The following is a 112522-nucleotide window of genomic DNA, read 5'->3' as shown; positions in this document are numbered from 1 at the left end:
GCCGCAAACACGCGCTCCACCGGAGCCTCGCACCGCCGTTCGAAAACGAACGTCTTGTGCAAGATCTCATTCCCCTGTCGCTGCTCCATTGGTCACTCCGAAATTTCAGCACATCAAACTGATTGCAAAACGCAATTGGTTTCATCTACCAAAACTGATTGTGGTTTGCAATCAGTGCAACAGCACGTGCGACTTCCGGAATAGGCTGCAACCCAGCTGGAGCCCTTTGGCGCGCCTGTCGGGGGGACAGCAATCCTCATTTCCGGGGGAAGGGGCACATTCACCCCCACAGGATCGCTCATGAATGCCTCAGCCTGTTGCCCATGGCCGGCTTGAGAAGCACCGGTTCACCGTCAAAGCTAGCGACCACTCCTGCCGACCATTGCCATGATGGTCTCATTGAGTTCGTCCTGTGCCTGCTGCACCGTGATCTCCCCGCACGCAGCGGCATGGGATAGGCCGTCGGCGGCGCCAAGCATCCCCCAGAAGCCAGCAGGATCGACACCCGCCGTCCCCAGGAACGGGGCCAACACCTTTCGGCATTTCTCGATGAACACGAGTTGATACTCGCGCTTGACGGCCTCCAGTTCGGGGGAGCCGGCAAGGCCGGCCAGAAGGCCGGGAATCTCGCGACCTTGCGCCAGCACACATTCGACATAGGACGAGGCGATGACCCTTGCGAGCCCCTCCAATGTCGGCACGCTGGCGGCAATGGCGGCATCGATCAGCGCCGTCTGGCGTTCGTCGAAATCCTGGTAAAGCGCCGTCAACAGGCCGTTCCGGGTGCCGAAATGGTCGTAGATCACCGGCTTCGTCACACCGGATTCATTGGCCATACGTGGCAGGGTCAGCGCGTCGGTCCCCTCCTCGCGGGCCAGTCGCCACGCGACGCCCAGAAGCTGGCGGTGCCGCTCGTCACGGCTGAGGCGGACCCGTTTCGCAGTGGAGCTGGCATTCGCGGGAGTGCTTGACATCACTATATACCTTAAGTAACTTACTAAAAGTATATAACAGAAACCCCTTCATATGCAACCACCAAGCCGGCCGGGAGCCGGCGGCGGAAGCGGCGCGCGCCTGTGCACCGTTTGTAGAGGATCCATGCCCAATGAGTGATATGACACTACCGGAATCCACCAATCGAAACGCATGGCTTGGCCTCCTTGCTGTGCTACCGCTTGTGCTGCTCGTCGCCATGGACGGCTCGATACTTTATCTGGCGATGCCACATTTGACGTCCGCCCTTACGCCATCGGCCGACCAGGCACTCTGGATTCTCGACATCTACGGGTTTGTCGTCGGGTCCCTGCTGATCGCCTTCGGGAATATCGGCGACCGCTACGGCCGGCTCAGGCTCATCATGACCGGCGCGATCGTCTTCGGCGCAGGATCGCTCGGGGCGAGCTATGCGCAATCGCCGCTTGGCCTGATCATCGCAAGGGCGCTGATGGGACTGGGGGGCGCTACACTGCTGCCTTCGGGCCTGGCAATCGTCAGCGCCCTGTTTCCGGATGCACGCCAGCGCGCGCAGGCCATCGGAATCTTCGCCGCGACATTCGCCGCAGGTTTCGCCATCGGCCCCCTCATCGGCGGCATGTTGCTCAGGCACTTCGAATGGAACATCGTATTCCTGATCAATATCCCGGTTGTCCTCGCCTTCCTGATTGCCGCACCGATACTGCTGCGCGAAGTCCGCTCGACGACCGGCGGGCGCATTGACCTGCCGAGCCTTCTGCTGTCGTTTGCAGGTATCCTGCTGTTCACCTGGTCGCTCAAGACCGCCGCCGCCGACGGCTTCACGCTCAAACAATCCATCGTCGGGATCATCGGCATCCTTTCCGTCGCACTGTTCCTCCGCCGCCAGACGAAAATCAGCGATCCACTGGTCGACCTCGACCTGTTTCGCGACCGCATATTCTCGATCGCCATCCTGACCGGCCTCCTGTCCCTCGTCGTATGGTCCGCTGCCAGCTACCTGTCAGGCATCTATCTGCAGGCGGTGCTCGGCTTCGACGTCTTCACAACCGCGCTGCTGACGCTGCCTGGAGCCGTCGTGCTCACCGCAACCTGCGTCGGCACTGCCCGTGTGGTGGAATGGGTCGGTCGCAGGACCGCCCTTGTGGCAACCCTGCTGCTCATCAGCGCCGGCGTCTTCCTCTTGCTGCTCACGAGCACGCAGACCGGCGTCGCTGCCTTCCTTGCCTCAACCATGATCGCGGGCATCGGATTCGGCCTGTCGTTCAGCCTCGTGGCCGAAGTCGCGGTCTCTGCCGTACCGGCCGAGCGCGCTGGCGCTGCCGGATCTCTTGCCGAGACCAGCAATGAACTGGGCAATGCGTTGGGCATCTCGCTTCTGGGGTCACTGGCGACTTTGAGCTTCCGCCTTCTCGGCCCGGGCGTTGCCGGCACGTTGAGTGAAACCCTCGATCATGCCGGCGTCACCCCCGAGGCCACCGCACAAGCCAAGGAGGCTTTCCTGACCGGCTTGCACATGGCGGTTGGCGCCGGGGGGCTGATGACACTCACGCTCGGCATCGTCGCATGGCTCTGGCTGCCGAGAAAACTGCCGGAATGAGAGAACGACGACAGCCCTCGACAGGCGATGTTCCGGCACCCGGGCCGTCGGCTTTCGCAGAACATTTGCGGCAGTAGTCCGGACAGACACGCGGTGGCCGTTTGGAGACCGATAGCCTCACCGGTCTTGGCGACCGCACACATATTGCGCGGCCTGATGTGAACCTCGAAACGCACATCCAGGACATTGTGAACCTGATCGCGTTCGAGAATCTCGCAGACGTCGTCCTCGTTGGATGGAGCTACGGCGGCATGGTTGTCACCGGTGTTGCCGACCGCATCCCCGAGAAGCTGGCCCATGCCGTCTTCCTGGATGCGGAAGTGCCGGAGGACGGGCAATCCCTGTTCGACCTCAATGGCCAAGATTTTCGAAACGAGATGGAAGCCTGGGCGCATAGCCATGGCGAAGGGTGGCGCACATCATTCGGATCAGCGGACGAGATGGATGAAGGAGAGCGCCCGTGGATTTCCGATGACCTCTTGCGCCGCTGGTACGTCGAAAAACTTGCGGCCAGCCCGCAGCCGATCGAGACCTTCCGGCAGCCCGTTCGCCTCCTCAACTCCGAAGCATGCATGCTTCCACGAACGTTCTTTCGTTTCCCGGTTGACGGGGACGCATTCGCCTCGCTCTTTGCGCCGATCGAGGAGCGTTTCCGTTCCCGTGCGGGATGGACCTATGTCGAGATCGAGACCAACCATTGCGGTCCGTTGGTCGCCCCGGAACTGGTGGCCGGCGCACTGATGAGTGTCTCCGCGGCAGCCCAGACGAAAAGCCCGCTGCCGAATGGCGGCCAAATTCAAGCGCTTTGAGCCACTGATAGCAAACCGCCCAGGAGCCTTCATGGACGAGATTCTTCGGCCTGAGTGCTTGCCAAGGCGCCGGCTTGCCGGCCCTCACCACGCAAGACACAGATGGCGTTGAACCTCCCCCTTCACACACCCATCTCCGGTTCACTGCCGTAGACGATGACTGCCTGCAGCGATGGCCCCCCGTCGCGCGTTCGCAACCGTCCGGATTGGAAGGGCGCTCCCCGAAAGGGTCGAGCGCCCTTCGTCAATTCGGGCAACCTCTCACGGTCCGCAAGAATTCTCGAAGTGCCTAGTCGGCATCGGCCCGGCCGAGCCGTCTTAACAGAATTGGACGCCCGGCTCCCCCCGGAACCAAACAGAGAGGAAATGCGACATGTCTTCCAGATGGATGAAACGCCTTCGCGCCGCTGCGGCGGGCCTGCTGCTGATTGCCCCGACCTTTGCGCAGGCAGACAGCCCGCCGCTGACACCGGAAAAGATGCGCGAGGACCTGACCTATCTGAAGGAGACATGGGCGCCGCAAGACAGAAGCTTCAACGACAGCCAGAGGAGCGATTTCAACCGACTTGTCGATGAAACCGCCGCGGCCGCTGAGCATCTGACTCCGGAAGAATTCGCGCTCCACGTCATGCGCGCCGTCGCGGTCGCACGCAACGGACACACGAATGCCAATGCCGCGAAACTGCTCGGCCCGGACATCCCGGTCCGGGTGTGGCTGTTTGCCGACGGGCTCCGTGTCGTCAAGACCCATCCGGATTTCGCGCGGCTGCTCGGCGCACGCATCGATGGGATCGGTGCCCTCACCACACAGGAGGCGCTTGACGCACTTCGGGTCTATCTCCCCGGTACGGACCAGCGGATCCGCTTTCTCTCCCCGGGATATCTGGTCACGCCCAGCGTCCTCAAGCAAATTGGCGCGATTAAGGATACGGCCGCCGTGCCTTTGACCGTTCAGCTTGCCGACGGCCGTTCGGAAACGGTCACGCTTGCGCCCACAGGGGACGAAGACCCGGGCGACGAACGCAAGACAAACCTCAACAGGGGCTACGGCGTGCTCAAACCGGACGAGGCCAGTCTTTCGCGCCGATGGAACCACCTTCTCGATGACCGCAGCGATCTCCCTGCCGTCTACAGCAAGCGCAGCGATCTGCAGACCCAGTTCCTGGATGAGGCCCGCAAAATCCTCTACATCCGCAGCGACGTGGTCAGAAGCATGGACGATACCGCCCTGTCGGACAAATTCGCCGGCCTCTTCCACGAGAAAATCCTTCCGGTCCAGCCAAAGCACATGGTCGTCGACCTGCGCTTCAACCCGGGTGGGGACCTCTTCAACACGATCCTGTTTTCCCAGGCCTTGCCACGACTTGTCCCGCGCGACGGGCGGGTCTTCGTGCTCGTGGGCAGGGCAACCTTCTCCGCCGCCATTTCCACGGCAGCAATGCTGAAGGGATCGGGCGGCGACAAGGTCACGCTGATCGGAGAGGAGATGGGAGATGCCAGCCGGTTCTGGGCAGAAGGCAAACATCTCGAGCTGCCGAACTCCGGCCTTGCGGTTCGTTACAGCCCGGAATTCCATGACTACGAGACAGGATGCTTCGAGCTCGGCGAGTGCTACTGGGCTACGGTCGCCTTTGGCCCCCGCGGCATTTCCATCGCACCGGAGATCACGGTCGATCTGACCTACGAAGCCTATGCCGAGGGGCGGGATCCAGCGCTGGAGAAGGTCCTGGATCTCATTCGCAACCCCTGATCCCCGTTGACGGGACCTTGGCTCGGATGGCGGACGTCGGAACACCCGGCGCCCACCATTCGTAGATTTCAACCGGGCTCTTCGATTGCTTTGCCGAGCGAAGGGTGACGGCGCCCGAGAGCAAGCTTCCGCACGACAACATAGAAGACCGGCGTCAGCAGGAGGCCGAAAAGCGTGACGCCGAGCATGCCGGCAAAGACCGCAATGCCCATGGCGTGGCGCATCTCGGCACCGGCGCCGGTCGCGACGACAAGCGGGACGACGCCGGCGATGAAGGCGAGCGAGGTCATCAGGATCGGCCGCAGGCGCAGACGCGCCGCTTCAAGCACGGCCGTCAACGGATCGGCACCCTCCTCTTCCTTCGCCCGGGCAAACTCCACGATCAGGATCGCGTTCTTGGCCGCGAGGCCGACGAGAACGACAAAGCCGATCTGCGTGAAGATGTTGTTGTCACTGTCGCTGAGCCAGACGCCGGCGATTGCCGAGAGCAACGCCATCGGCGCAATCAACAGGACCGCGAAGGGTAGCGACCAGCTGTTGTATTGTGCTGCGAGGATCAGGAATGCGAGCAGCACGGAAAGCGGAAAGACATACATGGCGGTGTTTCCGGCCAGCTTTTCCTGATAGGCGAGCTCCGTCCATTCGAAGGCCATCCCGGGCGGCAGGGTTTCCGACGCGATACGTTCCATGGCCGCGGTCGCCTGTCCAGACGAATAGCCAAGCGCCGGGCTGCCACTGATATCGGCCGATGGAAACCCGTTGTAGTGCATGACCCGGTCGGGACCTGCGCTTTGCCTGATCGTCAGCAGCGCTGACAGCGGGATCATGTCGCCCGCCGCATTGCGGACCTTCAGGCGGCCTATATCCTCGGGCTGCATGCGGAATGGTGCGTCGGCCTGGACCAGAACACGGTAAGTGCGGCCGAACCGATTGAAGTCGTTCACATAGAGCGAGCCGAGATTGACCTGCAGCGTCTCGAAGATCGTGTTGAGCGGAACACCCTGCGCCTTGGCCTTCACCCGGTCGATATCGACTTGCACCTGCGGCGCATTCACCTGGAAGCTTGCGAGCATGCCGGCAAGTTCGGGTGTCTGCATCGCCTTGGCCATGAGCGCGCCCTGCGCCTGCGCGAGCGCCTCGAAACCGAGCCCCGACCGATCTTCGATCTGGATCTTGAAACCACCCGTCGAGCCGAGGCCCGGAACCGGTGGCGGTGGGAAGATCCCAGCGAAACCATCCGGAATCCCGGAGAACTTGCCCATCAGCCGGCCGGCAATGGCAAAGGCGGAGAGGGACGGGTCCTTCCGCTCATCGAACGGCTTGAGCATCGTGAACATGACCGCCGCATTGGGGATATTGACCATGCCGTTGACCGAGAGGCCCGGAAAGGCGACGACGCTCTCGACGCCCGGCTCGGAAAGTGCAATCTCCGACATCATCTTCACGACGGCTTCGGTGCGGTCGAGCGAAGCGCCGGTGGGAAGCTGGGCGATGCCGACAAGGAAGTACTTGTCCTGCGCCGGGACGAAGCCGTTGGGTACCGTCTGGAAACCGACCCATGTCATGCCGACGAGGCCCGCATAGACGAGCAGGACGAGCGCGCTGAGCCGCACGGCGCGGCGGACCGACCAGACGTAGGCATTCGAGGCGCTGTCGAAGAAGCGGTTGAACAACCGGAAGAACCAGCCGAACAGCCCGTCGATCACGCGGGTCAGGAGATCGCGTTTTGCCCCGTCGTGGTGCGGCGTCAGCAGCACGCCCGCGAGCGCCGGGGAAAGGGTGAGGGAGTTGATCGCCGACAGGATGGTCGAGATCGCAATGGTCAGTGCGAACTGCCGATAGAATTCGCCCTGCAGGCCGGAGAGAAAGGCCGAGGGAATGAACACGGCCGACAGGACCGACGTAATGGCGATGATCGGCCCGGTCACCTCGTCCATGGCCTTGCGCGCTGCCTCCTTCGGCGTTTCGCCAAGCGCGATGTGGCGTTCCACGTTCTCGACGACCACGATGGCGTCATCGACGACGATGCCGATCGACAGCACGAGGCCGAACAGCGAAAGCGTGTTCAGTGAAAAGCCGAACAGGTAGAGGAAGGCGAAGGTGCCGACCAGGGATACCGGCACGGCGACCAGCGGGATGATCGAGGCGCGCCAGCTCTGAAGGAACAGCAGGACCACGATGACGACCAGGACGATGGCCTCGAGCAGCGTCACCACCACGGCCTCCAGGGAAGCCTTGACGAAGACGGTCGGGTCGTAGGCGATGCGATATTCCAGTCCTTCGGGAAAACCCTTCTGCAGCTCTTCCATGGTGCTGCGGATGGCGGCGGAGACGTCAAGTGCATTCGCCCCGGGGCTCTGGATGACCTGCATCGCCAGTGCCGGTTTGCCGTTCAGAAGGCTGCGCAGCGCGTAGGCGTCCGCGCCGAGTTCGATCCGCGCGACATCGCGCAAGCGGGTGATCTGACCCTCCGACCCCGTCTTGACGATGATATCGCCGAACTGCTCTTCATTCGAGAGCCTGCCGAGCGTATTGACGGCGACCTGAAACGCCGCCGAGGCTTCAGGCTGCTGGCCGACCGAGCCGGCGGCCACCTGAACATTCTGCTCGTGGATGGAACCGATGACGTCGCTCGCCGTCAGGCCGCGGGCGGCCACCTTGGCAGGATCAAGCCAGATCCGCATCGAATATTCGCCGGCGCCCCAGACCAGGACATCGCCGACTCCCGGCAACCGAGCCAACTGGTCACGCACCTGCAGGGTCGCGAAATTCGACAGGTAGAGCGGATCATAGCGATCGTCAGGCGAAACGAGATGCACGACCATCAGGATATCGGGCGAGATCTTCTGCGTCACGACACCGATGCGCTGAACCTCCTGCGGCAGGCGCGGCAGCGCGCGGGAAACGCGGTTCTGCACCTGGATCTGCGCCATGTCCGGGTCGGTGCCCTGTTGGAAGGTCACCGTCAGCGTCATGCGTCCGTCGGTCGCGGCCTGAGAGCTCATGTAGAGCATGTTCTCGACGCCATTGATCACCTGTTCCAATGGCGCGGCGACCGTTTCGGCGATCACCTCGGGGTTGGCGCCCGGATAGCTGGCGGTGACCTGCACGGTTGGCGGGGTCACCTGCGGATACTCGCTCAAGGGCAGCTTCAGCAGTGTCAGTCCGCCGCCGATCAGCATCAGGACGGAGAGAACAACCGCGAAAATGGGGCGGTCGACGAAGAAACGCGGGATGTTCATTGACCTGCCTCCTGCAAGGCAGTTTCGGCACGTTTATCGTCGGCTGACTGGCCCGGCAGCATGGAGACCATCTGCGGAACGACCTGCATGCCCGGGCGGACCAGCCCCTTCACGATGATCCTTTCTGCCGGGTCGAGGCCTGCCGAAACGACGCGCAGGCCGGCGATCATCGGCCCGGATTCGATAGGGCGGTATTCGACCTTGTCGCCGGCTCCGAGAACCAGGACGTAGCGGCGCCCCTGGTCGACCCCAATCGCCTGGTCGTCGACGAGCACGGTCTGCGCCGGTTCGGCAGTCACCAGCCTGACGCGCGCGAAGAGCCCGGGCGTCAGGTGGCGATCAGGATCTTTCAGGATGGCCCGGGCGCGGATCGTTCCGGTGCCGCGATCGACCCGGTTGCCGAGGAAGTCGAGTTCACCCGCATAGGGGAAGCCGGTATCGGTCATCAGCCCCACCTGCACTGGCAGCGTGCCGGTTCCGGATGACCGCGCCTGCGCGACAAAACCGAGATAGGTGGCCTCGTCGATATCGAAATAGACATGAAGCAGATCGGTCGAGACGATCGTGGTGAGAAGCGTCGCCGCTGCAGCATTTCCACCGGCAACGAGATTGCCTTGCGTGACGAGCACCCGGTCCACCCGCCCTGCAACCGGCGCAGTGACGCGCGTGAAGGACAGGTCGAGTTCCGCAGCAGCGACGGCGGCCCTGGCGATTTCGACCTCGGCCGCGCGTTGGCGGCGGATGGCCTGCGCATCATCGAGCATCTTGCGCGGCACCGTGCCCTTCGGCGCAAGGGCTTCGGCGCGCTTGAAATCCACCTCGGCCTGATCCAGCAGGGCCCCGGCTTGCTGCAGTTGGGCCCTGGCCGAATTGAGGGTGACTGTGAAGGGTCTCGGGTCGATCTGGAAGAGGAGCTCGCCCGGACGCACGAGACGACCCTCGGGAACCGTGACAACATCGATCGCGCCACCGACACGCGGACGAAGCTCCACGATCTCGGCCGCTTCGAGATAGCCGGTGAACTCGGCAGACGGCGCGACCTTGCGCGTGATGACCTCGGCAACGGGCACCTGCGGCAAGGGCATTTCTACCGGCAGGGCCGCGGCCTCGGACGCACCGGTCGAAAGCGCAAGCGCCATGAGATTTCCGGCATAGGGGCCGACATCATCGCGATAGACGAAGGCAAGGGTGCCCGCGGCTATGGCGACGCCGGCAAGAAGCAGGGTTGAGGAGGCCTTGTTGCTCATTCTCGTTCACTTTCACAAGGGCACCACACTCCGGACCAACGGAGGCGATGACGGTCATTTTTGGCAACGCTGCGGTTTCCAACGATGGAAAGGTCAAGGCCCCGGGGAATTTTTCGGCGGGGTGGTCAATCGTGATGGTGCGCGTGGTGGCCAGCTCCATGCCCCGCACCGCACGCCGTCTGGGAACACGAACATCAGCCCAGCCGAAAGCAGCTGCGCTGCGGCGTTCCGCACGCGGCCTGGCGATCCCAACTCGGAATTGTTCTTTCCGGCGCAAGAACCGTCTTGACCTTACAAGCGCTGGAAGCCGCAGCCTGACGGCAATCCTGTTCGACCCGACCGCCGTTCTGGTCGCCGGCCAGAGAGGAAACGACACCGTGTTTGAAGAAAGGCAAGAGCATGACGGAAAGCAGCACGCCGCATATCGTCCTCTATACAACCCCGGACTGTCCGGACTGCCATGCACTCAGGCTCTGGCTCTCCCACAATGGCGTTGCCTATGAGGAGCGCGATCTCACCGGCCGCAAGGGTGCCGACCCGGATGACGGGCCTTGCCCGGACGCATCGCCCTGTACCGGGCGAGCAAGGAACGACCAATGACAGCCAGAACCGTCGATATCCGCCAGGCGCGGGGCCGTCTTGACGTAGAGGACGGACAGACCATTCTCGGTGCCGCACTCGCCGCCGGCATTTCCTATCCGCACGGCTGCAAGTCCGGCCGCTGCGGTTCCTGCAAGTCACGCCTGATCGAGGGGACGGTGGAGCTGCTCCCGCATTCCCGTTTTGCGCTCACCGACGAAGAGAAGGCCGATGGCCTGATCCTCGCGTGTCGCGCGCTGCCGCTGGCCGACGCCGCTGTCGCCTGGCTGGGCAGCGACGATGACGTCGAGCCTTCCCGACACCTGCAGGCAACCGTGACAGGCCTCGATGATCTTACGCATGATATAAAGCGGGTCCGGATCGTGCCTGCGGACGGCTCTTCCCTGTCGTTCACCGCAGGTCAGTACGCACAGCTCGGTTTCACCGGCATGCCTTCGCGCAGCTACTCCATGGCCAACCGTCCCGGACAGAGCAGCCTCGAATTCCACATCCGCCGCGTTCCGGGCGGCGTCACGTCGGAGCATGTGCACAGCAGACTGAAGCCGGGAGACCCGGTAACGCTCGAATGCCCGCTGGGTTCGTCCTACCTGCGCCAGCATCATTCCAACCCGATCTTGTGCATCGCGGGCGGCTCTGGACTTGCGCCGGTCAATTCGATCGTTGAAACCGCCCTCGCCCACGGCATGAAGCAGCCAATTCATGTCTATTTCGGTGCACGAAGCGAGCGCGACCTCTATCTTCTCGACCACCTCGACGCCCTCGTCAGGCGACACGGCAATCTTACCTTCACAGCCGTACTGTCGGAGGCGCATTCGGCACGATACCGGCACGGCTTCGTGACCCGCGCCGTCGCCGAGGACTTTTCCAACCTTGATGGCTGGAAGACCTATGTCGCAGGCCCGCCGCCGATGGTCGATGCCGCAATGGCGGTGGCGTTTGCCCGCGGACTGCGCCGTGAAGATATGCACGCCGACGTCTTCTTTACGCCGGAAACGCAGACGGACGCAGTGCTCCAGCCGGTAAAATGAGATAAACCGCCGTCACCTGTCATTCATGACAGGTGACGGCGGTTCGACGATGTTCCGATCACTTGCCGCGTGCGGCAAGCCATGCCTTCATCATGGCGATTTCGCCTTCCTGGGCCTTGATGACCTCCTCGGCGAGTTTGCGGACCTCGGGATCCTTGCCGTATTCGAGCGCGACCTTCGCCATATCGATCGCACCCTGGTGGTGCGGGATCATGCCGCGCATGAAGTCAACATCGGCATCCCCGGTGTAGTCCGCCATCATGCCCTTCATCATGGCGTCCATGGCCATCGTATAGGCCTTCGTCGACGGACTGTCCGCGGCCGGCATCTCCATGCCGGACATATCGTGCCCCTGCATGGCATCGCCCGTCTTCATCTGGCTTTGGGCGATCGCAAGGCCTGCGCTGATGGCAAGGGCGCCTGCGATGAAGATCGGCGTGAGCTTGTTCATGATACTGCTCCTGTTCAGCCCGCAGTTGCCGGATATCCGGCCTCTTCGAGAACCTGCTGAAGGGTCGCGAGGTTTGCACTCGTCTCGATCTTGACGCTGCGCGCAGCAGGGTCGGTCTCGACCCTGGCATTCGGATCGACGGACTGGATTGCCCGGGTGACGGATTTGGCGCAGCCGCCGCAGGTCATGCTCTCGATCTTGAGTTCCATGAGAAATCTCCTTTGTTGGGTCTCATGCCACTCAAGGTGGGGCTTCCAACGATAGGAAGGTCAAGGGCGTCGATCTGAAAAATCTGCTATTGACCTTCCCATCGCTGGAAGCCCCATCTTCCATCCGAACCTGATTTTCGGAACGAGAAAGGAGGCGGCTATGAATGCCCCCGTTCGAACAACAGATCTGTCCGGGACGCTATCGATACCGATCGAGGGGATGACCTGCGCGTCCTGCGTCGGCCGGGTCGAAAAGGCCCTCAAGGCGGTCCCCGGGGTTGCCGACGCGGTTGTCAATCTGGCGACCGAAAAGGCGAGCGTCACCACCAGCCTGCCGGTCGATCATGCAAGGCTGGTCGGCGCAGTCGAGAAAGCCGGCTATACGGTTCCGGCGAGCTTCTCCACGCCGGCCGCAGCATCACTTGAGGTGGCGATCGAGGGCATGACCTGCGCATCCTGCGTGGGGCGGGTCGAAAAGGCAATCAAGGCCATTCCCGGCGTCACCAATGCCGTCGTCAACCTTGCGACCGAGAAGGCGACCGTTCAGGGAACAGCCGCTGCAACGGCCATCGTGGCAGCAATTGAAAACGCCGGCTACGACGCCAAACTGATCGCGGCGGCAACCGAGGCAGAAACGGAGGACCATGCCGAAAAAAAAGAAGCGGAACGCCGTGAGCTGGCGCGCGACTTCACCATCGCGGCAATTCTGACGGCACCGGTCTTCATCCTGGAAATGGGATCGCACCTCATACCGGGCGCCCATGAGCTGATTGCCGCGACGATCGGCATGCAGAACAGCTGGTATCTCCAGTTCGTCCTCACCACGCTGGTGCTGTTCGTGCCGGGTATCCGCTTCTATGACAAGGGATTGCCCGCCCTCTGGCGCCTTGCGCCCGACATGAACTCGCTGGTCGCCGTCGGCTCGCTTGCCGCCTATGGCTATTCGCTGGTCGCGACCTTCGCCCCGGCCTTCCTGCCGGCAGAAACGGTCAACGTCTATTTCGAGGCGGCCGCGGTCATCGTGACCCTGATCCTGCTCGGAAGGCTGCTTGAAGCCCGGGCCAAGGGGCGCACATCCGAGGCGATCAAGCGCCTTGTCGGCCTCCAGGCGAAGATGGCGCGTGTGCGCAGAAACGGCAAGACGGTGGAACTGCCGATCGACACGGTCGCATCCGGCGATATCGTCGAGGTTCGCCCCGGCGAGCGCGTGCCAGTCGATGGCGAGGTCGTCGAGGGGGAAAGCTACGTCGACGAATCGATGATCACCGGCGAACCGATCCCGGTTTTCAAGACGAACGGCAGTCCGGTCGTGGCGGGGACCGTGAACCAGAAGGGCGCCTTCGCAATCCGCGCCACGGCGGTTGGCGGCAACACGGTGCTTTCGCAGATCATCCGCATGGTCGAAGAGGCACAGGGCTCCAAGCTGCCGATCCAGGCGATCGTCGACAAGGTGACCATGTGGTTCGTGCCGGCGGTCTTCGCTGTCGCCGCCCTCACCTTCGCCGCGTGGTTCTATTTCGGCCCGTCGCCCGCCCTCACCTTCGCGCTGGTCAATGCCGTCGCCGTCCTGATCATCGCCTGCCCCTGCGCGATGGGCCTGGCGACGCCGACCTCGATCATGGTGGGGACCGGCCGCGGAGCCGAGCTCGGCGTGCTTTTCCGCAAGGGCGAGGCGCTTCAGTTGCTGAAGGACGCAACCGTCGTCGCCGTCGACAAGACTGGCACGCTGACCGAGGGAAAGCCGGCTCTCACCGATCTGGAACTGGCCGTCGGCTTCGTGCGGGCGGATGTTCTCGGACTGGTCGCCGCCGTGGAAGCAAAATCGGAGCATCCGATCGCCCGTGCGATCGTGGATGCAGCTGCGGCGGAAAATATCGTTCTCCCCGTCATGACGGGCTTTGAATCCGTAACGGGTTTCGGCGTGAGGGCCACGGTCGACGGCAGGCCCGTCGAGGTCGGCGCCGACCGGTACATGGTCGAGCTCGGTCATGATGTTGCGGCGTTCTCCGGCATTGCCGAACGTCTCGGCAATGAGGGCAAATCACCGCTCTATGCCGCAATCGACGGCAGGCTGGCGGCAATCATTGCTGTCGCCGACCCGATCAAAGAGACGACACCCGCTGCCATCAAGGCCCTGCACGATCTCGGCCTCAAGGTCGCGATGATCACCGGCGACAACGCGCGCACCGCCAAGGCCATCGCGGCGCGTCTGGGGATCGACGAGGTCGTGGCCGAAGTGCTGCCCGACGGCAAGGTCACCGCGGTTCGCCGTCTCAAGGCCGAGCATGGGAAGGTCGCCTTCGTCGGAGACGGCATCAACGATGCTCCGGCCCTGGCCGAAGCGGATGTCGGCCTTGCCATCGGCACGGGCACGGACATTGCCATCGAGGCGGCCGACGTGGTGCTGATGTCGGGCAGCCTGCAGGGTGTACCGAACGCCATCGCCCTTTCCAAGGCGACAATCGGCAACATCCGGCAGAACCTGTTCTGGGCTTTCGCCTACAACACGGCCCTGATCCCGGTTGCCGCCGGCCTGCTCTATCCGGCCTACGGCATTCTGCTGTCGCCTGTCTTCGCTGCCGGCGCCATGGCCCTGTCGAGCGTCTTCGTGCTTGGCAACGCCCTCCGGCTCAAGACCTTCACGGCCCCACGCTGACGAAAACCGACGACCGGTCCCATGTGAAGGATCGGTCGTCGTCGTTTACGGGAGAAAATGCATGAACATTGGACAAGCTTCCAAGGCATCGGGTGTCTCGGCCAAGATGATCCGCTACTACGAGCAGACCGGCCTCATCCCTGCGGCCGGCCGCCGGGCTTCCGGCTACCGCGATTACTCGGACAATGACGTGCATATGCTGCGCTTCATCCGACGTTCGCGCGACCTCGGTTTCTCCGTGGCCGAGATCGGCGATCTTCTCGGCCTGTGGCGGGACGAGACACGGCAGAGCGCCGAGGTGAAACGCCTCGCACAAGGCCATATCGACGAATTGGAGAAGAAGATCGCGGACCTGCAGGACATGGCCCAGACGCTCAAGGTGCTGGTCAACGCCTGCCACGGCGACCACCGCCCGCACTGCCCGATCCTCCAGCGCCTCGAAACAGACCGGGAAGGCGAGGACTTTTCCGTTCGCCGGCGTTCGGGCGCCATTGCACGCAACACGCAGTAGGGGCGACAAGGGCCGCTTGCGGAGACCATCTCGAAGCGGCCCTCCTTATGCGGACAAAGTGTTCTCATCCGGATGAAGCGTGGTTGCCGAACCGCGCGATCAGCTGCGCAGCATTCGAGCGACCCGACACGATTGCTTTCGGTAGCCGCCGGATGCCAAATCCTGTGATCACTATCGAGACAGGATATCCAATGCCGCCCGGTGGATTTCCTCATTGGCCGCCATCAACACAGTGCTGTATCGAGACGCGTCGGCAAGTGGCCGCCCCTCCCAATCGGTCACGACCCCGCCCGCCGCCTTTATGATGGGCAGCTGCGGAAGGATGTCATAGTCGAAGACGTTGCTTTCGACGAGAAGGTCGATCCCGCCGAGGGCCAGGAGGCCGGCGGCGTAACAATCGTGTGAAAAGCGACTGAAGCGGACCCTTGCCGCAAGGGCTTCGAAACGCTCGCGACCCGCACAGCCGAACTGCTCGGGGGCAGACGTGTAGAGGATCGCTTCCTCGAGCCGCGTTCTGTCGAGGGTGCGGATCGGCTCACCGTTGAGTGTGGCCACGGCGTCCACACCAAGCCAGCGTTCGCCGGTGATCGGCTGGTTGATCAGGCCAAGAACAGGCTTGCCCCGGTGAAGCAGTGCAACCTGCGTGCCGAAGGCGAACGAGCCAGAGAGGAAAGATTTCGTCCCGTCGATCGGGTCGAGCACCCAAACCCAATCCGCATCGGCCCGGCAGATACCGAATTCCTCGCCTCTTATGCCGTGCTCGGGACATTCCGCCTCGATCATCCGACGCATGACCGTTTCCGCATCGCGGTCGGCGATGGTGACGGGGCTGGCATCGGCCTTCGCATCGACGGCGATCCGCCTGCGGAACCAGGGACGGATCGCTTCTGCAGCGGCGTCCGCCATCGCATGGGCAAGCGCCAGGAAGGCTGGCGGGCAGGTGGTCTGGGCGTTCATCCCTCGGTCCTTTCGGCTTCCTGCGCGATATCGTCGAGCATGGTACGGATCGTCTTTATCTGCCGGTGGGCGGCGGCTGTCTCGCGGACGAGACGCGCCGCAAGATCCCCCGGCCCAAGATCGGTGAAGCTCGCCGTCCGGGCGGGAATGAAGGGGTCCGGCCCATCGGAAGGCCGGCGCAGTGCCGGGGCGAAATACCCCTCCTCCTCCTCCAGGCCGAAGGCGAGGACCTGCGGGCGATCCTTGCCGAGCAGGAGCAGATCCACGAACATCGCCTGCATCGGCAGATGCCCCGCGCCCGACACGCAGGCCAGATGCGCCCAGCCACCGCGGTCAGGCTTGACCAGGCAATCCTTGACATGAACCTCGGTGATCTCTGGCGCCTGGATTGCGAGCGCCGCCATCGGCAGCTCGAAGGCATTGATCATGTTGCCGAAATCGAAAAGCAGGCTGAGGCGCGGATTGGCGACAGCACCAATGATTTGGACGAGTTCTTGCGATTTCAAATCCTCATGCTGCTCCAGCGTATAACGCAGCCGGCTTGCCGGATCGAAAGCCGCGAGACGCCGGAGATCGGCAATCGTCCAGGCGATGATCTGCGACACCCGTCCCTCGTAGCGCGGATAGCAGCGCAGGGAAGTCGCACCCGTGGCAAGCGCGATACGCACAGCATCGGCAAGGCCGCTCTCCTCTGTCGTGCTGGTCTCGACATGGAGTTCCAGCGCGCGGGCCTTCAGGTGCCTGGCGAAGGTGGCGAGCGCGTCGTCATCCATGCGGGCGAGGCTGGCCTGTTCCCCATCATCGACATGCAGCTTGAGACCGGGAAGGCGATGCGCCGCGGCAAAGTCCGCAAGGTGCAGCGGCGTCATGCCGCCGAAGCGCATGTTGAGGTGAAAGGCATAGGCATGGGCAAAGAGCGGAGCAGAGCGCGCCCGCATGGCAAGCCGGGCGCGACATGCCGATGGCATCGCGGCCACCTTTTTCCGCCAGTCCGGACGTGTTTCGTCGCCCCATGGCATTTCCGTCACGATGACGTTCCCTCCGCAAGGATCGTTGTGCTCCATACTTCAGGCCGCCAGCACCAGAAGATCGCGATCCGAGATGCTGACCTTAACGAGCGCACCCACGGCCGGCGGCGGCCGGTCCGGCTGGTTGAACATATCAAGGGAGACCAGCTGGCCCCCGACGTCCACGCGGACACGGATCACCGAACCGAGGAAATGCACCTCGGCAATGCAGCCGGAAAGCACGATACCGTGTCCCTCGGCGTGCCCGAGCGCCACTGTCTCCGGCCGCAGCGCCAGGCGGATGCGCTCACCGTTACAGGCGGACAACGACCGGTTCAGCACGACGGGCACGTCGCCAATGCGCACCCTGCCGCTCGCAGCCTCGACCACATCGGCATCGACGAGATTGAGCGTGCCGACGAACTCCGCCACGAACCGCGTCGTCGGGCGGTTGTAGATGTCGAAAGGCGTGCCAACCTGATCGGCAATGCCCTGATGCATGACGACGATGCGGTCCGATATGGAGAGCGCTTCCTCTTGGTCATGCGTGACGAAGATGGTGGTGATGCCGAGATCCTGCTGGATACGGCGGATTTCTTCTCGCAGGCTGACACGGATCTTTGCGTCAAGCGCCGAGAGCGGCTCGTCGAGCAGCAGCACCTGCGGGCTCGGTGCCAGCGCACGGGCAAGCGCCACGCGTTGCTGCTGGCCACCGGAGAGTTGGTAGGGGTAGCGGTCGCCGAGCCGCGGCAATCCGATCAACTCCAGCATTTCGCCGACGCGCCGTGCGATCGCCGCCTTGTCTTCTCCCGCCACCTTGAGGCCGAAGCCGATATTGTCGGCAACGGTCAGGTTGGGAAAGAGGGCATAGGCCTGGAAGACCATGCCGATCTTGCGCCGGTTGGCCGGAAGGCCCGTGACGTCGCGCCCGTCGATGCGGATTGCGCCCGATGTCGGCGTCTCGAAGCCGGCGACCATGCGCAGCACCGTCGTCTTGCCGCAGCCGGAAGGGCCGAGGAAGGAGACGAATTCGCCCTTTTCGATGCCGAGGGTGAAGTCTTTCACGACGTGCAGTGCGCCGAAAGACTTTTTCAGGTGGTGAATGTCGAGAAAGGCCATGGTCAGCGCCTCGCGGTGGAAAATTTGGAAAAGCGGGTAACGAGTTGGATCAGCCCCATACAGGCCCAGGTGATGGCGAAGGCGACGACGGCGAGCGCGGAAGGCTCGTAGGCCCGGTTGCCGCCCATCCAGACCATGTAGGGGCCGAAGGTGTTGACGTTCAGCAGCGCTGCGAAGACGTATTCGCCGATGACGATCGCGAAGGTCAGGAAAGCGCCCGACAGCACCGAGACGAAAACGTTCGGCAGGATGACGACGGCAAGGATGCGCGCCCAGCCGGACCCGAGCGACTGCGCCGCCTCGGTGAGGCTGGCGATGTCGATGGTGCGCAGGCCCGTGTCGACCGAGCGGTACATGTAGGGCAGCGCCAGCGTCGCATAGCCGAAGAGCAACAGCAGGTTGGTACCCCACCAAGTTCCCGTCAACGGCAGGATCGAGGAGGTGTTGTAGATGCGGATGTAGCCAAAGACGATGACGATGGGCGGAATGACCAGCGGCAGGAGCGTGATGAACTCGATGACGGGCCGAAGGCCGGGAAGCCTGAGCCGTACGAAATAGGCCGTCGGCACAACCAGCAGAATGCCGAGCACGATGGTCAGCAGGGCCAGCACGACCGAATAGAGGAAGGTCTGCTGGAACTGCGGGTCGGAAAGCACGATCCGATAGGCTTCCAAGCTGTATTCGCCGCGCTTCATGCGCATCGAGAAATCGACCATGCCGGCGAGCGGCAGCAGGAAATAGACGCCGCCAAGTACAACGGCAATCAAAGACCAGAAGCGTTTTCCCGTCATTTGACCCACCGTTCGGCACGCATGCGCAAGAGGATGTAGATGCCGTTGGCGATCGCGGTGAGCAGGATCATCCCGAAGGCAATGGCATAGCCGAGATGCGGATCGTTGAGCACGTCGCCACGGATCTGCGCAAAGAGCACGATGGGCGCGATGGACAACGAGGAACCGGTGAGCGCGATGGCGGTGGCGACCGCACCGAAGGCATTGGCGAAGAGCAGCGCGAGCGTGCCGAGCAGCGACGGCCACAGCACCGGCAGCGCCACCATCCGCCAGTACTGCGCACCGGTCGCCCCGAGGCTTTCGGCCGCCTCGCGCCATTCGCGGCGCAGGCCCTCCAGCGCGGGCGTGATGATCAGCACCATCAGTGGGATCTGGAAATAGAGATACGTCAGTGCCAGCCCGAGGAACGAAACGATGTTGAAGCCGGAGCCGTAGAGATTGATGCCGAACCAGTTGCGCAGCAGCATCGTCACGAAGCCGAGGCGGCCGAGCGTGGCGATGAAGGCGAAGGCAAGCGGCACGCCGGCGAAGTTCGAAGCGACGCCCGAAAAGGTGAGAATGCCGTTGCGAAGCCAGCGCGGCAGGTCACCGAGCGTGATGGCAGCGGCAACAAGGAAGCCGAAAAGGCAGCCCAGCGCCGCCGTCAGCAGGCTGAGTTCGATGGAGATCCAGAAGGCCGACCGGATGGAAGGCGACAGGAGCTTGCCGAGATTGTCCAGCGTCACGTGCCCTTCAGGATTGCGGAAGGCGCCGATGACGATGTTAAGCGTCGGCAGGATCAGGAACAGTGTGGCGAAGAGGAAGAACGGGGCAACCCCGAGCCAGTTGAGAAGCTGCCGCGGCCGCAAGGCCGCCGGCAGAGAAGCGGCGCTTGTCGTCATCGGATTGTTTCCTGGGAACAGTGGGTCCGAAGGCTCTGCGGGAAGCCTCCGGACAGGCACGGACTTACTTCACGTTGGCGCCGACCACCTTGTCCCAGCCTTCGACAATGGCGCTCTTGTTGGCATCGAGCGCCTCGACGGTCGGGAAGATCGCCTTTTCATAGGCTTCTGCCGGCGGCAGCTTGTCGAGCAGGTCCTGCGGGAATTTTCCGGCCTTCAGCATGGCGTTGAAGCGTGCCGGGTGACAGTAGCCCTTCAGCCAACCGGTCTGGCCCTCGTCAGAATAAAGATATTCCATCCAGAGCTTTGCCGCATTCGGATGCGGTGCATAGGCCGAGATCGCCTGTACGTAGACACCAGCGACCACACCGGTGGCCGGCACGATGACATCCATCGGCGGATTGCCGTTCAGCGCGTCCCGCCAGGAGAGCAGGTTGTAGTCCCAGGCGGCGATGATCGGCGTCTGGCCCTGGGCGATGGTGCCGGCCTTGCCGAGAACCGGCACGAAATTGCCGGCCTTGTTCAGCTCCGCGAAGAGTTCCAGACCTTTGGCTCCGGAATCGGCGCCCGGCTGCGCACCGCGCGAAATGCCCGCCGACATCAGCGCCAGAATCGCCTGCGCCGAGGAGCGTGGGTCGCCGGTGAGGGCGACGGAACCGGAATATTCCGGCTTGGTGAGGTCGGCCCAGTCGGCCGGTGGGGTCTGGATCAGGTCCTTGTTGATGCCGAAGGCCATGACGCCGTAGTAGTCGCCATACCAATAGCCATCCGCATCCTTGATGTTGTCGGGGATTTCGTCCCAGGTCGCCACCTTGTAGGGCTGCAGCAGGCCTTCCTTCGTAGCGGCGGGCGCAAAGGCAAGGCCGAGATCGACGACATCCGGCGCCTGCGAGCCCGTATTGCCCTTGTTGGAACGGATCGCCTCCAGCTCGTCGGCCGTGCCAGCATCGGGGTTCAGTTCGTTGACGGTGATGCCGGGATATTTCGCCTTGAAACCTTCGATAACCTCGCCGTAGTTGCACCAGTCGTGCGGCAGGGCAATGACCGTCAACATGCCTTCCTTCGTGGCAGCATCGACGAGATCCTGCGGCGCCTCTGCACGGGCAAGGCCCGGCAGCGCGGCGGCAATGGCAAGCGTGGAAACGAAAGCCGAGCGGGCGGCATGGGATAGGCGCGTCGTCATGAAGTCCTCCTGTTTGCCGTCTGCGACGGCTGGTGAGCATTGGCTGCCGGTCGGCATCTGCATCCGGCCGCGATCACGGTCCGGGCATTCCGGTTCCCCCGCACTCTGTCTGCGTCCTTCGGGGCTGCATCGGTGCGTTTCGTGTAGGCAGAGCATGTAACAATTGGACAACAATCAAACGTCCATTATTGTGCATTCAACTGTACCAATTTGGAGGTTAGCCTTGGCCAAGCAGCTCGAAGGTCCGATCCTGCCCTTCCTTCGTCTGGACACCGGCATCGCCCTGCCGAAATTCCGGCAGGTACAGGACCAGCTGCGCACGGCCATCCTGCAGGGGCACCTGCGTGCCGGCACGCGCCTGCCGGCAAGCCGCATCCTTGCCGAGGAGCTCGGCCTGTCGCGTCAGACCCTCGTGCGGGTGCTGGAGAACCTGAAGGCCGAGGGATATCTGGAGGCGCGGCAAGGGGCCGGCACCTTTGTCTCAGCCGCCCTGCCGCGCCGACCGGCAAAAGCGCGGTTTGCGGAGACCGGGGACGACGTACCGCCGAGGCTGTCGCGGATCGGCGTCCTGTCGCACGGGGTTTCGGCAGAGATCGGCCGCGTGGAGCCAAAACCGTTCCTGCCCAACCAGCCGGCGCTCGACCGGTTTCCGTTCGCCATCTGGCGTAAATGCTGGAATACGGTTGTCCGCGGCGGCAGGGCGGGCATGGGTTATGGCGATGTCGCGGGAGAACTGGTCCTGCGTCAGCGGATCGCTGAGTATCTCGCCTTGCACCGGCGCGATCCATGTGACCCGGAGCAGATCGTCATCACGCCCGGCGGGCACGCCGCCTTCACGCTCGCCGTACTGGCATTGGCCGATCCCGGCGACGGTATCTGGTTCGAAGACCCCGGCCCCGTCACCACCTCAAACCTCTTGCGCACACTTGGCCTCAACCTCTGCCTTGCCGATGTCGATGCCGACGGCATGGATGTCGCGGACGCCATGGTGCGTTATCCCGACGCACGGCTCGCCTTCGTCATGCCCTCGCGCCATCACCCGCTCGGCGTTACGCTTTCCCTGCCCCGCCGCCTCGCTCTTCTTGAATGGGCACGGGCAAACGAGGCTTGGATCATCGAAGACGATTACGACAGCGAGTTCCGCTACGATGGCGCACCGCTGCCTTCGATGCGCTCCATAGACAGCCACGGAAGGGTGATCTACGCGGGCAGTTTCAGCAAGGCGCTCTATCCCGGTATCCGTGTCGGCTATCTCGTCTTGCCGCCGGCGCTGGTTGGAACCTTCCGCAATCTTTCGGGCCTGATCCATCGCAGCGTGCCTGTCGAGACGCAGCTCGCTCTCGCAGAGTTCATCGGTGGCGGCCATTTCGCGAGCCACCTGCGCCGTATGCGCAGCCTCTATGCCGAGCGCCGCAACGCGTTTTTCGATGCCGGACGAACAGCCCTTGCCGGGCTTGCCGCTATCGATTGTTCCGACAGCGGACTGAATGCTCTGGTTTGGCTCGCGAACGGGCGCGAAGACCGGGCCGCGCAGCACGCCGTACTGGAGGCCGGCCTGCAATGCTACCCGCTTTCAGACTACACTATCGCGACCACGCGCCCCGGCGCCCTGATCCTTGGCTACGCCAACGTGCCGGCGGAACGGATGAAAACCTATTCCCACGTTCTTGCTGAGGCCCTGTCCCGGCCGTGACACCGTGCGATGCTACGAGCGAGTACTATGACGTCGAAGAGGCAAAGGTGGAGGGCATATCGTCTTCGGCCGCTATTGCCGGCCCACTATACGTTGTCTTCGGCCGCATCGAACCCCGGACAGCTCCACCTTGCAAAGGCGAGGCGCACCACGCGCTGAAAGGGGGCATGAGAGATCGGGCATGAAGTGAGACTTGCGAATATCGTCAATGGGTTATCCTTCGCAAGGAGGTCGCAGCAAAGCGTGCCTGCTCCCATATTGCTCTCGACGAGCGACACAAGATCGTACCCTTCGAATGGCCTACAGCGTGTAAGGCGGCACGCGTGCCCCGCGATATCAGGATCCACTACGAAGCTCGCCTTGCGCCGTCAGACCCCTCACCGGAGCTTAAGGCCCGCTCTTCTTGCAAAAAAGAACCGGTGCCAGAGGCACCGGTCAAACCACAGAGGAAGGATCACTCTGCAGGGGAACTTATGCCGAGTTCAGGATATCCAGCGCTGCAGCGTGCAGCCCGGCCGAGGCGGCGGCGATGATGGCGCCACCCTTTTCTGCCGGTCCACCCGTCCAATCGCTCACAACGCCGCCGGCCTGCTCGATGATCGGGATGAGGGCGACAATGTCGTAGGGTTGCAGGCCCGCCTCCACCACAAGGTCGATCCCTCCGGCGGCGAGCATGCAATAGGCATAACAATCCGTGCCGTAGCGCGACAGGCAGACCTGCCGTTCCAGCCGTTCGAAGGCGGCCCTCTGCCGAGGTTCGAAGATCGCGGGCGTGGTGGTGCAGAGCGTCGCCTCAGCGAGGCTTTTGGTAGCACGCGTGGAAAGCCGGGCCTTGCCGTGCGGTCCCTCATAGTGCGCGCCTTGCCCAGTGGCGTAAAACAGTTCGCCGATGAAGGGTTGCACCATCACGCCGGCGATGGCGTCGCCATGGTCCGTCAGGCCGACAAGCGTGCCCCAGAGCGGGATGCCGGAAATGAAGGAGCGCGTCCCGTCGATCGGATCGATCACCCAGACATGCCGGTTGTCCGCACCCTCCGCGCCAAATTCCTCGCCGAGAATGCCGTGGTCCGGAAATTCGGCACGGATCAGCGCGCGGATCGCCTTTTCCGTTTCGCGGTCAGCCTCCGTCACGGGGTCGAAACCGCCCGCCAGCTTGTTGGCGACGAGGCCCGGCTGGCGGAAGCGCGGCAGGGTTTCCCGCGCGGCGACCGCGGCGATCCGGTGCATGAAATCGGCGGAAATCATCGTGTCCCCTTCCTCAGACGGCCTTCAGCCATTCCGGCCAGCGTGGATCGCTCATCACGAAACGCGCCCGCATATGCTTCCAGGAACCGTATTTGAAGAAATCGAAATCGAGGCGGGAGATCCGGTTCTGCACCATGGCCCAGGTCGACCACTTGAGATCGACCAGCGCCTTGAACAGCGAGACCCGCGCGAAAAGCGCCGGATCGAGGCGACCGTAATAGGCCTCGATCATCTCCGCCTCCACCTCGGGCGAAAAACACATTTCGCCGAACCACAGGGCCAGTTCGGCGGCCCGGTCGTTGGTCGAGGCATATTCGAAATCGACCAGCAGGACGCGCTGGTCGGCATGCAGCAAAAAGTTGCCGGCGAGCGTGTCGTTCATGCAAGGGGCAAGATCGAGGCCGGAAGCCTCCAAAGCCTGCCGCGCCTCGCGATAGCGCGCATTGAGCCAGCCGAAATCGCCGGGGAATTCGCCGCCGAGCGCAAGGGCCTGCTCGAAATGCTCGTCAATCATGTCGAAGGTCGTCTTGCGCTGGGCGAGCGGCGCGCTGTCGTTGAAGGCCTTCAGCGCACGAAGGCCATTCGAGCGCACGACCGGATCGAGGAAATCGGCATTGGTGGAGGTGCGCAGCCCCTCGACGAATTCGCTGACCTCGACGCCGGTTTCCGGAAAGAAATCGATGATGCGCGCGCCGACGCCGGCGGCATGCGCCTTGCGGCCCGCCTCGTTCGCCGTCCGGCGGTCGATGAACATTTCCGTGCCTTCGCCGGGAATCTTGACGAAGAAACTGTGCGGTGCGCCGCTGACAAACACCTGCCAGTTCGGATTGCTGATGCCGCCCGGCACCGGCTCGTAGGAAACCGTCCGGTCCCGCCAGTCCGCGACGGCGAGGATCGCCGTTTCGATCGCCCGTTCCGCCGACGATGTGCCTTCACCCAAGCTGCGCCGCATCGGCTCCCCCCGTCAAACCTGTTTCAGCCATGTTTCGAAGCGCGGTCCCTCGATCACGGTGCGCGCCCGCAAAAGCCGCCATTCGGCATATTTGAAGAACTCCACCTGTTTCCGCGGCGAGCGAGCGGCGCTGATGAAACCCCAGAGCGCCCACATCAGGTCATCCGCCGCGCCATAGAGGCGGGCGCGGGCGAGCACCTGCGCATCCGGCCTTCCGGTCGCGATCTCGATCGCCAGCAGCGCCTCGCCGTCGAAGGGCAGCAGTTCGGCGAGCACGGTGCCAAGATCGTGCGCGGGATCGGCCTGGCGCGCCCATTCGAAATCGACCAGCCGGATGGTATTTCCAGGCCCCACCATGACATTCGACGACACGCCGTCGGCATGGCAGGGCACGGTATCGACACCGGCAGCGGCGATCGCGGCGGCGACACGCTCGACCGCCGCCAAGACGGTGCGGACCGGCGCGGGCAGGATGACACCGCCTGCCAGTTCTCGATAGGCGGCGACGAGATCGAAAACGCTGCGCGTCTCCTCAAGCGGCGCTGCCTTCTGAAAGGCACGTTTTGCGGCGAGCAGGTTTTCGAGAACCGCGGGACGGCGCAGCACATCCATATGCCCCCAGGCCCATTCCTCGCCGAGCGCCTCGAAGACGAGAACGCCGCGAGCGGGATCGGCATGCAGCAGCCGGGGCGCGATGCCGAGGTCGCCAGCTTTGCGGCTCGCCTCCGCAACATGCTCCAGCGCGATGAAATCGGCCATGTCCGCGTGCCGGTGCTTGACGAAGACCGGCGGCCGGCCCGGCGCCGTGGCAAAGGTGCAGATATTCTCGACCGCCCGGTGAATGGGCGAGACGACGCCGCCGATCGGCGGGGAAAACGTTGCGCCGGAAAGGCCGGCAGCGGCGAGCGCCTCATCGTTCAGCATGAAAATCCCCCTCGGCAAGGCGGCGCAGGACGGCGGTCAGCACAGCGAGGCCGGCCTCGACATCCTCAGGATGGGTCAACTCTTCCGGATGGTGCGCGATACCGTCGACGCTTGGAACGAAGATCAGAGCGGACGGAACGCCGCTGTTTTGCAGCGCCACGGCGTCGTGCCCCGCCACCGAACGCAGGGTCAGCGGCTCGAAACCGCAGGCGCGCGCCGCCTCCCGGGTGATCGCCATCAGCCCGATGTCCATGCCGGCCGGTTCCCGCAGCGTATCGGCAATGATTTCCAGCCGTGTGCCCGTCTCGGCCGCGGCCTTTTCGAAGGCCGCGAGGGCCGCCTGCCCGGCCCTATCAAGTTCGGCGACATCGAGACCGCGCAACTCGAACCAGACGGTGGCGCGCTCCACCACCACGTTCGGCGAGTTCGGCTCGATGACGAGGCGCGCGGCGGAACGGTGGAGATGGGGATGGCTTGCGGCGATGAGCGCTTCGAAGGCGGCAATGCCCTGCGCGGCGGCGAGAAGCGCATCGCGCCGGTCCGCCATCGGCGTCGGGCCGGTATGGGCGGCGCGGCCGATCCAGCGGACCGTCATCTTGCGGGCGGCCCAGGTGCCCTCGATAACACCGATGCGGCGGCCGGCCGCCGTCAGGATGCGGCCCTGTTCGACATGCAGTTCGACATAGGCTTTTGGACGGGGCGGAACGCCTCCCGTTTCGCCGTCGATGCCGATCGCGGCGAGCGCATCGCTGAGCGTGATGCCGACACCATCTGTGAGGGCAAGCGCTTCACGCAGCGGCAGAGCACCGGAGAAGACGCCGCTGCCGGTGAGGCTCGGCTGGTAGCGCGCGCCCTCCTCGTTCGTCCAGTTGACGACGGCGAGGTTGTGGCGCGGGCGGAAACGGTCGGCCTGCACTTCGGTATGGAGATCAAGTGCTGCGCTACCGGCAGCGAGCACGCCGAGCGTGCCGTCGAAGCGGCCACCGCGCGGCTGCGTGTCGAGGTGCGAGCCGGCAAAAATCCACGCGGCGTTTTCGCCCGCCCAGTCGAAACAGGCAAACTGGTTGCCCACCGCATCCTGCGCCAGGCGCGCGCCGCCGCGGGCCATCCAGTCGGCAAAGATCGCGCGGGCCGCGCCATCCTCGGCGCTCGCCGCAAGCCGCGTCACGCCTTCACCCGCGCGTGCACCGACGGCGGATATGTGATCGAAGATCGCCGTCAGGCTGGCGGCGGTTTTTTGCGCGGCGCTATCCATGGATGACCTCCAGCTCTTCCGCCTCCAAAGCGCGGGCAATCGTGTCCGGCGGGCGTCGGTCGGTGACGAGCGTTTGGACACGGGCGAAGGGGGCGGTGATGACGTTGCCGACCTTGCCGAACTTCGAATGGTCCGACAGCATGACGCTGTGCGAGGTTTGCTTCAGCAGCACCTGGCGGATGCGCGCCTCGTCCTCCTCGTAATCCATGAAACCGTAATCCGCATTGATGGCGCCGGCGCCCATGAAGACCATGTCGAAATGGAACTGCTGGATGTAGGAGATGGTGTCGTAGCCGACGAGATCCTGCTCCACCGGGCGCATGCTGCCCGGCGTCATCTGCACATGCACGCCAAAATGCTCGCAGGCCGCCTGCGCGATGCGCAGCGAATTGGTGTAGAGCCGGAGCTTCTTGAAGCCGACGAGGCGGCGGGCGAGCGCCAACGTCGTCGTGCCCGTGTCGAGGAAGATGACGCAATCGTCGTTGATGAGGCTGCGCGCCAGACCCGCCACCTCGTCCTTTTCGAGGGCGTTGAGCTTGATCCGCTCGGTGATCGGCGTATCGGCGGTGCGGCCCGCGGGAATGGCGCCGCCATGCACCCGCCGCACGGCGCCCTCGGCCTCCAGATCCTTCAGGTCGCGCCGGATGGTTTCGCCGGAAACGCCGAATTCCGCCGAAAGCTCGAGCACGCTGACGCGCTGGTCGCGGTCGAGGCGCTCCAGGATGACCTCCTTGCGGATCTCACTCGACATGCACGGTTTCCTCCTCATGCGGCGCCTCGTGCCGGTGCAGGCAGGCGGCGTAGTTTTCGCCGGCCAGCGCGAGCAGCGGCGGATCGGTTTTCTGGCAGTCGTCTTGCGCGCGCGGGCAGCGCGAGCGGAACGAACAGCCGAGGGGCAGGTCGATGGGGCTCGGCGGCTCGCCGTCGAGCAGGTAGCGGGGACGCGGGAAACGGTTGTGCTCCAGCGTCGGCATGGCGCTCAGGAGCGCCCGCGTATAGGGGTGGTGCGGGTGTTCGAAGAGAGTCGTATTGTCAGCCAATTCCACGATGCGCCCGAGATACATGACGGCGATACGGTGGCACATCCGGCGTACGAGCGCGAGATCGTGCGAGATGAACACATAGGAAAATCCGTGGCTCGCCTGGAGCCGGTTGAAGAGGTCGAGAAGCTCGGCCTGCTCCACCTGGTCGAGCGCAGACAGCGTCTCGTCGAGGATGAGCAGGCGCGGTTTCAACACCAGCGCGCGGGCGATGTTGATGCGCTGGCGCTGGCCGGCGCTGAGGCCGACCGGCAGCCGGTCGGCAAGTTCGAGGTCGAGCCCCACCTCGGCCATCGCCTCCTGCGCCCGCCGCGCCGCCTCCGCCCGGCCGACGCCGTGGATCAGCAGCGGCTCCTCGATCATGCGCTGGAGCGGCATGCCCGACGGCAGCGAGCCGTAGGGGTCCTGCAACAGGAGCTGGAAGGAGCGCCGCATCTCCGTCAGCGAGCGGGCGGAGAGATGCGAAAGGTCCTTGCCGAGGAAGGCGATGCGGCCGCTGTCCGGCTGTTCCAGCCAGGCGAGAAGCCGCGTCAGGGTGGATTTGCCGCAGCCGCTTTCGCCGACGATGCCAAACTTCTCGCCGGCCTTCACGGTGAAGGAGACGTCGCGCACCGCCTTCACCTCGTTATAGGCGTTGAACGAGCCGCGCCGGCGCACGAGATAGGTGCGCATGACGTTGTCGACCGTCAGCACCGCCTCGCCCTGCCGCGAGGCCGGCGCCGCCACATCCTTCCAGATCGGCGGAATGCGTGAGATGAGGGTGCGCGTGTAGGATTGCCGGGGGCTCGCGGCCAGCTCCGCCGTGCGCCCCTCCTCGACGATGCGGCCGCGCTGCATGACCAGCGTGCGCTCGGCGATCTGTGCCACGACAGGCAGCGAGGAGGAGATGAAGAGGAAGGCGGTGTCGAGGTTTTGCCGCAGGCCGTCGATGAGGCGGATGATCTGTGCGGCGACGGTCACGTCGAGCGGCTGGGTGATGTTGTCGGCGATGACGAGCGCGGGATCGGAGATCAGCGCATCGACGATCATGACGCGCTGCATCATGCCGCCGGAGAACTGGAACGGCGCCTCGTGGAACCGCGCCCCCGGCGAGGGGATGCGCACGCGGCCGAAGAGGTCGAGCACCTTTTCCCGTGCCTCCGCCCGGCCGGTCCCGGGCCGCACAGAGCGCAGCTTTTCGACGATCTGCTGGCCGATCGGCAGGCGCGGATCGAGCGAGCCCATCGGATTGGCGCCGATAAAGCCGATGCGGTTGCCGCGGATGGCCGAAAGGCCGCGCGGCGGAAGGGCGAGGATATCCTTGCCCTCGAAGACGACCGTGCCGGCGGTGATTTCCAGCGGCGGCGACACCGCCCGCACCAGCGCCCGGGCGAGCACCGACTTGCCGGAGCCCGCCTCGCCGACGAGGCCGAGCACCTCGCCCGGCTCCAGCGAAAAGCTGACGTCGTCGACGATGCGCCGGTTGCGACCTTCGCGCTGGAGATCGACGCTGAGATGGGAGACGGCGAGAATGGGGTCGGTCATCAGGCCTCTCCTCGCAGAACCGCGTTGCGGGCACGCTCCAGGGCGGAGCCCATCAGGTTGAGGCAGGTGAGCGAAACCAGCATGAAGAGCCCCGGCATGGTGGCGATCCACCAGGCGTTCAGCAGGTATTTCCGCGCGTCGGCGATGACATTGCCGAAGGTCGGCGTCGGCGGCTGCACGCCGAGGCCGAGGAAGCCGAGGATGGATTCGAAGATCATCATGCGGGCGATATCGAGCACCGCGACGAAAGCGATCGGCGGCAGCACGACGGGCGCGACGAAGAGCAGCATGATCCTGAGATCCGAGGCGCCGAGCACCCGTTCGCCGAGCACGTAGCCGCGGTTGCGCTCGCCGAGCGCCACCGAGCGGGCGACGCGGGCATAGAGCGGCCAGCCGGAAAGGCCGAGCACGAGGATGATCGCCGGCACTGTCGGACGCGAGACGCCCAAAATGGTGATGGCGAGGATGATCATGGGGATCGAGAGCTGCGCATCGGTGAGGCGCATGATGATGGCATCCGCCCAGCCGCCGCGAAAGCCGGCGTAGAGGCCGAGGCTGCACCCGACGACGAACATCAGGACAACGGTGGTGACGCCAATGAGCAGCGAGTAACGCAGGCCGACGAGACAGCGCATCAGCACGTCGCGGCCGAGCTGGTCGGTGCCGAGCACATAGGGCCATTGCCAGCCCTCCGACGGGAACGGCGGCAGCAGCTTGGAGCCGTAGGCGATCTTGACCGGATCGATCGGGCTCACCAGCGGCAGCAGGATGGCAAGGCCAATCAGCAGGCCGAAGCCGACAAGGCCGATGCGGAAATCCGTGCGCGCGGCGGCGATCTGCAGCATGCGGCGGGTGGGAGTGGTGCCGCGTTTGGCGAGAGGGCGCACAGCGGCGCTTTGCTGGACGATATCGGTCACGTCAGTACTCCAGCCTCGGATCGATGGTCATGGCGATGAGATCGACCAGGATGTTGATGACCACGAACATCACGGAAATGAAGATCGCAATGCCCTGGATCAGCGGAAAATCGCGTTGCAGCACGGCGTTGATCGTCAGGAGGCCGAGGCCTGGATAATCGAAGATGAATTCGATGACGAGCACGCCGCCGAGCAGCATGCCGAGCTGCACGCCGATGAGGTTGATGAGCGGAATGGCGGAATTGCCGAGCGCGTGCGAAAAGATCGTGCGGCTGCGGGAAAGGCCGCGGATCGGCGCGAGCTGGATGAAATCCTCGCGCATCACCTGCGCCACCGAGACGGTGAGCGTGCGCAGGATGAAGGGCACGATCTCCACCGCCAGCACGATGGCCGGCAGGATCGTGTAGCTGAAGCCGCGATAGCCGATGGCCGGCAGCAGCTTCAGTTTGACCGAGAGGAACAGCGTCAGCACGATGCCGAGCCAGAAATTCGGCGTCGACACGCAGAGCGAGCCGAGCACCAGCGCCAGCTTGTCCGGCCAGCGTCCGGGATAGAGCCCGCCCGCTGTGCCGAGCGGCACGGCGACCAGCAGCGCGATGGCGAGCGCGACCGCCGCCAATTGGAGCGTCATCGGCAGGGTGGCGAGGACAAGGTCCAGCACCTTGGCGCGCTCTTCGCGCGTCGCATCGTCGAAGGAGGCGCCGCCAAGGCTCGCCCCGCTCTTCGGCCGCACGAAGGACGTGCCGAGATCGCCGGTGACGAGGTCGCCGAGATAGGAGACGAACTGCACCGGTATCGGCCGGTCGAGGCCGAGTTCCTTGGCCTTCATGGCCACCACCTCGTCGGGCGCCATGCCGCCGACGATGAGGCGCGCCGGATCGCCCGGCACCACGCGCAGCAGCGTGAAGATGATGAAGGTAACGAGCAGGATGATGAGGCTCCCCTGCAGGAGCCGTCTCAACAGGAACGACAGGACGAACATGCGTCTCCCCTTGCGCCGATCGGGATGGAGCGGCCGCCAAATATTGGCGGCCGCCGCGTGCCATCAGGCGAGGCTGGCCTTGTTGGCGTCCATCATACCATTCGGGTAGAAGTACATGCCCTCCACCCCTTCGCGCATGGCGTGGATGAAGACAGAGGTGAACAGCGAGAGCGCCGGCACCTTCTCCGCCAGCATCGGCATCACCTCAGTCTGGATCACCGCCTTGCGCGCGGCCGGATCGAGCGTATTGCGCTCCTTGTCGAGCACCGCATCCAGATCCTTGTCCTCGATGCCGGTAATGCGCTTCGAGGAGGAATGGAAATGGGTGCGCAGCACGAGGTCCGGCTCGGGCGAACCCGTTGACCAGCCGCAGTCGATCATGTGGCCCGGCCCGCCGCCCGGCCGGTCGTAGAGCCGCTCGTTCCAGGCGGCGACCTCCATGACGTTCAGCTTTACCGGAAAGCCCTGTTCCTGAAGCATGGCGGTGATGACCTCGCCATATTCCTTGGTCTTCGGGTAGAAGCCGACCGAGGTGATGTATTCGAGTTCCGGCAGGCCCTCGCCTTTCGGGAAGCCGGCCTCGGCCAGCAGCCGCTGGCACTCTTCCGGATTGTATTCCGGATAGTTCGGCGTATCGACGTAACCGAACTTCACCGGCGAGATCCAGGCCTTGGAGGCATGGCCGGAGACGCCCAAAATGTCGAGCAGCACGGCGCGGTCGATGGCGTGGGCGGCGGCCTTGCGTAGGCGCGGATCGTTGAAGGGCGGCTTGGAGCAGCGGAACCAGAGATATTTGTTCTCGACCGAGACCGCCTTGTTCAGCTTGAAACCGCCGGTGTCCTCGATGGTCTGGACCTGTTCGGCCTCCAGGCGCTCGATGAGGTCGGCCTCGCCGTTGAGCAATGCCAGCGTGCGGGTGGTCGCATCGCCGACGAAGCTGAAATTGATGCCCGGCAGGGTCGGCTTGCCGAGATAGAAGCCGTCGAAGGCTTCGAGCACCGTCGTGTTGCCCTCCTGGCGCGCGAACTTGAAGGCGCCGGTGCCGTTCGGCCGGGCGGACAGCGTTTTCGGATCAGCGACGTCCTTGGCCGACAGGATCGGCAGGAAGGCCGAGAGGAACCAGAAGAGGCTTGCCGGATAACCGCCCTTCTCCGTCTTGATGCGGGCGACATGATCACTCACCACCTCGACCTCGCAGGGACCGGGATACCAGGCGGCGGGACGATCCGGCTGGCTGGCATATTCGAAGGTCGCCTTCACGTCCTCGGCGGTGAAGGGTTTGCCGTCATGGAAGGTCACGCCCTCGCGCAGCGTGAATTCCAGCGTGTGCTCGTCGACGAGCTTCATGTCGGTCGCCAGCTCCATCACCAGCTCGTCCGGATTGTCCGGCCGCATCGGCGCGCGCGTGAGGTAGCCGAAGACAAAGCTCTCCAAGTTGATCTGGGCGAGCGTCGTATGGGAGGACGGATCCCAGTTGCCGGTGAGGTTTTCCGCCGACATGAAATTGAGGACCTTGCCCTCGGCGGCATTCGCCGGGTCGACGAAAAAGGCAGTGTTGAGGACCGGCAGGCCGATGGCAAGGCCAGCGAGCGCCGAGCTTCTTAGGAATGCTCTCCTGTTGAATTCCATGACGATATCTCCGCAGTTGGATTGCTGGCTGTTCCCCGCCCCGCTTTGTCGCCAGCAACGACAAGCGGAGGTATTTTATTATGGAAAAGGTGGTCTTCGGCCTGCTGGCAGAACGCCATGACAAGCGCATCGGCATGCCGCCGGCCGACGACCTGCAGGCCGACCGGCAGGCCGTTTACCGTCAGGCCCGCCGGCAGCGAGGCCGCCGGGTTGCCCGAGAGGTTGAAGGGATAGGTAAAGGGCGTCCAGCCCGTCCAGGCGAGCACCTCGGAGGGGGACGAAACTCCTTCCGGCGCCTCACGGTCGGCGGCAAACGGCTCGACCGGCACGGTGGGCAGGAGCAGGAGGTCGATGTCCTCGAAAAGCGCATGCACGCTGCCGGCAAAGTCGGCGCGGGCCTTGGCCGCCGAGAGATAGTCGGCGAGATCATAGCGGGCGGAGGCCTCGACGAGGCCGCGGAAACCGCTGCCGAATGCCGAGAGATCCGCCTCGGCGCCATAGGCAACGCCGCGGCCGGCGACCCACAGCGTCTCGAAAATGCGGATCGGGTCCTGCCAGTCAAGCGAAACGGGGCGGATATCGAGGTCGAGCGCGCCAGAGAGCGTCGCCACCGCCTCCCTGATGACGCGGTCCACGTCGGGCACAACGGCAAAGCCGAACAGGCTCGGCGCAAAACCCACACGTAGCGCGCGGATCGGGCGTGGATCGGTGTAGTCGGCGCCGTCATCCGGCAGGGCCTGATGGTCGCGCGGGTCCGGACCCTTGGCGATGTTGAACAGCAACGCGCTGTCCCTGGCCGAAACGCTCATCGGGCCGGCGTGGGAGAGCATTTCCGTCGCGCTCCACGGCCAGGTCGGCACGCGTCCCAGCGAGCCCTTCATGGCAAAAACGCCACAGAAGGCCGCCGGGATGCGCACGGAACCGCCGCCGTCCGATCCCAAGGTGAAAGGCACCATGCGGGCGGCGAGCGCAGCGCCAGACCCCGAAGAGGAGCCGCCGCTCGTCAGTTCGGGGTTCCAGGGATTGCGGGTCGGCCCGTAGAATTCGGAATGGCCCGAACCGGACCAGCCCATCTCCGTCGTCGTCGTCTTGCCGATCATGATCGATCCGGCGTCGATCATGCGCTGGACGATCGGCGCCGTCGCCTTGGGAGCGAAACTTTTGTAGGCGGCCGAACCGCGCTGGCAGAGCCGGTCCGCCACGAAGAAGAGGTCTTTCACCCCCATGGGAATGCCATGCAGCGGACCGCGCAGATGGCCTTGCGCCGCTTCGCGGTCGCAGGCCCGCGCTTCCTCCAGCGCCTCCTCCTCGAAGACCTGGCTGAAGGCGTTGACGACAGGGTTCAGCCGCCGGATGCGCGCCAGGCATTCCCGCACCAGCGCCTCGGATGTGAGGCTGCTAGAAGCAATTGCCGACCTGAGCGCAAGAACCGAAAAATCCACGACCTTCATCTCCCGTTATGTGGATTTATGTTGGTTTTGTGGAAATTGTCAATACACACAAAATCAACAAATCACATATTGAGAAGCATGAAGAACCGTAGGACGGTCGTGCATGAGAACCGCTCTCCCAGCACCGTTGGTTGTCGCCTGCCAATGCCCGAGGGGCCAATACCGAGACCCGTCAATGGGTCACATACATGCCCAGCAAGGAGGCAAGCACCAAGCCGCGCTTGTCATTTCTGGACCAAAATAACGAGAACGGCGAAGCAAGTCGCTTCGGCGTAAAAAATAGGGAAAAGAAAGAGATACAACGTTCCTACAGCTTAGGAATCGCAACGTGGAGGATGCTTCCGCTCCCGAGCGTCATACCGGATGAATGGACCACTTCTCGAACCTATGCAACCCGCCCGATTCGCCGTCGTGAATGCGAATCTCACAGCTCCTTCGACCTGTCGACGAGTTCGGCCTGCTGGATGGCCGGCACGGTGCTCGTGCCGTTCTGGTCGAAGGCCATCAGGAAAAATCCCGCTGGGCGAGACGCGCGTTTAACCATTCGATGTTCTCCTCCGGCTCCTCGAACGGCAGGCTGAGATCGAAGAAGCGCACATTCGCCCGATAGGAGACGCTGCTCTAGTCGATCATGACCTCGGTGAAGACCGTATCTATGGTGAGGTCGTCGTCGACGAGGGTGCCGAGGTTTTCAGCGCCCGGAAACGTGCCGGTCGCGCAATGGCCGATCCGGTAGCTTTCCGCATTGCGCGCCGACCAGGCGAAGGACACCTCGCCGTAGGGCCGGTCGAGCGTGCGGTACATGCGGAAGAACTCGATGCTGGTCACCGGCTGCACCACGGTCAGCGTCGCCTCCCACGTCCAGGTCATCGGCTGGGGCGTCTGCCAGATACCGCTGAGGCGGTAGAAGCCGTTCTGCCGCACCTCCTCCGGCATCGAGCCGCGCAGCGGTACGTCCGTCGCCGGCTCGGAGATCTTTTGCACGATGGTGCGACGCTTGGTGAGCGTTCCCTTGAAGGCCCATCGGCCGCCAAGCTCCCAGGAGAGATGCGCCCGCTCGCCGAGCGCCGCGGCCTTCGGCGTCATGGTCAGGTCCATCACCGGCATCACCACGGTGATGTCGATCGAATCCTTCTTGACCAGCTTGCCGTCCTTGTAGAGCGAGACCGTATAGACCATGAGGGCATCGCGGCCAGCGAGCCCTCGGGCAGGTTGAGGCTCGCATCCTCCCCGTCGCTCGTCAGCGTGTGGGTGGTGCCGTATTCGACATAGGACAGCTCGATCCGGTCGCAGCCGAGCACCGACCAGCTGAGCCGGCTCTCCTCGCCGCAGAACAGCGACGGCGGCCAGGCCATGAAGCTGCGGATCTGCGGCTCGGGGATCTGGCGGTAGAGCGTCAGCGTCTCGTAGCCGGGATCGTAGCCGTCGATGCCTTAATAGAGCACGTAGACCTGCGTGGCGAAGGGCGGCAGGCTGGTGTTGAGATCGGAAATGTGCAGCATCAGCGCGCCGCCCTTGCCGATCAGTTCGCGGTTGTCGGGGTTCGGCCGTATCGCACTGACGAGGCTGTCGGCGTCGGGGCCGGAAACCGTCCAGCCGTGTTTCGCATCGCTCGCCGGCACAACCTCGATGTCTCCAACCAGCGCCACCGCCGTCAGGGCTGTCGTGCCGGTGAACGTCTCCTCCTCGCCGGGTTCGACCCAGACGGCGGGGAAGACCAGCGTGAAGCCCGGCATGCTGTCCGCCGCCCGCGCCGAAAGCAGCGGCTTGTCCTTGTCCCGGTTGCGGATGGTGACGGTAAGCTCGTTGGGGATGAGATAGTCGCGGCCGACCGAGGTGAGCACTGTGCCCGGCGAAATGGCGAAGGAGAGCACGTTCGAGAGCTGCCGCTTCGGATCGGGCTCGACCGGCTTGTCGGCGAGGATCATGTAGCCGTCGACCGTTTTCGAAGCGACGGCACTGGCGCCGCTCCGGAAATCCTTGAACAGGACCTGCATATGTTTCAGACCGAGGGTCTTCTGAGCCGCTACGGCGGCGATGCCTATCGGGCCTCTTCATCCCGGTTTCCGACTGGCGTCAACCAATTCGGAACCCTTGGCGCCTGCTCCATAAGCACCCAGCAGGCCGCGTTGCGCGAGATTGCGCATCAGATGGGACGCAGCGAAGGTCCAGGGCGCGCATTCGTCGGAAAGCCTCACCCGATTGACCAGGGAGCCGAGCCGGTCGTTGGAGATGGTGACCGTATCGCCGATCTTGTGGGTAAACCCCTGACCGGCCACGTCGCGGTCCTCGACGGGTGCAAACAATGTGCCGAGAAAGAGCATGAAGCCATCCGGATATTGATGGTGAGCGCCAATCGTCTGGGCGACGAGATCGAGCGGGTCCCGGCTGATCTCTTGCATGGAGCTGTGCCCGGTCAGTACGTAACCGTCCTCACCCTCGACCCGCAGATGAAGAACGGCATTGCGCACGTCCTCGATGGAGTAGGTTTCATCGAAAAGACGGATGAACGGTCCGATGGAGCAGGAGGCGTTGTTGTCCTTGGCCTTGCCGAGAAGCAGCGCGGAGCGGCCTTCGACATCGCGCAGGTTGACGTCGTTGCCGAGCGTGGCACCCCGCACCCGGCCCCGGCTGTCGACGGCGAGCACGACCTCCGGCTCCGGGTTGTTCCACGACGATATCGGGTGCAGCCCGACCTCCGCGCCATGGCCGACCGACGACAGCACCTGCGCCTTGGTGAAGACCTCGGCATCCGGGCCGATGCCCACCTCAAGATATTGCGACCAGAGCCCTTCCTCGACGAGGGCCACCTTGACTTTCATCGCCTGGTTCGAGCCCGCCTTGAGATCCCGAAGGCTGGCACCGACCAGGGCCGCCACCCGATCTCGGATCGCTGCCGCACGCGCAGGATCCCCGGCAGCCCGTTCCTCGATCACCCGCTCGATCATGGAGCGGGCGAAGGTCACGCCGCAGGCCTTGACCGCTTGCAGGTCGCAGGGCGCGAGAAGTCGTGCCGCATCCTTTTGCCCGGATGCGGCGAGGACCTCTTCCAGGCGGCCGATCCGGGAGCCGGTCTCAGCCCGCACGAAGCCGACGGGGTCGTCCAATTCGAGCAGGTCCCGCATGGTCGGTGCGGTGCTGGAGGTGATGTCGACCAACACTCCCTCCCGCAGCACGACAAGGGAGGGGCCGGCCACGGCGGGAAGCCACACGCGGCCGACGAAGGTGCCTTGCAGATCGAGTTCCATATCGTCACCCGTCAATAATCGACGACCCGACCGTCGTTCGGATCGGCCCAGCGCGTGTTCGGCACGACGGAGAACCAGCCCTCGCGCGAGGGATCGCGATCATAGGGGTAGCCGCCCAGCGTCTTGTAGAGGTCGGCATACTTGCCGAGCTTGTCGCGGTCGATCTCCACGCCGAGCCCCGGCGCCGACGGCACCTTGATCGCGCCGTTCTCATAGCGCATCGGCCCACCGACGATGATGTCGTCCACAAGCTGATGATAATGCGCATCCGCATGGAAGACGAGGTTCGGCACGACCGCGCCGAGATGCAGCATGGTGGCAAGCTGGATACCGAGTTCGCCCGAAGAATGCACGGCGATACCGAGCTGGAAGGTTTCGCAGACGCCCGCGGCCTTCACACAGGGCCGGATGCCACCCCAGAAGGTCGTGTCGAGCAGGATGACATCGACCGCCGGGTTGAGGATGTTGGCGGCGAGCTGCTCGAAATTGACGACGACCGTGTTGGTGGCAAGCGGCATCGTCGTGTTTTCGCGCACGCGGCGCATGCCGTTAAGGCCCCAGGTCGGATCCTCGTAGTAGTCGTTGTTGAGATCCTCGATACCCTTGCCGAAGCGGATCGCCTCCTCCACGCTGAAGGCGGCATTGGGATCGTAGCGCACGCTGTCCGGCCCAAGCGCCTTTGCCCAGGCGCGATAAACCTCCAGCTCGTAGCCAGGTGGGAAGACGCCGCTCTTCAATTTGTGCGAGGTGAAGCCACATTTTTCCTTGAGAGCCAGCGTCTGCTCGATGAGCTGGTCGGCAGTGCGTGTCTCGCCCTCACCGGTCTCCTTGTTGGGCAGGCGGAAGAACATGTAGCTGGCGAAAGGCACCCTCTCGCGCATCTTGCCGCCGAGCAGGTCATAGACCGGCACACCAAGGAATTTGCCCATGATGTCGAGACAGGCGAATTCGATGGCCGCATGCATCTGCGTGCGGTTGTTGTAGAGGCTGGCGGTCGGATTGCAGATCATGAAGCGGAGATTTTCCAGCTCGAACGGATCATGCCCGACGAGATAGGATTTGAGTGCCCGAAAGGCCGCCTCCGCGCTCTCCCCACCCCCGCCCATCTCGCCGAGGCCGACGATGCCCACATCGGTCTCCACCTCGACGATGGTGCGCACAAAGCGCCCCCAATGCGCCCCGTTGGAATGGCGCAGCGGCGCTTCCAGCGGAACAGTGACGGTCGTGGCGCGGATATCGGTGATTTTCGGTCGCTTCATGGAAGGCTCCAATGCGGTCTGTCTGTTGCAAATGGCCGGGCCAAACGCCCGGCTAGCTGATCATCCGGGTCATCTCGTCCACGCTGATATCCCTGGCCGGCAGGTCGGCGATCTTCTCGCCCCGCGCCATCGCGACGATGCGGTCGGAAATCGGGTGGATGTGATGCAGGTTGTGGCTGATGAAGATCGAGGTTACGCCGAGGCCCTTCAGTTCCACGACATGGTCCAGCACCTTGTTGGTCTCCTTGACCGAAAGGTGGTTGGTCGGCTCGTCAAGGATCAGCACCTTCGAACGGAAATGCATGGCGCGCGCGATCGCTACCCCCTGGCGCTGGCCGCCTGACAGCGCCTTCACCGGCGTGTCGGCACCGCGCAGATGCAGGCCGACGCCGCGCAGGCCCTCCATGGCTTCCCGCGCCATCTTCTCCCGGTCGACGATGCCGAAGCCGGGCCGCCCGAACTTTAGTGGTTCGCGACCGATGAAAAAGTTCTGCGCGATCGACATTTCCGGCACCATGGCGGTGTACTGGTAGATGGTCTCGATGCCGAGCCCCATCGCCACCTCAGGGCCGGTGATGGAGACGCTGCGGCCTTCGATGAGGATGTCCCCCTTGTCCTGCGTATGCACGCCGGACAGGATCTTGATCAGCGTGGACTTGCCGGCGCCGTTGTCGCCGACGAGGCCGATCACCTCGCCGCGCGCGGCATGGAAATCGACATTCTTCAGGGCATGCACGGCGCCGTACCATTTTTGCAGGCCAACGCATTTAATGATCGGCTCTTCGGCCGGATTGACGGCAGTGCTCATGGCCTTACCCCTTCATGCCTTCGGCCTTCAGCCGGGTCTGCGTGTTGAGGACGACCGCCACCACGATCATGGCGCCGACGGCGAACATGAACCAATTGGCATTGACGCCGCTGAGGATGAGAATGTTCTCGATCATGGCGATGAGCAGCGTGCCAACGACCGCGCCGAGGATGGAGCCGACCCCACCGGTCAGCGCCACACCGCCAATGACGGCCGCGGCGATCGCCTGCATTTCAAGACCGGTGCCGAGGTTCGGCACGATCACCTTGACGCGAAAACTCTGGATGATGCCGGCAAGGCCGGCGAGCGTGGCGCAGAGCATGAAGCAGACCATCTTCACCCGCTCGGTCTTGATGCCCATGTCGCGCGCCGCCTGCGGATGGCCGCCGGTCGCAAAGATCCAGTGGCCGAAATCCATGCGGCGCAGCACGAAGCCGAGAACGAGCGCAATGGCGATCATGTAGAGCAGCGAGACGCGTGGCGTGACAAGCCCGAGGTCGAGCCGCCCGACAAGCCAGGACACGTCGAGTTCGCGCGGGAACACCGGCGGGAAACCGCCAGCCAGCACGATGGCAAGACTGCGGGCCATGAACAGCATGCCGAGCGTCGCGATGAAGGAGGGAATCTTGAGCTTTAGCGTGATCAGGCCGTTGGCAAGGCCGATCAACGCCGCCAGCGTAAGGCCGATCAGGATGGCCGCCGCCGTCGGCCAACCGGCCTGCATCAGGAGCACCGTCACCATCGGCGACAGGCCGAAGACCGAGCCGACGGAGAGGTCGAACTCCCCGGCAATGATCAGGATCGTGATGCCCATCGCGACAATCGCCAGCTCGGGGATCGGCTGCAAGTAGACGGTCATGTTGCCGGTCGTGAGAAACCGGTCGTTGATGATGCTGAAGGTCACGAACAGGGCGAGGAAGATCAGCAGCGCTGCCATTTCCGGCCGCGCCATCAGGCTGCGGATATTGGGTTTCATCGTGTCAGGCCTTTGAAGGGCCCTCCCGCGCCTTGGCGGAAGGGCTGGGAAACGGTGGGCTTAGCGGACACCCATCGACATGAACTTTTCGACCTGCTCCAGATCCTTCGGCTCGACCACCGCCTTGCCTGTATTGACGTCGAACGCGCTGAGACCGAACTTCTTCATCATCGCGAGCTGGAGGATCGGCAGGTAGCCCTGGTAGTAGGGTTGCTGGTCGATGGTGATGTCGACATAGCCCTTCTTCATCTCATCAAGCACAACGGGCACCAGATCGAAGGTCGCCATGTGCAGCTGGCCGGGCTTGATGCCGAGGTCGCGCAGGCATTCGCCGGCGCCCGCGCCCCAGAAGCCGGCATCGACATAGGCATTGGTCTCCGGCTTGCCCTGCACATACTGGCAGATGCGCGAGGCGGTGACCGAGATGTCGTTGGAGCTGTCGATCACCTCATAGCTGATCTGCCGGTTCGGCTCGGCGGCCTTGGCCTCGTCCAAGAATTTCTTGGCGCCCCCGATACGTGCTTCCGCCCAGCTTTCACCGGGCCGCGACAGGCCGAGCAGCGCGTGGATGGGCTGGTCGGCCGGTATCTTCGCGTGGAGCCCCTTCATCAGCACGTAGCCCGCCTCGAAAAGATCCTGCCCCACGAAAGCGTTGCGTGCATTGCCGGCGGCGCCCTGGCTGTCATCGACATTGGCCGTGATGACGGGAATCCCCTTGTCGACCGCCTTCTTGATCGTCTCGTCGTAGAGGTCGTCGTTGACGATGACGGTGACGATGCCGTCGACACCCTGTTCAACGACGGTGTCGAGGTTCTGCAGGTGTTTTTGCAGGTCGCCGTTCGGCGTGGTGAAGATGAGCTGGCAATCCGCCTCGAACTGCGCACAGGCATCGTCCATGCCCTTCTTGATCGATTGCCAGAAGCTGTTGTCGATGCCGGTCTGTGTCAGATAGACGAATTTCGGCTTCTCCTGAGCCACAGCTCCGCCGGCTGTGGTCAGCGCAGCACCCAGAGCCAATGCGGCCAGCGATGTCTTCAGCATGTCATTCCCTCCCATGATCTTCGCTTGCGCTCTCTATCGAGATGCGAGCCGCGGAGCGCGTGGCGCGGCTGGCCGTTTTTCAGTCAGGCGCTACTTCGCCTCGCCCAGCACGCGAAGAATTTCGTAGCAGGCGCCGAAAGGGTGATAGTCGGTCTTGCCCGGCGGGCTCTTGATGTCGCTCTGTCTCTCGCCTTCGGGCGAAAGGATGCGGAACCAGCAGCCGTAATCGTGATCGACGAGATGCCGCCAGCTGTAGCGCCAGAGGCGTTCGTAATCCTGCCAGTAGCGCTCCGCGCCGGTGCGCGCGGCAAGGCCCGCGGCAGCGGCCACCGTCTCGCAATGGACCCAGTGGTACTTGTCGAGATCGTAGAGCTTGCTATCCGGGCCGTAGCTGTAGTGCAGGCCACCGAATTCGAGATCGGCGCTTTTGGCCAGCGCCGTCTCGTAGAGCAGGATGGCCTTGGGCAGGATCCAGTCCCGCGGGCGATACCGTTCGAGGATCAGGAGCAGCTTGGTCCATTCCGTCATATGGCCGGGCAGGTAGCCGTAGGGACGGAACAGGTGCTTGGGATCGTCCTTGTTGTAGTCCCAGTCGATCGACCAGTCCTGGCGATAGTGCTCCCAGACGACACCCTGCGCACCCGCGGCAAGCTCGACGCAGATGCGACGGGCGAGCGTCTCGGCACGGTCGAGATAGCGGGTCTCGCCCGTCGCCTCGTAGGCCGCCAGCATGGCCTCGGTCATGTGCATGTTGGCATTCTGGCCGCGATAGGGCGAAACCCTCTGCCAATCACGGCCGATCTCGTCCCTGTAGAGTTCGCGGTCCGCTTCCCAGAAGCGGCGTTCGAGAAGATCCCAGGTCTGCGAGACCTTCTCCGCCATGCCTGCAACGCCCGCTTTCGCCGCCGCGGCATAGGCAAGCAGCACAAAGGCGTGGCCATAACAATGTTTGGTCGTATCGACGGCCTCGCGGCCATGCATCAACCAGAAATAGCCACCGTGGTCGGGGTCGCGATGCACCTCGTCGAGATATTTGATGCCATGAGCGGCAGCCTCGGCGAAATCCGGCCGCTGGAAGAGCACGGCGGCCGTCGCATAGTTGAAGATGAAGCGCGTGGTGGAGACCAGGTGCTGCGTCTTGTGATCGGTGATGAAACCGTCGTCGCGATATTCGTTGTAGTAACCGCCGTCCTCCCTGTTCAGGCAGATCGGATGGTAGAAATCCATGATCTCGCGCATGTGGGCGAGGAGGAACGTCTTCGAGCGGAAATCGGGAAACGGTTTCATGGGGGAGCCTCCGATCAGTCTGGAATGATGATGCCGAGTTTCGAAAGCACCCCGCCGTCGATCTTGACGTCGGCGCCGGTGATGAAGCGGGCCTTGTCGCTGGCAAGGAAGGCGACGAGATCGGCGACCTCGGCCGGTTTTCCAACACGGCCGAGCGGGTGGCCCCGCCCCCAGGCGTCGAGCGTCGCCTCGGCCGTGCCGTCGCCTTTCCAGATGTCCGCCGCCCAGCGCAGCATCGGCGTGTCGATCGAGGCAGGGCAAACGGCGTTCACCGTGATGTTGTCAGGGGCATGGTCGAGCGCCATGGCGCGCACCAGCGCGTTGATGGCACCCTTGCTCGCCGTATAGGCGGCGACACCCGCCTGCGAGGCATAGGCCTGCACCGAGGAGATGACGACGATCGCCCCGCCGCCGCGCTTCTGCATTTCAGGAATGGCGAACTTCGCAGCAAGAAAGATACCCTTGAGGTTGATGTCGAGCACGTCATCCCAAACGTCCTCAGGTGTATCGACCACCGTGCCGTAGCGCTGGATGCCGGCGCAGCAGGCAAGTACGTCGACGCCGCCGTGACGTGCGACCGCTGCCGAGATCGCTGCCGCCATGGCATCCTTGCTGCGCACATCGCCGACGAAACCCGCGGCCCTGTCGCCGATCGCCGCCACGGCCTCGTCGACCGAGGCCTTGTCGTTCGCGACGATCAGCACCTTGCCGCCGCCTGCCGCGAAACGATGGGCGCATGCGAGCCCCATGCCGAGGCTACCACCGGTCACGACGATGCTCTTGCCGTCAAATTCACTCATCATGCTTTCTCCGCAACGGACGGTTTTTGGGCAGGCGCCCCGAATTTCGGCTCGGCGAGGCCACGGCCGACACCCTCGACGGCGAAAAGCCCACCTTCCAGCGGATGCGCCTCGAGATGGTCGGCCGACATGGTGAAACGCGCCGAGGTGACATAGAGGGTGGATAGGTCCGGCCCGCCGAAAGTGCAGCTCGTCGGCCAGCCCGCGGGCAGCTCCACGAGACCGACGAGGCCGCCTTGCCCGTCGAAACCGGCGACCGCCGCACCGCCCGCAACGCGGCAGTTCCACAGCCGGTCCTCGGCATCCAGGCAGGACCCATCCGGAAAACCGCGCGAAAATCCGGCTGCAAGGGTTCGCCGGTTGGTGAGGGTCCCCGTCGCGACGTCACAATCGAAGAGGTAGATCTCGTTCGCCAACGTATCGGCGAAGAAGAAGCGGCTATCCTGTGTCCAGGCCATCGTGTTGGTGATGCCGTATTCGTTCGGTGTCAGCCGCGCGACATGGCCGCCGACATCGATGCGGTAAATAGCACCGGCATTGCGGTCCATATTCTTGAGCGAACCGTCGGGGTGGAGGTTGCTCTGCATGGTCGACACCCAGAAGGCGCCATCCGGCGCGACACGCCCCTCGTTAAGGCGGTTGTCCGGCAGATCCGGCTCGGGCACCGCGAACTCTTCGAAAGCGCCACCGGGCTGCCAAAGGCAAACCGAGCGGCGAAGGCCGACGATGAAACCGCCATCCGCCCGCATACCGATGGAGGTCACGAAATCGGGTGTCGGCCAGATATCATGGCGGCCGCTTGCCGGTTCGAGCCGATGGATGCGCCGGCCGACGATATCGACCCAATAGAGGGCGCTCTCCTCGCCCGACCAGATGATGCTCTCGCCGACGATATCTTTTGCATCGAGAAGCAGGCAAGCCGAGGTCTTCATGGCAGCACCACCGATTTGATCGACGATGGATCATCGCTCGCCTTGGCCAGCGCCGCCGCGGTCTCCTCCAGGCCGAAACGGTCCGTGATGACGGATTTCAGATCCACGAGTCCGCTTGAAGCAAGGGCGATCGCTCTCGGATACATGCCGGCATAGCGGAAGACGCCATGGATCGAGAGCTCCCGCTCCATGGCAGGCCAGAAATCCACCGAGGCGACACCCGTCGGATTGATGCCGACCAGTGCAAGCCCGCCGCGTGGACGGATGCGCGGCAAGGCGCGCGTCACCGCCGTCGGCGCCCCGCTGCATTCGATCACGGCATCGACTTCGGCGATCGCCTCATAGGCCGGATCGGCAGCCGCATCATGTGCGGTAAAGCGCGGGAAACGCGAGACAAGGCCGATACGCGCCGGATTGATATCGGAAAGGACGATGCGCGTCGCTCCGCGCGCGGCCGCCGCCTGCCCCGCCAGCAGGCCGATCGGCCCGGCGCCGATGATCAGGACCGAGCTGCCCGGCTTGAGGTCGAGCCGTTCCGTCGCCCATAGCCCGACCGCCAGCGGCTCGATCAGCGCCGCTTCCTCGAAGGACAGGCTGTCGGGAATGGCAAAGGTGAAATCGGCCGGATTGACGACCCGCCGCGCAAAGGCACCGTGATAGGGTGGCGTCGCCATGAAGACCACGTCGCGGCAGAGATTGTAGGCGCCGGACCAGCACTGTTCGCAATGGCCGCAGGGCCGCTGCGGCTCGAGCGTCACGCGATCGCCGGGCGCAAGATGCGTGACCGCGCCACCTGTCGCAACGACCGTGCCAGCGGCCTCATGTCCAAGCACGATCGGCCGATCGCAGACGAGGTTGCCGATGCGCCCGTGGCGGAAATAGTGCACATCCGACCCGCACACGCCGACGGCTGAGATCTCCACCACGACGTCGTTCGGCCCTGCCGCCGGCTCTGGCCAATCCTGCAACTCGACGTGGTTGGGCGACAGGAGGACGGCCGCACGGTTTGGTCTGGTTAAGATCGCGGTCATGCCCGTCCCCGCATACGCTTGATGCTGATGATGTTGACCATGACGGCAACGAGGATGACCACGCCGCGCACGATGCCTTGTGCGAAGGGGTCGACGCCCATCAGGACGAGGCCGTTGACAAGGGCGGCGATGAAGATGACGCCGAGCAGCGTGCCGAGCATGGTGCCACGTCCGCCGAAGAGGCTGGTTCCGCCCACCACGACAGCCGCGATGATGTCGAATTCCAGGCCGGAGGCGGCGCCGCTGTTGCCGGAGCCGAGGCGGCTCGCCATCAGGATTCCCGTCAGCGCGGCCAGCGCGCCGGTAATGGCGAAGACGAGGATGCGCACCCGCGCCACGGGAATGGCGGAAAGGCGCGCAGCCTCCGCATTGCCGCCGACCGCATAGACGCTGCGGCCGAAGACCGTGCGCGTCGCCACGAAGCTGAAGACGGCAAAGAGGACGAGCATGATAACCGCCGGCGTCGGGATGCCGAGAAGCCAGCCCGCACCGAGGCGCTGGAAGCTGAAATCCATGATGACGATCGGCACGGCATCCGACATGACCTGTGCGGTGCCGCGCAAGCCCAGCCACAGTGCCAGCGTGACGATGAAGCTCGGCACGTCCAGAAAGGCGCGCAGCACGCCGGTGAAGCAGCCGATCAGCGCGCCGAGCACGATGACCACCAGTGCTGCGACCGCAAGCGGTACGCCCGATTGCGCCAGCGAGGCGAGAAGTACGCCGGCAAACGCGACGTGCGGACCGACGGAAATGTCGATCTCGCCGCTGATCAGCACCAGTGTCATGCCCCAGGCGATGATGCCGACGAAGGCGGCATCGCGCAGGATGTTGAGCTGGTTGGGCAGCGTCATGAAATTCGAGGCAAAAGCCGTAAGAAAAGCATAGAGCACGAGGATGGCGACGAGCAGGCCAATCTCGTTGGCGCGCCCGCTCAGGAAGTGGCGCAGGTCGAACTTCTGGTAGAGTTCGGATTGAGTATGGGCCATTTTCAATGCACTCCCTGTTCGCCCGTCGTCAGTTCGGTCAGCGTCTCCGTGCGGATCGCCGACCCCTCCACCGCTCCCGTGATGCTGCCGCTCCGCAGGATGAGGACACGGTCGCAGACCTCGCAGAACTCCTCGATCTCGCCGGAGACGAAGACCACCGCGAGGCCATCCGCAGCAGCGTCCCGCATCAACTGGTAGATCTGCCGCTTGGCGCCGATATCGACGCCGCGCGTCGGCTCATCGAGCAGCAGGATGCGCGGCGCAGCATTCAGCGCCTTGCCGATGACGACCTTCTGCTGGTTGCCACCGCTGAGATTGCCGAGCGGTTCACCGGGGTGCGCCAGTTTGATACCAAGCGCGCGGATCGACGCGGCGACCTTCCCGCGCATCGCGACGCGGTCGATCACGCCGCCGCGCGAGACCGACCGCCAGCTCGCCATGACGAGGTTCTCGTCGATGCCGAGCATCATCACCGCCCCCTCGCCGCGGCGATCCTCCGGCGTCATGAAGATGCCGTTCGCCCGCGCCTCGCGCAGGCTTGCAGGCTGGAAGGCGCTGCCATCAAGCGTCATGGAGCCACCCTGGGTGGCGCGCAGCCCCGCAATCGCCTGCAACAGCTCCGTGCGGCCGGAGCCAAGCACACCGGCAATGCCGAGCACTTCGCCCGCCCGGATCTCGAAGCTTGCATCCTGGATGCGCGGTGCGACGTGGAGGCCCTGGATGGCGAGCAGCGGGCGGCGTACACCAGACGCGTCGGCGAGGCGCGGAGCTCCGCCCTCGCCCTGCGCGCCACCCAGCAGCATTTCGACGATCTGACGGTTCGAAACATCGGCGACCGGCGCGGTCGCGATGTGGCGGCCGTCACGCATGATGGTGACGGACTGCGCCACCTTGCGGATCTCATCCATCCGGTGAGAGATGTAGACGATGCTCGTGCCCTGTTCGGCAAGCTGCCGCACCACGCGGATCAGCGTCTCCGCCTCCTGGGCGACGAGCGAACTGGTCGGTTCATCGAGGATGAGCAGCCGGGCCCCCTGGCTGAGGGCGCGCGCGATCTCGACGAGCTGGCGCTCTGCAACGGATAGGCGCGCGACCGGTTGGCGTGGATCGAGATGAAGGCCAAGCACCGCCAGCGCGTCATGCGCCTCGCGCTGCATCCCGCGCCAATCGATGCGCCCGCCCTGCTTGGGCCACCGGCCGAGAAAGACGTTTTCAGCGATGGAAAGCTCAGGCACCACGCTCAATTCCTGATGCACGGTGGCGATGCCGGCCCGGATACCGTCCATCGGCGTCCGCAGCACAAGGGCCTTGCCGTCCATCACAATCGCCCCCTCGTCCGGTCGCTCGACACCCGCCAGAATTTTCACGAGTGTCGATTTGCCCGCTCCGTTCTTGCCGAGCAGGGCGCGGACCTCGCCACGCGCCATGGCGAAGTCCACATCCCGCAAGGCAACGACGCCGGGATACGCCTTGGATATGCCGCGCATATGAACGAGCGGTTCGACCATGGGGACCATGCCACTGACTGCGTTGATGAAAAGGGAAGGCCACAGCAAGCCGCGCCCCTCCCGAGAGGAAACCGGCTGGTTTCAGGGGATGCCGTCGGGCCGCGCTTCCAGCCAGGCTTTCACCTTGTCCGGATCGGCGGACAGGAACATCTCCGTCGGCACGATGGTGAGATAGGTGTCGATCGCCTCGCCCTTGATGGCCTTCAGCGCCATGAGCACGGAATCCTTGCCCATCTGCTGCGGCTGCTGGCCATTGGTGGCAATCAGCGTTTCAGGGGCGTTGACGAGATACTGCGCGAGCTGGACGCTGATATCGTTGCCAAACACCACGGCCTGCCCCTCGCGACCGGAGGCCATGATGCCCTGGATGGCGCCGATCGTGCCGTTGTCAGTGGTCGCAAACATGGCATTAATCGCCGTGTCGCCGGTCAACATGGTCGTCGCCGTCTCGGTCGACTTGCCCGGTTCGAAGCCCGCCTGGTCGGCCGCCCATTCGACACCCGGCACCTTCTCCTCGACCGCCTTCTTGAAGCCGGCCTTGCGCTGAACGCAGGCCTCGTAGACGTCGCAGTTCAGGATGCCGAAGCGCGGCTTGTCGACGCCCTTGCCCTTGAAATAGTCGCCGGCGACGAGGCCGACATCATAACCGAGCTTGTACTGGTCGGTCGTCACCAGCGCCTTGACATACTTCTTCGCATCCTCGTCGTTCACGCAGGTATTGTAGCAGATCACCGGAATACCGGCCTCCGCTGCCTGTTTCACGACAGGCACGGAGGCCGTGGCCGACACCGGAGACATGATGATGGCCTTGACCTTCGAGGCGATCAGCGTGGAAGCGAACTGTGCCTCCTTGGCCGCATCCCCTTGGGAATTCTGGCCAAGCAGACGCACGCTCTCATCGCCGGCGCCCGCTTCGATGCCCTTCTTGATGCCGCCATAGAAACCTTGCGCATCGAGATAGAGCGCGCCGATCGTCACCTCCTCGGCACTCGCCGCTCCCGCCATGAAGACCGCCAGCGCGGTCGATGCAATGACCCGCAAAGCAGCGGGCCGCAGCCTGTCACGAATTGTCATCGATATCCTCCCAGATGTCTTTGCATTCTTGTATGCAAGATTTTAAACCTGGTCAAGCTTCGACGTTTGGATGAGTAGAAAATGATTATTTTTCAGGCTATCCTGCAATCAAGGGAGAGTTGCATGCAAAAAAACAAAAGGCCTTTCACCCATGGCGCGTGATACGAAAATCTCGGCGGCGGAGCATTGTTACCGCACGCTTTCGCGCAAAATCATCGGACTGGAGCTGAAGCCGAACGAGCCGATCGGTGAACACGCGATGGCCGAGTTGCTGGGCGTCAGCCGGACGCCCGTCCGCGAGGCCCTGTCCCGGCTTTCCGCGGAAGGACTGGTCGATCTCAGATCCCGGGCCGGCGTCGTGGTCGCACCGATCCGCATGGACGCAGTACGGACGGCGCAATTCGTCCGCGAGCAGCTCGAACTTGCGATCGTGGCGGAAGCAGCCCGGCAATCGAACCGGCGCATCCTGCTCGGCATCCGCCAGGCGATCGAGGAACAGGAGCTTGCCATTCAGGAAGACAATCCGGATCTGTTCTTCGAATGCGACGAGCGCATGCATGCGCTCTACTGCAGCCTGGCCGGGCGCGACGGCGTCTGGGGGTTCATTTCTGATGCGAAGAAGCACATGGATCGCGTCCGCCGCCTGTCGGTGCAGGCCGGACAGCTCGACCAGCTCGTGCAGGACCATCAGGATATGCTGGAGGCCGTGACGGGCGGCGACATGGATCGTGCCCAGGAGGTGATGAAACTCCACCTGCGGCGGGTCATGCTGGATCTCGGCGAGCTCTCCCGTCGGTTCTCATCCTACTTCGAGCCGGAAACTGTACGCACGACGGAATAGGCGGGAAAAAGCGAACGCCCGGATCCATCCCGCCAGGGCGACGATCACCGCCTTGACAGAATGGTCCGGGGAGGCTGTGTCAGGCGATGCCGCCGTGAACCACACGATGGATGTTCGACAGGATGTGCGCGGGATCCACGGCCTGAAAGATGCTGCGCCCGTAGACGATGCCCCTTGCACCGGCCTGCATATAGGCGTCGACATCGGCAAGGGTATCAACCTCCTTGTCGCGCGGCGTCCCGCCGCGGATGCAGACCAGTACATTCACCGATCCAACGACGACTTCGAGATCAGCAATCTCCAGCGGGGAATCGATCTTCAGAACGCTGACGCCAAGTTCGGCCGCAAGCCGCGCGGCGTGCAATATATCCCGCGTCTTTCGAACCGTGTGCCCCTGATCATCGACCACAAGCGCCTCGACGATCACCGGATAGCCAATCTGGCGGCAGATACGGGTGATCTCGGCTAGGTGCGCACGGTGATCCGCGACCCGCGCCGCATCCGGCTCGTTCACGAGGAAGAAACACGTCACCGCATCCGCACCGGAGCGGGCGATCTCATCGGCATTGCAGTTGCATATTTATCTATGGTCTCAATCTATGGGTCTCAATGATTCGGAGGTCGTGGATGGCAGGTGCATCGATCGAGACGACGCTTGAGCTTTGGGCATCATTGTTGCGTGACGTGAAGGCTCGTATGCACGGACTGTTTACGTAGGAGCGAGTTGCAGCATCTGCGAACCTTTTCCTGGACGGTTTGCTGAGTGTCGAGCGGCGTAAGACAGGTTGGATGCGCGCTGAGGCGGCCGGTGATCCCGGTCCATGGCGGCAATAAGCCGTTCTGGGTCGCGGGCGTTGGGACGCGGACGCACTTCGCGGCATCGTGCGTTGGTGCACGTCAATATCCAGGTTCGGCAGGCAAGATAACGAACTGCCAGATCGGAGCGTTCGCCGCCTGTGTGTCCGTTCGCGGTCATGCCTTTATCGATCGAGCCCTGTACCTGCCCAAGAGCTGGACTGGCGATCCGGCAAGGCTTGCAGCAACTCACGTTCCTGAGGCTATAGCCTTCGCTACCAAGCCAGGCCTGGCTGTCGATATGATACGGCGTGCGATGGCAGCCGATGTGCCGTTTTCATGGGTGGCCGAAGATGCGGTGTATGGCGTCGGGGACGTCGAAGGGACCCTGCGCCGAGCCTGCAAAAGCTACGTTCTTGGGGTTAAATCGGACCACTATTTCGGCTCCTGGTCGGGCAAGCCTCCGGTGGCCGGCACAGCGCAGGAGATCGCCCGTGATCTCGATCCAAGTGCATCGCAGCGTCTCTCCGCCGGTGAGGGCACCAAAGGCGCGCGGCTTCATGACTGGGCCTATTGCGAACTCGCTGATCTCGATGCCGACGAATATACCGAGACGAAATCGGGGCTTTGGGCCCGTGGGCTCCTGATCCGGCGCAATACTAGCGACGGTGATCTCGCATTCATTACCACCTGGTGCCTGGACGGGACCGGCATCCAGACACTCGTTTCCGTTAAAGGCCATCGCCGGGCGATCGAAGACAGCTTCGAGACCGCCAAGAACGAGCTCGGCCCCGATCACAACGAAACCCGGTCATGTCACGGCTGGCATCATCACGCCTCCCTCGTCATGCTCGCCTTCGTCATAATGGCGGTGATCCGATGCCGCACCAATGACGTGACGCCCCCCAAAAAGACTGCGGATGCCGACCATCAGGATTTGATCCGCTGGTCAATCCAGGAAGTCCGGCGCATCGCCATCAGACTCGCCCAGCGTCGTATACCCCCCGCCTACGTCATCGCATGGTCATGCTGGAGACGCGCTCATCAGGCGGTCGCGCGACGAGCGCATCTGAACACTAAAATGCAACTGTAATGCATCTAGACCTATCAGCTTGGTGATGCTTGCAAATAAAGCATGCTGCCAAAATATAGCTCGGTGGCTCGGAACGCCCCGCCAAAACGCTTGCATTGAACAACGACGTCGATCGATGCTCTCAGCAAGTTCAAGATTTCGGTGCGCTCAATATCTCGACCTGCATCTGACTCTTTTATCAGGAGCGTCAGCTGTTCGAAGGCGAGCGCGACGGAATCGGCATGGACAGTCGTAATGGAACCAGGATGGCCGGAGTTGACGTTTCGAACATAATAGAAGGCGGTTCCGTCGCGAAGTTCCTGCAAGAGGATGCGGTCGGGACGCATGCGGAGGCTGGATTCCAAAAGTTCTTTGGGCCCTGCATGGGACAGTCCTTGTTGGTCTTTCGAATAGAACAGTCGCACATGATTGGGTTGTGGGATGAGGAGTTCCGGCGTGTCCTCTATCGAAATGATCCGCTCATCGTCCGGAATGTGTTTTATCAAGGCCTTAGAGAGCGTTGTCTTCGCGGATCCCGTCGCTCCCGAAATTATGATGTTCTTCCGGGAAACCACCGCCTGTCGCAAGAACTCCTTGACCTGACCATTGCGGTAGAGACTGCGCAATTCACTATCGTCACTTGGCGCATCCGCCTCGGCGGTTCGGGTACCTGCGAAGAATTGTCTTTTCTCCAGATCGTCGAGTGTAAAGTCGACGGAGGACGGCTTGCGGATCGTGAGGCTGACCGTGCCTTTCGACGTTGCAGGAGGGATGACAATCTGGATGCGCTCATCTCCCGGAAGAGTCGCGGACAGGATCGGCCGACGTTCGTCGATGGACTGGTGGGAAAAGCTGGCGACGGCCCGGGCAAGGCGCATGAGTTTGTCGAAGGTAAGCTCCTGAAGATCATGGGTCCGCCAACCACCGGGTCCTTCCGTCAGCACCTGCCCGGGCCGATTGACGATCACCTCATAGAGTGAGGTATCCTGCAGGAACACCGAAATCGGTTTCAGCAACTCACGAACAACCGCCGCATCCTGAGCTTCCGTCATCGCCCTGCCTACTTCGTTACTAGCTTCGAGTCGGGCGCGAAATTCCCCAGCACCGCTCGATCGAGAATGCGGTTCCTCGGCTCTGTCACACGCAGGCGATAGATCCCGGAGAAGTCCAGATCGCGAGCGACAAAAATGGAGACGAGCTCGCCCTGGTGCTTGTTCAGCGTTGGCGCGATGTTGATGGATTGCTCGACGGCGATCGCGGCAGCCTGCTGCCCCGCGCTGGTCGTGTTTTGCGCATCGACGTCACTATCCTGAACCCGGCTGTTCGCGTAGGTCGTCGCATCGCCGACGATGGAGAGAAGCAGGGCACTGCCGAACCGTTCCCACCAATGGGTGTCGACATAGCCGTCGATGCCGGCGCGGCCGAGCGCATCGGTCGCGGGAGACGCAAGCGTGACGATCACCCCCTTCGGCGTTTTGGCGCGGTTCCATAGGACGAACAGTCGCTTCTGCCCCCGTTGCAGCCCGCCTCGATATTCACCCACGACCTGGGTGCCCTTCTCCATGAGGACGACCCTGCCGTTGTCAGAGAGAACGTCTCGATTGATCACGCAGCTGCTGAATCCGGGTTGGTCAGACGCGAGCGCGGTTTCGAGCACGCAGGGGATCGACGTCCCCATTGCGACGATGAAGTCACGATTGCCAAGCGTCCCAGCGCGTGATCCTTCGAGTTTCGTCGGCCGCAGCAGTCCGTCGAAGCGCTGCTGATCGCTATTCTCTTGGTTCTGGCTCATCATGTTGCCGTCGAGGGGCAGGAAATTGCTGTTCGCGCTCGTCTCCGAGCTATCCCCCTCCCGGCGTTGCGTGGCATTCTTCTGGCTGCCGCTGAAGGCCATGACCGGCGCGCGACGGGCGGAGTCGAGCAATTCATCCTTCGCCTCGGCAACAGGTTCCACAACCGGCGTCGGGAGCTTCACTTCCGGGACCGTCTGCTCCGGCTCGGCCTTCTCCTTCGCTGCCTCGAATGGTGTTGTTTGACGGATGACAATGCGTTCCGGCTGTGCGCTGTCGTCTTTGGCCTTTTTCCCGCTTGTCGACCAGAGGGCGAATCCGACGAATGCCACGACCGCGAGCGCCACCGCACCTCGCTTCAGGACGGGACTGTTGTCGATGCGCCGGCCTGTGACCGTTTCGGCCCGCTCACCGGGAATGCGGGTTTCATCTTCCTGGGCCATAGCCTCCCCTTCCCTACTGATCGGCGCCATCGGTCTTCACGATGCGTTCGACCGACGGCGAGGTCGTGTTGGTGTCCGGATTGATGCCGACGCGGTCGTAGGCCTCGTTGAAGACGCACAGCACGTCCTTGCCCCGACGCAGGATGAACTTGCGGCTGATTGCGTGCACCATCACAAGGTTGCCATCGACGGATTTCGGAACCAGGCTCTCGGAGCCATCGGAGTTTTCCATGTAGATGGCGGGCATTTCCTGATTGCCGACGAAAGCAAAGGTCGTGACCTTGCCGTTGTCATAAACGCTCTGCGGTTCAAGGGCCTGGGCACCCTGTGCCGAATAGCGCCAGTTGCGCGGCCCATAGGCTTCATGAAGCGCAAGCACATTGTCGGCTTCCTTCGCCTGGTTCGCGAGCGCGCGGGCCGAGGCCTGCCGCCGGCGCTGTTCGGCCTCGTCACCGGGATAGCGGAACTTGACATAGAAGTAGGTGTTCTGCCCGACCTCAACGGAGCCGTCGCGGACCGTGAGCTCCATCTGATAGCTGCGCGTCGAGCCGTCCCGGCGCGTCGTCACCACGGAAATGTTCGTGACCGGCTGATGCTCGCGTGGCTTCAGGAACAGGATGTTGCCGGCCGGCGCCACCTCCCAGGCGACGCTGTTGCCGAGCGCAACATGGGCGATCTCCTCATCGGCTGCGAACTCGACCTGCACGGAGGAGCGCAGTGTGCCGATAATCCTGATGATATTATAGGGCTGGTAGTTCACGAACCTGACACGACTATCCTGTGATGCGCCGCGTGGGATATCGAGTGCAAAAGACGTGGAGGCGGACCCCATAAGGAGAGCCGCGGCGACGATGATCTTGCAATTCAATTGATAGCCTCCGGATCGGCGCGGTATTCGCTAACCGCGAAACCAAGTGGGTTCACCAGCCGGTCCGTCGATGACATCGGGGCATTGGCATAGGAATAGGTGAGGGTCGCGACCCAATGGGACGTGCGAACCTCGTCTCCTCGGGTGACGGTCCGCATGTAGCGAACCGAGATCACGTTTTGATTGATCAGTGAGATCGAGGCGATGTTGATCCTTGCCGTTGCGGCGCGGCTGTACGTGTTCTGCGGGGATTCCGGATTGCTCCCGCGATAGATGGCGGAGAACCGGGCCTGCTCGGCTTGCGTTGACAGCAGCGCGATCGTGCGGAAGTTCTCCTTTGCCTCGCTCCAGACGTAGCCTTCGCGCGCGCGAACATATTTAGCCGCGAAATATTTGGTCACGGCCTCGTCATAGGTTCCGGCCGTGGAAGTCAGCGCAGACACCACATCGACGATGCCCGTCGAATTATCAACGCGCACGACGAAGGGCTCTACGGTCTTCAACGGCGTAAGGCCAGCGACCGCGAAGACGGAAACGCCTGCGATGACGCCGGCGGCGATGGCAATCGACCAGGCGATCCGGTTCGACCGCTCGATCTGCATCATTCGATCCTGATCGAACCGCCGGGCCTTTTCGAAGTAGCTCTTGAGGTTATCTGTCGAAACCATGCCGTCACCCCGCGCAACGGCGTTGGGAGCCGTCGATATCAAGGTGGGCGAATGCGGTCGGTTCCGTGCCCTCCTCAGCATAAGGCGTGGCCGAGGTTGACGGTCGCCGATCCGACTGCTGTGACTTCAACTTGCTGTCACCTTCCCATTCCCACATCGCCCGATTCAACGGCCGGCGAGAATAGCCGTCGCATTTGGGGAGCGAATAGGTCAGCGAAGCGCACCCTCCGAGTGCAACAAGTATGGCAAGAAGTACGGTGGTCTTGATCATATGACGGGCCTTTTCTTATTATTGAGCGGCGCTCATGCACCGACGCTTCTCGAGCCGAACGCACTGCCGGCGAGGCGCGCGGCGCGGCCAACCATCCGACCTGCGGAGCGAGTCCCCTTGGCGAGCACGCCCTCATGCGCATCGCGTGCGGCGCCGTGGCCGTAGGCCAGCGACGCGCCGCCGGACGCCAGCGCGGAAGCGATCGTCGGCAGCTGGTAGAACACATACAGGGCAGCAATGCCGATGGCGCAAAGTGCGATCGGCCGCATAAGGACGTCAGTATAGGCATCGATCGCCGTGAAGGTGGAATCGAGGCAGGAGATCAGCAACGCGCCGACAGCCACGACGAGGACCTGAAGGATCGCGAAGTTGGCGAGCTGGCCAATCCAGGCCTCGGTGAAGCGCCGCGTCGACTGGAACATAGCCAGTGCGATGAAAATCGGCCCGATGGCCAGCACGATGGCAAGGGCCAGCCGAGCATAGAGCGAGACGACGTAGCCGATACCGGCGACCAGAAAACTGACACCGATCACCATCATGCCGCCGACACCCGTGACGATGTCGACCGGCCATGACGCGCGTGACCAGATGTCGGTTGCCGAAGCCTGGCCCTTGTCGAGCAGACTATCGAATGTGCTGGCGCTGGGCGTCGTGCCGGTGTTCAAAGCCTTTGCGATCTCACGCGGCAGGATATCGAAGAAGACGTTCGTGACATAGGTCTGGTACTCGCCGCCGTTTTTTACGAGCAGGACAATGATCGCGAGCTTGATCGCCCGGAAAGCAAATTCCAGAACCGGTTCCTGCACGGAGCCGCGCAGCACAAGATAACCGTACAGAATGACGTAAAGCGTCACGGCTGCCGTTAGCGGGCCGGTCACCCATTCGGCAATGTTCGACGTCCCCTCGGAGACAAACATTTCCAACGGGCGCTTGAACTGTCCGTCGATGAACTCGAACACCTGATACATGGGTTTCAGCCTCCCAACGCCTTGCGCATCTTTTCAAGGCGGAGCTTCCCGTCGGCCGCTTCCGCGTTCTGGCAATTGGCAGAGCCGCGCAGTTCGCCCGGATTGTTACGGCACTCCGCCATGATCCGGGACAGCAGTGCTTCGTCGGCGGTCAGTTGGTCGACGGAATAGGACTGCTCGGAGCAGGCCGCGAGGAGAAGGAGCACGGCAAGAAAGGGAGATCGCCTCATTGCAGCGCCGCCTTCATCGCATCCATGCGCTGGCGCCAGTCCTCGGCCTTGCGCTGTTCATCGACCTGGTTCTGCGCCTGCTGCACCATGCGCAGACCTTCCATCCGCAGCACGTCGGTCTGGAGAAACGCCTGCTCGGCCTGCAACCGCGCCTGCAGGTCGGCGATGTCCTTGGCATCGCTTGCCGTCGAAATCTTTTCACGAAGCTGGTCGATCCCGTCGATGCGCTTGGTGGCAGCGTCGTAAATCTGCTGTCCGAGGCTCATCTGACCCGCGTTTTTGTTCTGTACGCGCGCGAGTTCCTTGGCGTAGAAATCGTCGGCGTCGGTACGATAGATGGAGTTCCCTTCCAGGAACTTCGAGGCGGAGTCCTTGAACACGCCTGTTCCATCGCCCTTGAGCAGCCCCTCGATGGCGGCGAAATCCGATGGAAGCGCCTTGCGGATCGCCGGGTCGTTGAGCACGCTCGCGACGTCAGCCATGTCGGTCAGCTTGTTGAGGGAACCGTAGAGCTCTTGGGCCTGCTCGATCTGCTTGTGCAAGGCCTCCAACTGGTCATTCAAGCGCGCGATGCTCTCGATGTGTTTTAGGATTGCCGTCTGGTCAATGACCGGAATCCCCTGCCCCGACGCGCCGCCGGCGGAAAGGACAAGCACTGCCGCGAGCGCCGCGCCATGAAGTCTGTAGGATGCCATCAGCTTGCGCTCCTTCTTGCCTGGAAAACGGGAAGCCAGTCTTTTGGATCGTTGCCGACTTCACCGCGGATCGCGTCGAGCAGCTCGACATTGGCCGTACGGCCGGAGAGGATCGCGAGTTCGTCGTCGAAGCCGTTGAGATTCAGTTCGGCGACGACGCTGTTATGTCCCTGCTTCAACACAAACCGCCGGCTCTCGACGGAGAGTTCGCGGGCGATCAATTCGTATTCGCGTTCCGTGAGCTTGAACCCCTCCACATAGTCGGCACGGTTGCCGCGGGAGTTTGGCAGAAAGATCTGCGTCGGGCATTGCTCGATGATCGTGTGCGCGATCGGCGATATCAGTGCGTCGCGCAGGCTCTGCGTGGCGAACAGCATAAGCCCGTTCTGCTTGCGGATCGTCTTCAGCTTGTTCTGTGCGAGGTCGCGGAAGCCCTCGTCCTGCAATGCTTTCCAGAATTCGTCGATGACGATGATGATCCGGCGACCGTCGATCAGCTGCTCCACGCGATGAAAGAGGTACGCCATCAGCGGGGTGCGAATTTCCTCATTGTCGAGGAAGTCCGTCATGTCGTAGCCGATGAACTTACCGTTGCCTCCCAAATCGCCGAAACCGATATTCTCGATGACATTGTCGAAGACCCAGCCGAGCGGCCCGCCCCTTTCCCAGCGCCGCAGCCTCGCCGCAATCCCCTCCAGGTCCGTGTTGTTGAGGAAGGTCCGCAGGGCGCCGATCGTCCGTTGCTCTGTCGGCAGATCGGCAAGTCCGTCGACGGCGCCGGCGATATCGCGAAGTTCGGTGACGCTCAGCTCCCTCGTGCCGGACCCGACAAGCTTTCCGACCCAACGGGTCAGAAAGACCTTGTTCTCCGGTGTGAGGTCGAGGGCCTTGAGGGGAGCGCAGCCAGTGGGAGTGCCATTCTTGAGGGGGAGATAGGTGCCACCGGCGGCGCGGACATAAAGGTCCGCGCCGCGGTCCTTGTCGAAGAACACGACGTGCGGATCGTGTTTTTCGAGCTGCGACAGCATGAAGTTGACGATCACGGTTTTGCCGGCGCCGGATGGGCCGCACATTAAGGTGTTGCCGAGATCACCGTGGTGGAGGTTGAAGTAGTAGGGCGAGCCTGACGCCGTCTTGAGCAACGCGACAGCCGGTCCCCATTCGTTGCCGTCCTTCTGCCCGATGGGATAGGAGTGGAAGGGTGAAAGGGCCGCGAAGTTGCGGGAGGTTATCGCGCCGGATCGGGCGCGGTAGCGGAAGTTGCCCGGCAACTGTGCCCACCAGGCGGACTCGAGACCGAGATCCTCGCGCGCCACGACCGCCCCGCCGTTGGTCAGGCTGGCACGGGCCTTGGCGAGATTGTCCGTCAATTCCTTGACCGAGGCGGCGAAGACGGCGAGCGTCAGGTGATGCTCGCCGAGCACGAACCGGTTCGATTCCAGATCGTCCATGGCGTCATCGAGCTCGCCGATCTGCGAAGCCGCCTTGTCGCCGCTGCTGACCAACTGGTTCTGCTTGCGGCCCATGATGACCCGAGCGTCCGCCTTCGAAGCGAAGCAGAAGGATTGCGAGAGGATCAGTTCGAAGGGACTGGTCAGTACGCCATCCAGCATTCCCGTCCTGGTGCGGGCGGGATATTCCTTGATGCTCAACATGCCGGCAAAACGGCTTTCCGCCTCATGGCGGATTTCGATCGTCTCGCGTCCGATGATGACGCGGTCGGAGTAGATGGCCGAGGAAATCCGCCCCTCGGTTAACGGGACCGGCTCGCGCCGGCCGCCGACCAATTTGTGAAGCACCTCGCTCGGCTCGGAAAATAGCAGTCCATCATGATTGTAGAGAGAGAGCACGCGTGGCTCGAAGCGATTCAAGCCGGCAGTAACGTCGACGAGTTTGTCCTGAAGCTGCTTCAGCGCCTCCTCGTCCAATTCGATGCCGGCACGGCTTCGCTGCCGCAGTCGAGATAGCAGCTTCGCGGCCTTGTCCGCCGGATCGCGCGCCGGCGACCAGAGGACGGTCAGGTACAGATCGTTGCGGAACAGATCCTCGCGGACCATACGCTCGCGGTACTTTTCGTTGAGCGCGGCCGAAAAAGATGTTGCGAACGTTCCGTCCGGATAATCACGATCGCGACGCCGAATGAGATGAGTCCACAAGGCAAGCCGTTCATCCGCGATGTTGCGATAGAGCGTGTTCAGATCGCGATGCAGCGCGTTGAGGTCGAGGACATCGGCAGTCTCGAAGGACACGCCTTCCAGCGCCACCATGACCATCAGCGTACGGGAGTCGAGTGCGATCGTCGTTTCGTCGACATGTCGCACATAGGGAATAAAGGTTTCCGGCGTGAGTTCGCGCGACTTGAGCGTGGCGACGCTAGGCATATCCGAGATCCCTTTCGTCAAAGCGGCGGACGAGCTTCAGCGGCGAAAGCGTAGCTCCGCCCCAATAGCCGCCGTTCCGGGTCCGGCCGCGCGTCTCCACCCAGGCCACCAGGATCCGGAACATGTTGTGGTCGTGTTTGACCAGAGCCCGAAAGACGAAATGGAAGACGACGCCGACGAGCGCATAGGCGACCGAGCCGGCCGCGAGGTAGAAGATCGTGGTCGCCATGACGTTGATGCCCATGGCCTCCATCGTGACGCCCGCGATCATCGCCGGGCGTGTGCAAGCGATGAACAGAGTGTCTTCCTCGAGTTCGGGTCGCGGGGCGGCCATCTGGTCAGCTCCCGATGATCGTGCTGACGAGTTCTGAGGAGCCGGCGATCACGCCGATGCCGACGATCCAGTAGCCGGCGCGGCGTAGGTCCATGTAACCGAACATCCAGGCGAGCGCGATCAGGATAACGGCGATGGTGGCGAACAACCTGAAGATGTTGCCCTGCAAAAGGTCGACGACGTTCTGTAGGATCGTCTCGATGCCGGCGGCCTGCGCAAAAGCCGGTTCGACCAGCATCGCCACCACAGCGAGTGCCATCGAAGACGAGGCCGCAAATGCGCGGATACGGGAACTGAAAGTCATTCACTCTGCTCCAATTGATTGTTCTGAAACACCAGGACGGAAGAACCGCGCCGGCTGTTGAAAACGTCCCATGTGGGCGTTGAAGCGATGGCAGTAGTCTTCTGCTCGGAGTTCTCCGACGCCACTTCTGCGACCACATCGACGGGGCTGGAGCCGACAGGATCGTCATTCCCCCTCCCTTCCCCCGTATCCGTGATCGTCAGCCGGGCGATGGTAGGACCAAGCCGTTTGATTTCGCGGCGAACCTGATCGTCGTAGTTCACCATTGCGCCCACCGATGGATCGGCACGGCCATAGTAGGACTGGAGCATCACCTGCTCCGCCCTGGCAGGATCTGCGCCGGCCTTGACGGCCAGACGGTAATACCCGTCCAGCAGCGTGGCCGTGGCTTGCAGGTTCAGGCAAGGATCGAAGGCGTCGGAAATGGAGAGCTTCAGCTTTTGAAGCTCTTCGACCCCGATGCCGCCGAGACCGAGTTGAATATCGTGATGTTCGGCCACCAGCGATGTGGCGATCTCGATAGCCTTAGCCTTCGATGCCGGCTGTGTCTTGAGCGGTTGGCCGCTGTTGATGCGAATGTTGAACGGCGCGAACCGACTTTCGAGACTGACGACGCCAGCCAGTGTTTCGGACGCAACAAAGGGTGCACAGGTCTGCGCAAAGTCGACGAAAACGATGGGCATGTTTAGAACCAGACCCTCTGCTTGCCGACGCCGTCGATCGTCACATCGATGTATCGCGGTTTCTCACGGACCAGTGGGCGGTTCAGGGTGTAGGCCATGCACTGGTACCGGCCATCAATTTGCTGCCAGCGTGGCGAGATCGCGGAGCCATTGCTCCCGCCGGCATTGTCCGGGTCCCGGTGGCAAAGACTGTCGCTCACCGGCTGCATCGACGTCGACACGCAGGTTCCGTCACGCCCGGTCGGGCCATAGCCCGCTGACAGACGATAGCCGTCGTTGCAATAGTAGGGTTCGTATCGAGGGCGGGAACTTTGGAAGCCAATGCCGCTGCAGGTCGGGAAGGAACGGCCCTTTGCGAGCCATCTCCAGAGCTTCTGGATAGGCGGCCGGCACTCGGCGTATTGTGTCGGGCCACCGGGATTGGATAGGCACAGGATAACCTGGCAACCCCATTCATCGGCACGCGCACTTCGTTCGGAACTCAGATATATTGATCCGAACCCTAACGCCGCTATGACCGTTCGAAAGAAAAGGCTCTTCATGCCCCCCTACCCTCCGATTGAAATTTCGTTGAACTGGATGCGAAGAATCGTCTCGCCCTAACGTTCATACTGAACATTTATTGGATAGTTAAATCGATGGCAAGCAAATTGAGTGACCGATGGCAAACACAAGCATTGTCTGTCTTCGCGGTGCGTGAAATCCTCGACAAACCGCTAGAAGATGAGAGCGCGCAATCGCGCATCAAACAAATCGGAATGATCAACATCCTCTATATGATGCACCAGGCACATGAGAGACTAACCCTCTCAAAGATCATACAATTTACAGGAATGACGCGCGGCGGCGTCATTGAAACCATTGACTTTCTGGTCAAGCGTGGGGTCCTGACAGAGACGCTCGGGAAAAACTCCATGGGTCGAGGGACAGCCCGGCAATTTGAGTTCGCTGCTCAGGTGTTTGAGGCGATGCGTTCTGCCGCGGTGACTGAAAATGGCTGATTTTACTTATCATATTTTTTAAGATACGGCGGCTGGGGTCGACGACCCCGACTTCGGACCGAGTAACTAATTCCTGAATGGAAACCCGGTGTACGTTCCGAAATATCCGACTCAGACATTTTGCAAGCTGAAGCGCGTCTCTGTTGATTGTCAGCAGATTTCGAGCCAGGCCTTCATTTCGCTGCAACCCGCTATCAGGCCGAAATAACGCATTGTGCGCAACCGTTTAGGCGGTGAAAAATGGAGTGGTGCCAAGTGGAAACACGGATCAAACCCTGCCGAAAATCAACACCACAGAAGATTCATCGCGAGTTGGGAAACCCGCGAGCCGCAATCATCAAGGTGCCATATCACTCTAGCAGGAAGATGGTATCGGCGTTCACAGCTGGTTCTGCGATCCCAGCGCACCGTGGCAAAAAGGCGCCGTGGAGAATGCCAACAAGCACATTCGCCGTTTCATGCCCGGCGACACCAATCTGGCAACCGTATCACGGTGCGATCTCAACCAACTCGCCCGCCACCTGAACGATCAACCTCGAAGGTGCCTCGGTTGCAGGACGCCGACCGAGGTATTCATGGCTCATTTGCTAGAAGCGGGATGATCCCCTACCCTCAATACCGACATGATGCACTTAACCGCCTTAATGCATTGCGCCGGACGTTTTGGCGACGAGAGGCGAGGCTTTTGCTGGCTGCCCGCCACTACGGGCAAGTTTTTCCAGTCGCTGGAGTTTATCCGTCGCGATGGAAGGCGGGGTTTTCAGGTTGAGGTCGAGGGGTTCGTTTTTGGGGCGTCAGCGCCCCGTCGGCTATGTCACGAGCCGCGGGTGCGATCCAGGACGATGCGCAGGATGCGCTGATCGGGGCAGGATGTCGGCAAGTGCAGGCGGATCTGGGTTTTCATCTCGACCACCCGCGCGGCAATCTTGATGACCCGGGCAGCGCGGATCGTCGATGCAGCGCGCCCGACGGTCGGCCACATGTAGCCGCTTGCCCACCGCAGCCAGGGCCAGAACACCACTGTCGCACGACAGCATGCCGCCATCAAAACGCGCGACGACGGGCTTGCCGCCGACTGATGACAAACCGGGCAGCGCTAGCGTAGGATCATTCATGGCGGATGTGGTCTCCGGAAACGACACGGATCGGCTTAAGCAACCAAATCCTACGTCATTTCAACGGTTTTAACCACATCCGCCAACCCCTCATGAATTCTTCGGGTTAGGTTTACTTCTCCAGCTAGCTTCTCCAAAAAGTGTGGGCATGGATCAGTGTGTGGATAGCAGACAGAACGACCGCCTACCCTGGTTCGCCATGGCTAGGCGGCCACAGAAACAGCGATTGCGAACTATCGCGTGACCAAGTCCGCGCCAAACCATTTCAGACTGATCGCCTTCAGCGTGCCGTCCCCCGCAATAGCCTGAATGGCACCGTTGAACTTATCCGCCAAAGCCGCGTCCTCTTTTCTAAGGCCTATCCCGACCCCCGGTCCGAACAGTCCGCCCGAGATGCGCGGTCCGTAAAGATGAGCCGACCTTCCATCATTGGATTCCAAGAATGCCTTCCAAACGGAAAAATCCGCTAAGCCACCATCGATCCGACCAGCTACGAGGTCAAGATTGAGGTTGTCCTGTTTGTCGTAGGTGCGTAGCTCGACAGTATCGCCAAAATAATCTCTGACGAATGCTTCAGCGTTTGTGGAGCCTTGTACACCGATTGAACGCCCTTTCAGGTTTGCTTTCAGGTCCGCCAAGACGCGCTTGCTTGCGTCTGTCTCTGTCGTCAGATCAAGCTTCGACGTGCTCTCCACCGCCGGCAGGTCGAGGGATTTTGAAACAACGAAGTAGTTGGAGGTCAACGCATAGGGCTGCGAGAAGGAAATGACCCGCTTGCGCTTTTCGGTTATCGACATTCCTGCCATGATGGCGTCGTATTTTCCTACCGTTAGAGCGGGAATAATCCCATCCCAGGCTTGGGTCACAAACTCGCATTTGAGATTTGCCCTTGCGCACAACGCTAGGCCGACATCAACGTCATAGCCAACTGGCTGCCCGGACGCATCGACCGAGTTCCAGGGCGGGAAAGCCCCCTCCGTGGCAATTCTGATCGTCCTCACCTCCTCAGCCCGGGCCATTCCGGCCAAAAGGCCTAGAATTACAACAGCAGTTGTGAATTTCAGGATATTCATATGACTCCCCCTTCTGGGATTTCGATGCGGTCTCAGGTGTAGATCCTCGGTATGTGATCGCGCAGGCCCGCATAGATGCCGACGACATCTGTCCCCCAAAGCGCGGCAATTTCTTCCTGCGTGATGACTTCGTCGCCCTGCCTGCCGAGCAGTACGACCTTGTCACCGAAGCGGGCATCGGGAGCGTTCGAGAGATCTATTCGCACATGTTCGAGATGAGCCGGCGGCAAGAGACGGGCTCGCGTTCCGCCCACGAGCGCTTCGGCACCAGGCGGAACTTGCCTAGGCAGGCCGTCCCCCCAGCCCATGCCGAGAACACCGAGCTTCATCCCCGACCGAAAACCTGGAAGGTCCGGGATCGGGCCAAGGGACGCATCGAGGTGTTTAACGGCGACGATGGTGGTGCAAATCGTTTTTAGGGCTGGTTGCAACACGGCACGGCGAACAGGTGCATGACTTTCCGGTAGTCCAAAAAAAAGTGCACCCGGATCGACAGCGTCCATGTCCATTTCCGGATAGGCGAGGACGCCCTCCGTGCTCGACATCATGGCGACGACGGGTCGCTCTCCACACACCTCAGCCTCGGCGAGGATCGCCCGCATCCGGTGAAGTTGTATCCTCGCATCGGATGGTATTGAGGTTGGAAGTTCGCTCATGTGCGCATAGATTCCATCGACCTGCACGTCGGAATACGCGTTCGCCGCGGCAAGCAGTCGGCCCGCCTCCTGTGGCGATGCGCCCGCGCGGAAAAAGCCCAAGTCGGCCTTGATGAACACATGGGTTTTTGTCATCGCCGCGCGCCAACGCTCCAGTTCATCGATACTGGAGACGCTTACCGTGAGGTCGAGCTCTTCGATCATCATCCCTGCCGCTGGCAAGGCTCCGGGGTATAGAAGGATGCGCTGATCAGCCCCCATCCTTCGGATCGCCATGGCGTCGAGAAGCGACGCTACCGCGAACCCGTCAACCCCCTCCGCCGCCAGCATACGCGCGACCGGGCCGGCACCACATCCGTATGCATTCCGCTTCAGACAAGCGTAAATGCTGACATTCTTAGGCAGGACCGATCGAAGTTCGCGATAATTGTGCCTGATTGCCCCCAGGTCGATTTCGTACCAGCTTCCTCGCAGGAGGGCCGCCTCTGCACAACCGAGGTCATAACTTTCATTGAAAGGCGACAGGAGAGCGGTCATCGCGCCACCTTCTCGATTGCGTAACCCTCCGAAGGCGGGATGTTCTTACGGTTGTCGTTCTCTGCACGAGCGCGACTTTGGTGACTGGCGATACCTCGCTCCAACCGCCCAAAAAGATGCACGACCACGAATGTGATCCCCAGATAGATCAACGCCGCCGAAATAAAGACCTCATATGGCGAGAAGGTCTGCGCAACGATCCTTCGCGCTGTGCCCGTCAGCTCCATCATCGTGATGGTGCTGGCGAGCGAACTCGCCTTCAGCATCAACACCACTTCGTTTGCATAGGCCGGCAACGAGATACGAAAGGCGACAGGTAAAACAATCCGCCTGGTCCGAAGCGCGTAAGACATCCCCAGCGCCTTCGCCGCTTCGACCTCACCTCGCGGCACGGCACGTATGCCACCGCGCAGGATTTCGGTCGTATATGCTGCATGGTTAAGGGAAAACGCGATCAGCGCGCACCACCAAGGCTCCCGCAAGACCGGCCAGACAAAACTCGCGCGGATCCACTCGATTTGGCTCGCGCCGTAGTAGATGAGAAAAATCTGAACGAGGAGCGGTGTTCCTCGAAATGCAAACGTATAGAGCAGGACGGGGCGCGATAGCCCGGTAGACCCTGACGCGCGCATTAGCGAAAGTGGAAGTGCGATGACGAGACCAAGCAGAACGGAAGCTGCTGTGAGCTGGACGGTCAGGAGCGCCCCGTCGAGCAGAAGGGGCAGAACGTCGAGAATAAGGTACCATTCCATGTCGATTTCTCAATCTGCGACGCGGACGCCGCGATTTGCGCGCCGCTCAAGTAAAGTCAGCCCAGCCAGCGATACGGAGGTGAATGAGAGGTAGAGGCCGGCAGCGACGGTGTAGAAGGTGAGTGGATCGTGGGTTGCGCCCGCTGCAACACCGGTCTTGCGCATTAAGTCCTCAAGCCCCACTACGGAGATGAGAGCAGTGTCCTTCAGCAGCGTGAGCCAAAGGTTTCCTATGCCTGGCAATGCGTACCGCCACATCTGGGGGAAGATCACCAATCGCCACGTATGCATCTTTGACAAGCCGAGCGCATGCGCCGCTTCGATCTGACCGGTCGGCACCGCACGGATTGCTGCCCTGAAGACTTCGGTCGCGTAGGCGCCGAAGACGATAGTCAGTGCAAAGACGCCGGCAGCGAAAGCATCGACTTCGACGTAGCGGCCGAACACCGCGGTCATCGCAACCGTACCGCCAAAGTATAGAATAAGGATGATGAGGAGTTCGGGGACACCGCGAATGATCGTGGTGTAGACGTCCGCCAATCGCCTGAGGGTCTGGGAGCGGCCGAGTTTTGCCATCGCACCGCAAAGACCGACACCAATCCCCAGAACCAGACTGGTTGCTGCTACGCGCAACGTCGTGATCGCCCCGGCGGCGATCTGGTCGCCGAAACCTTGCAGCTCGATCATTGATGCAGCTCCCTTTCTTGGGCCGAGAGGAACTGCTTCAGTCGGAATGACGCAGGATTACGAAACACCGTTTCCGGTGCACCCTCCTCTTCGATCCCCCCCTGGTGGAGAAAGACAATGCGGTTCGAGACCTGCCGCGCGAAGCCGAGCTCATGCGTAACAATGAGCATTGTCCGGCCTTCATCCGCGAGCGAGCGGATTACCTTCAACACCTCGCCAACGAGTTCAGGATCCAGCGCCGATGTCGGCTCGTCGAAAAGGAGGATTTCAGGTTCCATCGCCAGAGCGCGTGCGATAGCGACGCGTTGCTGCTGGCCACCGGAAAGGTGAGCTGGATAGGCGTGCCGCTTGTCGGCAAGGCCAACTTTTGAAAGAAGTTCCTCCGCGCGTAGCCGCGCTTCGGCTTTAGCTATTCCCCGAACATGGATCGGTGCCTCAACCATGTTCTCCAGGACTGTCATGTGAGACCACAGATTGAAGCTCTGGAAGACCATCCCGAGCTTGCAACGCAACGCATTGATCTCTCGTTGCGCTACGATGCCTGAGCGTGCGTTGATATGGCGTCCGCCGACCCAGATCTCGCCTTCGCTCGGCTCTTCCAGAAAGTTCAGGCACCGAAGAAGCGTGCTTTTCCCCGATCCGCTGCTTCCGAGGATTGAGATGACGTCGCCGCGTTCCGCTGTGAAGGACACCCCTTTAATGACTTCGAGCGGACCGAAGCGCTTCTTCAACTCCACGACGCGCAGAGCAGGTCCTTGCTTCGTGGTATTGTCACGAGCGTGATCGTAATTTGATGGTTGGTTCACTAGCAATCCCTCGGCTTGTCGTCTGCCGAGGATGCGACACTGGCCCAAGTGGGGCTTGCAGCGAATTGACGTGTCTGCGAAATCTTATCGAAAAATCATTCGACTGATTTATTTAGCGACGAGCCGCGAAAATCTTGAGGTGTCGTGCCCGTCTCGCGCCGGAACGTGTTGGCGAAATGGCTTGAGCTGGAGAAGCCGCACAGGAGCGCCACTTCGGTGATCGGCATCGCGGAAAGGCGAAGGTACTCCTTTGCCCGCTCGACCCGCCGCCGGACGATGAAGGCATGGGGCGGGCATCCGAGTGTTTGCTTGAAGGCTCGGCAAAAATGCGGAATGCTCAACCCTGCGAGAGCAGCCAGCTGACCCAACGACAGATCGGAAGAAAGATCGCCATCGATTTTCTCGATGACACGGTTCAGGTTTGTCGCCGCCAACCCGCCCTTTCGGGTCGTTGCGACATATTTCTGGCGGCGGAACAGCTGCGCAAACATCGTGGCCACGTAGCTTTCCACGACCATGGTACTGAGTGGATTTTGATCTCCGATCTCCTCGCCGATACCGCGCGCGGCGTTCATAATGATCGTATCCTCGCAACCAAGGTCAGGTGAAAGGGTCGGAAGCATGCTCGTCGCCATTCGAGAAAAGACGTCGGTCACAAAGACCGGATCGATTGTGATTGAAAGGTAAGCCGCCGTGGAAGCACCTTCCTCCCATCCTTTCCAGTCACACCCGGCTGGAATGAAGAGAACGGCTCCGGGCCGGCGGGAGACGAAGCCGGTCCGTTTTTCGTCAAGGAAGTGTTCGCCACGTTCGGAGTTGCCTTTCAGGTTTAGGAGGATCAGGTGCCGATCCGACTTGACCGCGATCTCTTCCGCTTCAAGGCCAGTGCGGCGGACGAGATCAGCCTGTACGTGGCGCCAAGTCCTGTGGTCATGGACAATCGTTTGGCAACTGCCGGTCTTGAATTTGGGGGCGGGAGATGTAACCTGAACTCTCATCGGCCCCGTTCCCACTGCGAGAGGGTTAGAGATGGCTGGCCATACTTGAATGATGACGTGATCCTGAACGGGAGCGCGCTATGCTGGTCCGGAAAAAGCAGTATTTGAAGCCTGCAGGCACGTGAACACACGTTCCGCTGTTTACGTGGGTGTCGCATCGAACATCTCCGAAAGAGAGTTTGTCGCGGTACGTCCCCGCGAAACTCACTAAACCTCCCAATGATCGGGGAGTGGAAACTGTCCGTGACAGCCCTGTGGCCTTTAGCTCCGGGGAACCTGGACATACGCCACAGGCTCCCCGACCTCGAAAGGTCAAGGAGTGTGATGCTGAAACGACCAGCATCAGTCGCACGGAGGGGTTTCCAGCCCCGAGGCAGCACGTACTGCCTCACATTCAGAAATAGAGGAAGCGCATTAATTTCGCTAGAGACATGTGGTGAAAAATTGTGTGCTGGGCCGATATCCTGGCACCATAGTTGAATTGCGGCATAAATTTCTAGGCGGCAGGACCGGCCGCAAGCGGTGAGATCGTCACGCTGATCAATTGGACAACATCGGGGGCATGCTGCATGCGAAAACACTTAATTAGGGTCATCGGCCAGGATCGCGCTCCACGTCGATATTCGTTCCGTTTCTGCAAAACAGGATGAGAACCACCATGCCGAACGCAAGGATGACGGCATAGGCGAGAAATAGCGTCGACGGTTTGACATCGTCGGCGATCACCGAAACGATCGAGAAGAGGACAACACCCAAGAGAACGCCCACGCTGTGGAGCAGGCCCTTTGCGCGGCCAAGCGCGGTACTCGGGACGGCCGACTGGATCATGACTTCGACGGCAACCCTGCCGAGATTGTATAAGGCTCCCAGGATCGCGAATGCCAAGAGGGCAAAGGGCGGGTCCAGTGCTTTGATCACCGCGAAGGACACCGCACTAGACCCGAGAATGACGTATTGCAGGACCGTTAACTTCGTCGCTCGAACGAGAGGTATCAGCAGCAAAGCACCAAGGATCGATCCTGCCGACCAAGAACTCTCAAGCTGGCCGAAATCGACCGCATTTCCACCGTGTTCATCAAACACGAAACTAGGCCCGATAACGCTGATCAACATCCCTCCGGTATAGAGTAGCGCGTAGACGACACTCAGACAGAGGAACTGAGAATCGATGACCGGCGAGCTCTCCATCGCGCCCCCGGCACGCTCGGAGGGCCCTCTCTCATGCCGAACAACACGCATGATGATTGCCGAAAAGGCAAACCCAATGGAAACAGCACCGAAAGTGACCACCGAGCTTGCCCCATGCAAGAGAGCCCCAACGAGCACGGCCGCAGCGAGACTTCCAGACTGCATCAAGAAAAAGGTCATCGAGTTCGCAGTCGCCAGCGATAGTCTCGCACTGATCGACGGAATCATGGATTGGGATGCCGTCAGCGCGATCCGATCGCAGGTTGCAAAGAGTACGGCAGACAGCCCGATGGCCCACAGCACGCTTGTCACCATCAGAACCGCGCCCAACACGATAGCGGCGACAACACGGACAGTCTCCGCGATGACATAAAGAATGCGCCGATCGAAACGATCGGCCAGCCAACCGGCAAGCGGACTGGTAACGAGTTCGGTCAGACTAATAATAGTGAAGAATCCCGCGACTGCGGCGCTGCCCTGTCCGGAGACGATAAGGACCCAAGCACATGCTATGTGGTAGCCATTTCGGCCGATAGCGGATGCAAACGTGCTTGCCAAAAACCAGTTAAACGAACGCGCGTAGCGAACGCGGGGGGCGGGCGCTTCCATCGTTCTCGGTCGGGGCATATGGATACTTCACAGTTGGAGACCCATCTGCAATAGGCATCTTTAGGCCCCTTCGCTTTAAGAATCAGGCCTGGTTATCAAAATCGTGCCAAAAACTATTCAAGTGCATCAACTGCGCCATCTTCGGCGGAACTCCAGCGGCCCCGTTCCATAGACTCTCTTGAAGGCGTAGGTGAAGTGGCTGGAACTTGCGAACCCGCATTCGAACGCGACTTCTGTGGCGGAAAGCTCAGTCGTACGAAGAAGATCAACGGAGCGTTCCAATCGACGCGTTGTGACAAACGAATGCGGTGACTTTCCCGTCGACTGCTTGAAAGCACGGAAGAAGTGGCGGCGGCTTACCCCGATTTCTCCTGCCATCTCATCCAGGTTCGGCGGATTGCCGAGCCGGTTCTCGATGATGGCAACAACGCGTTTAAGGTCGAAGGGCGAAAGCCCGCCCTTTGCCGGTTCGTTCCCCAAGCCATTGAGCCGAACCATCTGGACGAAAAGCTGAATAGCTTGGCTTTCCACCATGACGACGCTGATCGGATCGGGATTTTTCAGTTCAGCCGCTATTCGCTGTAGGCAGGCCTCTATCACCGTATCTCGAAAGCCTATTGCCGGTCGCAAACACGTGACATTTTCAGCTCCGATTGCGCGATCAATGAAGGCAGTGTCGATGGAAACGAATAGATAGGACCCCGTAGTGTCGCCCTCGTCCCATCCGCTCCATTTGCTACGCGCAGGAAGGAAGGCCACGGAACCAGGCCGGCGCGGGGTGAATGCTACCCGTCGTCCTTCAACGAAGTCCTCACCCGCTCGCGCCTCGCCTTGAAGGTTGACTATAAAGGAATGCTGCTCGGCCGACACATTTGTCTCCTGGCGGGCCAGTCCGGTTCGCTTCACGATATCAGCGCGCACGGCGCCCCAATCAAGATGTTGGTGAACAAGACTGCTGTGGTCCGAGCGACGGACTTCCCCGGGGTCGAAATCACGCGTTTCCGTCAATAGCGTTCATGTCCCACATCAATAAGGTTCTGCCGCCATATAAGTTCAGCTGTAGTTGCAAACAATCCCGGGAGAACCCAAGGTTGGCCGATGATGGCACTTTTGTGAAAAAACGGCATGCCGATGAAAGCGCGTCACAAAGCACAAGCCTACCTCTTACCCGCGGCATCGCTTGAAGCTGGTCTTCATTAAGTCAGCAGAACCGTTGTGGAATTTGGTCCGCCTGGTTTGCGGAGCCGCACCCTTATGTTCATATGATTAGGTGTATTGCGATGCAGGATTTTGACGACTTCTTCAGTGAATGCGATCGTGGCCCCCGGCTTAATCAGTTGGCTGGCTTCTTTACAGAAACCGCTGCCGGGAAAAACGGCATGCCAATTCGCAAGCCAATCGTTGACACGCGGCTATTCCCCAACGACACGCTGCTTCACCGCTTTGTCGATCTCCACGCGCGCCGACAAGGGTTCTTCGACCAGCACTACCATAGCAGCATCCCGTACCGTCTTGAGGAGGAATGCCGTATGGCTCACGCCCTCTTCCGATACGCGCAGCTCAGCCCTACCGATGTACTGCTCTATAGCCTCGGGACGGCCGAAGGTACGATGGCTCGCACCCTGTCGGAATTGAGCAACGGAAAAATTCAATCGCTGTCCTGCAGCCCGAACGAGGAGAACTTCAAGTGCTTCATGGCATTCGGCGAACCATCCAATGCAAACTTCTTCCTCGGGCCATTCCACCGGCTTTCAAAGGATCACCTTCGGTCCGACGAGAAGCTTAGACACTTTGCAGACGGGTTCGATTTCATTCTGGAAGACACGACCTTCCAAATGTACTCGCCGAACCGCAATAAACAGATCGAATTCGTTGCTCACCACTTGAAGAGCGATGGAATCCTTCTCCTTCTCGAGAAATTCCGCGCGTCAAACCCGCGCGACTACCAGACGCGTGAGTCGCAAAAGGATCTCGGGTTTAAAACCCGTTTCTTCCCGGCCGAGGAGATCGAGAGAAAGACCAAAGATGTGCTGACCACAATGCACAACAGCGAGGTGACCCTGGCCGAAATGGCCAACGCGGTCTACGCCCAGTTCAAACATTGCGTCATCACCTGGAACAGCGGCAACTTCTACGGCCTTGCAGCCAGCAACAGCCAGGAAAACCTGTGGCGCTATCTGTCGTTGATGGTCGAACCCGCAATCCCGGCGGAATACGTCTACGAGCCGCAACCCTATACGGAACTTTCAAAGGCGGCGGACGGCTGACGATAACCACCACCGTCAGAACGCAATCTCTTCCTGTGTGCTTGGCGGGCGGGATCACCCCTCGTCCGGCGCTACTCTGAATGCGGAGGCCGGCCGTGAAAAAACCTGAGAACCAATTCATCGCCGAGACATTCGTTTCTGTCGCGGATGCAAAATGCGTTGTCGACCAACTCTGCGCGCGATGCTGCGCCTATTGCCTATCGATCGGCGAAGACGGCGTTGATCGGCTCCTCGCCTTTGAAGACGTCCGCGCAACCCTACGCCCCGCCGGCGGCGGCCTCCTGATGCGTGTTGAAGGCAGGAATCTGGTCCTGTTCTACGGCGTCCGCATGCTGTTGCAAGGGCAGCTCGAAACCGTCGCTACCATTGCGACCACCGCTGTCGAATGGCAGCCATTGAGGGGCAGCCGAGCCTGATCGGCGGCGGGAGGAGGCCCGACTTGTCCCGCAGTTTGCCGGCTATCGCTCAGGGCATCAAGAGGATGCTGCCGCTTGAGCGGCCAGACTCCATTCTAACATGGGCCGCGGCGACCTCGTCCAATCGGTATTTTGAGTCGACCTGCGAGACGATACCGGCTTCGATATCACGAAGGGCTGCAATTGCCGTCTCCCGGTGGCGGCCAACATCCGCGCACCAGGCCATGATGCTCGGATGCGCAAGAAACTTTCCAGGCCGCAGATTCTCGACGGCGACGGGCGGGATCGGGCCGGCGGCCTGGCCGATGGTCACCACCACGCCGAAGGGCCGGACGGAATGGATGCTCTTAAGCAGCACATCGCCGCCGATACCATCATAGACGACATCGACACCGTTCCCCTCGGTAAATGCCTTCACCCCCGAGACGAGATCGGCATCCCGACCGACGATAAGATGATTGGCGCCAGCGGCCCGCGCGAGCACAGCCTTCTCCTCAGAACCGACGGTCCCGATCACGACGGCGCCTCGCGCCTTTGCGCCGCGTGTCAGGATCGACCCGAGCCCGCCGGCGGCCGCGTGAACCAGCACCACATCTCCAGCTTTGACCATGAAGGTCTTTTCCAGAAGCATGTGCGCCGTCATGGCCTTGAGGAGAGAACTGGCGGCGGTTTTCATGGAGATGCTATCGGGTAGTTTGACGACCCGCTTGGTCTCAATGATCCTCAACGAGGCATAGGCGCCGACCGGTGGGCCGGCATAGGCCACGCGATCGCCCGCCCGGAAGTCCGAAACACCGGAACCGACCGCCTAGACAACGCCCGCCGCTTCCGCGCCGATCACCGCAGGATAGGTCGGTAAGGGGTAGATACCCTTGCGGTGATAGACATCGAGGAAATTCGTGCCGATGGCCTGGTGATGGATGAGGATTCGGCCCTCTCCCGGTTCGGAAACGGATTGCTCCCGGATTTCGAAGCGCCCATGCTCACCGGGCGAAACGAGCAATACGATTTTGTCTGTCATGAACCCATCTCCTTCTTGGAGACACTCTGCCCTGTAGCCCGCTGATCATAAATTCCCTATTCTCACCCAATGACTGGGAAAGAATTCACACAACTGAATTGGGACGATCTGCGGCATTTCATGGCGGTGGCGCAGGCAGGAACATTTCTCGGCGCAGCAAAACGTCTCGGCATCGAGCACGCAACGGTTAGGCGGCGTATTGTGGCGCTCGAAACGAGGCTCGGGCGAAAGCTTATCGATCGTCGTGGCCGAAAGATCGTCCTGACATCCGACGGTGATAAGGTTGCCGAACTCGCTGCCCCGATTGCTCTGCAGGCAGCGAGTATCGAGCAGTTGGGGCGGACCAGCTCAAGCGAACTCCAGGGCGATATCCGTATCAGCGCGCCGCCGGCGCTTTCCAACATGCTGCTTGCCAGGCCCATCGTCGACCTTCGCCGCCAACATCCGGGCATTCAGATCACTCTCGTCGGCGAAAAGCGCTTTGCCTCGCTGAACCGGCGCGAAGCGGATGTCGCCGTCCGTCTATCCCGTCCCGAGGAAGGCGAATACGCGATCATCAAAGTCGGCGCGATCAGCTTCGACTTTTATGCCGCAGAAGAATACCTGGCCTCGACGTCCCCTGAAGACTGGTCGTTCATCGGCTATGACGAGTCGATGAAGGCTGCGCCGCAGCACACCCGCCTGATTGAGTTTGCGGCGGGCCGCCCGATCGCCCTTCGCTCTTCCATGATGGAATTCCAGGCCGCGGCCGCGTTGACCGGCGGGGGTGTCGTCATGCTGCCGGATTTCGCGGTGGAGGGCATGGAAGGCCTTCAGCGCATTGAAAGCGGGTCGCCCCTGACGCGGGAGATCTGGCTCGTCGTTCACTCCGAGATCAAGGATGTCCCCGCTGTGCGCGCTGTTGTGGAGGCGCTGAAGCAGGCATTCCGCCGCTAGACAATATCATGCGCAGTACGGGCAAAAAAATGGGCCATCGGAAACCGTGGCCCATGAAGTGTGGAGATATGAACCTCCAGAGGGGAACAGCTGATGCGGCGGCAATGGGAGGAGAAAACCGCGATGTGCATCAACTGCGAGCATAATGCCCGTTTCCTGGGCGGATGAATATCATCCATTGTGCAATGCAGCTATGCAATTCTCCAGGTGCGACCAGACTTAGCGCCGCATCGTCAACTGACTTGTGCGCGAAACCTCCCGGTTTTGTCGGACGGTCTTCTCCTGCAGCACGCGCGCCTGCTCATGGACTTGTTGCAATGATGCCGCCTGTTCGCGCGTTGCGCCGAGCGATGAGGCGAGCCGCGCGACATTTCCCCCCTTCAGATCTACCTTATCTCCTGGCGATAGACGTCTGTTGATCGCAAGCGTCATCGTCTCAAGCTCACGACGAAGCGACGGTTCGCTGTTCAGGTGACGAACTTGATCCTGACCGTCACTCCTCAAGATCTCCGTCAGCTCAGGTGACGGCGCCGGTATTTCCACGCGCTGCCGCGCCTGCACCTCTCGATGCTGGGTCACGATCTGATGGCGCTCGAAATCCACTGCATGTCCGTAATCCGCGAGCGCCGCCGCAAGCTGCGGCGCATGGGCTTCGGCAGCCTCACGCGCGGGACTTGGGCCGTGCAACCAACCTTTCCCCTCCCCGGCCATGTCCCCGAGACGCCCCTCGCGGACATCCTCGCCGGCGGCCGCACCACTTCGAGCATCACGAATGCTCGCAACCGTCGATGTCACCGCTTGGCTATTGCCGAAGACGAGACGTGACAGGGTTTCGATCTCGGCGCGCTTGTCGGCGAGGCGTGCGGAACCGTGCAGCCTGTCGGCAATTTCATTCTCGGTCAGGTCGGGCAGATCCCGCCCCGGCACGAGGACATTGGAGCGTCTGGTGCTTTGATCTACATCCCACCTTGCACCCAGACTGCGCTCGTTATCAGCGATACCGCGCGCAAACTCCTCGGCCGCGCGCCGGCGCCCGGCGTCAAGCCGCTCATGCCGCGCGGCCTCCTCCATGATTTCGTCCATCATGGCCTTTGCCCGCGCCCGGTTATCGAGATCGCCGGTTCGCAGGCGCAGGTTATCCAGCATCGCGCGGAAGGGTTCACCGCGTTGGTCGACGATCGAGGCAGCGATCGCGGTGCGCTCGGCAAGCGCCATGTTCAGTTCCAGGCGCTGGCGGGTGCGGGCGACCGCCGCCGCGAAGCCGGGCTCCACGATATCCGACATGGCAGCGCTCGCGGACATGCGTCCGGATGCGACGTCATTTGCCGCCCGAGCCAGCGTTTTGCGCATGCCGGCAGTCTTCAGCCAGGAATCCACGACCTTCGCCATACGGGACAACCGGTCCGTCCGACCGAACACCTCGCGGTCGATGGCGACCTGGTTGAGCTGGACGTCGAAGTGCTCCGCCAGCCGCCGGCGCTCCCCATTCGGCGTTTCGACCGAGAGGTCGGCCGGCAGGCGATGCGCGGCCGGAAACTCCTGGTTCCCGTGCTTGTCCTGGACCATCGCGCGTGTTGCGACGATCGTACTGTCATCGGGCAAGAGGCCAAGGTCGCGGGCGGTTTCGACGAGTTTCAATACCATGTAACTCTGGGACAGCCGCCCTAGTGCATGCGCCTCGATGTTGCCAATCGGGCGGCGCTCGGCATCGCGCAACGCATTGTCGTAGAGCTCGACGAACATGCCGAGTGCGTCAGCGCGCGTCTGGAAAATCGATCGCCCGCGCCGTGATCCATCATCGCCATCCGCCTCACGCCGCTGCGCGAGCAAATGGTTGACGTCCTCTACGGCTCGTGTCCTGGCGGCCGCTATGCGGTCCTCGGGCGCATGCCGTTCCTCCATGCGGCCGAGAACATGGCTCCAATCATCAGAAAAACGCTGCAACTCGCCGCGCGTCATCGGTCTTGTCTGCTCCCGTTCGAGGGCGCCCCCGCCTCTGGGGCGCGCATCCAACCGGCCGAGCCTCGCTCATTGTCGTAGAGGATAGTGCCACCGCGCGTTCGAAGCTGGACACGGTCGACGAGGTTTTCCGTCTCGACCTTCTCGAGGCTGACGCGCAATCCGGTGACAGCGGCATCGTGAACGTGCGGCGGCGGAATGCGCGCCGCGTCGCCGGCCTGCAGCATCTCCTCGAAGCGATAGTCGTTGTCCTGCCAGCTTAGCCGTGGATTGACGGCAACCGCTCGCGCCTCGATATCGTAGCCACCGGCGCGCTCCACGCCGATGACGCGGGCGACATTCTCCGGTGTGCGCATCGTCGTCTCGAACACGATATTGACCTTCCGCTCCACGGCGGCCGCCAGCGACTTTTCCGTCCAGCGCCCGGCATCGGCCTGGGTAAACTGCGACGCGGTTTCCGCATCCTGCTTCTGGAATGCGAGGAACTGCGGATGATAGAATCGGAGATCGTCACCGACGATGCGGATCGTCGGCCCCGTTTGATCGAGTTCCGTCTGGCTTGCGATCAGAACCGCCGTCTTAACGGCCCCCGGGTGGCCGCCGAGCAGGATCATCCGCAGCCGCCCCGCCGGCTTCATCGCCTCTGGCAGATAGTCGGGAAGGATGTCCTTGCGGAAAATGCTCTCATTCCTCTCCGGCGAGAGCGGGCCGGATGCCTGATCGTCCGCCATGATCAGAACTCCGCCCAGAACCGGGCGTCGTCCTTCACGCGTGCCCCCCAGAGCGCGATGACGTCCTCGACAGAATCGCGATCGGCGACGGTGATCCTCTGCTGCAGGGCAATCAGCTCACGCCGCCGAGACCGAAGCGCTTCGGCGGCGTCAGGATCCGATCCTTCGAGCTCATAGACACGCGCCGTGACGATGGCACGCGCCTGGTTGAGGATTTCGATGGCGATCTCGGCGCGGACGATCGCGTCGTATGGGGCTTCCTGTTCCGTCATGTTCTTCTCCTTTTCCACATCGTCGAAAGATTCACCGGATGACGCCCCGGCCGCGGTCGATCGCCCGGCGCTGGCGTTCCGCGACTATCTGCTGGCTGTTGCCCATGCGGACTGTCTGCTGCAATATTTTCAGGCGCTCCTGCATCGCCTCGAATGGACGGCGCTGCGCTGGCGACACGCGGTTGATCACGTCCTTCTCACCGCGCAGGATCGCGTCGCGGCCGAACCGCAGATCGAGCGATCGGCTGACACCGGCAAATTCTTCCCAGATACGAGGATCGAGCGACCCGGCTGCGACATTGAGCTTGGCGTCCTTCTTCTTCATTGCCGCCGCAAGCTCGCGCAATGCTTCGTCGGCCGCCGGCGACAGGCCCGGAATTGCCGCGCTCATCCGTTGGCGCTCTTCTGTAATTGTCTGGGTCACTGTCGAGAGGGCTGTGGCATAGGACGCGCCCAGCGACCGGACGCGGCTCTCCGCATCGGGCACTGCCTGTAGCGCGTCTTTTCGTTCGCGGCCGACAGCGAGCAATCTGTCCAAGATGCGATCGGACCCGCGCAGAGCACCATAGGCCGCGGGATCGTTGGCAACGGCCGCTGCGATCCGCTCGCCCGAAATGCCCTTGACGATCAGGCTCTCGATCTTGTCGACGGCGCCGGCGGGATCGCGCCAGATGCGTCCGGCCGTATCGACAAGGGCTGCGCGATTGTGGCCGTAGTGGGCAACCTCGGGCGCCCTCACCCGCGCCTCGTCTTCGACCGAGGTCTTGAACTCCGTCACGGCGGCGAGCATTGGCAACACGGCACTCGTCTCCTTCTCCGGCTCGACGCTGGCGCCGCCAACCACCTTTGAGCGGTCCTTCTTTTCGGCAAGATGCTGCTCCTCGGCAAAGCGGCGCACGACCTTGAAGAGCCGCGCCAGTTTCTCGCGTCGATCGGAAGCAAGATCGTCCGGCATGCGCTCGACCATGTTGTGCTCGGCAACAGCATCGGCCCTCTCCGTGAAGGCGGACCATCCGAAGCGCCCTGTCAGCGCCTCGTTGACCGCCTTCACCTCCTGGACCAGCAAACGGTCCTCGACGGCATAGGCGAAAGCAGTCTTGTAAGCGTCGGGTCCGCCGCGCTCTCGGACCGCCTCGATTTCGACAAGACGCGCCATGGCCGGTTTCGAGAGCGCGGGAATGGACAGGGACATATGCCCACGCCTCTGTTCCTCGCGAATGCCGAACCGCGCTGCCTGTCTGCGGAATTCCGTCGCATGCCACCGGGCGAGCGGCAGCAGGTCCGACAGGGCCGCCATCGCTGCATTCCGTTCGTCCCGCGCGGCGCGACCGTCCACCAGATGCTCCGCCCCCTGCAGGCGGCCTAGACGCTGAGGCGTCGCGGCAAGATCTTCCGCAAGGCGGCGCGGCTCCATGCCTGCATTCGACGCCAGCACGTTCAGCCTGGCCAGCGCGCCGTCAGGGTCGCGATAGATTTTCTCCAGAACCGGGCGAAGAATGACCTCCCGCTCCTTCCATCGATCCGAGGCCAGTTGCGCCCGGCGGGCTTCCTCCTCGATGCTACGGGCAAATCGCGTCGTCGGCGGAATAAGGTATGGTCGATCCTCGGGAATTCGCGGCGCGACGGTTTCCGAACGCTCCTCATTGTAGGAGACTCTCTTCTCCCGTTCGATCGTGAAGCCGAGCGCCACGCTGGCGCGCTCCCAGAGCTTCGCCACCTGTTCCCGCTTTTCCGCAAGCCAGGCCAACCGCCGCCCGGCCCCCTCCTCCATCCCGGCCGCGACCTCGGCAACCAAGTCGATACCGCGGCGCCGGGCAAAATCGCGGGCATGCGCCTGGTAGCCAGCCTCGCTCTCGAAATCGAGCGTCGTGGTCTTCGCGCCCGAACGGCCGAGACGCTCGACCATCTGCTTGAACAAGTCCGGCCGATGGTTTTCGCGCTCGATCCGTTCCTGGCGAGCATCGGCCGATTCCTTCAGCTCTGCCGTCCAGACATTGCGGTGAACTTCGCGTTTCTCCGTTCGCTTCTCGCCCGTCTCCGGATCGGTGACGCTTACATCGACCTTGACGGTCTCAACGCCATCCTTGCGGAGCGTGACCGTGTCGCCTTCCGAAACGCCGCCCTTCTCCAACGCCTTCGGCAGACTGACACCCCAGACACGATGGACCGTTCCGTCATCCGTGCGGACATCGGCATAGGGGCTTTCATCCGCATCCTCATCTTCCGGCCGGAACTTCGCCTCGCCCGTCTCCACTAACTCACCGGTGACGCCGGCGGCGTGATCGGCGCGCGGCTTTCGTCCCCATTCCGGCTTCGGCTCGAAATCCTCGCGCGCCGCATAGAGCGTTGCCTGATCGCGATGGCGAGTCATCGACACATAGGTCAGGTGCTGGTCCATCATGCCGGTGGCGAGCACGAAGGTCCGGTCGACAGTGGCGCCCTGCGATTTGTGGATTGTCGCGGCATAGCCGTGGTCGATGTTGCGGTAGCTTTCCTCGCTGATGACGAGGTCGCGACCATTGTCGAGGCGAACCGAGAGCAACGGACCGCCACGCAGATCGCCGGTCGCAACGACCGTTCCGAGCATGCCGTTCTTCACATATTGCGGGCCGAGGCGGCGCGCCCTTGGTTCGAGGAAGCGAGCATTTTCGAGGGAGATGATGCGATCGCCGGCGGCAAACTCCCTGATACCTCGCTCCGTCCGGAATTCGCGTGCGGCGGTCAGCGCGCCTGCAGCATTCATCACGCCGCGCAGCGATTCATTCAGACGCTTCACATCCTCATTGGTGTGGGCAAGCACCAGCATCTCGTCGCCCCGCAGCCGGCCGTCGTGACCTGCCGCGCGCGACCGTGCGATGACCTGCTCGCGCGCCGCGCTCCAATCCGCCACGATCCGCTCGACGACTTCGACGCGCTGCTCGGTCTCGACGATCCGGCCTCGCTGGGCATAGGCATCCAGCCCCTCCTCGACCTTGCCACGCGCGAAGAGACGCGAGGCATCGCGCGCCCAAGCTTCTTGCTGCCGGCGGACACCGGCAAGTTCGGCGGACCCGATCCGCTCCGATATCGCCCGGAAAGCGGCACCCGCCTGGATCGGCTGAAGCTGCATGGCGTCGCCGACCAGGACCGCCTTCGCGCCAGCGTTCTCGACCGCCTTCAACATACGCGCCATCTGCTGCGAGGGCACCATGCCGGCCTCATCGATAACGAAGACATTGCCGCGTTCCAGGAGATCGCGCCCGTTCTCCCAGGCCAATTCCCACGATGCGAGCGTCCGCGACTTGATGCCGGAGCTGTCCTCCAGCCCTTCGGCCGCCTTGCCCGCAAGGGCTGCACCAAACACGCGATGACCCTCGCCTTCCCAGGCAACTCGCGCGGCGGCAAGCAGCGTCGACTTACCCGCCCCTGCAAGCCCGACGATAGCCGCGATCGCACTGTCACCAGTGACGTGACGGACGGCGTCGACCTGCTCCTGTTCGAGCTTGAAGGATTTTTCCGGATCGGCGGTTTCGACCTGACGCACGGCTGCGGCAACCTTCGCTTCCGCGATACCGAAACCGGTTCGCTTCGACAGGACTTCCGCCGACTGCGCCATGTCATATTCGATGCGCAGGATCTCGCGCGTGGTGAAGATTGCCGGCTCCGCCACCTTGCCGGTCTGGCGGTCCACCTGCTGCGGCTTCAACAGAACCAGATCGTCGGACGCCATCAGACGTGCGCGAATGTTTGCGAAATCCTCGGGGTCATCGACATAGCGATGCAGCGCTTTGGCAATATCCTTCTCGTCGAAGGTAGACCGTTCGTTGGCGAGTTGCTTCAGCAGAAGCGCGGGTTCGGCGAGCAGCCGGTCGGCCATGTCCTGCCGCCGCGCCAGATCGGCCGGCGCGAAATACATCTCGACGCCCTTGCGCGCGAGCGCGGCTTTTTCCGGGCCGAGATGTTTCTGGGCAATGCCATCGAGGCCCTGCTCGGCATAGGAGCGCCCGTCCAGACGGATGTCATGGCCGGCGAGCGCAAGGTGCCGATTGGCCGTTTCCGCCCAACCGATCTTCCAGGCCTTTATCGTCTCCTTGTCGCCGGCCCAGAGCTTGTAGACGATCTTGCCGTTCGGCCGGTCCGGCGTGACGACGCGCAGCGGCTCACCGTCTTCGCCGAGCACCGGCACCTTCTTCGGCCCGAAACCCTCGTCCGTCAGGGGTCGCAGCGCCGTCATCAGATGGATGTGGGGATTGCCGTCCTTATCGTGATAGACCCAGTCGGCGATCATGCCTTGCGAGGTCAGATTGCCCCGGACGAATTCCTGCACGAGGGCGATGTTCTCCGCCCGCGTCAGCTCCTCGGGGAGCGCAATGATCAACTCGCGGGCAAGCTGTGCGTCCGCTCGCACCTCGAAGGCCTCCACGGCATTCCACAGCGCCTCGCTCGCGCCCGCGACGCTCTTTCTTTCGATCGCGATCCGCAGCCAGGCCGGAACCTTGTCCGGTAGCGCCAGCTCCTCATGCTTCAATTCGGCCGCGCCGCCGCGATAGCTGAAGGAGGTGCCGGCCTGTTCGTCCATCATGCGAGCGCGATGACGGTAAGCGGCGGCCGAGACGATGCTGCGTCCCGCTCCCCTGCTGATTACCTGCGCTCTGACGAACATGATCGCCACTGCCGTCTCCTGATCTCCCAAGCACGTCGCGCCAGCGACGTATATTGCGCCCTCAAACCGATCGGACCTCAGGTCCGATGCCGCTTTTCCGGAAGACGGCCCAGGCCGGAATTCCGGCATCGACATTTTGGGGACTTGCGCAAGGTAGCGCATTTTACTATCGTTTTCTAGTCAGTATAAATAAACAACAGCGATATTGCTTGAAGAGAGGGAACCGGGTAAATGGCCGCCAAGTCGTCAATTCTGGATATCGATACGCAGATCGAGAAGCTTCGAGAGCGTCGAAAAACGCTGATAGTTAAATCAGCTGATCGCTTCTCCCGCGCGGCAATGAAGTCGGGTCTGGCGGAGATGGAGATCGACGACGAGGAGGTCGATCGCATCGTCGAAGAGATCGCCGCGCGATTTCGCAAAGCGGAGAAGAAAGGGGCTGGTGACGCAGCTGCTTCGCCGCGTGGACAGCCAGGTGGCGGGGCTGGAGCGACGACGGAGATTCCTCATGACGGCTGATCGCAAGAAGGAAACTCGCGAGAAATTCCTGCTGGGCGGGATCGTCGTCCGGGCCGGACTGTCGAAGGTCGACCGGGCGTTTCTGCTCGGCGGGCTCATCGAACTGGCGCGCGTCGGGTCCGGTTCGCCGGAATATCGTCGGCTGCGGGATGTCGGCGAGGAAGCCTTCAAGGCTCCCGTGCTCGATGGCGGCCGACCGATGCTGGAGGCAGCCGAATGACGACGATGGCCAAACCACATCCAAGCCTCTTGCTCGTCATGGTGCCGATCGTCGTCACGGCCTTCGCTGTCTATGTCGTTGGATGGCGATGGCCGTCGCTCGCCGTCGGCATGTCGGAGAAAACGGCATACTGGTTCTTGCGCGCCGAGCCGCTGCCGGCGTTTTTGCTCGGGCCGCTCGCCGGTCTTTTAACCGTCTGGGCATTGCCACTTCATCTGCGAAGGCCGATTGCCGTGGCGAGCCTCCTCAGCTTTCTGATCGTTGCAGGCTTCTACGGCCTGCGGGAATTCGCGCGGCTTTCGCCTTTCGTGAAGAGCGGCGTGCTGTCCTGGGATGGGGCGCTTTCCTATCTCGATAGGATCGCAGTGGGCGCGGGCATTGTCGGCTTCATTGCGGTAGCGGTCTCGGCGCGCATCTCAACGGTCGTGCCCGAACAGGTGAAGCGCGCCAAGCGCGGGATCTTCGGCGGCGCGAACTGGCTATCGATGGCCGCGGCCGGAAAACTCTTCCCACCCGATGGCGAGATCGTCATCGGCGAACGTTATCGGGTCGACAAGGACACCGTCTGCGATGTGCCTTTCGATCCCTATGATCGGTCGACATGGGGCAAGGGCGGAACCGCGCCGCTCCTCACCTACAAGCTGAACTTCGACTCCACCCATATGCTGTTCTTCTCGGGCTCAGGCGGGTTCAAGACCGTGAGCAACGTGGTCCCGACCACATTGCTTTACAGCGGCCCACTGATCTGCCTCGATCCTTCCACCGAGATCGCGCCGATGGTGGTGGAGCATCGCACCCGTGCACTCGGCCGGAAGGTCATGGTGCTCGATCCCATGAACCCGGTCATGGGATTCAATGTGCTCAATTTCATCGAAACGTCGCGCAAGAAGGAAGAGGATATCGTCGGTGTCGCGCATATGTTGCTGTCGGAGAGCGTGCGCATCGACACATCCACCGGCTCCTATTTCCAGAACCAGGCGCACAATCTTCTAACGGGCCTGCTCGCCCATGTCATGCTGTCGCCGGAATACGAGGGGCGTCGCAATCTGCGCAGCTTGCGGCAGATCGTTTCCGAGCCGGAGCCCTCCGTGCTCGCCATGCTCCGCGACATTCAGGAGCATTCCACCTCCGCCTTCATCCGCGAAACCTTGGGCGTCTTCACCAACATGACCGAGCAGACGTTCTCGGGCGTCTACTCGACGGCATCGAAGGATACGCAGTGGCTGTCCCTCGATGGATATGCCGCGCTCGTTTGCGGCAACGCCTTCAAGCCGAGCGATCTCGTTAGCGGCGAGAAGGACGTTTTCCTGAACCTGCCTGGTGACATCCTGCAGTCCTATCCTGGCATCGGCCGTGTGATCATAGGCGCACTGCTCAAGGCGATGGTTCAGGCCGACGGCGGGTTCACGCGACGTGCGCTTTTCATGCTCGACGAGGTGGACCTACTCGGCTACATGCGGGCGCTCGAGGAAGCGCGCGATCGCGGCCGCAAGCATGGCATCACCATGATGCTGCTCTACCAATCGGTCGGCCAATTGGAGCATCACTTCGGCAAGAACGGTGCGACATCGTGGATTGAGGGATGTGCTTTTGCGAGCTATGCCGCCATCAAGTCGATTGAAACGGCAAAGAACGTTTCGGCGTTGTGCGGCGTGATGACCATAGAGGTCAAAGGAGATTCGCGTGACGTCAGCTTCGCCACGAAGAACAGCTCGCCGCGAAAGTCAGAAAACATCTCCTATCAAGCGCGACCGTTGATCCTGCCGCATGAGGTCACGCAGACCATGCGCCAGGATGAGCAGATCATCATCGTTCAGGGCCGTAGCCCGATCCGGTGCGGGCGCGCGATGTATTTCCGTCGGAAAGACATGAACAAGGCGGCGAAGCCCAATCGATTTGCCAAGCGTTATCGCTGATCACAACAACGCACCGGTGCGCCGGTTCGGAACTGCGTTATCGACCGAGAGGGCGATAGCGCTCAGCCGGGTCCGTTTCGCCCGGAGGTGTGATCCAGTCGACGAACTTCGAATACACCATGGAAACGCCGACGAAGCCGGCGGCCATCAGGAGGAAAACCCAAAATGGCATTCCGTTGGCTGCCTCGGGTTTGACGAAAGCGACGAAGGCGACCAGCGGCACGATGAGGCCGCCCAGCATCAGCACGTTGACGACCGGCCGGAGCAGGGAGAGGACGGAATAGGCGAGACACCCGGCGCAATAGAGCACGCCGCGGACGATTGTGATGGCCAGCGTGGCGATCAATAGAACGGCGTGTCGCAGCAAACGAAGCAGCGGGTTGCTTTTCGCAGCCTGTGCACTCGCTTCGTCGATGGGTTGCTCTTCGATCTCATCATGCCGACATCCTCACGCTGTAAGGGCGCGGCAAGCAAAGATCGGCGGGGAGCGTGAGGGACAACCCCTTGCGGCGAGGCGGCCGGTCGATCCGGCCGTTTCGCCCCGCTAGAGTGAGCGTCACCGAAGGCCGGGCCGGCTCGGGGGAGCCACTTTAGAAGATAAGCGCCTGTTATCGTTGAGCAATCCGATGAGAGGGGCTTTCTTCGCCAGAAATCCTCCCCGCTTTTGAAGTCCGCTACATCTGAATGTGGAGTCGAACTCAATGCGTCCGCTTCGCCGCAGCAGCTAGGCCGACGACATCAACCTGATCTCGGCTCGCCTCTCCCGCTTCGTCCTTTTCTTGTATCTCCCGTTCTGCCTGGAGCCAGTGCCCAAGCGATCGGCCATCCAACGACCCTTCGCACTGCCAGAGTTCGAAGGCTCGCTCCTTGATGCGTCTCTCGCGTTCGTCGTCCATGATCAGCCGAGCCCAAAGAAGGACAGGACGGCGATCACGACTACGACCAGACCGACAAGATAGATAATATTATTCATAATGCGTCTCCTTTTCTGTTCGGGGTCAAACGTGCCCGCCGCCGTTCTTGTTCCCGTCGACTGGAACCACCGCGATCCGTAGTCGTTCCTCATGCCCCACAGGAGGACGCACAATGGCAATTGAGAACGCACCGACGGAGAAGGGCAAGGAAGGCGCCCGTGGCCTCCACAAGGCCGCACGAGCCGAAGAGCGCGAGGTTGAAGCTGAAAAGGGATCGGAGCTCGCAAAGGGCGCGGATCGCGTTGAGGAGCGCTCCAGGAGCTCTGACGGCAAGAGTGCTGGCGAGAAGCAGCGTTAAGTCGATGGGGCCGCCCGGCAGCTGCCGGGCGGCCCTCTCAATGCGACTCACCAGGTCTGGCGCTTGTACCAGTCGTCAACGTCCTGCGTCGCACGATCCTTTTCGTAGCCGTAGCGCTCCTGGATCTTGCCCTCGAGCTGGTCGCGCTTACCTTCGATGACGTCCAGATCGTCGTCAGTGAGTTTACCCCACTGCTCCTTGATCTTGCCCTTGACCTGCTTCCAGTTTCCTTCGACACGGTTCCAGTCCATCTTGCTCTCCTCATTTAGGATAGTGATGGATAGGAAACGCGCAGCCGGCGGGATTGATCCCTGATCAAGCATTCATTAATGGCGGCGTAGAGGGGCCGGAGCGGTGCCAAAGAGGCGAAAGCGCCTGTACGGGCATTCCTGCCTCAAGGCACGCCGAGACGAATGCCTCGCGTGCAACCGTCGCCGGCGTCCGGAGCTGAAGGGCGGCACGGCATCTTTCACAGGCACGCTTGTAGCGATCGCCGGAGCGTAGTGGCCATTCATTTTCTAGGAAGTCGAGAGCGTCATGGACGCCTTGGAACAAACGGCTCGTCCCATTCGTGAACGTGACGGAGATAGGGGTCGCAAAGTAGATTTCTGCCAGCATCGATAATCCTCCTTCCAAAAGCTACCCTGGCGCCGAACGATATCGAAATCGCGTGTGGATTTTTCAAGGGTGCCGTTGGCTGCCGTACGAACTGCGATCCGGATCAAAGGTTCCGCGCGGCCGAGACGAATAAGAATGACCTAAATAAGAGAAGCGCTAGATGATCCGCTCGACTTGCAATTGTCGCATTGCGAGAGCACACTTCCTCGTACTGGCAGCCGATTATCAGGGCGCTGCTGTCGGCTGTGAGGTGGCACCTTTCGCCCCGAACGAGAAAGGGAGTTCGCTATGGATCTCCCAAAAACCTTATCTCAGGCAGGAATATTCGAACCCGACGATCTCGCGATCATGCGAGATGTAATTGCGCGCTTGAAAAAGAATATGGACCGCGACCTCGATGCGGTTGCTCTTACTGTCATCCGGCTCTTTCAGGAAGAGCCGGGCGACGCTGAGCACCTTTGGAAACGCTGTCAGCCCCTCGTGGGCTGACGCATTGGGAGTTTAGGGTTGGCGCGGGAATGGGCCGACCCGATAGCCGCCGACCTTGTGCCGGCTGCGGAATTGCTCCTTGGGAAGAGGCGGTAGCCGTCACTCGTCCGGTGGCGCAACACCGCCCTCTACAATACGAACCCCGTCCGGAGAGATGAACTCCGCGAACCGCCACCCGCCGTTCTCGTCCGGAGCACCTTGCTCAAGTGCCGCCTGAATAGCATCCATTGTAGATTTTTTTGCGTCGGCGCCGTTTTCGATCCGGGTGACCGTGTTTGCGGTAACTCCGGCCCGCTCTGCTAGCTCCCGAACGCCCCACCCAAGGCCAGCCCGCGCCATCTTCATGGTAGTTGCGCGCATCATTTTTTGTACCTCGTCACAATCAATGTTAACACTGTACAAATACAGTACGACAAACGCAACAGGAAGGACCACCAGCAATGGCCACCATGACGCACGACACAATTACGGACAGAAGGCTCGAACCGCGCAGGCTGCGTCCGAGAAGACAACCGCCGCACTTCCCCTATGACCGGGCCGGCGCCACCGAGATTCCACGCATGACAGCTCTCGCTGAACAACTGCAGCCCATCATGCTCGAACTGCAGCCCATGCCCGATGAGGCTATGGACGGCATCAACCACGCACATACGGCCGTCGTGCAGGCGCTCGCCGTCGCGCCGGTCACTAAGTCCAGTGAGCTTGCCGATAAGCTGCGTGTGCTCGCCTACCTCGTCGAGAGCGACAAGGGCGGTGTGCTGAACCTCGAGACCCTGATGCTGCAGGCCGTACTGCACGACCTCGGCGCATTCCGGATCCGCGAGGCGATCGCTGAAGGGTTCGGCATCGTCGAAACGATTTATGGCGATCTGCTCCAATTGCGGGCTGGCTACTACGCCAAGATCGATCGACCCAACTAAAATTTCCTGCCAGCCGTTTCCGCATGTTCCGGCCGGCCTTTGCCGGTGGCGCTTTGTAGCTGCCCCGGCCCTTTATTCGTAGACACCGGGGAGCGACCAGCACCACCTGCGACCACACCAGCAGGGGCGCTCCCGCACGGTCTTTGGCCGGTCGATCGCCATGCGAAAACCTTGAAACATCCGCCGGCTCAGCCGCCCGCCCCGTAAGAGACGGGCGGTTTTGTGTTTGTGAGGCCGTGACAAACTTCCCACGGTGGGAGGTCCATGCGCATCACTAGAGAGGTCGGAGACAAATTGCCAAGTATTGGCAATTTGGGGGCCACCGCCCTCTACGCACTCGCCGCCCCTCCACGCCCGAACCTGTTTGCGCCATCCCCTTGATTTCCCATCATAACTCAAAATTGCGTCACGAGGTCTCCCCAGTTTTGGGGACATCCCTCGACAACCCTGCATCGCGGTGCGACACTCAGCACGCGTTGCTTGGGAGGCTTTCATGGCTAAATGGATCGTTCTCGCAGTCGGGCTGCTACTCATGGCTAATGGCTTCTACACACGGACCTATGACTTCCCGAACGAAACGCCTGTCAGATTTTGCTTCAACATGGATTACGTCGGCATCGATGGCTGCTTTCATAACGCCGCTGTCCCAACGCTAATGGCTTGGGTTCCGTTCTTGATCGGCGTCGGACTTGTTATCTGGTCAATCTTCCGGGCGATGGGAAGTTCCCGCCAGCGCAGTGATGCTCGGTGATTCTCGTCCAATGACCAGGTCACGTAAGAAAGTCCCCATCACCGGCATCACGACCGCAGACAGCGACAAGGCGTTCAAGAAGCGCGAACATCGCCGCGAGCGATCCGCGGTACGCGACGCCCTGGCCACCGGTTCGGAGCCGCCACACCCGAAAGGGTTCGGTGATCCGTGGGATGGCGACAAGGACGGGAAGCGTTACGTGACGGGCGATCAAGCAACCGTCTTGCGGAAATGAGGCGCCGCCCCTCGATATCCCTGGTAAATCATGTCCGCCAAGCCCATCCTCATCTACCGCCTCACGCCAGCCCAGATCGACCTCATCGATCGCTTGGCCTCCAGCGACGACGTCCATATGGACAGACTCGCCTACCCGGACTTGGTGGCGTATCAGGAATTGGAGAAACTCGGTTTCGTCGAAATGCGCGTTGAGCCCCGAAAGAAGATCAAGATTGCGATCACCGCCCAAGGGCGTCAGGTGCGAGCTGCCAGGTACATCTCCAGCAAGCCGGTCGTTCGCCTTACTGGACCGCAATTCCTTGCAATGTGCCTCCTCGCTGAAAGGCCGCGGTCCTACAACGATATCCCCGCCTCCATGAAAGACACTGTGCGCCGACTGCGGCTGCGCGGCTGGGCAACCGTGGAGGAGGATGCCGAGGGGCGGTTCTGGACCGCGTTGTCTGCTGAAGGATGGGAGATTGTGGATCTGCTGGACTAGGAACGCCTCGTATTGCCATGACGCAGATCAAACAACAGTGCCCTCAAAACGTGTATCTTTGGGCCTTACCACCGTGGGACCGGGAATGCGCGATTTGTCGGTTGATGTCTTTGCCGCCGGGGAGAAGCGTCTCCTGGCGATCGTTCCAGTGAAGGTTCGGGCTTCGGGCCAAGGCGGTCAGCCGGCAAGCGACGCCGAAATAATCGCAGAAGCAATGTGCGCCCTCCGCGAAACTCGGCGATTTTCGAACAGGGAAATCGAATCGTTCCGCTACAAGATTAATAGGACTACGCCTGCGGCCGGTGACCCAGCCGATACCGACGCCCGGACAGATGCGGTGGTGAATTTGCCCAAAGAACGTGAGCCGGACGAGGTTTATAGTCAGCGGCCTGCCCCCCACGCGGATCATGATGTTCATCGGGATCGATGAGGGCGGGCCGACTGGCCGGAGTAACATCGGTCCCCGAATACCCCCTCAGGCGCCGTCCGATTTTCCCCAGCCCAACTTACGGCACAGCTCTTCACCCGCGCCGATCGCTTCCTTTTGGGTCTTAAAGGGGCCGGCCAAGTAGTGCGACATGCCGCGGAATTCGACTAGGACGCCCTTATTCAGCACGTCATAGACAATGTGCATTCCAATCTCATACTTCATCAAATCACCTCCTACCCTCACTACGGCCGGCGGCGTAATCGGATCAAATCAATCAGCTCGTTAACCCAATGAATTGAGGTTAATCAGGAAGAAAATGGGGCCTCTCCCGGCTTCACCTTGACCCCTCCTGAAATGAGAACACAATAGGAACAAAGCCCGCCGAGCGGACACTATTCCTATGAGGTGACGCATGTCGACCAAAGCCGCCCCACAACAAAAAGTAGACGCCGTCATTGAGGAAGACGCTGTCGCGCTGTTTCTCGACTGGCTGCCAGAGAGGCGTGCCCATGGATACCGGGTGAAGCGCGTTGAGGCACTGGCGCGAGGTGATGTTCGTCGATGATGGGATTGGGGAGGCGGGCGTGAGGCGAAGCCTCGGGTCGGAGCGCCGGTCGATCCGGCGCATCGGCCCCATCGTCCAAGGCAAAAGCCTCCCTCAGTGGAGAGGCTCGGCGTCTTCGGCGGCGATGGGCGCGGCCAGTTCGGCGCGGGCCTGTTCCAGCTCGGCCTCGATCTGAGCGCGCTCGGCGGGGTCGCAGTGGTTCGCTTCGCGGCGCAGTTCTTCGATGTGGTTTTCGAGGGTCATCGTCATCGTCGTCATCTCCTTGATGATGTGAAAGATGACGCCCGGGGTCGTGAGGGTCGGGCCGGGTCAAGGATCGCCGCAGGCGACCGGCGGAGCCGGCGAGCGGAGGAACCAATTTTCTGACGGCGCCCTTCAGGGCGGCGGCTGAAAATTGGAGGTGCCGCGAAGTGCTTGAGGCGGCGCGGGCGTCACGGCATGATTGGCGTTCTGAGCAGACAGACCTTCCTCTCGTGGGGCACCCGTCAGGTGGGGATGCGGTTCGACGCCCGTTTTCGCGTCTTTGTCGCTAAAGCCGCTGAACTGGCCTGACGATGCCGGCCCCGATTGCTCGGGGCCGCTCGCTCATCGTTCAGTTCGGGTTGTTCCAGAGGATGACCTTCTTGGTCGGATCGCCGCCCGGAGCCTGGGCTACGTTTCCGAAGATCACGCCGATCTCGGGGGCTTCCAGTTTGACGGAGAGGTATTCCTCGCCGGTCTGGCGGGCCGTGCGAGCCCACGCGGCGCCGATCTCGAAACCCGTCTTGCGGTGGATGACGCGGAAGTCGGGGGCTTCTTCGCTCGACTTCTGGGCATTCGGGACGATGGCGATCGGGGCGTTGACCCGGATGGTGGCGAAGACGCCTTCGAGGATGCCGTCGTTCTTCTGGGTCAGGGTTGCGATCGTGGTGGCCATGGTGCTGTCTCCTTCGGTTCCATCGGGACCGTTCCCGATGGCGGCAAAGGAGAGGGCTGATCTGCTGCGGTCAGCTCGGCGGAAAATTTTGCAAAATTCGATTTGCCGCCAAAGCGGACAAACCGAAATCGAATTTTGCAAAAATTTCTGTCGAGTCTTACCCCTTCAGGGGTTGGCCGCAAAAGCAGGCAGTCCTCTACAAAGTCGGCATCAATGGGAACGGGCCGGATGGAACCGGAGCCGATGCCTGCCGTGGCGTCCCGACTTGCAGCCTCTCCGCCAGAGTCCAGTCCTGCTCGTGGATGCGCCTTTGCCTGTCGGTCTGCCGGCCATTACCTTCGCCGCTCTTCCCGCACGACCACCCCGCGAGGGCGCTCCGGGGTGCCGACGTCATCGCAAGCGCCCGGCGTTCGACGGCGTGGCTTGGGACTGGGGTGAGACGTGCAGCGGGTCCGATATGCCGCGTCTCGACCCGGATGGAGGTCTTCGAGACAGGCATTATCTTCCGCATCGGTCCAGGCCAGCGCCCCGGCCGCGAAGACGGCACGAAGACGATCTTTCTGGACACGACACCGGAGAGGCCGAGCGGACTGGCCGCGCAAGGGGCCGGCTTCCTTACGGGCGGCGGGAAGCCACCGGGATCATCGCGGCAAACGTCGGCGTGCTGTCGGCCGGCCGCGGGCGGGCACGACGTCCGCCGAACCGTCGCGTCATCGCCCATTGGCGAGATGGCGTTCCTCGTCGGTCATGCGCGCCTCGATCCGCCCCACGAGATCCCGGCCGGCGTTGCGCAGCATCTCCTGCCAATCGGAAACTTTTCGAAGCGTGAACTTCGCGCTGCGCATCGTGTCGTAGACGACGCAGGGCGAGCCGGCCGCCGCAAGGCGCAGCATGTTGAGGCAGGTTCCCGGCGAAGCGCCATCTCAGACCATCAGCCCGTAATCGGCGCGCCACGCCATCTCGCGGTCTTTCTCGGCATGGAAGGCGTAGCCATGCGCGCCTCCCGGCGCGGGCCGGTGATAGACCGCCCAGTCGCCGAGATTGTTGGGCGGCTCGCTGCCGGCATGGAAGACGCCGACATGCTCATAGCCATAGCCGGCGAGCAGGCTCTGCGCCTCCGCCTCGGCTCCGGGCGCATCGCCAACCAACACGCCATGCTCGGCGGCGATCATCGCACCGATGCGCGCGATCACCGGTTCCGGCAGTTCGAATATGTCGCGTGATCCGCCTACAAATATCATCGCCATGGTCGCTCTCCTTTTTCTACCAAAAGGCCTCCCCCTCCCGGCCCACCTCTCCCTCTAGGCCAGCGCATCGTCTCGAAGGAGCGGAACGGCGAAGCAGTTCCGCGGGCCGGCAGCACTAGGCCGATGTCAAATATTGACATTGAGGTGCTGGTGCGGGAAAATCCGCCTCGACAATTCCAACCGGGAGGGCGCTGCCATGACCAGCAGCCTGCATGTAAGTTTGCCCGATGAAATGCGCGCCTTCGTCGACATGCGCGCAAACGGCAAGAACCAGTACACGACGCCGAGTGAATATGTGCGCGCGCTGATCCGCGAAGACATGGCGCGCGAGGAAGACCGCCGTTATGCAGTTCGCTCCTTGCTGAAAGCGGAGGAAGAGTTCCGGCGCGGGCAGGTGCGGCCCCTGTCCGCCCTGGATGCCGTCGACGCGGAACTGGACGAAGAGCTGCGGTAGTGGCTCCCCACATCCTTATCCTGCCGACGGCGTTGGAAAACTACCGTCTGGCGATCCGCGAGACGGCGCGGATCTGGTCGCCGCAGCAGGCGAAAGCCTATGGACGCCTGCTTCGGAAAGGCTTCGAGGAGATCCCTGAAGCCTATGCCCGTGTGCGCATGAAGAAGGACGAGCGGGTGGGCCATTCCCTGTTCCGCCTCCACAAGATCGAGCATCACTATGCTGCCTATATCGTGGTGGAAGACGCGACCTTTGTCGTCGCCGCCGTTCTTCACGAACGGATGGACATTCCCGCGCAGCTGCGCATCGTCGAACGATTGACGGACCGCGAATACGAGGCCCTGATGGGGCACCCTCGCCCGAAACTTTAAAGCCGCTTCGACGCCAGGCTGAATGCCCGTCGGAAGGAGCCTGAAGAGAGAGAGAGAGAGAGAGAGAGAGAGAGAGAGAGAAAGGGCGCTCACGCGCCCTCTCCCTTCAGTTCCCAGACGGTGATACCGAAGCGGCGGGCCTTGTCGCGCAGGTTTTCGGTGATCCCCGAGCCGGGGAAGATGATGACGCCGGCCGGCATCATGGAGAGCATCTCGTCGTTGCGGCGGAACGGGGCGGCCTTCGCGTGTTTGCTCCAGTTTGGCTTGAAGGCGATCTGAGTGACACCGCGAGATTCGGCCCAGCCCCCGCCGCGATGCGTTCAGCGGGCAACGTAAACTTAACGGAACGTGGAGCTTGATTGGCGATGAAGAGGCATGACAAACCGTGATCCGCTCTACCGCCGCCACCGCTTTCCTGCTGAAATCATCGCCCACGCGGTGTGGCTCTATTTCCGCTTGTTTCGTCACCGTTAAATTTACGATGCCGTCGATAGGCCTCTCGTCGATCGTGGCCCGTGAATTGTACTTCGGGGCGCATAAGAGTGCGAAGGTCCAGCACAATCTGGAAACCCTACGCTTGCTGTTTGCGGATTTTCCGATCCTTGATTTCGATCAGCGCGACGCCTTTACAGCTGGGGAGGTCCGGGCAGTTCTCGCGGTAAAGGGAACCCCGATCGGCCCCTACAACGCCTTGATCGCCGGCCAGGCCAAGGCCCGCGGCCTGGTGCTGGTCACCAACAATCTCGACGAGTTCAACCGGGTGGACGGCCTGCGTGTGGAAGACTGGTCCGTCGATCAAGGGGCGCCCAGCTAAAATCGGCATCGACGGCGCGAACCTGCTGCAATTGACGTGCGCAATGTGCAACGCTGGCCTGCGCACAAAGGGACTTCTGCAGGGCGGAAGCGATTGGCATATTGAGCCCATGAGGTTCGCACCTCCTCCCGCGAGCCTCACAGCGCCGGCGATCCACTCCTCCTCCCGGGATCGCTTGCATCGGATCGGCGGCACTCCTCCTCCCAGTCGCCGGTCACAGTTTGAGAAGCCTGCCGCACCTCCTCCCGCGGCAGGCTTTTCTGTTTCCGGTTGTCGATTGGGGTTGGCAGGCGCAGCCATTGGCAGCCTGAACTCAGTCCAGCCTGCTGACGTGGCGGCTGGACGTGCGCGCACCTGCAAAGGCTGTTGCGATCTTCATCATGAACGTCTTGCTGAACCGGCCGATGGTGTTGCCATGGAACTGGTCAGGTCGCAGGGTCCGAGCAGGTGAAGAATGGAACACCGTAGAGGGGCACGTTCTGATCTTCGGAAACGAAATGCGCATCCCGGCGAGCGCCTGCGCCAGGAGGAGGTGATCGAACGGATCGCGATGATGAACCGGCAGTCCCGCCAGCGCAACCAAATGGGCGTCGGAAATATCGAGGCGCTGAAACCCTTGGCCCGGGAGAATGCCGAGAATCTCCTCGATGTCCGCATCGAGCTTGCCGATGCGCAGCTTCACGGTGATCTCCCAGAGCGAAACGGCACTGACAAGAACGTCGTTCGCGGGATCGCCGATCAGGCCGCGGGCGCGACCGCCCAGCTTCTCGTCGTCATTCAACCACCACAGCAGCGTGTGGGTATCGAGCAGAAGCCTCACGCTCCGTCTTCCATCGCCTTCAAGACGTCCGCAGGCAGACTGTCAAAATCATCGGCAAGCTTGATTTTGCCGCGCAAAGCACCCGGCTTGCGGATTGCAACATCGGAGGACGGCGGTCCAATCTCCGCAACTACCTTGTAATGGGACGTCAGGACAAAGCGCTGCCCTTCTTCGACCTGCCGCAGGAAGGATGTCAGGTTGCCGCGAAACTCCCGCACGCCGACGCGCCGCGGAGACGATGTGATGTGTCGAGGTTCAGCCATTGCGTCGCTCCATTTCCGAGGAAATGTGTACACAATTCCTCGAAAATGCAAGGCTTGAGATTTGCCAGCAGGAGGAAAACGGCGCTCACGCGCCGTCTCCTTGCAGATCCCAGACGGTGATGCCGAAGCGGCGGGCCTTGTCGCGAAGGTTTTCGGTGATGCCGGAGCCCGGGAAGATGATGACGCCGGCCGGCATCACGGAGAGCATATCGTCGTTTCGGCGGAACGGGGCGGCTTTCGCGTGCTTGCTCCAGTTCGGCTTGAAGGCGACCTGCGTCACGCCGCGGGATTCGGCCCAGCACGCCGCGATGCGTTCAGCGCCCTTCGGCGAGCCACCGTGCAGCAGCACCATGTCGGCGTGCCGGGCGAGCGCCTTGTCGAGTGCGGCCCAGATCCGGTCATGATCGTTGTAGTCCAGGCCGCCCCCGAAGGCGATCTTGGTACCGGCCGGGATCAGAATCTCGGTCTCGGCGCGGCGGCGGGCGGAAAGGAAGTCCCTGCTATCGATCATCGCCGCGGTCATGTTGGCGTGATTGACCTTGGAGCCGGTGCGCGGCCGCCATGTCGAACCGGTCTGCGCCTCGAAGAGGTCAGAGGCGAAATCGCGCATGAACTCGAAGGTGTTGCGGCGCTCGAGGAGCGTGATGCCCTCCATGATGTGCCGTTCGAGCTCGACGCTCTTGACCTCCGAACCGTCCTGCTCACGCTGCCCGTTTCGCTGGGCGTCCTCGTTGCGCTGCAGCTCGCGCTGGATACGCTCCCCCGCACGGTGGAAGAGATTGACGGTCGACCAGAGCATATCTTCGAGATCGGGTTCGAGCCGGGTGTCACCCAGCATCTCTACGAACGCATCGAACATCGCGGTCAGTGCAGACTGGACGACCACCTCCTCCGGCAAGGGGCGCGGGTCCGGCTCGTCCTGGAAGGGACGATAACCATAGACCTGCATCTCGTAGATGATCCGGTCGGTCGGGGACGATGCGTGGTGGAGGTCGGTAGCGGCGTCGATGGGAAGCTGGACGTTCATGATGGTCTCCGTCGGTTGGGGCCGCGCCTCTCGCGGCCTGACGCCGATCCCTTCCATCCGGCGAGCGGACCGGAACCGCGGCGCTCGCGCCGCGGCCCAGCGCAGCGCCGGGCCGCCGGGGACAGGTTTTTTGCTCCGCGAGGAGCGCCGGCTCCGCCGGCGCGGGGAAAAAACCGGGCCTCCGGCGGTTGGAGGCCCGAACGCCTGATGGTAAGGGTCGCCTCTCGGCAGGCCCGCAGGCGCGCGCTTCTCCGTGCGGCGACCGGCATGGCCGCCCTCCCCTCCGACGCTCCCGCCCCGCCGCATCTCCCCATCACGGCCTCATCACGACGGCAGGAAGACGGTTGCGTCCTCCGGGGCGAGTTGTGCCCGGAGACTGGCGATGAGCCGGCTCGGGTCCAGCCGCAGATCGTCGTTGAAGTCGCCGAGATCAGGGGCGAGCACCAGCGGCAGGATCCCGCGAGCCTGCGCCCGGCGGCTCAATCTCTCGATGCCGTTCCGGCCGGCGGCATCCGCGTCGGCGGCAATGTAGAGGCGCATGCATTCAGGCGGCGGCTCGAAGGCCGCGAGGTGATGGGCGCTCAGTGCCGAGGCCATCGACATGGCGGGCATGACGTGCGACAGCGACAGGATGCTTTCGAGACCTTCGCCCGCGGCCATGACAGGCACGGGACCGCAGACAGGAAAGGCGAAGCGAACCGCATTGCCGAGCAGGCCGCCAAGCGCGCGGCGCGGATCGTCGACCAGCGCCTTGCCGCCACCGTCGGGGTCGAGCCAGGTGCGATGGACGCCGGAAATCGTGCCGCCGGGATCGGTCACGGCCGCGATCAGCGCGGGGAAGCTGCTCGTCCGGCCCGTCACGAGATCGCGATAGTAGCAGGACGGATGATAGCGAAGCGCGGGGTGCAGGGATGCGCGCAGGATACCGCGCTTGCGCAGATAGCTGTCCGCCAAAGTCCCCGCCAGCGGCTGCGACATGCGAAACAGGCGCTGCGCGCGCTCATCTGCCGGTCTGTCGACCGGCGGATCGGTTCGATCGTCGCCCCTGCGGGACGCCGCCGGATCGGGACGGGGCTCGTTAAGGAAACGCCGAGCTTCGTCGGTAACGTCGCGGAAATCGACCAGCCCGCAGGTCTCGCGCACGAGATCGAGCAGGTCGCCATATTCAGCCGTTGCGGCATCGGCCCAGCGCCCGGCACGTGGACCGGACAGATGGACGTAGAGCGACTTGCCCTTGCTGTTGGCGGTGTCGCCGACGATCCAGTAATTGCCGGCCCTGCGGCCGGCGGAGAGGTAATGCCGGCAGACCGCCTCGGCATCGCGCGCGAGACGGTTCGCCAGTTCGGAAGCTGAGAGCATGGCGGTCCTCCTTCACTGCCGGCTGACGACATCGAGCAAGCGATGACGCTGCATCAGGCACGAAAGGATCGCAGCACCGTCATCGGTGACCGGAATGAAAAAGCGCAGCTTCCATGCGATCATCTCCGAGAACAGCCCGATGGAGCGCAACCAGTCGCGCATCCCGTCCGTGAAGCCGGTCAGTTCGACGCGGTTGTTGTTCATGACCCGGACGCGGCGCACCGTCATCTCGCCGGCAAGGCTGATGATGGAGGAGCCATCGACCACCGATTTCCACGCCTGCTCCGGGTTGAGCACATCGCTCCGGTCGATCCCGAAATTGTTGCACAGCCGTGAAAGGCCGGCCGGCGCGATCACCCGGCCGACGATGCGCTCGCCATCTTCGATTTGCAGGCGGTAGACCCGGCAATAGTCCTGCGGCAGGAGTTTCCAGATCGGCAACAACAACCCGCTGACGACATGCAGCGTCGACGTCGAGAACTCGGGAACGCTGGCCACTTCGGCATTCCAGGCCGCGGCGAAGATCCGTTCGTCCGCCTCCTCCCAGTTCGTCTCTTCGAGATGGCTGATCTCGAAGCGCAGTTCGTCCATCGGCCGGATCAGTGCCACGCGCGGCTGGAGCGAGCCGTCTTCGAGCATGATCGAGCGTGTCGGGGCCATGACTGCGGCGCGTTCGGACTTCCCGTTGATCATCAGCTTCGCACGCGGGTCCTGCGCCACCAGACGGAGGGCATCCTCGATGAGCATCGGTCGATTGCGGTCCATGCGCTCGATCGTCAGGAGGTGCGACTGCGCGCCCGTGACCGGATGGGTGTAGACGAGCTTGCGACCCTTGAGCGTCATGCGATCGGCAGTCAGCGTTTCCAGGCCCTTGTCGTAGACGCCGGCGGCGATCGCCCCCTCTATACGGGCAGCCAGCAGTTCCTCGAAGGACTCGAAAAGGAGGTTTTGCATGGCGATGGTTAGCGCCAACATCCGATTGAGGAAGGTATGGATCGGCGGCAATTCATCCCTCAACCCACCATCCTCGTCTGAAAGGGAAAGCCCGGTCATCGCCTCGAAGGTCTCCAGCGAGCAGCCCGCGACCGCGCCGCTATGGACGCGCCTGTAGAATTGCCGCAGCGCATCGCGCGCGTATTGGGATTCGAGGTTATCCTCACTCCTGAACATGCCCTGACCACCGGTCTGGCGCTGGCCGCGGGTGATCGCGCCGAGCGTGTCGAGCCGCCGGGCGATCGTCGACAAAAAGCGGCGCTCTGCCTTGACGTCCGTCGCGACCATCCGGAAGCGCGGCGGCTGGGCCTGGTTGGTGCGATGGCTGCGCCCGAGGCCCTGGATCGCCACATCGGCGCGCCAGCCGGCTTCGAGCAGGTTGTGCAGGCGCTGGCGCTGGTTCTTCGCGCCGAGATCGGCATGGTAGGAGCGCCCGGTTCCACCGGCTTCCGAGAAGATCAGGATCGGCTTCTGGTCGTCCATGAACGCGCGCGTTTCGTCGAGATTGGCGCTGCCAGGACGGCTCTCGACGGCAAAGCGTGCAAAGGCACCATCACCATCCCGGCGAACGATACGACGGGAGCGCCCGGTGATTTCGGCGACCTTCTCCGTCCCGAAATGCTGGACGATTTGGTCGAGTGCGGTCGGGATAGCCGGCAGGCTGCCGAGTTTTTCGAGCAATTCGTCACGACGGGCAGCGGCCTCGCGGCAAAGGACGGCATTGCCGTCGGCGTCATAGACCGGCCGGGATAAAAGCGTGCCTTCGCTGTCCGTGTATTCCTCGAAGAGCTGGGTCGGGAAGGAGTTCATCAGGTACTCCGCGACGATCTCGCGCGGGGTGACGTCGACCTGAATGTCGTTCCATTCCTCTGTCGGGATTTCCGCAAGCCGCCGTTCGGTTATCGCTTGTCCCGTCGAGATCAGCTGGACGATGGCGGCATGGCCGTCCGCAACGTCCTGGTTGATCGTGCCGATCAGCGTCGGCGTCTTCATCGATGTCAGGAGGTGATTGAAGAAACGCTGCTTCGTGCTCTCGAAGGCGGAACGCGCCGCGGCTTTGGCGTTCTTATTGAGCGTGCCGGTCGGCGAGGTGATGCTGCAAGCTTCCAACGCCTGATCCAGACGATTGTGGATCACCTGATAAGCCTCGGCATAGGAGTCGTAGATGCGGACTTGCTCTTCGGTCAGCGTATGCTGGAGAAACTCATATTCAACGCCCTCGAACGACAACGAGCGGGAGGCATAGAGGCCCATCGCCTTGAGGTCGCGGGCGAGCACCTCCATGGTCGCAACGCCGCCATCCTCGATAGCGGCGATGAATTCGCTGCGGGTCGCGAAGGGGAAGTCGGTGCTGCCCCAAAGACCGAGCCGCTCCGCATAGGCGAGCGACTCGACCTCGGATGCCCCGGTTGCCGAGACATAGACGACGCGTGCATCGGGCAAGGCGCGCTGAAGGCGAAGGCCGGCGCGGCCCTGCTGCGAGGCGGCCTTGTCGCCACGGTCGGACTTGCCGCCGGCGGCATTGGCCATGGAATGCCCCTCATCGAAGATGACGACGCCATCGAAGATCCTGGCTTCATCGACCACGCCATCATGATCCTCGCCCTCGCAGAGCCAGTCGACGATCTGCTGGACGCGGGAGCGCTTGCCCTCGCGTTCGTCCGTGCGGAGCGTCGCGAAGGTCACGAACAGGATGCCCTCATCCAGCTTGATCGGCTTGCCCTGCCGGAAGCGCGACAGAGGCGTGACCAGCAGCTTCTCCTGACCAAGCGCGCTCCAGTCACGTTGGGCATCCTCGATCAGGGTCTCAGACTTGGAGATCCATACGTGCCGCCGGCGTCCCTTCAGCCAATTGTCGAGAATGATGCCCGCGGCCTGCCGACCCTTCCCGGCTCCCGTGCCGTCGCCCAAAAACCAGCCACGGCGATATCGCACCGCGCCTTCGGTTTCCGGGGTGACGGCCGTCAGATTGTCGAAGGAGGCATCGACTTTCCAAGAACCGGCGAGATGGCCCAAATGGGCTTCGCCGGCATAGATCACGCTTTCGAGCTGGGCGTCCGAAAGATCGCCGGCGGTGATCACGTTCCTGGGGAGATGGGGCCGGTAGCTCGGCTTGGGCGGGGCAACCGACGCCATGGCGACGGACTCGACCAGCTTGTCAGGATGCGGCTTGGCGTCCGGGATGTGGATCGCCCGGAGCTCGTAGGGTTCGTAGATGCCATCGGCGGCATCCAGCCGCGTCGACGGCGGCGCGTCTCGTAGCTCGTAGGCGAGTTCGACGATCTCGTCATGGGTAGGCGCGGGGGCCAATGACGCCCGGTTCGGTGAGCGGGGAGAGAGCGCGGGGCTCGGCCGCAATCCCGTGACGGCGGCGGGACGTAGCGTCTCGGCGGCCTTGCGGGCAGCCATTTTCGCGGCGCAGGCGCGAAGAAGGCCGTTGGACAGCGCGCCTATGGAGTTCGCTGCGGTCGACGGCGAGCGCGGCGGCAGGCCGGAGATCCAGGACAGCAATGTGGTGAGATCGGGTGCGACACCCGTGCTTGCGACCAGCTTCGTCGGATCGGCAGCCGCAATCTTGTCGATGACTGTCAGGCGGGTTTCCATCGTCGTGCCGTGGCGGGCGAAGACGCTGCCGGCGATCGCTGCGCTGAACGCGACCGTGCCGCGCTCCTGCAAGCGAATGAAGGCGTCACGCCACTTCGGGGTGTCGGGAGAAAGGCTGGAGCCGGTGATGGCGATAAGGCGGCCACCCGGAGCAAGACGGGCGAAAGCCGAGGTGAGATGCCGCCATGCTGCATCGGTCATACGGCCCTCGACATGCACCCCGGCGGAGAACGGTGGGTTCATCAACACGACGGTGGGGCGAGCGGCGCGATCGAGATAGTCGTCGATATGGGCCGCGTCGTGGTGCGTGACCGGTGCTCCGGGAAACAGATGCTCAAGGAGGGAATGGCGGACCGGAGCGTATTCGTTGAGTATAAGGCGCGCGCGGGCGATCTCGCCGAAGATCGCCATGAGGCCGGTCCCGGCGGAAGGTTCGAGGACGACGTCATCCGCCATGATGCCGGCGGCCCGGGCCGCGACATAGCCGAGCGGTACGGGCGTGGAAAACTGCTGGAGCCTCTGGCCTTCCTCGGATCGGCACGTGTGTGTCGGAATGAGCGCGGCGAGCCTGGTCAGGATGGAAAGGGCCGCCGCGGGTGTATTCGTCCGGGTTGAAATGGCCGAGCCGAACTTGCGAAGGAAAAGAACCTGGGCCGCTTCGGCCGCCTCGTAGGCGTCCTTCCACGACCAGTAACCTTCGGCATCCGAGCCGCCGAATTCAGTGGTAAGGATGGCACGCAGATGGCCGGATGTGATCGTATCGCCAGATTCGAGAAGCGGCAGGAGCACACCTCCGGCCGCAAGGATGCCGCTCGCACGGCTGCGTTCTTCTGGCGAGCGCGGCGCAACGGCGATCGCGTTCGCGCCGCGGGAGGATAAAGCGTTCATGGGAAACCTCATCGAGAGCGGGAAAGAGCCGGCCGCCGGGGCGCTCTCCAATCCCGCCAGGCCACCCCTTTCCGGCCTCTCTCTCCCTCTCGGCGGCAGAGGCGGCGGCGTCCGGCCTTCAGCCGGGCGCGAGCTTGAGGTTTCCGAAAGCCCCGACGCCGGCGACCGAGACTTCGTGCAGGACGGCGTTGCGGCCGGCGGCGATCCATGCGGCCGCCTGCTCAGCGGATAGCTCATGCACATGAACAAGGTTGCGCTCGACGGCCGCGCGCTGGCGTTCGAACGCTTCCCCGTCCTCGAAGGCGTAGAGCGTGTCGCCCGGGCCGTCCCAGAAGACGATGGCGAATCGGGTCGGCTCGACGACTTCCGAACGAAAGTTCAGGAAGACTGGCGTTGCGGCGTAGGGCAAGGCGAGGATGAACAGGCTCATGTTGCTCTCCTGAATGCAGAAAGGCCGATGCTCCTTTCGGAGCACCGGCCTGATTGGGAGGATGGAAGGTGAAATGCTGGCTCCACCTGCGGCTATCGGGTCGAGACGACGGAAACCGCCTCGACGAAAAGATCGTCGATATCGACGAAGAGATGCGTCAGAATTCGGCCGTCAACGGCAACACACTCGTTGATCCAGTTCCGGTCGAGCTTAGAGTGTCGGCCGAAGCTGTCAGCCAGCACATCCGCGCACGCCTACGGGATCTTCTGAGGCGCGGTCTGCGGATGTCGATATGCCGTCCTGCTTGAGTTCCGTTGAGGGATCGATGGAATCTTCGGTTCCGATCAGACGCCAAAGAGCGCGCGCCGCGGGGTCGTCGCACTGCGGCGCGCCAGTGTCGAATCCAACGTCATAGTATCCGGCTGAGGATCGATCAAACAAAGTGCCCAAGCGATCATAGACCTGCGATTTCCTTGCGATATCGGCGAGTTCGGTTGGAACCGTCTTCGCGATGTGAGCGTCGGCGAGCGCACGCAAAGCGGCCTGGGTGCGCAAAAGGCGATTGCCGTGGATCCAGGCAAGGGCTGCATAGAACCGCTGCATCGGCGTGTTGGTCGAGCGTTCTGCTAAGCTGGCTTCGATCTCGCACTCCATTTCGTCCGCCAAACCGCGTAGTTTCGTGGAAATGGAGGGGACCGGCTCAGGGGCGGTATCGGTTTCTTCTTTGTCGTCCGGGCCTGCGGGCTCGGCAAATCGTTCGGCCGCGGCACGATTCTTGAATGCGAAACCGCCCGGCATGCTTTTCCAGGGACGGGAGTACCATCCACCCTGCTTGCGCGCCTGAATTCGGAGTGCGTCGAATTCGGGGCGGTCGGCTTGGTCGCCAATAGCGCAAATGAAGATTGGGATGCCCCTCGAACTGTGCATATGCTCCTCAATGGTGAAGCGAGGGCGAGTCCTGAGTACGTTTGTCGCGATCTGCTGCATTGTTGAGTTCCTTTTTTAAGGAGGGGAATGCGAGAAGACCCGCTGTGCATCGGTACAAAATCCGGCGGCCGGACAGCGGGACCGGAGATGCGAAGCATCTCGCGGTTGTGAGGCGTCGAAGTCGGAAGGCATTGACGAGCTCGCGCCGGTCGAGCCGATGCTCTGCGAGCATCGAGCGCTAGAAGCGCTTGCGCGCGAAGCGGAAGGCAGGACCGTGCCGGATCCTGCGATCGAGTTCGCAGGCGGCGGCGCGCACGATGGCGCGCCAGTTCGCATCCGCGCAGATGCGAAGGCGTGGGTAGCCAGGATCATTCACGGCGATATTCCGTGGAGCGCGAGGGGATAAGCCCAAGCGACCGTGCACTCTCTCCACCTCAGCCGGGCCGCCCGGCCCGCAGCCGCCCTCTCCCTCGCGTCCAGATCTAGAGGGAGGAGCCCCGGCGCCGGATTATCCGAACTGGCGACAGGACGCAGTGAAGGTGTAGGCATTGGCCTCGATGGTCTCGTCGACCATTTCGTCGGAGGTCAGCGCGTTGTATTCGTTCTCGAGCTGGCGATAGAGCCATCGGGCGAGATCGCGAAGAGCCTCGATGACCGTATCCTCAGCGTCAGCGGTCATGTCCTGATAGTTGAGACTTTCTCTCCTGACGGAGATCGCCATGCAATATTCGTGATAGTAGTTCCCGCGATGGCTGACATCGGCCCAAAGCTGGTAGAAGTTGCGGTGCTGGATTGCCTGCAGGCCGTCGGCAATCCCATGCAGCGTCGTACCCTTCGGCGCATAGTCCCGGATCGCACTGGGCGCTCCCTTTCGATAGGAATAGAGTGCCTGGAAAGACGCACCGTCTCCCTGAGACCAGAAACCCGTGAAATGTATTCTTGGCTCATCCCGTGTGCCGCCGCCAACAAGATGAACCGGCGACGTTTTAAGGCGAACGCCAAGGCATTCACATATTCGGCCGAAATCCTCGAAGACAAACTCGTACCACTCATAGTCAAAGCCGCCCTCTCGATACCAGGCGCGAGCGGTCTCCCTTGCTCTTACCGACAATTCCTCGAATTTGTAGACCGTGGTTTCAATGACTTCGGACATACGAACTTCCTGAATTACAGAAGCCCCGCGCGGGGCCGGGCTCGAGGGGAGTGGACAATGCCGGCGATTGCCAGCGGCTGGAATGGATGGCGGCCCGAAAGGGGCAGCGGAGAAACTTCTCCCAGCGGTGTGCGGCCGCGCAACAGCGCCAATCTCTTTCCCGCGGGACGTTCCTGCATGCGGACGGTCGCGCCGCGTCCATCATTCGGCCGATCAGATAAGCCTACGATGGAAGTTTTACTATACGGATTTTTGATAGTATAACGCAACCACGCCGCGCAGGATTGGGACCGAGATGGGGAGAGCGACAGTGCGAACATTCACGATCGGCGATGCGGTATACTCGGAAAATTCCCCGGAATTCCGCGCGCTTCTTCCGCGAGCCTATGAAGAGCGGCTCCGCCCGATGTGCATGTGCAGGCAGCCGGCTGTTGCGATGTACATCGCCCGAACGGACGACCAGTATCTTGTAAAACGCATGCCGCTAACCGGACGCGAGCACGATCCGGCCTGTCCTTCCTATGAACCGCCATATGAGCTTTCCGGCCTCGGGCCGCTCATCGGCAGCGCCATCCAGATCGACGCCAGCGGCAAAGCCGACCTGAAGCTCGATTTTTCCCTGACGAAACGGGGGCCCCGCGCTGCGGACGGTACGGCGGCGGAACAGTCGGAACCAGCTATTCGCAGCGAGCCGCGCAAGCTGTCGCTCAAGGCGATGCTTCACTATCTCTGGGAGGCGGGCGAGCTGACCGAATGGCGTTCTGTCTGGGCCGGACGGCGCGGCTGGGGCCGTGTGCGCATCAGCTTGATCAACGCGGCGTCGCAAATGACGGCAAGAGGTGGATCACTCAGCGACATGCTGTATGTGCCGGAGGTCTACCAGGCAGACGACAAGGACGGCATCGCCGCCCGGCGCGCCACCGCGCTGAAACCCGTGCAGGCTGCTGGTTCGGGACCGCGCAAGCTGATGATGATCGTCGCCGAGGTGAAGGAGTTTTCACCGGCCCGCGAGGGACAGAGAATCGTAGTGCGGCACATGCCGTTCCCCCTGATGATCGAGGATCGGGCCTGGCGGCGGCTGGCAGCCCGCTACGAAACAGAACTCGAATTGTGGCGCTCCAGCGAGACGTTCCACCTGATCGTCATCGCCACCTTCGGCATCTCGACCTCCGGCATCACATCGGTCGAGGAGATCGCGTTGATGGTGGTGAACGAGCACTGGCTGCCCTTCGAGGACATCAATGAATTGCGCCTGCTGGAGAAGCTCAGCCATCTCAAGAGGAAGAGCGTGAAGGGCCTGCGCTTCAACCTTCCGCGCGATGCGCCGATCGTGTCGGTGACGTTGCCGGAACAAAAGCCAGCGCCGGTGGCAATGTTCATCGTGCCGGCAAGCGCTGGCGACGACTACGAGCACGCACTTGCCGACATGATCGAAACGAGACCCGAGATCACACCTTGGGTCTGGCGTGTCGGGGATGGCGAAATCCCCCGGATTCCCTGATCGTGGACTTCACGACGCAGGCCGTTGACACGCTCCCGCGAATAAGAGCAGCTGATGGAAGACAGCCATCTGCCACATTCAGCCGGAACATCAGGAAGCCTGAGAAAAAGCCTTTCGTCGTCGAGTTCAAGAATCGGCAGCGCCTCCCCCGGAAAGAAACGCCGATCTGAGGGCGTATCGACCTGAAGGCCGCCAGCGACGTGGTCGAGGTCGAACAGATGGGCACCGAAGCTGTGTCGATGATCCACGGGCAGACGCCGGAATCCGAGGCGACGCCGGCCCCCGGCCGGGATCAGCGCCTGATCGCGTCATAGACTGGCGAAGTCCATGCATCAGGATTTTCGCGCGAGACGGTTCTCGCCGGAGAGTGCTTCAGCCGCAACGTCACGTCGGCGGCCAGCGACCGACGCCATGACGGTCTCGAGAAATTCCTCGGGTTCGCCATCCCGATGCGGCCCGTATTCAGACCAGTCCAACGCACCGACGACAGCGGGAATGAAATCGAAGGTAAATCCGCCTTCCTCCAAAGCATCCGAGAGAGCGGTGTACGTTTGCTCTGCAAGAGGTCCGATCGCCAGGACATGAGCCCGCATCGCCAGCCAGCCGGTCGCGTCCCACAATTCGGACATGCGGACAACGCCATCGGGAACCGGACGGCGATCCTCGTGAAGTCCGCGGAAGTAAAGCATGGGCTCCCAGATGCAGAGAGCCGTCTCCATCTCGCCGACGGTGAAAGACCGAGGGGCGACAACCGGGGCACCGTCTCGCAACGAAGGCGGCGAGACCGGGGGCATCAGCGCACGATCCTGCAAACGGAACCGGTTCAGCAGATCCGCGCTGGTCGCGTGATGGATGCCCTTGCCGGTGATGAGGGACACGCTGGCGCCATAGGTCTCCAGCCGCTGCGAAGGATGATTCATCCATTGGATCACCGTGACCTCCGCCAGGCTCGGCGAGCGCGCAACAATATCATGCACGATGAACGGCCACGGGAATACGCTCAGATCAATATCCGCACCGACGTCATCACCGTCTGGCGACGTCGGCAATAGCGCGAGAATGCGGCCGCCAATGAAGGCATTGAGTGCGCTGTCTGCCTGTGGCGCCGAGGCGCCAAAGGCGTCTAGCAGCGCCCGCCGTTTCACATTGATCGGGTTGACCGGGCCGACGTCGGTGTACAGGACAAGCCCGGCTTCGCTCTCGCTGCATTCGAGAACGTGGGTCAGCACGAGCTTTTCGAGCGGCGTGATATCGGCAAGCGGGATTGGCGGATAGGCGTAGATTCGGGTTTCGAGATTGGCCATGAGACTGCCTTTCAGTCGATACAAAAAATCCGGCACGGTGGCCGGGTCGATGGGAAGAACGCGCGCTTCGTTGATGAGGGCTACGTCGCTGCGTGCGACGTGGCGGCTGCCGATGCCGGCGCGCCGTCGGGCGGGGAGAAGCCTTCGACCGCGATCTTGCGATGGTCGATCCTGATCAGGAACGCTCCTTCGCGATGCACGCGCCAAACCAACTCGCGTTCGACGACACGCACGATCGCGTTCAATTCTGCAGCGTGGGCCGTTTCCAGCAAAGCGATGCTCAGATCCTCTGCTTCGTCGGAAAACCACCGCTCTTGCTGCTCGTCGGAGCCGGCTTCCGCATCGTCCGAGGGAGAATAAAGCGCATCGACAAGGAAGGCCGTCAGCCCCGACGGGGTGATAGCCGACCGCTCGGTGACGAGAATCTCCACCTCGTCCAAAGCACCATGATCAGGTCTCTGGACAATCAGGTCGGTCTCCAGCACCCATTCCGTCTCTTCCGAGCCCGAAACGTCCAGAACGACTTGCAGGCGATCCGGCCGCGCGTTTGCGCCGAAGAGATCGAAGGGTTCTCTTTCTTCGGTCGCGCCGTCAATCTCCATCCTGTAGGATCTGATCTGGATACAGGGCAGCGCGTCGTACCAGCCGTGTCCGGTAAACGCGTCATGCGGTTCGAAGTGCGCCGGAGCACGGTCCAATCGCGCGATTGCACGGGCAAACGTCTGCTCCTTGAGCGGACCTTCGCCTTCGTAGATAAACGCCTCGCTCTCGACCGGCTCCGGCGCGAGAACAACAATCCTGTCCGTGTCCGCGCACGAAGGCGTAAATGGTCGCAGGAGCGGGACGGCCGCTTTCAGGTCGATGCCAAGCGTCCGGCCGAAGTGGTAGTCCTTGAACTTCAAGCTGTGCGCACCGCCGGCTGCGACCATGCGAAAATGAAGGCGCGTGATCTCTTCGAGGAGCTCGACAAACATCGCATCGCGCACGACATCTTTGCGGGCCGGAAGCACGAGCTTGAGATGGGCACAATCTACCACGTCGATGCGCGCGAAATAGCTGCGATGCCAGGATTGCTGAAGCTCAGGCAAAGGAATCTTCAGCGTCACGCCATGGAAATTGGCGTTGTCATCGTGGTAGCGGGAGACATCCCGGCCAAAGACGCCGATCCGAATTCCTTGCCATTCCTCGATGTGATCCGCGCCGTCGAGGAAGTCCGAGGACGGCATTTCCTCGCCATTGAAAATGACGGGAACAGGGAAAAAGCGAGCAGCACGGCGGACCGCAGTCGCAAAATACTCACCCTTCTTTTCCGGGAAGATCACGGTCAAGCCGTGATGGCCATCTGGACCGGCGTCGACCGTGACCGGTTCCTTGCCCGTGAAAGGCATCCGGTGTCGCCGCGATGGTCCAGGCCTGGCCGGTGCCTTGCTGGCCGGCGACGATCATCGCTCCGCGATTGGCAAGGGAAAAGAAGCCCATGCCGGCAGCGTCTTCGGACAGAGACAGAGACTTCGACCATTCGCTCCGTCCGAGAGAAAAGAGCGAGCGGGGGTCGGCGAGGCCCGCGTCGTCATCGGCGATGCGGATTGCCTGCCCGAACCGCGGATCGTCGATCTGGTCGATCAAGATCTTCGTAGCACCGGCGCGCCGTGCGTTCTGGAGGAGTTCGTTGAGAATATCGTCGATCGAGGCGTTGAAAAGGCGGCCGCCTTTTCGATAGCCTCCGCGGCGACCTGTGCGTGAAAGGAAAAGCTGGTCATTCTGAGTTCTCCATAATGGCGAACACCCGGCACAATGGCCGGGCGCTGATGAGATCAAGGGGCAATTGGGGGAGCGGAATCTGGTCAGGCCGCACTTTCGAGCAGCTTGCGCGCTTTCCCCTCCAGTTCCAGGCGCGTGTCCTGATGCGCTTTTCCGCGCGCGAGGGCAGTGATGCCCTGAACGAAATCGAAAATCGATTCCGGCGGGCGGCCCTCCTCGGCAAGCACCGTGTCGATGATCTTGCCGGTTTCCGCCTTCGGGAAACCACGCTTGCGCAGGAAACTGGACCGGTCCTCTTCGTTGCGGGCGACTATTCTCTCGCGGGCGGCACGAATACCGTTGATGAAGGGCGCGGGCGATGAGTTTGCGAAATTCATCAGTGCCGGAGCGGCCTCGTGCGCGAAGCGCTTTGCGGCGAATTTCGAGTGCCGAATGGTGATTTCCTCGAAATTTTCGCAGCCCCAGAGGTTCCGATTCATACACACGGCACGCAGATAGAAGCTGGCGATTCCGAGCGTTTTCGACCCGACCTCCGAATTCCAGGCATAGAATCCGCGGAAATAGAGATCCGGCTCACCATTTGGCAGTCGACCGGCCTCGATGGGGTGCGTATCGTCCACCAAAAACAGGAAGACGTCCCTGTCACTGGCGTAGAGCGTCGTCGTGTCTTTGGTCACGTCGACGAAAGGATTGTGCGTCATGGTCGACCAGTCGAGGACGCCAGGCACCTTCCAGATCGTGTCGCCGGTCCCATTGCCGGCAATGCTCATCACCGCCGCGACAAGTTCTTTATCCCAGATGCGCCCGTATTCGGGGCCGGTCACGGCGCGCAACTCGACCCGCCCGTCGTCCATCTCCAGGGTCTTGACCCGTTCGGCGCTGTGGTTCAGCAGCCCGTGCTGAAGATTGATCGCGGCAAGCGGCGCGGGAAGCTGGCGCATGTAGCTCGCCGGCGCGCCGACAAGGCTGCACAATTGGCCATAGCTCCAATGGGTCGGCGCCAGGGGCACACGGCTGCCGGGAACGACAAGGGAAAGGCGCTCGGCGTTGTCGCGTGTCGCCTCGACGCGGATGTCCGCGCTCTCGACGGTGCGGACACGGGCGCGTTCCGTGCGCTCGCTGACCGCGCGGTGGAGGTCGGAGAGCGAGAGGTAACGCTCGTCATCCGGCCGCGAAAACCACTCGGACGATACACGGCCGATGCGCTCGCCGCGCGAGATGTCGACCTTGAAGCCGGACGATACGGCGGGCGAGCTGGAAATCATGGTATTCATAAGTCGTCTCCTGAAAGATAAAATCCCGGCGTGATGGCCGGGTTGGTGGAAAGAAAAGGGATGAAGCTCAGCGCGCTGGCGCGGGGTGGATGCGGTCGTCGTCAAACTCGACATTTTCGATGACGGGTTCCGTTCCCTCCGCTGTAACGCGATCGATATAGATGATGGTGCCTTCACGCCGTTGATCGATCTCGATGTGTTCCGGCTGATCGGATGCCTCCATGGCCACCGTGGCGGCTGCCTTGGCTTTCTCGATCGCCTCGGCATCGCTATCGGCCTCGAGAGTGAACCCGTCATAGGCGCTCAGCCAGAATCCGATTTTGACTTTGTATTGCGTCATAGCCGCTCCCCCTCGGCAGGATCGTCAGGATCGCGAGCGCCTGAGAGGATCGCCTCGCCGCGCGCGACGGCAGAGAT

Annotated in this window: 115 protein-coding genes and 9 pseudogenes (2 of these 124 running past the window's edge); 32 read left to right on the top strand and 92 right to left on the bottom strand. The window is 62.3% G+C overall.

What is annotated here, in order from left to right:
- Together K0P03_RS22190 and K0P03_RS22185 are read right to left on the bottom strand one after the other, a co-directional pair.
- Window positions 1-89, bottom strand: the 5' portion of a protein-coding gene (locus tag K0P03_RS22190) for an SRPBCC domain-containing protein (protein ID WP_050746221.1). The gene continues 391 nt to the left of window position 1, outside the view; 89 of the gene's 480 nt are visible here — the first part of the coding sequence; the start codon lies at window positions 87-89; the stop codon falls past the left edge of the window.
- Window positions 90-359: 270 nt separating this feature from the next.
- Entirely contained in the window at window positions 360-974 is a 615-nt protein-coding gene (locus K0P03_RS22185; RefSeq protein WP_272790687.1) for a TetR/AcrR family transcriptional regulator, read from the bottom strand.
- Between the two features lie 131 nt (window positions 975-1105).
- On the opposite strand from K0P03_RS22185, the gene K0P03_RS22180 reads away from it, so the two are divergent.
- The 3 genes from K0P03_RS22180 (at window position 1106) to K0P03_RS22170 (ending at window position 5131) form a co-directional block, all read left to right on the top strand.
- Window positions 1106-2572: an MFS transporter gene (locus K0P03_RS22180; RefSeq protein WP_272791094.1), complete on the top strand. Its 1467-nt coding sequence runs from the start codon at window positions 1106-1108 to the stop codon at window positions 2570-2572.
- Window positions 2573-2673: 101 nt separating this feature from the next.
- Window positions 2674-3381 carry an alpha/beta fold hydrolase gene (locus tag K0P03_RS22175; RefSeq protein WP_272790686.1) on the top strand — a complete coding sequence of 236 codons (708 nt, stop codon included), beginning with the start codon at window positions 2674-2676 and terminating at the stop codon, window positions 3379-3381.
- A 373-nt stretch (window positions 3382-3754) separates the two neighbouring features.
- Window positions 3755-5131 carry a peptidase S41 gene (locus K0P03_RS22170; RefSeq protein ID WP_272790685.1) on the top strand — a complete coding sequence of 459 codons (1377 nt, stop codon included), beginning with the start codon at window positions 3755-3757 and terminating at the stop codon, window positions 5129-5131.
- A gap of 68 nt (window positions 5132-5199) precedes the next feature.
- Here the strand turns inward: K0P03_RS22170 and K0P03_RS22165 are convergent, their stop codons facing one another.
- Together K0P03_RS22165 and K0P03_RS22160 are read right to left on the bottom strand one after the other, a co-directional pair.
- Complete coding sequence (locus tag K0P03_RS22165; RefSeq protein ID WP_272790684.1) at window positions 5200-8373, bottom strand: efflux RND transporter permease subunit; 3174 nt, start codon at window positions 8371-8373, stop codon at window positions 5200-5202.
- Entirely contained in the window at window positions 8370-9620 is a 1251-nt protein-coding gene (locus K0P03_RS22160) for an efflux RND transporter periplasmic adaptor subunit (protein ID WP_272790683.1), read from the bottom strand. Before K0P03_RS22160 ends, K0P03_RS22165 begins: the two co-directional genes overlap by 4 nt.
- A gap of 399 nt (window positions 9621-10019) precedes the next feature.
- On the opposite strand from K0P03_RS22160, the gene K0P03_RS22155 reads away from it, so the two are divergent.
- Together K0P03_RS22155 and K0P03_RS22150 are read left to right on the top strand one after the other, a co-directional pair.
- A complete protein-coding gene (locus K0P03_RS22155; RefSeq protein ID WP_024270341.1) occupies window positions 10020-10220 on the top strand; it encodes a glutaredoxin family protein in 201 nt (66 codons plus the stop codon).
- Window positions 10217-11248: a 2Fe-2S iron-sulfur cluster-binding protein gene (locus K0P03_RS22150; RefSeq protein ID WP_024270340.1), complete on the top strand. Its 1032-nt coding sequence runs from the start codon at window positions 10217-10219 to the stop codon at window positions 11246-11248. The genes K0P03_RS22155 and K0P03_RS22150 overlap by 4 nt, the downstream gene beginning before the upstream one ends.
- Window positions 11249-11306: 58 nt before the next feature.
- Here the strand turns inward: K0P03_RS22150 and copM are convergent, their stop codons facing one another.
- Together copM and K0P03_RS22140 are read right to left on the bottom strand one after the other, a co-directional pair.
- Window positions 11307-11624, bottom strand: a complete 318-nt coding sequence (gene copM, locus K0P03_RS22145; RefSeq protein ID WP_439605453.1) for a CopM family metallochaperone — start codon at window positions 11622-11624, stop codon at window positions 11307-11309.
- 89 nt (window positions 11625-11713) lie between these two features.
- Window positions 11714-11908 (bottom strand): heavy-metal-associated domain-containing protein, encoded by a 195-nt coding sequence (locus K0P03_RS22140; RefSeq protein WP_023512868.1) that lies wholly within the window; start codon window positions 11906-11908, stop codon window positions 11714-11716.
- A 160-nt stretch (window positions 11909-12068) separates the two neighbouring features.
- Between K0P03_RS22140 and K0P03_RS22135 the strand changes: the two genes are divergently transcribed.
- Both K0P03_RS22135 and cueR read left to right on the top strand, forming a co-directional pair.
- Window positions 12069-14564, top strand: a complete 2496-nt coding sequence (locus K0P03_RS22135; protein ID WP_272790682.1) for a heavy metal translocating P-type ATPase — start codon at window positions 12069-12071, stop codon at window positions 14562-14564.
- Window positions 14565-14625: 61 nt separating this feature from the next.
- Window positions 14626-15075 carry a Cu(I)-responsive transcriptional regulator gene (cueR, locus tag K0P03_RS22130; protein ID WP_023512870.1) on the top strand — a complete coding sequence of 150 codons (450 nt, stop codon included), beginning with the start codon at window positions 14626-14628 and terminating at the stop codon, window positions 15073-15075.
- Window positions 15076-15246: 171 nt separating this feature from the next.
- On the opposite strand, the gene K0P03_RS22125 is transcribed toward cueR, so the two are convergent.
- The 6 genes from K0P03_RS22125 to K0P03_RS22100 all read right to left on the bottom strand — a co-directional run bounded on the left by K0P03_RS22125 (window position 15247) and on the right by K0P03_RS22100 (window position 21013).
- Complete coding sequence (locus tag K0P03_RS22125) at window positions 15247-16032, bottom strand: inositol monophosphatase family protein (RefSeq protein ID WP_023512871.1); 786 nt, start codon at window positions 16030-16032, stop codon at window positions 15247-15249.
- A complete protein-coding gene (locus K0P03_RS22120; RefSeq protein ID WP_272790681.1) occupies window positions 16029-17000 on the bottom strand; it encodes a TIM barrel protein in 972 nt (323 codons plus the stop codon). The genes K0P03_RS22125 and K0P03_RS22120 overlap by 4 nt, the downstream gene beginning before the upstream one ends.
- Window positions 17001-17099: 99 nt before the next feature.
- On the bottom strand, window positions 17100-18158 hold the full coding sequence (locus K0P03_RS22115; RefSeq protein ID WP_272790680.1) for an ABC transporter ATP-binding protein: 1059 nt from the start codon (window positions 18156-18158) through the stop codon (window positions 17100-17102).
- A gap of 2 nt (window positions 18159-18160) precedes the next feature.
- A complete protein-coding gene (locus tag K0P03_RS22110; protein ID WP_272790679.1) occupies window positions 18161-18949 on the bottom strand; it encodes an ABC transporter permease in 789 nt (262 codons plus the stop codon).
- Window positions 18946-19830 (bottom strand): ABC transporter permease, encoded by an 885-nt coding sequence (locus K0P03_RS22105; RefSeq protein WP_024270337.1) that lies wholly within the window; start codon window positions 19828-19830, stop codon window positions 18946-18948. The genes K0P03_RS22110 and K0P03_RS22105 overlap by 4 nt, the downstream gene beginning before the upstream one ends.
- Before the next feature lie 64 nt (window positions 19831-19894).
- Window positions 19895-21013, bottom strand: a complete 1119-nt coding sequence (locus K0P03_RS22100) for an ABC transporter substrate-binding protein (protein WP_130519016.1) — start codon at window positions 21011-21013, stop codon at window positions 19895-19897.
- A gap of 223 nt (window positions 21014-21236) precedes the next feature.
- Between K0P03_RS22100 and pdxR the strand changes: the two genes are divergently transcribed.
- A complete protein-coding gene (pdxR, locus tag K0P03_RS22095) occupies window positions 21237-22706 on the top strand; it encodes a MocR-like pyridoxine biosynthesis transcription factor PdxR (RefSeq protein WP_272790678.1) in 1470 nt (489 codons plus the stop codon).
- Window positions 22707-23177: 471 nt separating this feature from the next.
- Here the strand turns inward: pdxR and hisN are convergent, their stop codons facing one another.
- The 24 genes from hisN to K0P03_RS21975 all read right to left on the bottom strand — a co-directional run bounded on the left by hisN (window position 23178) and on the right by K0P03_RS21975 (window position 49575).
- A complete protein-coding gene (gene hisN / locus K0P03_RS22090) occupies window positions 23178-23951 on the bottom strand; it encodes a histidinol-phosphatase (RefSeq protein WP_024270334.1) in 774 nt (257 codons plus the stop codon).
- A gap of 13 nt (window positions 23952-23964) precedes the next feature.
- Window positions 23965-24903: an LPS biosynthesis choline kinase gene (locus K0P03_RS22085; RefSeq protein ID WP_023517017.1), complete on the bottom strand. Its 939-nt coding sequence runs from the start codon at window positions 24901-24903 to the stop codon at window positions 23965-23967.
- A 12-nt stretch (window positions 24904-24915) separates the two neighbouring features.
- Window positions 24916-25827, bottom strand: a complete 912-nt coding sequence (locus tag K0P03_RS22080; RefSeq protein WP_023517018.1) for a phosphotransferase — start codon at window positions 25825-25827, stop codon at window positions 24916-24918.
- Window positions 25814-27082: a Zn-dependent hydrolase gene (locus K0P03_RS22075; protein ID WP_023517019.1), complete on the bottom strand. Its 1269-nt coding sequence runs from the start codon at window positions 27080-27082 to the stop codon at window positions 25814-25816. Before K0P03_RS22075 ends, K0P03_RS22080 begins: the two co-directional genes overlap by 14 nt.
- On the bottom strand, window positions 27075-27833 hold the full coding sequence (locus K0P03_RS22070) for a DeoR/GlpR family DNA-binding transcription regulator (RefSeq protein WP_023517020.1): 759 nt from the start codon (window positions 27831-27833) through the stop codon (window positions 27075-27077). Before K0P03_RS22070 ends, K0P03_RS22075 begins: the two co-directional genes overlap by 8 nt.
- The gene (locus tag K0P03_RS22065; protein WP_272790677.1) at window positions 27823-29646 is read right to left on the bottom strand and encodes a dipeptide ABC transporter ATP-binding protein; all 1824 of its coding nucleotides are present in this window, start codon (window positions 29644-29646) and stop codon (window positions 27823-27825) included. The genes K0P03_RS22070 and K0P03_RS22065 overlap by 11 nt, the downstream gene beginning before the upstream one ends.
- A complete protein-coding gene (locus K0P03_RS22060) occupies window positions 29646-30554 on the bottom strand; it encodes an ABC transporter permease (protein ID WP_272791093.1) in 909 nt (302 codons plus the stop codon). The genes K0P03_RS22065 and K0P03_RS22060 overlap by 1 nt, the downstream gene beginning before the upstream one ends.
- A gap of 10 nt (window positions 30555-30564) precedes the next feature.
- Entirely contained in the window at window positions 30565-31545 is a 981-nt protein-coding gene (locus K0P03_RS22055; RefSeq protein ID WP_272790676.1) for an ABC transporter permease, read from the bottom strand.
- 63 nt (window positions 31546-31608) lie between these two features.
- Window positions 31609-33174, bottom strand: a complete 1566-nt coding sequence (locus K0P03_RS22050) for an ABC transporter substrate-binding protein (RefSeq protein ID WP_272790675.1) — start codon at window positions 33172-33174, stop codon at window positions 31609-31611.
- Entirely contained in the window at window positions 33147-34616 is a 1470-nt protein-coding gene (locus K0P03_RS22045) for an amidase (protein WP_272790674.1), read from the bottom strand. The genes K0P03_RS22050 and K0P03_RS22045 overlap by 28 nt, the downstream gene beginning before the upstream one ends.
- Before the next feature lie 630 nt (window positions 34617-35246).
- Window positions 35247-35804 carry a hypothetical protein gene (locus K0P03_RS22040; RefSeq protein ID WP_272790673.1) on the bottom strand — a complete coding sequence of 186 codons (558 nt, stop codon included), beginning with the start codon at window positions 35802-35804 and terminating at the stop codon, window positions 35247-35249.
- Window positions 35805-36058: 254 nt separating this feature from the next.
- A complete protein-coding gene (locus tag K0P03_RS22035; protein WP_272790672.1) occupies window positions 36059-36622 on the bottom strand; it encodes a hypothetical protein in 564 nt (187 codons plus the stop codon).
- A gap of 57 nt (window positions 36623-36679) precedes the next feature.
- Window positions 36680-37873, bottom strand: coding sequence for a fumarylacetoacetate hydrolase family protein (locus K0P03_RS22030; protein WP_272790671.1), 1194 nt, complete (start codon window positions 37871-37873; stop codon window positions 36680-36682).
- Window positions 37874-37884: 11 nt separating this feature from the next.
- Complete coding sequence (locus K0P03_RS22025) at window positions 37885-39132, bottom strand: enolase C-terminal domain-like protein (protein ID WP_050746203.1); 1248 nt, start codon at window positions 39130-39132, stop codon at window positions 37885-37887.
- 52 nt (window positions 39133-39184) lie between these two features.
- Window positions 39185-39940: an ATP-binding cassette domain-containing protein gene (locus tag K0P03_RS22020; RefSeq protein WP_050746202.1), complete on the bottom strand. Its 756-nt coding sequence runs from the start codon at window positions 39938-39940 to the stop codon at window positions 39185-39187.
- Window positions 39941-39944: 4 nt separating this feature from the next.
- Window positions 39945-40916, bottom strand: coding sequence for an ABC transporter permease (locus tag K0P03_RS22015; protein WP_272790670.1), 972 nt, complete (start codon window positions 40914-40916; stop codon window positions 39945-39947).
- A 60-nt stretch (window positions 40917-40976) separates the two neighbouring features.
- Complete coding sequence (locus K0P03_RS22010; RefSeq protein ID WP_024270332.1) at window positions 40977-41957, bottom strand: sugar ABC transporter substrate-binding protein; 981 nt, start codon at window positions 41955-41957, stop codon at window positions 40977-40979.
- A gap of 90 nt (window positions 41958-42047) precedes the next feature.
- The gene (locus K0P03_RS22005) at window positions 42048-43244 is read right to left on the bottom strand and encodes an AGE family epimerase/isomerase (protein ID WP_272790669.1); all 1197 of its coding nucleotides are present in this window, start codon (window positions 43242-43244) and stop codon (window positions 42048-42050) included.
- Window positions 43245-43258: 14 nt separating this feature from the next.
- Complete coding sequence (locus tag K0P03_RS22000) at window positions 43259-44044, bottom strand: SDR family NAD(P)-dependent oxidoreductase (RefSeq protein WP_272791092.1); 786 nt, start codon at window positions 44042-44044, stop codon at window positions 43259-43261.
- Window positions 44044-44976: an SMP-30/gluconolactonase/LRE family protein gene (locus K0P03_RS21995; protein ID WP_272790668.1), complete on the bottom strand. Its 933-nt coding sequence runs from the start codon at window positions 44974-44976 to the stop codon at window positions 44044-44046. The genes K0P03_RS22000 and K0P03_RS21995 overlap by 1 nt, the downstream gene beginning before the upstream one ends.
- Window positions 44973-46007 (bottom strand): NAD(P)-dependent alcohol dehydrogenase, encoded by a 1035-nt coding sequence (locus tag K0P03_RS21990; protein WP_272790667.1) that lies wholly within the window; start codon window positions 46005-46007, stop codon window positions 44973-44975. Before K0P03_RS21990 ends, K0P03_RS21995 begins: the two co-directional genes overlap by 4 nt.
- Window positions 46004-46993 carry an ABC transporter permease gene (locus K0P03_RS21985; RefSeq protein WP_023515650.1) on the bottom strand — a complete coding sequence of 330 codons (990 nt, stop codon included), beginning with the start codon at window positions 46991-46993 and terminating at the stop codon, window positions 46004-46006. Before K0P03_RS21985 ends, K0P03_RS21990 begins: the two co-directional genes overlap by 4 nt.
- A gap of 2 nt (window positions 46994-46995) precedes the next feature.
- Window positions 46996-48501: a sugar ABC transporter ATP-binding protein gene (locus tag K0P03_RS21980; RefSeq protein WP_272790666.1), complete on the bottom strand. Its 1506-nt coding sequence runs from the start codon at window positions 48499-48501 to the stop codon at window positions 46996-46998.
- Window positions 48502-48582: 81 nt separating this feature from the next.
- Window positions 48583-49575: a substrate-binding domain-containing protein gene (locus tag K0P03_RS21975; protein WP_272790665.1), complete on the bottom strand. Its 993-nt coding sequence runs from the start codon at window positions 49573-49575 to the stop codon at window positions 48583-48585.
- Between the two features lie 151 nt (window positions 49576-49726).
- On the opposite strand from K0P03_RS21975, the gene K0P03_RS21970 reads away from it, so the two are divergent.
- On the top strand, window positions 49727-50416 hold the full coding sequence (locus K0P03_RS21970) for a GntR family transcriptional regulator (protein WP_272790664.1): 690 nt from the start codon (window positions 49727-49729) through the stop codon (window positions 50414-50416).
- A 79-nt stretch (window positions 50417-50495) separates the two neighbouring features.
- Here K0P03_RS21970 and K0P03_RS21965 read toward each other — a convergent pair whose 3' ends face one another.
- Window positions 50496-50996, bottom strand: coding sequence for a hypothetical protein (locus K0P03_RS21965; RefSeq protein WP_082342692.1), 501 nt, complete (start codon window positions 50994-50996; stop codon window positions 50496-50498).
- 29 nt (window positions 50997-51025) lie between these two features.
- On the opposite strand from K0P03_RS21965, the pseudogene K0P03_RS35705 reads away from it, so the two are divergent.
- Window positions 51026-51247: pseudogene (locus K0P03_RS35705) on the top strand (IS701 family transposase); the annotation flags it as partial.
- Window positions 51180-52152, top strand: a pseudogene (locus K0P03_RS21960) (IS701 family transposase). The pseudogenes K0P03_RS35705 and K0P03_RS21960, both read left to right, overlap by 68 nt.
- A 166-nt stretch (window positions 52153-52318) precedes the next feature.
- Here K0P03_RS21960 and virB11 read toward each other — a convergent pair.
- Genes virB11 through K0P03_RS21895 form a run of 13 tightly spaced genes read right to left on the bottom strand, consistent with a single transcriptional unit; the run spans window position 52319 to window position 62460 of the window.
- A complete protein-coding gene (gene virB11 / locus K0P03_RS21955; protein WP_050746191.1) occupies window positions 52319-53335 on the bottom strand; it encodes a P-type DNA transfer ATPase VirB11 in 1017 nt (338 codons plus the stop codon).
- Window positions 53336-53343: 8 nt separating this feature from the next.
- Complete coding sequence (virB10, locus tag K0P03_RS21950) at window positions 53344-54516, bottom strand: type IV secretion system protein VirB10 (protein ID WP_050746190.1); 1173 nt, start codon at window positions 54514-54516, stop codon at window positions 53344-53346.
- A 13-nt stretch (window positions 54517-54529) separates the two neighbouring features.
- Window positions 54530-55384: a P-type conjugative transfer protein VirB9 gene (virB9, locus tag K0P03_RS21945; protein ID WP_272790662.1), complete on the bottom strand. Its 855-nt coding sequence runs from the start codon at window positions 55382-55384 to the stop codon at window positions 54530-54532.
- On the bottom strand, window positions 55381-56052 hold the full coding sequence (locus K0P03_RS21940) for a virB8 family protein (RefSeq protein ID WP_050746189.1): 672 nt from the start codon (window positions 56050-56052) through the stop codon (window positions 55381-55383). The genes virB9 and K0P03_RS21940 overlap by 4 nt, the downstream gene beginning before the upstream one ends.
- Before the next feature lie 4 nt (window positions 56053-56056).
- Entirely contained in the window at window positions 56057-56323 is a 267-nt protein-coding gene (locus K0P03_RS21935) for a hypothetical protein (RefSeq protein ID WP_082342688.1), read from the bottom strand.
- A gap of 32 nt (window positions 56324-56355) precedes the next feature.
- Window positions 56356-57291, bottom strand: coding sequence for a type IV secretion system protein (locus K0P03_RS21930; protein WP_272790661.1), 936 nt, complete (start codon window positions 57289-57291; stop codon window positions 56356-56358).
- Between the two features lie 5 nt (window positions 57292-57296).
- Complete coding sequence (locus K0P03_RS21925; protein WP_023517507.1) at window positions 57297-57521, bottom strand: EexN family lipoprotein; 225 nt, start codon at window positions 57519-57521, stop codon at window positions 57297-57299.
- Window positions 57518-58216: a P-type DNA transfer protein VirB5 gene (gene virB5 / locus K0P03_RS21920; RefSeq protein ID WP_272790660.1), complete on the bottom strand. Its 699-nt coding sequence runs from the start codon at window positions 58214-58216 to the stop codon at window positions 57518-57520. Before virB5 ends, K0P03_RS21925 begins: the two co-directional genes overlap by 4 nt.
- On the bottom strand, window positions 58216-60597 hold the full coding sequence (locus K0P03_RS21915; RefSeq protein ID WP_272790659.1) for a VirB4 family type IV secretion/conjugal transfer ATPase: 2382 nt from the start codon (window positions 60595-60597) through the stop codon (window positions 58216-58218). Before K0P03_RS21915 ends, virB5 begins: the two co-directional genes overlap by 1 nt.
- Complete coding sequence (locus K0P03_RS21910; RefSeq protein WP_050746186.1) at window positions 60590-60931, bottom strand: type IV secretion system protein VirB3; 342 nt, start codon at window positions 60929-60931, stop codon at window positions 60590-60592. The genes K0P03_RS21915 and K0P03_RS21910 overlap by 8 nt, the downstream gene beginning before the upstream one ends.
- 4 nt (window positions 60932-60935) lie before the next feature.
- Window positions 60936-61235: a TrbC/VirB2 family protein gene (locus K0P03_RS21905; RefSeq protein ID WP_024270319.1), complete on the bottom strand. Its 300-nt coding sequence runs from the start codon at window positions 61233-61235 to the stop codon at window positions 60936-60938.
- Window positions 61232-61918, bottom strand: coding sequence for a lytic transglycosylase domain-containing protein (locus K0P03_RS21900; protein ID WP_272790658.1), 687 nt, complete (start codon window positions 61916-61918; stop codon window positions 61232-61234). Before K0P03_RS21900 ends, K0P03_RS21905 begins: the two co-directional genes overlap by 4 nt.
- A gap of 2 nt (window positions 61919-61920) precedes the next feature.
- Window positions 61921-62460 (bottom strand): hypothetical protein, encoded by a 540-nt coding sequence (locus tag K0P03_RS21895; protein ID WP_272790657.1) that lies wholly within the window; start codon window positions 62458-62460, stop codon window positions 61921-61923.
- Between the two features lie 96 nt (window positions 62461-62556).
- On the opposite strand from K0P03_RS21895, the gene K0P03_RS21890 reads away from it, so the two are divergent.
- Window positions 62557-62919, top strand: coding sequence for a transcriptional regulator (locus tag K0P03_RS21890; RefSeq protein WP_050746182.1), 363 nt, complete (start codon window positions 62557-62559; stop codon window positions 62917-62919).
- Window positions 62920-63281: 362 nt separating this feature from the next.
- Window positions 63282-63521 (top strand): annotated as a pseudogene (locus tag K0P03_RS21885) (transposase); the annotation flags it as partial.
- Between the two features lie 207 nt (window positions 63522-63728).
- On the opposite strand, the pseudogene K0P03_RS21880 reads toward K0P03_RS21885, so the two are convergent.
- From K0P03_RS21880 to K0P03_RS21835, 10 genes and pseudogenes are all read right to left on the bottom strand, one after another.
- Window positions 63729-63925: pseudogene (locus K0P03_RS21880) on the bottom strand (transposase); the annotation flags it as partial.
- Window positions 63855-64034: pseudogene (locus tag K0P03_RS21875) on the bottom strand (IS1380 family transposase); the annotation flags it as partial. The pseudogenes K0P03_RS21880 and K0P03_RS21875, both read right to left, overlap by 71 nt.
- A gap of 233 nt (window positions 64035-64267) precedes the next feature.
- Window positions 64268-65107: a transporter substrate-binding domain-containing protein gene (locus K0P03_RS21870; protein ID WP_023517613.1), complete on the bottom strand. Its 840-nt coding sequence runs from the start codon at window positions 65105-65107 to the stop codon at window positions 64268-64270.
- A gap of 32 nt (window positions 65108-65139) precedes the next feature.
- Window positions 65140-66300 (bottom strand): alanine racemase, encoded by a 1161-nt coding sequence (gene alr / locus K0P03_RS21865; RefSeq protein WP_272790656.1) that lies wholly within the window; start codon window positions 66298-66300, stop codon window positions 65140-65142.
- On the bottom strand, window positions 66297-67052 hold the full coding sequence (locus K0P03_RS21860; RefSeq protein ID WP_272790655.1) for an ABC transporter permease: 756 nt from the start codon (window positions 67050-67052) through the stop codon (window positions 66297-66299). Before K0P03_RS21860 ends, alr begins: the two co-directional genes overlap by 4 nt.
- A gap of 9 nt (window positions 67053-67061) precedes the next feature.
- Window positions 67062-67739: an ABC transporter permease gene (locus tag K0P03_RS21855; protein WP_272790654.1), complete on the bottom strand. Its 678-nt coding sequence runs from the start codon at window positions 67737-67739 to the stop codon at window positions 67062-67064.
- Window positions 67736-68545, bottom strand: a complete 810-nt coding sequence (locus K0P03_RS21850) for an ABC transporter ATP-binding protein (protein WP_130518956.1) — start codon at window positions 68543-68545, stop codon at window positions 67736-67738. Before K0P03_RS21850 ends, K0P03_RS21855 begins: the two co-directional genes overlap by 4 nt.
- A 95-nt stretch (window positions 68546-68640) precedes the next feature.
- Window positions 68641-69543 carry a helix-turn-helix domain-containing protein gene (locus K0P03_RS21845; protein ID WP_272790653.1) on the bottom strand — a complete coding sequence of 301 codons (903 nt, stop codon included), beginning with the start codon at window positions 69541-69543 and terminating at the stop codon, window positions 68641-68643.
- Window positions 69544-70134: 591 nt separating this feature from the next.
- The gene (locus K0P03_RS21840; RefSeq protein ID WP_272790652.1) at window positions 70135-71340 is read right to left on the bottom strand and encodes an MFS transporter; all 1206 of its coding nucleotides are present in this window, start codon (window positions 71338-71340) and stop codon (window positions 70135-70137) included.
- A gap of 126 nt (window positions 71341-71466) precedes the next feature.
- Window positions 71467-72348 (bottom strand): AraC family transcriptional regulator, encoded by an 882-nt coding sequence (locus K0P03_RS21835; RefSeq protein WP_130518950.1) that lies wholly within the window; start codon window positions 72346-72348, stop codon window positions 71467-71469.
- Window positions 72349-72620: 272 nt separating this feature from the next.
- Here K0P03_RS21835 and K0P03_RS21830 point away from each other — a divergent pair, with 272 nt between their 5' ends.
- Window positions 72621-73607 (top strand): class I SAM-dependent methyltransferase, encoded by a 987-nt coding sequence (locus K0P03_RS21830; RefSeq protein ID WP_130518948.1) that lies wholly within the window; start codon window positions 72621-72623, stop codon window positions 73605-73607.
- Window positions 73608-73702: 95 nt separating this feature from the next.
- Window positions 73703-74023, top strand: coding sequence for an SMa0974 family conjugal transfer regulator (gene rctB, locus K0P03_RS21825; RefSeq protein WP_272790651.1), 321 nt, complete (start codon window positions 73703-73705; stop codon window positions 74021-74023).
- A gap of 49 nt (window positions 74024-74072) precedes the next feature.
- Here rctB and K0P03_RS21820 read toward each other — a convergent pair.
- A pseudogene (locus K0P03_RS21820) lies at window positions 74073-75044 on the bottom strand (quinone oxidoreductase family protein).
- Window positions 75045-75113: 69 nt separating this feature from the next.
- On the opposite strand from K0P03_RS21820, the gene K0P03_RS21815 reads away from it, so the two are divergent.
- The gene (locus tag K0P03_RS21815; RefSeq protein WP_130518942.1) at window positions 75114-75980 is read left to right on the top strand and encodes a LysR family transcriptional regulator; all 867 of its coding nucleotides are present in this window, start codon (window positions 75114-75116) and stop codon (window positions 75978-75980) included.
- A 219-nt stretch (window positions 75981-76199) separates the two neighbouring features.
- Here K0P03_RS21815 and K0P03_RS21810 read toward each other — a convergent pair whose 3' ends face one another.
- From K0P03_RS21810 to traA, 4 genes are read right to left on the bottom strand one after another with little or no spacing between them, the layout of a single operon-like run.
- Complete coding sequence (locus K0P03_RS21810; protein ID WP_272790650.1) at window positions 76200-77939, bottom strand: BID domain-containing T4SS effector; 1740 nt, start codon at window positions 77937-77939, stop codon at window positions 76200-76202.
- Window positions 77936-78670, bottom strand: a complete 735-nt coding sequence (locus tag K0P03_RS21805; RefSeq protein ID WP_272790649.1) for a zeta toxin family protein — start codon at window positions 78668-78670, stop codon at window positions 77936-77938. Before K0P03_RS21805 ends, K0P03_RS21810 begins: the two co-directional genes overlap by 4 nt.
- Window positions 78671-78672: 2 nt before the next feature.
- On the bottom strand, window positions 78673-78942 hold the full coding sequence (locus K0P03_RS21800; RefSeq protein ID WP_272790648.1) for a hypothetical protein: 270 nt from the start codon (window positions 78940-78942) through the stop codon (window positions 78673-78675).
- A 31-nt stretch (window positions 78943-78973) separates the two neighbouring features.
- Window positions 78974-83593 carry a Ti-type conjugative transfer relaxase TraA gene (gene traA, locus K0P03_RS21795; protein WP_272790647.1) on the bottom strand — a complete coding sequence of 1540 codons (4620 nt, stop codon included), beginning with the start codon at window positions 83591-83593 and terminating at the stop codon, window positions 78974-78976.
- 222 nt (window positions 83594-83815) lie between these two features.
- Here traA and K0P03_RS21790 point away from each other — a divergent pair, with 222 nt between their 5' ends.
- The 3 genes from K0P03_RS21790 to traG are packed head-to-tail and all read left to right on the top strand — an operon-like array spanning window position 83816 to window position 86239.
- On the top strand, window positions 83816-84103 hold the full coding sequence (locus K0P03_RS21790; protein WP_037406236.1) for a TraC family protein: 288 nt from the start codon (window positions 83816-83818) through the stop codon (window positions 84101-84103).
- On the top strand, window positions 84093-84323 hold the full coding sequence (locus tag K0P03_RS21785; RefSeq protein WP_023515110.1) for a conjugal transfer protein TraD: 231 nt from the start codon (window positions 84093-84095) through the stop codon (window positions 84321-84323). The genes K0P03_RS21790 and K0P03_RS21785 overlap by 11 nt, the downstream gene beginning before the upstream one ends.
- On the top strand, window positions 84320-86239 hold the full coding sequence (gene traG, locus K0P03_RS21780; protein ID WP_272790646.1) for a Ti-type conjugative transfer system protein TraG: 1920 nt from the start codon (window positions 84320-84322) through the stop codon (window positions 86237-86239). The genes K0P03_RS21785 and traG overlap by 4 nt, the downstream gene beginning before the upstream one ends.
- 37 nt (window positions 86240-86276) lie before the next feature.
- Here traG and K0P03_RS21775 read toward each other — a convergent pair whose 3' ends face one another.
- Both K0P03_RS21775 and K0P03_RS21770 read right to left on the bottom strand, forming a co-directional pair.
- Window positions 86277-86585, bottom strand: a complete 309-nt coding sequence (locus K0P03_RS21775) for a hypothetical protein (protein WP_272790645.1) — start codon at window positions 86583-86585, stop codon at window positions 86277-86279.
- 352 nt (window positions 86586-86937) lie between these two features.
- Window positions 86938-87135 carry a DUF2934 domain-containing protein gene (locus tag K0P03_RS21770; protein WP_130518928.1) on the bottom strand — a complete coding sequence of 66 codons (198 nt, stop codon included), beginning with the start codon at window positions 87133-87135 and terminating at the stop codon, window positions 86938-86940.
- Between the two features lie 190 nt (window positions 87136-87325).
- Here K0P03_RS21770 and K0P03_RS21765 point away from each other — a divergent pair, with 190 nt between their 5' ends.
- Window positions 87326-87511 carry a hypothetical protein gene (locus tag K0P03_RS21765; protein ID WP_050746518.1) on the top strand — a complete coding sequence of 62 codons (186 nt, stop codon included), beginning with the start codon at window positions 87326-87328 and terminating at the stop codon, window positions 87509-87511.
- A 47-nt stretch (window positions 87512-87558) separates the two neighbouring features.
- On the opposite strand, the gene K0P03_RS21760 is transcribed toward K0P03_RS21765, so the two are convergent.
- Window positions 87559-87762 (bottom strand): CsbD family protein, encoded by a 204-nt coding sequence (locus K0P03_RS21760; protein ID WP_272790644.1) that lies wholly within the window; start codon window positions 87760-87762, stop codon window positions 87559-87561.
- Window positions 87763-87826: 64 nt separating this feature from the next.
- Entirely contained in the window at window positions 87827-88129 is a 303-nt protein-coding gene (locus tag K0P03_RS21755; protein ID WP_272790643.1) for a DUF982 domain-containing protein, read from the bottom strand.
- A gap of 288 nt (window positions 88130-88417) precedes the next feature.
- Between K0P03_RS21755 and K0P03_RS21750 the strand changes: the two genes are divergently transcribed.
- Window positions 88418-88618 (top strand): hypothetical protein, encoded by a 201-nt coding sequence (locus K0P03_RS21750; protein WP_024270304.1) that lies wholly within the window; start codon window positions 88418-88420, stop codon window positions 88616-88618.
- A 99-nt stretch (window positions 88619-88717) separates the two neighbouring features.
- On the opposite strand, the gene K0P03_RS21745 is transcribed toward K0P03_RS21750, so the two are convergent.
- Window positions 88718-88957, bottom strand: coding sequence for a helix-turn-helix domain-containing protein (locus K0P03_RS21745; protein WP_272791091.1), 240 nt, complete (start codon window positions 88955-88957; stop codon window positions 88718-88720).
- Between the two features lie 101 nt (window positions 88958-89058).
- Here K0P03_RS21745 and K0P03_RS21740 point away from each other — a divergent pair, with 101 nt between their 5' ends.
- The 5 genes from K0P03_RS21740 to K0P03_RS21720 all read left to right on the top strand — a co-directional run bounded on the left by K0P03_RS21740 (window position 89059) and on the right by K0P03_RS21720 (window position 91434).
- Window positions 89059-89538, top strand: coding sequence for a hypothetical protein (locus tag K0P03_RS21740; RefSeq protein ID WP_272790642.1), 480 nt, complete (start codon window positions 89059-89061; stop codon window positions 89536-89538).
- Window positions 89539-90031: 493 nt separating this feature from the next.
- Window positions 90032-90289, top strand: a complete 258-nt coding sequence (locus K0P03_RS21735) for a hypothetical protein (protein WP_272790641.1) — start codon at window positions 90032-90034, stop codon at window positions 90287-90289.
- Window positions 90290-90299: 10 nt separating this feature from the next.
- Window positions 90300-90524, top strand: coding sequence for a hypothetical protein (locus K0P03_RS21730; protein ID WP_272790640.1), 225 nt, complete (start codon window positions 90300-90302; stop codon window positions 90522-90524).
- A gap of 30 nt (window positions 90525-90554) precedes the next feature.
- Window positions 90555-91004: a hypothetical protein gene (locus K0P03_RS21725; protein WP_024270302.1), complete on the top strand. Its 450-nt coding sequence runs from the start codon at window positions 90555-90557 to the stop codon at window positions 91002-91004.
- Window positions 91005-91089: 85 nt separating this feature from the next.
- On the top strand, window positions 91090-91434 hold the full coding sequence (locus K0P03_RS21720; protein ID WP_272790639.1) for a hypothetical protein: 345 nt from the start codon (window positions 91090-91092) through the stop codon (window positions 91432-91434).
- A gap of 45 nt (window positions 91435-91479) precedes the next feature.
- Here the strand turns inward: K0P03_RS21720 and K0P03_RS21715 are convergent, their stop codons facing one another.
- A complete protein-coding gene (locus tag K0P03_RS21715; RefSeq protein WP_165909510.1) occupies window positions 91480-91656 on the bottom strand; it encodes a hypothetical protein in 177 nt (58 codons plus the stop codon).
- A 190-nt stretch (window positions 91657-91846) separates the two neighbouring features.
- On the opposite strand from K0P03_RS21715, the gene K0P03_RS21710 reads away from it, so the two are divergent.
- Entirely contained in the window at window positions 91847-91999 is a 153-nt protein-coding gene (locus K0P03_RS21710) for a hypothetical protein (RefSeq protein WP_156031922.1), read from the top strand.
- 93 nt (window positions 92000-92092) lie between these two features.
- Here K0P03_RS21710 and K0P03_RS21705 read toward each other — a convergent pair whose 3' ends face one another.
- The 4 genes from K0P03_RS21705 to K0P03_RS21690 all read right to left on the bottom strand — a co-directional run bounded on the left by K0P03_RS21705 (window position 92093) and on the right by K0P03_RS21690 (window position 94162).
- Window positions 92093-92248, bottom strand: coding sequence for a hypothetical protein (locus K0P03_RS21705; protein WP_165909511.1), 156 nt, complete (start codon window positions 92246-92248; stop codon window positions 92093-92095).
- 343 nt (window positions 92249-92591) lie between these two features.
- Window positions 92592-92915: a DUF736 domain-containing protein gene (locus tag K0P03_RS21700; RefSeq protein WP_023517350.1), complete on the bottom strand. Its 324-nt coding sequence runs from the start codon at window positions 92913-92915 to the stop codon at window positions 92592-92594.
- Window positions 92916-93625: 710 nt separating this feature from the next.
- Entirely contained in the window at window positions 93626-93808 is a 183-nt protein-coding gene (locus K0P03_RS21695; protein ID WP_023517351.1) for a hypothetical protein, read from the bottom strand.
- Between the two features lie 30 nt (window positions 93809-93838).
- The gene (locus K0P03_RS21690) at window positions 93839-94162 is read right to left on the bottom strand and encodes a hypothetical protein (RefSeq protein ID WP_023517352.1); all 324 of its coding nucleotides are present in this window, start codon (window positions 94160-94162) and stop codon (window positions 93839-93841) included.
- A 196-nt stretch (window positions 94163-94358) separates the two neighbouring features.
- Here K0P03_RS21690 and K0P03_RS21685 point away from each other — a divergent pair, with 196 nt between their 5' ends.
- A complete protein-coding gene (locus tag K0P03_RS21685) occupies window positions 94359-94616 on the top strand; it encodes a ribbon-helix-helix domain-containing protein (RefSeq protein WP_023517353.1) in 258 nt (85 codons plus the stop codon).
- Entirely contained in the window at window positions 94616-94987 is a 372-nt protein-coding gene (locus K0P03_RS21680; protein WP_023517354.1) for a type II toxin-antitoxin system RelE/ParE family toxin, read from the top strand. Before K0P03_RS21685 ends, K0P03_RS21680 begins: the two co-directional genes overlap by 1 nt.
- Before the next feature lie 89 nt (window positions 94988-95076).
- Here K0P03_RS21680 and K0P03_RS21675 read toward each other — a convergent pair.
- Window positions 95077-95289: pseudogene (locus K0P03_RS21675) on the bottom strand (hypothetical protein); the annotation flags it as partial.
- A 73-nt stretch (window positions 95290-95362) separates the two neighbouring features.
- Between K0P03_RS21675 and K0P03_RS21670 the strand changes: the two are divergent.
- Both K0P03_RS21670 and K0P03_RS21665 read left to right on the top strand, forming a co-directional pair.
- Window positions 95363-95443: pseudogene (locus K0P03_RS21670) on the top strand (IS6 family transposase); the annotation flags it as partial.
- The gene (locus tag K0P03_RS21665) at window positions 95436-95801 is read left to right on the top strand and encodes a type II toxin-antitoxin system VapC family toxin (RefSeq protein WP_272791090.1); all 366 of its coding nucleotides are present in this window, start codon (window positions 95436-95438) and stop codon (window positions 95799-95801) included. The pseudogene K0P03_RS21670 and the gene K0P03_RS21665, both read left to right, overlap by 8 nt.
- Before the next feature lie 425 nt (window positions 95802-96226).
- On the opposite strand, the pseudogene K0P03_RS21660 reads toward K0P03_RS21665, so the two are convergent.
- The 10 genes and pseudogenes from K0P03_RS21660 to K0P03_RS21615 all read right to left on the bottom strand — a co-directional run bounded on the left by K0P03_RS21660 (window position 96227) and on the right by K0P03_RS21615 (window position 106265).
- Window positions 96227-96621 (bottom strand): annotated as a pseudogene (locus K0P03_RS21660) (type II toxin-antitoxin system VapC family toxin).
- A complete protein-coding gene (locus K0P03_RS21655; RefSeq protein WP_272791089.1) occupies window positions 96618-96884 on the bottom strand; it encodes a type II toxin-antitoxin system Phd/YefM family antitoxin in 267 nt (88 codons plus the stop codon). The pseudogene K0P03_RS21660 and the gene K0P03_RS21655 overlap by 4 nt, the downstream one beginning before the upstream one ends.
- 85 nt (window positions 96885-96969) lie before the next feature.
- Window positions 96970-97911 (bottom strand): DUF2493 domain-containing protein, encoded by a 942-nt coding sequence (locus K0P03_RS21650; protein WP_272790638.1) that lies wholly within the window; start codon window positions 97909-97911, stop codon window positions 96970-96972.
- Between the two features lie 324 nt (window positions 97912-98235).
- The gene (locus K0P03_RS21645) at window positions 98236-99270 is read right to left on the bottom strand and encodes a DUF7146 domain-containing protein (protein ID WP_272790637.1); all 1035 of its coding nucleotides are present in this window, start codon (window positions 99268-99270) and stop codon (window positions 98236-98238) included.
- A gap of 12 nt (window positions 99271-99282) precedes the next feature.
- On the bottom strand, window positions 99283-103755 hold the full coding sequence (locus K0P03_RS21640; RefSeq protein ID WP_272790636.1) for a strawberry notch-like NTP hydrolase domain-containing protein: 4473 nt from the start codon (window positions 103753-103755) through the stop codon (window positions 99283-99285).
- Between the two features lie 118 nt (window positions 103756-103873).
- Entirely contained in the window at window positions 103874-104185 is a 312-nt protein-coding gene (locus K0P03_RS21635; protein WP_272790635.1) for a hypothetical protein, read from the bottom strand.
- 92 nt (window positions 104186-104277) lie between these two features.
- Window positions 104278-104427 (bottom strand): hypothetical protein, encoded by a 150-nt coding sequence (locus tag K0P03_RS21630; protein WP_272790634.1) that lies wholly within the window; start codon window positions 104425-104427, stop codon window positions 104278-104280.
- Window positions 104417-105172: a hypothetical protein gene (locus K0P03_RS21625; RefSeq protein WP_024271592.1), complete on the bottom strand. Its 756-nt coding sequence runs from the start codon at window positions 105170-105172 to the stop codon at window positions 104417-104419. The genes K0P03_RS21630 and K0P03_RS21625 overlap by 11 nt, the downstream gene beginning before the upstream one ends.
- Window positions 105173-105350: 178 nt before the next feature.
- Window positions 105351-105488, bottom strand: a complete 138-nt coding sequence (locus K0P03_RS21620) for a hypothetical protein (protein ID WP_245290287.1) — start codon at window positions 105486-105488, stop codon at window positions 105351-105353.
- Between the two features lie 132 nt (window positions 105489-105620).
- The gene (locus K0P03_RS21615; RefSeq protein WP_272790633.1) at window positions 105621-106265 is read right to left on the bottom strand and encodes an antitoxin of toxin-antitoxin stability system; all 645 of its coding nucleotides are present in this window, start codon (window positions 106263-106265) and stop codon (window positions 105621-105623) included.
- Between the two features lie 310 nt (window positions 106266-106575).
- On the opposite strand from K0P03_RS21615, the gene K0P03_RS21610 reads away from it, so the two are divergent.
- A complete protein-coding gene (locus K0P03_RS21610) occupies window positions 106576-107766 on the top strand; it encodes a DUF1173 domain-containing protein (protein WP_037409586.1) in 1191 nt (396 codons plus the stop codon).
- A gap of 332 nt (window positions 107767-108098) precedes the next feature.
- Here K0P03_RS21610 and K0P03_RS21605 read toward each other — a convergent pair whose 3' ends face one another.
- The 6 genes from K0P03_RS21605 to K0P03_RS21580 all read right to left on the bottom strand — a co-directional run.
- Complete coding sequence (locus K0P03_RS21605; protein WP_272790632.1) at window positions 108099-109070, bottom strand: hypothetical protein; 972 nt, start codon at window positions 109068-109070, stop codon at window positions 108099-108101.
- A gap of 80 nt (window positions 109071-109150) precedes the next feature.
- Window positions 109151-110398 carry a hypothetical protein gene (locus tag K0P03_RS21600; protein ID WP_272790631.1) on the bottom strand — a complete coding sequence of 416 codons (1248 nt, stop codon included), beginning with the start codon at window positions 110396-110398 and terminating at the stop codon, window positions 109151-109153.
- On the bottom strand, window positions 110367-110696 hold the full coding sequence (locus K0P03_RS21595; RefSeq protein WP_272790630.1) for a hypothetical protein: 330 nt from the start codon (window positions 110694-110696) through the stop codon (window positions 110367-110369). Before K0P03_RS21595 ends, K0P03_RS21600 begins: the two co-directional genes overlap by 32 nt.
- Before the next feature lie 218 nt (window positions 110697-110914).
- Complete coding sequence (locus tag K0P03_RS21590; protein WP_272790629.1) at window positions 110915-112105, bottom strand: DUF932 domain-containing protein; 1191 nt, start codon at window positions 112103-112105, stop codon at window positions 110915-110917.
- A gap of 67 nt (window positions 112106-112172) precedes the next feature.
- Window positions 112173-112445 (bottom strand): hypothetical protein, encoded by a 273-nt coding sequence (locus tag K0P03_RS21585; protein ID WP_050746504.1) that lies wholly within the window; start codon window positions 112443-112445, stop codon window positions 112173-112175.
- A protein-coding gene (locus K0P03_RS21580; protein ID WP_272790628.1) for a hypothetical protein crosses the window boundary here: on the bottom strand, window positions 112442-112522 show its 3' portion. Its footprint extends 342 nt past the window's final position; 81 of the gene's 423 nt are visible here — the last part of the coding sequence; its start codon lies beyond the right edge, outside the window; its stop codon occupies window positions 112442-112444. Before K0P03_RS21580 ends, K0P03_RS21585 begins: the two co-directional genes overlap by 4 nt.

Source organism: Shinella sp. HY16 (genome assembly GCF_028534175.1).
Lineage (GTDB): Bacteria > Pseudomonadota > Alphaproteobacteria > Rhizobiales > Rhizobiaceae > Shinella.
This window is presented reverse-complemented; position numbering and strand designations above follow the sequence as displayed.

Coding starts and splice junctions, on each gene's coding strand:
- K0P03_RS22185 (WP_272790687.1), bottom strand. CDS start 974: ATGTCAAGCACTCCCGCGAATGCCAGCTCCACTGCGAAACGGGTCCGC.
- K0P03_RS22180 (WP_272791094.1), top strand. CDS start 1,106: ATGAGTGATATGACACTACCGGAATCCACCAATCGAAACGCATGGCTT.
- K0P03_RS22170 (WP_272790685.1), top strand. CDS start 3,755: ATGTCTTCCAGATGGATGAAACGCCTTCGCGCCGCTGCGGCGGGCCTG.
- K0P03_RS22165 (WP_272790684.1), bottom strand. CDS start 8,373: ATGAACATCCCGCGTTTCTTCGTCGACCGCCCCATTTTCGCGGTTGTT.
- K0P03_RS22160 (WP_272790683.1), bottom strand. CDS start 9,620: ATGAGCAACAAGGCCTCCTCAACCCTGCTTCTTGCCGGCGTCGCCATA.
- K0P03_RS22155 (WP_024270341.1), top strand. CDS start 10,020: ATGACGGAAAGCAGCACGCCGCATATCGTCCTCTATACAACCCCGGAC.
- K0P03_RS22150 (WP_024270340.1), top strand. CDS start 10,217: ATGACAGCCAGAACCGTCGATATCCGCCAGGCGCGGGGCCGTCTTGAC.
- copM (WP_439605453.1), bottom strand. CDS start 11,624: ATGAAGACGGGCGATGCCATGCAGGGGCACGATATGTCCGGCATGGAG.
- K0P03_RS22140 (WP_023512868.1), bottom strand. CDS start 11,908: ATGGAACTCAAGATCGAGAGCATGACCTGCGGCGGCTGCGCCAAATCC.
- K0P03_RS22135 (WP_272790682.1), top strand. CDS start 12,069: ATGAATGCCCCCGTTCGAACAACAGATCTGTCCGGGACGCTATCGATA.
- cueR (WP_023512870.1), top strand. CDS start 14,626: ATGAACATTGGACAAGCTTCCAAGGCATCGGGTGTCTCGGCCAAGATG.
- K0P03_RS22125 (WP_023512871.1), bottom strand. CDS start 16,032: ATGAACGCCCAGACCACCTGCCCGCCAGCCTTCCTGGCGCTTGCCCAT.
- K0P03_RS22120 (WP_272790681.1), bottom strand. CDS start 17,000: ATGCCATCGGCATGTCGCGCCCGGCTTGCCATGCGGGCGCGCTCTGCT.
- K0P03_RS22115 (WP_272790680.1), bottom strand. CDS start 18,158: ATGGCCTTTCTCGACATTCACCACCTGAAAAAGTCTTTCGGCGCACTG.
- K0P03_RS22110 (WP_272790679.1), bottom strand. CDS start 18,949: ATGACGGGAAAACGCTTCTGGTCTTTGATTGCCGTTGTACTTGGCGGC.
- K0P03_RS22105 (WP_024270337.1), bottom strand. CDS start 19,830: ATGACGACAAGCGCCGCTTCTCTGCCGGCGGCCTTGCGGCCGCGGCAG.
- K0P03_RS22100 (WP_130519016.1), bottom strand. CDS start 21,013: ATGACGACGCGCCTATCCCATGCCGCCCGCTCGGCTTTCGTTTCCACG.
- hisN (WP_024270334.1), bottom strand. CDS start 23,951: ATGATTTCCGCCGATTTCATGCACCGGATCGCCGCGGTCGCCGCGCGG.
- K0P03_RS22085 (WP_023517017.1), bottom strand. CDS start 24,903: ATGCGGCGCAGCTTGGGTGAAGGCACATCGTCGGCGGAACGGGCGATC.
- K0P03_RS22080 (WP_023517018.1), bottom strand. CDS start 25,827: ATGCTGAACGATGAGGCGCTCGCCGCTGCCGGCCTTTCCGGCGCAACG.
- K0P03_RS22075 (WP_023517019.1), bottom strand. CDS start 27,082: ATGGATAGCGCCGCGCAAAAAACCGCCGCCAGCCTGACGGCGATCTTC.
- K0P03_RS22070 (WP_023517020.1), bottom strand. CDS start 27,833: ATGTCGAGTGAGATCCGCAAGGAGGTCATCCTGGAGCGCCTCGACCGC.
- K0P03_RS22065 (WP_272790677.1), bottom strand. CDS start 29,646: ATGACCGACCCCATTCTCGCCGTCTCCCATCTCAGCGTCGATCTCCAG.
- K0P03_RS22055 (WP_272790676.1), bottom strand. CDS start 31,545: ATGTTCGTCCTGTCGTTCCTGTTGAGACGGCTCCTGCAGGGGAGCCTC.
- K0P03_RS22050 (WP_272790675.1), bottom strand. CDS start 33,174: ATGGAATTCAACAGGAGAGCATTCCTAAGAAGCTCGGCGCTCGCTGGC.
- K0P03_RS22040 (WP_272790673.1), bottom strand. CDS start 35,804: ATGGTCTATACGGTCTCGCTCTACAAGGACGGCAAGCTGGTCAAGAAG.
- K0P03_RS22035 (WP_272790672.1), bottom strand. CDS start 36,622: ATGCAGGTCCTGTTCAAGGATTTCCGGAGCGGCGCCAGTGCCGTCGCT.
- K0P03_RS22030 (WP_272790671.1), bottom strand. CDS start 37,873: ATGGAACTCGATCTGCAAGGCACCTTCGTCGGCCGCGTGTGGCTTCCC.
- K0P03_RS22025 (WP_050746203.1), bottom strand. CDS start 39,132: ATGAAGCGACCGAAAATCACCGATATCCGCGCCACGACCGTCACTGTT.
- K0P03_RS22020 (WP_050746202.1), bottom strand. CDS start 39,940: ATGAGCACTGCCGTCAATCCGGCCGAAGAGCCGATCATTAAATGCGTT.
- K0P03_RS22015 (WP_272790670.1), bottom strand. CDS start 40,916: ATGAAACCCAATATCCGCAGCCTGATGGCGCGGCCGGAAATGGCAGCG.
- K0P03_RS22010 (WP_024270332.1), bottom strand. CDS start 41,957: ATGCTGAAGACATCGCTGGCCGCATTGGCTCTGGGTGCTGCGCTGACC.
- K0P03_RS22005 (WP_272790669.1), bottom strand. CDS start 43,244: ATGAAACCGTTTCCCGATTTCCGCTCGAAGACGTTCCTCCTCGCCCAC.
- K0P03_RS22000 (WP_272791092.1), bottom strand. CDS start 44,044: ATGAGTGAATTTGACGGCAAGAGCATCGTCGTGACCGGTGGTAGCCTC.
- K0P03_RS21995 (WP_272790668.1), bottom strand. CDS start 44,976: ATGAAGACCTCGGCTTGCCTGCTTCTCGATGCAAAAGATATCGTCGGC.
- K0P03_RS21990 (WP_272790667.1), bottom strand. CDS start 46,007: ATGACCGCGATCTTAACCAGACCAAACCGTGCGGCCGTCCTCCTGTCG.
- K0P03_RS21985 (WP_023515650.1), bottom strand. CDS start 46,993: ATGGCCCATACTCAATCCGAACTCTACCAGAAGTTCGACCTGCGCCAC.
- K0P03_RS21980 (WP_272790666.1), bottom strand. CDS start 48,501: ATGGTCGAACCGCTCGTTCATATGCGCGGCATATCCAAGGCGTATCCC.
- K0P03_RS21975 (WP_272790665.1), bottom strand. CDS start 49,575: ATGACAATTCGTGACAGGCTGCGGCCCGCTGCTTTGCGGGTCATTGCA.
- K0P03_RS21970 (WP_272790664.1), top strand. CDS start 49,727: ATGGCGCGTGATACGAAAATCTCGGCGGCGGAGCATTGTTACCGCACG.
- virB11 (WP_050746191.1), bottom strand. CDS start 53,335: ATGACGGAAGCTCAGGATGCGGCGGTTGTTCGTGAGTTGCTGAAACCG.
- virB10 (WP_050746190.1), bottom strand. CDS start 54,516: ATGGCCCAGGAAGATGAAACCCGCATTCCCGGTGAGCGGGCCGAAACG.
- K0P03_RS21940 (WP_050746189.1), bottom strand. CDS start 56,052: ATGGTTTCGACAGATAACCTCAAGAGCTACTTCGAAAAGGCCCGGCGG.
- K0P03_RS21935 (WP_082342688.1), bottom strand. CDS start 56,323: ATGATCAAGACCACCGTACTTCTTGCCATACTTGTTGCACTCGGAGGG.
- K0P03_RS21930 (WP_272790661.1), bottom strand. CDS start 57,291: ATGTATCAGGTGTTCGAGTTCATCGACGGACAGTTCAAGCGCCCGTTG.
- K0P03_RS21925 (WP_023517507.1), bottom strand. CDS start 57,521: ATGAGGCGATCTCCCTTTCTTGCCGTGCTCCTTCTCCTCGCGGCCTGC.
- virB5 (WP_272790660.1), bottom strand. CDS start 58,216: ATGGCATCCTACAGACTTCATGGCGCGGCGCTCGCGGCAGTGCTTGTC.
- K0P03_RS21915 (WP_272790659.1), bottom strand. CDS start 60,597: ATGCCTAGCGTCGCCACGCTCAAGTCGCGCGAACTCACGCCGGAAACC.
- K0P03_RS21910 (WP_050746186.1), bottom strand. CDS start 60,931: ATGGCCGCCCCGCGACCCGAACTCGAGGAAGACACTCTGTTCATCGCT.
- K0P03_RS21905 (WP_024270319.1), bottom strand. CDS start 61,235: ATGACTTTCAGTTCCCGTATCCGCGCATTTGCGGCCTCGTCTTCGATG.
- K0P03_RS21900 (WP_272790658.1), bottom strand. CDS start 61,918: ATGCCCATCGTTTTCGTCGACTTTGCGCAGACCTGTGCACCCTTTGTT.
- K0P03_RS21895 (WP_272790657.1), bottom strand. CDS start 62,460: ATGAAGAGCCTTTTCTTTCGAACGGTCATAGCGGCGTTAGGGTTCGGA.
- K0P03_RS21890 (WP_050746182.1), top strand. CDS start 62,557: ATGGCAAGCAAATTGAGTGACCGATGGCAAACACAAGCATTGTCTGTC.
- K0P03_RS21870 (WP_023517613.1), bottom strand. CDS start 65,107: ATGAATATCCTGAAATTCACAACTGCTGTTGTAATTCTAGGCCTTTTG.
- alr (WP_272790656.1), bottom strand. CDS start 66,300: ATGACCGCTCTCCTGTCGCCTTTCAATGAAAGTTATGACCTCGGTTGT.
- K0P03_RS21860 (WP_272790655.1), bottom strand. CDS start 67,052: ATGGAATGGTACCTTATTCTCGACGTTCTGCCCCTTCTGCTCGACGGG.
- K0P03_RS21855 (WP_272790654.1), bottom strand. CDS start 67,739: ATGATCGAGCTGCAAGGTTTCGGCGACCAGATCGCCGCCGGGGCGATC.
- K0P03_RS21845 (WP_272790653.1), bottom strand. CDS start 69,543: ATGAGAGTTCAGGTTACATCTCCCGCCCCCAAATTCAAGACCGGCAGT.
- K0P03_RS21840 (WP_272790652.1), bottom strand. CDS start 71,340: ATGGAAGCGCCCGCCCCCCGCGTTCGCTACGCGCGTTCGTTTAACTGG.
- K0P03_RS21830 (WP_130518948.1), top strand. CDS start 72,621: ATGCAGGATTTTGACGACTTCTTCAGTGAATGCGATCGTGGCCCCCGG.
- K0P03_RS21815 (WP_130518942.1), top strand. CDS start 75,114: ATGACTGGGAAAGAATTCACACAACTGAATTGGGACGATCTGCGGCAT.
- K0P03_RS21810 (WP_272790650.1), bottom strand. CDS start 77,939: ATGACGCGCGGCGAGTTGCAGCGTTTTTCTGATGATTGGAGCCATGTT.
- K0P03_RS21805 (WP_272790649.1), bottom strand. CDS start 78,670: ATGGCGGACGATCAGGCATCCGGCCCGCTCTCGCCGGAGAGGAATGAG.
- K0P03_RS21800 (WP_272790648.1), bottom strand. CDS start 78,942: ATGACGGAACAGGAAGCCCCATACGACGCGATCGTCCGCGCCGAGATC.
- K0P03_RS21790 (WP_037406236.1), top strand. CDS start 83,816: ATGGCCGCCAAGTCGTCAATTCTGGATATCGATACGCAGATCGAGAAG.
- K0P03_RS21785 (WP_023515110.1), top strand. CDS start 84,093: ATGACGGCTGATCGCAAGAAGGAAACTCGCGAGAAATTCCTGCTGGGC.
- traG (WP_272790646.1), top strand. CDS start 84,320: ATGACGACGATGGCCAAACCACATCCAAGCCTCTTGCTCGTCATGGTG.
- K0P03_RS21770 (WP_130518928.1), bottom strand. CDS start 87,135: ATGGACGACGAACGCGAGAGACGCATCAAGGAGCGAGCCTTCGAACTC.
- K0P03_RS21765 (WP_050746518.1), top strand. CDS start 87,326: ATGGCAATTGAGAACGCACCGACGGAGAAGGGCAAGGAAGGCGCCCGT.
- K0P03_RS21760 (WP_272790644.1), bottom strand. CDS start 87,762: ATGGACTGGAACCGTGTCGAAGGAAACTGGAAGCAGGTCAAGGGCAAG.
- K0P03_RS21755 (WP_272790643.1), bottom strand. CDS start 88,129: ATGCTGGCAGAAATCTACTTTGCGACCCCTATCTCCGTCACGTTCACG.
- K0P03_RS21750 (WP_024270304.1), top strand. CDS start 88,418: ATGGATCTCCCAAAAACCTTATCTCAGGCAGGAATATTCGAACCCGAC.
- K0P03_RS21745 (WP_272791091.1), bottom strand. CDS start 88,957: ATGGCGCGGGCTGGCCTTGGGTGGGGCGTTCGGGAGCTAGCAGAGCGG.
- K0P03_RS21740 (WP_272790642.1), top strand. CDS start 89,059: ATGGCCACCATGACGCACGACACAATTACGGACAGAAGGCTCGAACCG.
- K0P03_RS21735 (WP_272790641.1), top strand. CDS start 90,032: ATGGCTAAATGGATCGTTCTCGCAGTCGGGCTGCTACTCATGGCTAAT.
- K0P03_RS21730 (WP_272790640.1), top strand. CDS start 90,300: ATGACCAGGTCACGTAAGAAAGTCCCCATCACCGGCATCACGACCGCA.
- K0P03_RS21725 (WP_024270302.1), top strand. CDS start 90,555: ATGTCCGCCAAGCCCATCCTCATCTACCGCCTCACGCCAGCCCAGATC.
- K0P03_RS21720 (WP_272790639.1), top strand. CDS start 91,090: ATGCGCGATTTGTCGGTTGATGTCTTTGCCGCCGGGGAGAAGCGTCTC.
- K0P03_RS21715 (WP_165909510.1), bottom strand. CDS start 91,656: ATGAAGTATGAGATTGGAATGCACATTGTCTATGACGTGCTGAATAAG.
- K0P03_RS21710 (WP_156031922.1), top strand. CDS start 91,847: ATGTCGACCAAAGCCGCCCCACAACAAAAAGTAGACGCCGTCATTGAG.
- K0P03_RS21705 (WP_165909511.1), bottom strand. CDS start 92,248: ATGACGATGACCCTCGAAAACCACATCGAAGAACTGCGCCGCGAAGCG.
- K0P03_RS21700 (WP_023517350.1), bottom strand. CDS start 92,915: ATGGCCACCACGATCGCAACCCTGACCCAGAAGAACGACGGCATCCTC.
- K0P03_RS21695 (WP_023517351.1), bottom strand. CDS start 93,808: ATGCTGCGCCTTGCGGCGGCCGGCTCGCCCTGCGTCGTCTACGACACG.
- K0P03_RS21690 (WP_023517352.1), bottom strand. CDS start 94,162: ATGGCGATGATATTTGTAGGCGGATCACGCGACATATTCGAACTGCCG.
- K0P03_RS21685 (WP_023517353.1), top strand. CDS start 94,359: ATGACCAGCAGCCTGCATGTAAGTTTGCCCGATGAAATGCGCGCCTTC.
- K0P03_RS21655 (WP_272791089.1), bottom strand. CDS start 96,884: ATGGCTGAACCTCGACACATCACATCGTCTCCGCGGCGCGTCGGCGTG.
- K0P03_RS21650 (WP_272790638.1), bottom strand. CDS start 97,911: ATGAACGTCCAGCTTCCCATCGACGCCGCTACCGACCTCCACCACGCA.
- K0P03_RS21645 (WP_272790637.1), bottom strand. CDS start 99,270: ATGCTCTCAGCTTCCGAACTGGCGAACCGTCTCGCGCGCGATGCCGAG.
- K0P03_RS21640 (WP_272790636.1), bottom strand. CDS start 103,755: ATGAACGCTTTATCCTCCCGCGGCGCGAACGCGATCGCCGTTGCGCCG.
- K0P03_RS21635 (WP_272790635.1), bottom strand. CDS start 104,185: ATGAGCCTGTTCATCCTCGCCTTGCCCTACGCCGCAACGCCAGTCTTC.
- K0P03_RS21625 (WP_024271592.1), bottom strand. CDS start 105,172: ATGCAGCAGATCGCGACAAACGTACTCAGGACTCGCCCTCGCTTCACC.
- K0P03_RS21615 (WP_272790633.1), bottom strand. CDS start 106,265: ATGTCCGAAGTCATTGAAACCACGGTCTACAAATTCGAGGAATTGTCG.
- K0P03_RS21605 (WP_272790632.1), bottom strand. CDS start 109,070: ATGGCCAATCTCGAAACCCGAATCTACGCCTATCCGCCAATCCCGCTT.
- K0P03_RS21590 (WP_272790629.1), bottom strand. CDS start 112,105: ATGAATACCATGATTTCCAGCTCGCCCGCCGTATCGTCCGGCTTCAAG.
- K0P03_RS21585 (WP_050746504.1), bottom strand. CDS start 112,445: ATGACGCAATACAAAGTCAAAATCGGATTCTGGCTGAGCGCCTATGAC.